Origin of the sequence: Faecalicoccus pleomorphus DSM 20574, assembly GCF_000420345.1 — a bacterium.
Taxonomy (GTDB): domain Bacteria; phylum Bacillota_I; class Bacilli_A; order Erysipelotrichales; family Erysipelotrichaceae; genus Faecalicoccus; species Faecalicoccus pleomorphus.
In genome coordinates this window covers 173,014-288,356 of record NZ_ATUT01000001.1, presented here as the reverse complement: position 1 = coordinate 288,356, position 115,343 = coordinate 173,014, and the positions used below count along the sequence as shown (strand labels likewise).

General features: G+C 39.4%; 119 protein-coding genes, 2 tRNA genes, 1 pseudogene and 2 other annotated features (2 of these 124 only partly in view). Of the genes and pseudogenes, 87 read left to right on the top strand and 35 right to left on the bottom strand.

Going from position 1 to position 115,343, the window contains the following annotated elements; all coding sequences use genetic code 11:
- From pyrH to G413_RS0101360, 8 genes are all read left to right on the top strand, one after another.
- A protein-coding gene (gene pyrH / locus G413_RS0101395) for a UMP kinase (protein WP_022789166.1) crosses the window boundary here: on the top strand, nucleotides 1–645 show its 3' portion. The gene continues 66 nt to the left of window position 1, outside the view; 645 of the gene's 711 nt are visible here — the last part of the coding sequence; its start codon lies beyond the left edge, outside the window; the stop codon is at nucleotides 643–645.
- 9 nt (nucleotides 646–654) lie between these two features.
- Entirely contained in the window at nucleotides 655–1,200 is a 546-nt protein-coding gene (gene frr / locus G413_RS0101390) for a ribosome recycling factor (RefSeq protein ID WP_022789165.1), read from the top strand.
- A 48-nt stretch (nucleotides 1,201–1,248) separates the two neighbouring features.
- Complete coding sequence (locus G413_RS0101385) at nucleotides 1,249–1,944, top strand: isoprenyl transferase (protein WP_022789164.1); 696 nt, start codon at nucleotides 1,249–1,251, stop codon at nucleotides 1,942–1,944.
- A complete protein-coding gene (locus tag G413_RS0101380) occupies nucleotides 1,941–2,711 on the top strand; it encodes a phosphatidate cytidylyltransferase (RefSeq protein WP_022789163.1) in 771 nt (256 codons plus the stop codon). The genes G413_RS0101385 and G413_RS0101380 overlap by 4 nt, the downstream gene beginning before the upstream one ends.
- Nucleotides 2,712–2,721: 10 nt before the next feature.
- A complete protein-coding gene (locus tag G413_RS0101375; RefSeq protein ID WP_022789162.1) occupies nucleotides 2,722–3,792 on the top strand; it encodes a M50 family metallopeptidase in 1,071 nt (356 codons plus the stop codon).
- Between the two features lie 432 nt (nucleotides 3,793–4,224).
- Complete coding sequence (locus G413_RS0101370; RefSeq protein ID WP_027968972.1) at nucleotides 4,225–4,764, top strand: DUF3795 domain-containing protein; 540 nt, start codon at nucleotides 4,225–4,227, stop codon at nucleotides 4,762–4,764.
- A gap of 51 nt (nucleotides 4,765–4,815) precedes the next feature.
- Entirely contained in the window at nucleotides 4,816–5,052 is a 237-nt protein-coding gene (locus G413_RS0101365) for a hypothetical protein (protein WP_022789160.1), read from the top strand.
- Between the two features lie 349 nt (nucleotides 5,053–5,401).
- The gene (locus tag G413_RS0101360) at nucleotides 5,402–5,815 is read left to right on the top strand and encodes an ATP-binding cassette domain-containing protein (RefSeq protein ID WP_022789159.1); all 414 of its coding nucleotides are present in this window, start codon (nucleotides 5,402–5,404) and stop codon (nucleotides 5,813–5,815) included.
- A 111-nt stretch (nucleotides 5,816–5,926) separates the two neighbouring features.
- Here the strand turns inward: G413_RS0101360 and trhA are convergent, their stop codons facing one another.
- Complete coding sequence (gene trhA / locus G413_RS0101355) at nucleotides 5,927–6,592, bottom strand: PAQR family membrane homeostasis protein TrhA (RefSeq protein ID WP_414601313.1); 666 nt, start codon at nucleotides 6,590–6,592, stop codon at nucleotides 5,927–5,929.
- A gap of 101 nt (nucleotides 6,593–6,693) precedes the next feature.
- Between trhA and G413_RS0101350 the strand changes: the two genes are divergently transcribed.
- The 19 genes from G413_RS0101350 to G413_RS0101265 all read left to right on the top strand — a co-directional run bounded on the left by G413_RS0101350 (nucleotide 6,694) and on the right by G413_RS0101265 (nucleotide 26,827).
- The gene (locus G413_RS0101350) at nucleotides 6,694–9,621 is read left to right on the top strand and encodes an AAA family ATPase (protein WP_022789157.1); all 2,928 of its coding nucleotides are present in this window, start codon (nucleotides 6,694–6,696) and stop codon (nucleotides 9,619–9,621) included.
- Between the two features lies 1 nt (nucleotide 9,622).
- Nucleotides 9,623–10,588, top strand: a complete 966-nt coding sequence (gene ftsY / locus G413_RS0101345) for a signal recognition particle-docking protein FtsY (protein WP_022789156.1) — start codon at nucleotides 9,623–9,625, stop codon at nucleotides 10,586–10,588.
- A complete protein-coding gene (locus tag G413_RS10615; RefSeq protein WP_022789155.1) occupies nucleotides 10,581–10,871 on the top strand; it encodes a sigma factor-like helix-turn-helix DNA-binding protein in 291 nt (96 codons plus the stop codon). Before ftsY ends, G413_RS10615 begins: the two co-directional genes overlap by 8 nt.
- A gap of 13 nt (nucleotides 10,872–10,884) precedes the next feature.
- On the top strand, nucleotides 10,885–12,084 hold the full coding sequence (locus G413_RS0101335) for an acetate/propionate family kinase (protein ID WP_022789154.1): 1,200 nt from the start codon (nucleotides 10,885–10,887) through the stop codon (nucleotides 12,082–12,084).
- Nucleotides 12,059–13,000 (top strand): DHH family phosphoesterase, encoded by a 942-nt coding sequence (locus G413_RS0101330; RefSeq protein WP_022789153.1) that lies wholly within the window; start codon nucleotides 12,059–12,061, stop codon nucleotides 12,998–13,000. The genes G413_RS0101335 and G413_RS0101330 overlap by 26 nt, the downstream gene beginning before the upstream one ends.
- Nucleotides 13,001–13,066: 66 nt before the next feature.
- The gene (dnaE, locus tag G413_RS0101325) at nucleotides 13,067–16,138 is read left to right on the top strand and encodes a DNA polymerase III subunit alpha (protein WP_022789152.1); all 3,072 of its coding nucleotides are present in this window, start codon (nucleotides 13,067–13,069) and stop codon (nucleotides 16,136–16,138) included.
- 18 nt (nucleotides 16,139–16,156) lie between these two features.
- Entirely contained in the window at nucleotides 16,157–17,041 is an 885-nt protein-coding gene (gene murB / locus G413_RS0101320; RefSeq protein WP_022789151.1) for a UDP-N-acetylmuramate dehydrogenase, read from the top strand.
- A 20-nt stretch (nucleotides 17,042–17,061) separates the two neighbouring features.
- Entirely contained in the window at nucleotides 17,062–17,196 is a 135-nt protein-coding gene (locus tag G413_RS12460) for a hypothetical protein (RefSeq protein ID WP_276329705.1), read from the top strand.
- Entirely contained in the window at nucleotides 17,193–17,444 is a 252-nt protein-coding gene (locus tag G413_RS11645; protein ID WP_051130138.1) for a phenylalanine--tRNA ligase beta subunit-related protein, read from the top strand. The genes G413_RS12460 and G413_RS11645 overlap by 4 nt, the downstream gene beginning before the upstream one ends.
- An 81-nt stretch (nucleotides 17,445–17,525) precedes the next feature.
- Nucleotides 17,526–17,595: a sequence feature (ribosomal protein L21 leader region), on the top strand.
- Between the two features lie 17 nt (nucleotides 17,596–17,612).
- Nucleotides 17,613–17,915, top strand: a complete 303-nt coding sequence (gene rplU, locus G413_RS0101310) for a 50S ribosomal protein L21 (protein ID WP_022789150.1) — start codon at nucleotides 17,613–17,615, stop codon at nucleotides 17,913–17,915.
- A gap of 2 nt (nucleotides 17,916–17,917) precedes the next feature.
- Nucleotides 17,918–18,232, top strand: a complete 315-nt coding sequence (locus G413_RS0101305; protein ID WP_022789149.1) for a ribosomal-processing cysteine protease Prp — start codon at nucleotides 17,918–17,920, stop codon at nucleotides 18,230–18,232.
- 2 nt (nucleotides 18,233–18,234) lie between these two features.
- A complete protein-coding gene (rpmA, locus tag G413_RS0101300; RefSeq protein ID WP_022789148.1) occupies nucleotides 18,235–18,519 on the top strand; it encodes a 50S ribosomal protein L27 in 285 nt (94 codons plus the stop codon).
- Nucleotides 18,520–18,567: 48 nt separating this feature from the next.
- Nucleotides 18,568–19,851, top strand: a complete 1,284-nt coding sequence (gene obgE / locus G413_RS0101295; protein ID WP_022789147.1) for a GTPase ObgE — start codon at nucleotides 18,568–18,570, stop codon at nucleotides 19,849–19,851.
- A 174-nt stretch (nucleotides 19,852–20,025) separates the two neighbouring features.
- Complete coding sequence (locus G413_RS0101290) at nucleotides 20,026–20,775, top strand: exodeoxyribonuclease III (RefSeq protein ID WP_022789146.1); 750 nt, start codon at nucleotides 20,026–20,028, stop codon at nucleotides 20,773–20,775.
- A 15-nt stretch (nucleotides 20,776–20,790) separates the two neighbouring features.
- Nucleotides 20,791–21,369: a Holliday junction branch migration protein RuvA gene (ruvA, locus tag G413_RS0101285; RefSeq protein ID WP_022789145.1), complete on the top strand. Its 579-nt coding sequence runs from the start codon at nucleotides 20,791–20,793 to the stop codon at nucleotides 21,367–21,369.
- 14 nt (nucleotides 21,370–21,383) lie between these two features.
- Nucleotides 21,384–22,379 carry a Holliday junction branch migration DNA helicase RuvB gene (gene ruvB, locus G413_RS0101280; protein ID WP_022789144.1) on the top strand — a complete coding sequence of 332 codons (996 nt, stop codon included), beginning with the start codon at nucleotides 21,384–21,386 and terminating at the stop codon, nucleotides 22,377–22,379.
- Nucleotides 22,380–22,460: 81 nt separating this feature from the next.
- On the top strand, nucleotides 22,461–24,014 hold the full coding sequence (locus G413_RS10605; RefSeq protein ID WP_022789143.1) for a single-stranded-DNA-specific exonuclease RecJ: 1,554 nt from the start codon (nucleotides 22,461–22,463) through the stop codon (nucleotides 24,012–24,014).
- Nucleotides 24,015–24,075: 61 nt separating this feature from the next.
- Entirely contained in the window at nucleotides 24,076–24,597 is a 522-nt protein-coding gene (locus G413_RS0101270; RefSeq protein WP_022789142.1) for an adenine phosphoribosyltransferase, read from the top strand.
- 25 nt (nucleotides 24,598–24,622) lie between these two features.
- Nucleotides 24,623–26,827 (top strand): RelA/SpoT family protein, encoded by a 2,205-nt coding sequence (locus G413_RS0101265; protein ID WP_022789141.1) that lies wholly within the window; start codon nucleotides 24,623–24,625, stop codon nucleotides 26,825–26,827.
- Here G413_RS0101265 and G413_RS0101260 read toward each other — a convergent pair whose 3' ends face one another.
- Together G413_RS0101260 and G413_RS0101255 are read right to left on the bottom strand one after the other, a co-directional pair.
- Nucleotides 26,828–27,400 (bottom strand): YdcF family protein, encoded by a 573-nt coding sequence (locus tag G413_RS0101260; RefSeq protein ID WP_022789140.1) that lies wholly within the window; start codon nucleotides 27,398–27,400, stop codon nucleotides 26,828–26,830. It abuts the gene before it with no gap.
- Nucleotides 27,390–28,409: a nucleotidyltransferase family protein gene (locus G413_RS0101255; RefSeq protein ID WP_022789139.1), complete on the bottom strand. Its 1,020-nt coding sequence runs from the start codon at nucleotides 28,407–28,409 to the stop codon at nucleotides 27,390–27,392. The genes G413_RS0101260 and G413_RS0101255 overlap by 11 nt, the downstream gene beginning before the upstream one ends.
- Before the next feature lie 76 nt (nucleotides 28,410–28,485).
- Between G413_RS0101255 and G413_RS0101250 the strand changes: the two genes are divergently transcribed.
- From G413_RS0101250 to G413_RS0101205, 10 genes are all read left to right on the top strand, one after another.
- Entirely contained in the window at nucleotides 28,486–28,992 is a 507-nt protein-coding gene (locus G413_RS0101250; protein ID WP_022789138.1) for a YceD family protein, read from the top strand.
- An 11-nt stretch (nucleotides 28,993–29,003) separates the two neighbouring features.
- Nucleotides 29,004–29,174: a 50S ribosomal protein L32 gene (rpmF, locus tag G413_RS0101245; protein ID WP_022789137.1), complete on the top strand. Its 171-nt coding sequence runs from the start codon at nucleotides 29,004–29,006 to the stop codon at nucleotides 29,172–29,174.
- 32 nt (nucleotides 29,175–29,206) lie between these two features.
- A tRNA-Ala gene (locus G413_RS0101240) sits at nucleotides 29,207–29,282 on the top strand.
- 330 nt (nucleotides 29,283–29,612) lie between these two features.
- Nucleotides 29,613–29,852, top strand: a complete 240-nt coding sequence (locus G413_RS0101235) for a hypothetical protein (protein ID WP_022789136.1) — start codon at nucleotides 29,613–29,615, stop codon at nucleotides 29,850–29,852.
- A 159-nt stretch (nucleotides 29,853–30,011) separates the two neighbouring features.
- Complete coding sequence (rny, locus tag G413_RS0101230) at nucleotides 30,012–31,565, top strand: ribonuclease Y (protein ID WP_022789135.1); 1,554 nt, start codon at nucleotides 30,012–30,014, stop codon at nucleotides 31,563–31,565.
- 135 nt (nucleotides 31,566–31,700) lie between these two features.
- Nucleotides 31,701–31,874 (top strand): 4Fe-4S binding protein, encoded by a 174-nt coding sequence (locus tag G413_RS0101225; RefSeq protein ID WP_022789134.1) that lies wholly within the window; start codon nucleotides 31,701–31,703, stop codon nucleotides 31,872–31,874.
- Between the two features lie 58 nt (nucleotides 31,875–31,932).
- A complete protein-coding gene (miaB, locus tag G413_RS0101220; RefSeq protein WP_022789133.1) occupies nucleotides 31,933–33,366 on the top strand; it encodes a tRNA (N6-isopentenyl adenosine(37)-C2)-methylthiotransferase MiaB in 1,434 nt (477 codons plus the stop codon).
- Between the two features lie 40 nt (nucleotides 33,367–33,406).
- Nucleotides 33,407–35,104 carry a ribonuclease J gene (locus G413_RS0101215; protein ID WP_022789132.1) on the top strand — a complete coding sequence of 566 codons (1,698 nt, stop codon included), beginning with the start codon at nucleotides 33,407–33,409 and terminating at the stop codon, nucleotides 35,102–35,104.
- Between the two features lie 339 nt (nucleotides 35,105–35,443).
- On the top strand, nucleotides 35,444–37,384 hold the full coding sequence (locus tag G413_RS0101210) for a DNA translocase FtsK (protein ID WP_422717861.1): 1,941 nt from the start codon (nucleotides 35,444–35,446) through the stop codon (nucleotides 37,382–37,384).
- An 11-nt stretch (nucleotides 37,385–37,395) separates the two neighbouring features.
- A complete protein-coding gene (locus tag G413_RS0101205) occupies nucleotides 37,396–37,827 on the top strand; it encodes a RidA family protein (protein ID WP_022789130.1) in 432 nt (143 codons plus the stop codon).
- Here G413_RS0101205 and G413_RS0101200 read toward each other — a convergent pair.
- Together G413_RS0101200 and plsY are read right to left on the bottom strand one after the other, a co-directional pair.
- Nucleotides 37,824–38,237, bottom strand: coding sequence for a competence protein ComK (locus tag G413_RS0101200; RefSeq protein ID WP_022789129.1), 414 nt, complete (start codon nucleotides 38,235–38,237; stop codon nucleotides 37,824–37,826). The genes G413_RS0101205 and G413_RS0101200 overlap by 4 nt on opposite strands.
- A 62-nt stretch (nucleotides 38,238–38,299) precedes the next feature.
- Nucleotides 38,300–38,923 (bottom strand): glycerol-3-phosphate 1-O-acyltransferase PlsY, encoded by a 624-nt coding sequence (gene plsY, locus G413_RS0101195; protein WP_022789128.1) that lies wholly within the window; start codon nucleotides 38,921–38,923, stop codon nucleotides 38,300–38,302.
- Between the two features lie 492 nt (nucleotides 38,924–39,415).
- Here plsY and G413_RS0101185 point away from each other — a divergent pair, with 492 nt between their 5' ends.
- From G413_RS0101185 to G413_RS0101140, 10 genes are all read left to right on the top strand, one after another.
- Complete coding sequence (locus G413_RS0101185; RefSeq protein WP_022789126.1) at nucleotides 39,416–40,585, top strand: MalY/PatB family protein; 1,170 nt, start codon at nucleotides 39,416–39,418, stop codon at nucleotides 40,583–40,585.
- Nucleotides 40,572–41,816 carry a dicarboxylate/amino acid:cation symporter gene (locus G413_RS0101180; RefSeq protein ID WP_022789125.1) on the top strand — a complete coding sequence of 415 codons (1,245 nt, stop codon included), beginning with the start codon at nucleotides 40,572–40,574 and terminating at the stop codon, nucleotides 41,814–41,816. The genes G413_RS0101185 and G413_RS0101180 overlap by 14 nt, the downstream gene beginning before the upstream one ends.
- A gap of 147 nt (nucleotides 41,817–41,963) precedes the next feature.
- On the top strand, nucleotides 41,964–43,895 hold the full coding sequence (parE, locus tag G413_RS0101175) for a DNA topoisomerase IV subunit B (RefSeq protein WP_022789124.1): 1,932 nt from the start codon (nucleotides 41,964–41,966) through the stop codon (nucleotides 43,893–43,895).
- A complete protein-coding gene (gene parC, locus G413_RS0101170) occupies nucleotides 43,888–46,368 on the top strand; it encodes a DNA topoisomerase IV subunit A (RefSeq protein ID WP_022789123.1) in 2,481 nt (826 codons plus the stop codon). The genes parE and parC overlap by 8 nt, the downstream gene beginning before the upstream one ends.
- A 2-nt stretch (nucleotides 46,369–46,370) precedes the next feature.
- The gene (locus G413_RS0101165; protein WP_022789122.1) at nucleotides 46,371–47,261 is read left to right on the top strand and encodes a DMT family transporter; all 891 of its coding nucleotides are present in this window, start codon (nucleotides 46,371–46,373) and stop codon (nucleotides 47,259–47,261) included.
- A 45-nt stretch (nucleotides 47,262–47,306) separates the two neighbouring features.
- Nucleotides 47,307–47,522, top strand: a complete 216-nt coding sequence (locus G413_RS0101160) for a YneF family protein (protein WP_022789121.1) — start codon at nucleotides 47,307–47,309, stop codon at nucleotides 47,520–47,522.
- A 237-nt stretch (nucleotides 47,523–47,759) separates the two neighbouring features.
- Nucleotides 47,760–48,740 (top strand): mannose/fructose/sorbose PTS transporter subunit IIB, encoded by a 981-nt coding sequence (locus tag G413_RS0101155; RefSeq protein ID WP_022789120.1) that lies wholly within the window; start codon nucleotides 47,760–47,762, stop codon nucleotides 48,738–48,740.
- 20 nt (nucleotides 48,741–48,760) lie between these two features.
- On the top strand, nucleotides 48,761–49,570 hold the full coding sequence (locus G413_RS0101150) for a PTS mannose/fructose/sorbose transporter subunit IIC (protein ID WP_022789119.1): 810 nt from the start codon (nucleotides 48,761–48,763) through the stop codon (nucleotides 49,568–49,570).
- 20 nt (nucleotides 49,571–49,590) lie between these two features.
- Nucleotides 49,591–50,502, top strand: coding sequence for a PTS system mannose/fructose/sorbose family transporter subunit IID (locus tag G413_RS0101145; protein WP_022789118.1), 912 nt, complete (start codon nucleotides 49,591–49,593; stop codon nucleotides 50,500–50,502).
- Nucleotides 50,503–50,553: 51 nt separating this feature from the next.
- Nucleotides 50,554–50,937, top strand: a complete 384-nt coding sequence (locus tag G413_RS0101140; protein ID WP_022789117.1) for a DUF956 family protein — start codon at nucleotides 50,554–50,556, stop codon at nucleotides 50,935–50,937.
- 10 nt (nucleotides 50,938–50,947) lie between these two features.
- Here G413_RS0101140 and recD2 read toward each other — a convergent pair whose 3' ends face one another.
- Together recD2 and mnmA are read right to left on the bottom strand one after the other, a co-directional pair.
- Nucleotides 50,948–53,071, bottom strand: coding sequence for an SF1B family DNA helicase RecD2 (recD2, locus tag G413_RS10600; protein ID WP_022789116.1), 2,124 nt, complete (start codon nucleotides 53,069–53,071; stop codon nucleotides 50,948–50,950).
- Nucleotides 53,064–54,230: pseudogene (gene mnmA / locus G413_RS0101130) on the bottom strand (tRNA 2-thiouridine(34) synthase MnmA); the annotation flags it as partial. The gene recD2 and the pseudogene mnmA, both read right to left, overlap by 8 nt.
- Before the next feature lie 129 nt (nucleotides 54,231–54,359).
- Between mnmA and G413_RS0101125 the strand changes: the two are divergent.
- Nucleotides 54,360–54,446 (top strand) — tRNA-Leu (locus G413_RS0101125).
- A 64-nt stretch (nucleotides 54,447–54,510) separates the two neighbouring features.
- Here the strand turns inward: G413_RS0101125 and G413_RS0101120 are convergent.
- Complete coding sequence (locus G413_RS0101120) at nucleotides 54,511–55,026, bottom strand: ECF transporter S component (protein WP_027968966.1); 516 nt, start codon at nucleotides 55,024–55,026, stop codon at nucleotides 54,511–54,513.
- 90 nt (nucleotides 55,027–55,116) lie between these two features.
- Here G413_RS0101120 and G413_RS0101115 point away from each other — a divergent pair, with 90 nt between their 5' ends.
- The 10 genes from G413_RS0101115 (at nucleotide 55,117) to holA (ending at nucleotide 65,354) form a co-directional block, all read left to right on the top strand.
- A complete protein-coding gene (locus G413_RS0101115) occupies nucleotides 55,117–56,421 on the top strand; it encodes an aminotransferase-like domain-containing protein (protein WP_051130137.1) in 1,305 nt (434 codons plus the stop codon).
- A gap of 8 nt (nucleotides 56,422–56,429) precedes the next feature.
- Nucleotides 56,430–56,620, top strand: a binding site (T-box leader).
- Nucleotides 56,621–56,652: 32 nt separating this feature from the next.
- Nucleotides 56,653–59,280, top strand: a complete 2,628-nt coding sequence (gene alaS, locus G413_RS0101110; RefSeq protein ID WP_022789114.1) for an alanine--tRNA ligase — start codon at nucleotides 56,653–56,655, stop codon at nucleotides 59,278–59,280.
- Between the two features lie 100 nt (nucleotides 59,281–59,380).
- Nucleotides 59,381–59,632: an IreB family regulatory phosphoprotein gene (locus tag G413_RS0101105; RefSeq protein WP_022789113.1), complete on the top strand. Its 252-nt coding sequence runs from the start codon at nucleotides 59,381–59,383 to the stop codon at nucleotides 59,630–59,632.
- Nucleotides 59,632–60,057: a Holliday junction resolvase RuvX gene (gene ruvX / locus G413_RS0101100; RefSeq protein ID WP_022789112.1), complete on the top strand. Its 426-nt coding sequence runs from the start codon at nucleotides 59,632–59,634 to the stop codon at nucleotides 60,055–60,057. Before G413_RS0101105 ends, ruvX begins: the two co-directional genes overlap by 1 nt.
- Before the next feature lie 34 nt (nucleotides 60,058–60,091).
- Complete coding sequence (locus G413_RS0101095) at nucleotides 60,092–60,346, top strand: DUF1292 domain-containing protein (protein WP_022789111.1); 255 nt, start codon at nucleotides 60,092–60,094, stop codon at nucleotides 60,344–60,346.
- Nucleotides 60,339–61,427: an endolytic transglycosylase MltG gene (gene mltG / locus G413_RS0101090; RefSeq protein WP_022789110.1), complete on the top strand. Its 1,089-nt coding sequence runs from the start codon at nucleotides 60,339–60,341 to the stop codon at nucleotides 61,425–61,427. The genes G413_RS0101095 and mltG overlap by 8 nt, the downstream gene beginning before the upstream one ends.
- Nucleotides 61,428–61,486: 59 nt before the next feature.
- On the top strand, nucleotides 61,487–61,972 hold the full coding sequence (gene greA / locus G413_RS0101085; protein ID WP_022789109.1) for a transcription elongation factor GreA: 486 nt from the start codon (nucleotides 61,487–61,489) through the stop codon (nucleotides 61,970–61,972).
- A 45-nt stretch (nucleotides 61,973–62,017) separates the two neighbouring features.
- Nucleotides 62,018–62,497 carry a ComEA family DNA-binding protein gene (locus tag G413_RS0101080; protein WP_022789108.1) on the top strand — a complete coding sequence of 160 codons (480 nt, stop codon included), beginning with the start codon at nucleotides 62,018–62,020 and terminating at the stop codon, nucleotides 62,495–62,497.
- A 191-nt stretch (nucleotides 62,498–62,688) separates the two neighbouring features.
- Nucleotides 62,689–64,422 (top strand): ComEC/Rec2 family competence protein, encoded by a 1,734-nt coding sequence (locus G413_RS0101075; protein WP_022789107.1) that lies wholly within the window; start codon nucleotides 62,689–62,691, stop codon nucleotides 64,420–64,422.
- 2 nt (nucleotides 64,423–64,424) lie between these two features.
- Nucleotides 64,425–65,354 carry a DNA polymerase III subunit delta gene (gene holA / locus G413_RS0101070; RefSeq protein WP_022789106.1) on the top strand — a complete coding sequence of 310 codons (930 nt, stop codon included), beginning with the start codon at nucleotides 64,425–64,427 and terminating at the stop codon, nucleotides 65,352–65,354.
- A 31-nt stretch (nucleotides 65,355–65,385) separates the two neighbouring features.
- Here the strand turns inward: holA and rpsT are convergent, their stop codons facing one another.
- Entirely contained in the window at nucleotides 65,386–65,649 is a 264-nt protein-coding gene (rpsT, locus tag G413_RS0101065; RefSeq protein ID WP_022789105.1) for a 30S ribosomal protein S20, read from the bottom strand.
- Between the two features lie 110 nt (nucleotides 65,650–65,759).
- On the opposite strand from rpsT, the gene fmt reads away from it, so the two are divergent.
- The 22 genes from fmt to G413_RS0100955 all read left to right on the top strand — a co-directional run bounded on the left by fmt (nucleotide 65,760) and on the right by G413_RS0100955 (nucleotide 85,569).
- Nucleotides 65,760–66,692 (top strand): methionyl-tRNA formyltransferase, encoded by a 933-nt coding sequence (gene fmt / locus G413_RS0101060; RefSeq protein WP_022789104.1) that lies wholly within the window; start codon nucleotides 65,760–65,762, stop codon nucleotides 66,690–66,692.
- A gap of 11 nt (nucleotides 66,693–66,703) precedes the next feature.
- On the top strand, nucleotides 66,704–68,506 hold the full coding sequence (gene lepA, locus G413_RS0101055) for a translation elongation factor 4 (protein WP_022789103.1): 1,803 nt from the start codon (nucleotides 66,704–66,706) through the stop codon (nucleotides 68,504–68,506).
- On the top strand, nucleotides 68,506–69,588 hold the full coding sequence (hemW, locus tag G413_RS0101050) for a radical SAM family heme chaperone HemW (RefSeq protein WP_022789102.1): 1,083 nt from the start codon (nucleotides 68,506–68,508) through the stop codon (nucleotides 69,586–69,588). Before lepA ends, hemW begins: the two co-directional genes overlap by 1 nt.
- A gap of 87 nt (nucleotides 69,589–69,675) precedes the next feature.
- Nucleotides 69,676–69,942 (top strand): 30S ribosomal protein S15, encoded by a 267-nt coding sequence (gene rpsO, locus G413_RS0101045; protein ID WP_022789101.1) that lies wholly within the window; start codon nucleotides 69,676–69,678, stop codon nucleotides 69,940–69,942.
- Between the two features lie 68 nt (nucleotides 69,943–70,010).
- Nucleotides 70,011–72,164, top strand: a complete 2,154-nt coding sequence (gene pnp / locus G413_RS0101040; RefSeq protein WP_022789100.1) for a polyribonucleotide nucleotidyltransferase — start codon at nucleotides 70,011–70,013, stop codon at nucleotides 72,162–72,164.
- A gap of 231 nt (nucleotides 72,165–72,395) precedes the next feature.
- Nucleotides 72,396–73,772, top strand: a complete 1,377-nt coding sequence (pepV, locus tag G413_RS0101035) for a dipeptidase PepV (RefSeq protein WP_022789099.1) — start codon at nucleotides 72,396–72,398, stop codon at nucleotides 73,770–73,772.
- 8 nt (nucleotides 73,773–73,780) lie between these two features.
- Complete coding sequence (gene trmB / locus G413_RS0101030) at nucleotides 73,781–74,425, top strand: tRNA (guanosine(46)-N7)-methyltransferase TrmB (protein ID WP_338066695.1); 645 nt, start codon at nucleotides 73,781–73,783, stop codon at nucleotides 74,423–74,425.
- Nucleotides 74,409–74,738: a thioredoxin family protein gene (locus G413_RS0101025; RefSeq protein WP_022789097.1), complete on the top strand. Its 330-nt coding sequence runs from the start codon at nucleotides 74,409–74,411 to the stop codon at nucleotides 74,736–74,738. The genes trmB and G413_RS0101025 overlap by 17 nt, the downstream gene beginning before the upstream one ends.
- A 2-nt stretch (nucleotides 74,739–74,740) precedes the next feature.
- On the top strand, nucleotides 74,741–75,382 hold the full coding sequence (locus tag G413_RS0101020) for a hypothetical protein (RefSeq protein WP_022789096.1): 642 nt from the start codon (nucleotides 74,741–74,743) through the stop codon (nucleotides 75,380–75,382).
- A gap of 15 nt (nucleotides 75,383–75,397) precedes the next feature.
- Nucleotides 75,398–76,708 carry a UDP-N-acetylmuramate--L-alanine ligase gene (locus G413_RS0101015; RefSeq protein ID WP_022789095.1) on the top strand — a complete coding sequence of 437 codons (1,311 nt, stop codon included), beginning with the start codon at nucleotides 75,398–75,400 and terminating at the stop codon, nucleotides 76,706–76,708.
- Between the two features lie 139 nt (nucleotides 76,709–76,847).
- On the top strand, nucleotides 76,848–77,219 hold the full coding sequence (locus G413_RS10595; protein ID WP_022789094.1) for a hypothetical protein: 372 nt from the start codon (nucleotides 76,848–76,850) through the stop codon (nucleotides 77,217–77,219).
- A complete protein-coding gene (locus G413_RS0101005; protein WP_022789093.1) occupies nucleotides 77,216–77,797 on the top strand; it encodes a hypothetical protein in 582 nt (193 codons plus the stop codon). The genes G413_RS10595 and G413_RS0101005 overlap by 4 nt, the downstream gene beginning before the upstream one ends.
- 3 nt (nucleotides 77,798–77,800) lie before the next feature.
- Nucleotides 77,801–78,808, top strand: a complete 1,008-nt coding sequence (locus tag G413_RS0101000; protein WP_022789092.1) for a LacI family DNA-binding transcriptional regulator — start codon at nucleotides 77,801–77,803, stop codon at nucleotides 78,806–78,808.
- Between the two features lie 51 nt (nucleotides 78,809–78,859).
- Nucleotides 78,860–79,315, top strand: coding sequence for an rRNA maturation RNase YbeY (gene ybeY, locus G413_RS0100995; RefSeq protein ID WP_027968964.1), 456 nt, complete (start codon nucleotides 78,860–78,862; stop codon nucleotides 79,313–79,315).
- Nucleotides 79,296–79,640 (top strand): diacylglycerol kinase family protein, encoded by a 345-nt coding sequence (locus G413_RS0100990; RefSeq protein ID WP_027968963.1) that lies wholly within the window; start codon nucleotides 79,296–79,298, stop codon nucleotides 79,638–79,640. The genes ybeY and G413_RS0100990 overlap by 20 nt, the downstream gene beginning before the upstream one ends.
- Nucleotides 79,641–79,652: 12 nt before the next feature.
- Nucleotides 79,653–80,549, top strand: coding sequence for a GTPase Era (gene era / locus G413_RS0100985; protein WP_022789090.1), 897 nt, complete (start codon nucleotides 79,653–79,655; stop codon nucleotides 80,547–80,549).
- Nucleotides 80,539–81,261: a DNA repair protein RecO gene (recO, locus tag G413_RS0100980; protein WP_022789089.1), complete on the top strand. Its 723-nt coding sequence runs from the start codon at nucleotides 80,539–80,541 to the stop codon at nucleotides 81,259–81,261. The genes era and recO overlap by 11 nt, the downstream gene beginning before the upstream one ends.
- A gap of 80 nt (nucleotides 81,262–81,341) precedes the next feature.
- Nucleotides 81,342–82,289 (top strand): hypothetical protein, encoded by a 948-nt coding sequence (locus tag G413_RS0100975; RefSeq protein WP_022789088.1) that lies wholly within the window; start codon nucleotides 81,342–81,344, stop codon nucleotides 82,287–82,289.
- 3 nt (nucleotides 82,290–82,292) lie between these two features.
- Nucleotides 82,293–82,949: a (d)CMP kinase gene (cmk, locus tag G413_RS0100970; protein WP_022789087.1), complete on the top strand. Its 657-nt coding sequence runs from the start codon at nucleotides 82,293–82,295 to the stop codon at nucleotides 82,947–82,949.
- Nucleotides 82,950–82,963: 14 nt separating this feature from the next.
- A complete protein-coding gene (gene der / locus G413_RS0100965) occupies nucleotides 82,964–84,271 on the top strand; it encodes a ribosome biogenesis GTPase Der (RefSeq protein ID WP_022789086.1) in 1,308 nt (435 codons plus the stop codon).
- Nucleotides 84,272–84,281: 10 nt separating this feature from the next.
- Nucleotides 84,282–85,277, top strand: coding sequence for an NAD(P)H-dependent glycerol-3-phosphate dehydrogenase (locus tag G413_RS0100960; RefSeq protein ID WP_027968962.1), 996 nt, complete (start codon nucleotides 84,282–84,284; stop codon nucleotides 85,275–85,277).
- A 1-nt stretch (nucleotide 85,278) separates the two neighbouring features.
- On the top strand, nucleotides 85,279–85,569 hold the full coding sequence (locus G413_RS0100955; protein ID WP_022789084.1) for an HU family DNA-binding protein: 291 nt from the start codon (nucleotides 85,279–85,281) through the stop codon (nucleotides 85,567–85,569).
- A gap of 89 nt (nucleotides 85,570–85,658) precedes the next feature.
- Here the strand turns inward: G413_RS0100955 and G413_RS0100950 are convergent, their stop codons facing one another.
- The gene (locus G413_RS0100950; protein WP_022789083.1) at nucleotides 85,659–86,414 is read right to left on the bottom strand and encodes a DeoR/GlpR family DNA-binding transcription regulator; all 756 of its coding nucleotides are present in this window, start codon (nucleotides 86,412–86,414) and stop codon (nucleotides 85,659–85,661) included.
- A 137-nt stretch (nucleotides 86,415–86,551) separates the two neighbouring features.
- On the opposite strand from G413_RS0100950, the gene hxlA reads away from it, so the two are divergent.
- The 3 genes from hxlA to G413_RS0100935 are packed head-to-tail and all read left to right on the top strand — an operon-like array spanning nucleotide 86,552 to nucleotide 88,101.
- Nucleotides 86,552–87,181 (top strand): 3-hexulose-6-phosphate synthase, encoded by a 630-nt coding sequence (gene hxlA / locus G413_RS0100945; RefSeq protein WP_022789082.1) that lies wholly within the window; start codon nucleotides 86,552–86,554, stop codon nucleotides 87,179–87,181.
- Nucleotides 87,178–87,738 (top strand): 6-phospho-3-hexuloisomerase, encoded by a 561-nt coding sequence (gene hxlB / locus G413_RS0100940; RefSeq protein WP_022789081.1) that lies wholly within the window; start codon nucleotides 87,178–87,180, stop codon nucleotides 87,736–87,738. The genes hxlA and hxlB overlap by 4 nt, the downstream gene beginning before the upstream one ends.
- Nucleotides 87,739–87,747: 9 nt before the next feature.
- Nucleotides 87,748–88,101 (top strand): cupin domain-containing protein, encoded by a 354-nt coding sequence (locus G413_RS0100935; RefSeq protein ID WP_022789080.1) that lies wholly within the window; start codon nucleotides 87,748–87,750, stop codon nucleotides 88,099–88,101.
- A gap of 990 nt (nucleotides 88,102–89,091) precedes the next feature.
- Here G413_RS0100935 and G413_RS0100930 read toward each other — a convergent pair.
- Genes G413_RS0100930 through G413_RS0100920 form a run of 3 tightly spaced genes read right to left on the bottom strand, consistent with a single transcriptional unit; the run spans nucleotide 89,092 to nucleotide 92,163 of the window.
- A complete protein-coding gene (locus tag G413_RS0100930) occupies nucleotides 89,092–89,454 on the bottom strand; it encodes a DUF1667 domain-containing protein (protein WP_022789079.1) in 363 nt (120 codons plus the stop codon).
- A gap of 1 nt (nucleotide 89,455) precedes the next feature.
- The gene (locus G413_RS0100925; RefSeq protein ID WP_022789078.1) at nucleotides 89,456–90,712 is read right to left on the bottom strand and encodes an NAD(P)/FAD-dependent oxidoreductase; all 1,257 of its coding nucleotides are present in this window, start codon (nucleotides 90,710–90,712) and stop codon (nucleotides 89,456–89,458) included.
- An 11-nt stretch (nucleotides 90,713–90,723) separates the two neighbouring features.
- The gene (locus tag G413_RS0100920) at nucleotides 90,724–92,163 is read right to left on the bottom strand and encodes an NAD(P)/FAD-dependent oxidoreductase (RefSeq protein ID WP_022789077.1); all 1,440 of its coding nucleotides are present in this window, start codon (nucleotides 92,161–92,163) and stop codon (nucleotides 90,724–90,726) included.
- Between the two features lie 289 nt (nucleotides 92,164–92,452).
- Here G413_RS0100920 and G413_RS0100915 point away from each other — a divergent pair, with 289 nt between their 5' ends.
- A complete protein-coding gene (locus tag G413_RS0100915; protein ID WP_022789076.1) occupies nucleotides 92,453–93,532 on the top strand; it encodes a LacI family DNA-binding transcriptional regulator in 1,080 nt (359 codons plus the stop codon).
- A gap of 57 nt (nucleotides 93,533–93,589) precedes the next feature.
- Here the strand turns inward: G413_RS0100915 and G413_RS0100910 are convergent, their stop codons facing one another.
- Genes G413_RS0100910 through G413_RS0100900 form a run of 3 tightly spaced genes read right to left on the bottom strand, consistent with a single transcriptional unit; the run spans nucleotide 93,590 to nucleotide 96,589 of the window.
- The gene (locus tag G413_RS0100910) at nucleotides 93,590–94,513 is read right to left on the bottom strand and encodes a hypothetical protein (RefSeq protein WP_022789075.1); all 924 of its coding nucleotides are present in this window, start codon (nucleotides 94,511–94,513) and stop codon (nucleotides 93,590–93,592) included.
- A gap of 13 nt (nucleotides 94,514–94,526) precedes the next feature.
- A complete protein-coding gene (locus G413_RS0100905; RefSeq protein ID WP_022789074.1) occupies nucleotides 94,527–95,276 on the bottom strand; it encodes a type 1 glutamine amidotransferase in 750 nt (249 codons plus the stop codon).
- Complete coding sequence (locus G413_RS0100900; protein WP_022789073.1) at nucleotides 95,273–96,589, bottom strand: MurT ligase domain-containing protein; 1,317 nt, start codon at nucleotides 96,587–96,589, stop codon at nucleotides 95,273–95,275. Before G413_RS0100900 ends, G413_RS0100905 begins: the two co-directional genes overlap by 4 nt.
- Before the next feature lie 202 nt (nucleotides 96,590–96,791).
- Here G413_RS0100900 and purC point away from each other — a divergent pair, with 202 nt between their 5' ends.
- Both purC and purB read left to right on the top strand, forming a co-directional pair.
- A complete protein-coding gene (gene purC / locus G413_RS0100895) occupies nucleotides 96,792–97,505 on the top strand; it encodes a phosphoribosylaminoimidazolesuccinocarboxamide synthase (RefSeq protein ID WP_022789072.1) in 714 nt (237 codons plus the stop codon).
- A gap of 1 nt (nucleotide 97,506) precedes the next feature.
- On the top strand, nucleotides 97,507–98,937 hold the full coding sequence (gene purB, locus G413_RS0100890; RefSeq protein ID WP_022789071.1) for an adenylosuccinate lyase: 1,431 nt from the start codon (nucleotides 97,507–97,509) through the stop codon (nucleotides 98,935–98,937).
- A gap of 4 nt (nucleotides 98,938–98,941) precedes the next feature.
- Here purB and G413_RS11640 read toward each other — a convergent pair whose 3' ends face one another.
- From G413_RS11640 to truB, 16 genes are read right to left on the bottom strand one after another with little or no spacing between them, the layout of a single operon-like run.
- On the bottom strand, nucleotides 98,942–99,568 hold the full coding sequence (locus G413_RS11640) for a M48 family metallopeptidase (protein ID WP_022789070.1): 627 nt from the start codon (nucleotides 99,566–99,568) through the stop codon (nucleotides 98,942–98,944).
- A complete protein-coding gene (locus G413_RS0100880) occupies nucleotides 99,562–100,398 on the bottom strand; it encodes an Mrp/NBP35 family ATP-binding protein (RefSeq protein ID WP_022789069.1) in 837 nt (278 codons plus the stop codon). The genes G413_RS11640 and G413_RS0100880 overlap by 7 nt, the downstream gene beginning before the upstream one ends.
- A 1-nt stretch (nucleotide 100,399) precedes the next feature.
- The gene (locus tag G413_RS0100875) at nucleotides 100,400–101,305 is read right to left on the bottom strand and encodes a tyrosine-type recombinase/integrase (protein WP_022789068.1); all 906 of its coding nucleotides are present in this window, start codon (nucleotides 101,303–101,305) and stop codon (nucleotides 100,400–100,402) included.
- A gap of 12 nt (nucleotides 101,306–101,317) precedes the next feature.
- Complete coding sequence (locus G413_RS0100870; RefSeq protein ID WP_022789067.1) at nucleotides 101,318–101,983, bottom strand: tRNA1(Val) (adenine(37)-N6)-methyltransferase; 666 nt, start codon at nucleotides 101,981–101,983, stop codon at nucleotides 101,318–101,320.
- Entirely contained in the window at nucleotides 101,964–103,136 is a 1,173-nt protein-coding gene (dinB, locus tag G413_RS0100865) for a DNA polymerase IV (protein ID WP_022789066.1), read from the bottom strand. The genes G413_RS0100870 and dinB overlap by 20 nt, the downstream gene beginning before the upstream one ends.
- Nucleotides 103,129–104,802 carry a DNA repair protein RecN gene (locus tag G413_RS0100860; protein WP_022789065.1) on the bottom strand — a complete coding sequence of 558 codons (1,674 nt, stop codon included), beginning with the start codon at nucleotides 104,800–104,802 and terminating at the stop codon, nucleotides 103,129–103,131. Before G413_RS0100860 ends, dinB begins: the two co-directional genes overlap by 8 nt.
- Entirely contained in the window at nucleotides 104,783–105,505 is a 723-nt protein-coding gene (locus G413_RS0100855) for a TlyA family RNA methyltransferase (RefSeq protein WP_022789064.1), read from the bottom strand. Before G413_RS0100855 ends, G413_RS0100860 begins: the two co-directional genes overlap by 20 nt.
- A complete protein-coding gene (gene dxs, locus G413_RS0100850) occupies nucleotides 105,498–107,351 on the bottom strand; it encodes a 1-deoxy-D-xylulose-5-phosphate synthase (protein WP_022789063.1) in 1,854 nt (617 codons plus the stop codon). Before dxs ends, G413_RS0100855 begins: the two co-directional genes overlap by 8 nt.
- Before the next feature lie 20 nt (nucleotides 107,352–107,371).
- On the bottom strand, nucleotides 107,372–108,217 hold the full coding sequence (locus tag G413_RS0100845; RefSeq protein WP_022789062.1) for a polyprenyl synthetase family protein: 846 nt from the start codon (nucleotides 108,215–108,217) through the stop codon (nucleotides 107,372–107,374).
- Complete coding sequence (gene xseB, locus G413_RS0100840) at nucleotides 108,207–108,422, bottom strand: exodeoxyribonuclease VII small subunit (protein ID WP_022789061.1); 216 nt, start codon at nucleotides 108,420–108,422, stop codon at nucleotides 108,207–108,209. The genes G413_RS0100845 and xseB overlap by 11 nt, the downstream gene beginning before the upstream one ends.
- Nucleotides 108,404–109,756: an exodeoxyribonuclease VII large subunit gene (gene xseA, locus G413_RS0100835; protein ID WP_022789060.1), complete on the bottom strand. Its 1,353-nt coding sequence runs from the start codon at nucleotides 109,754–109,756 to the stop codon at nucleotides 108,404–108,406. The genes xseB and xseA overlap by 19 nt, the downstream gene beginning before the upstream one ends.
- A complete protein-coding gene (nusB, locus tag G413_RS0100830; protein ID WP_022789059.1) occupies nucleotides 109,753–110,130 on the bottom strand; it encodes a transcription antitermination factor NusB in 378 nt (125 codons plus the stop codon). The genes xseA and nusB overlap by 4 nt, the downstream gene beginning before the upstream one ends.
- Nucleotides 110,127–111,029, bottom strand: a complete 903-nt coding sequence (locus G413_RS0100825; protein ID WP_022789058.1) for a 5'-nucleotidase — start codon at nucleotides 111,027–111,029, stop codon at nucleotides 110,127–110,129. The genes nusB and G413_RS0100825 overlap by 4 nt, the downstream gene beginning before the upstream one ends.
- A 41-nt stretch (nucleotides 111,030–111,070) precedes the next feature.
- Nucleotides 111,071–111,403, bottom strand: a complete 333-nt coding sequence (locus tag G413_RS0100820) for an Asp23/Gls24 family envelope stress response protein (RefSeq protein ID WP_022789057.1) — start codon at nucleotides 111,401–111,403, stop codon at nucleotides 111,071–111,073.
- A gap of 60 nt (nucleotides 111,404–111,463) precedes the next feature.
- Complete coding sequence (ribF, locus tag G413_RS0100815; RefSeq protein ID WP_027968956.1) at nucleotides 111,464–112,417, bottom strand: riboflavin biosynthesis protein RibF; 954 nt, start codon at nucleotides 112,415–112,417, stop codon at nucleotides 111,464–111,466.
- Nucleotides 112,417–113,247 (bottom strand): tRNA pseudouridine(55) synthase TruB, encoded by an 831-nt coding sequence (truB, locus tag G413_RS0100810; RefSeq protein ID WP_022789055.1) that lies wholly within the window; start codon nucleotides 113,245–113,247, stop codon nucleotides 112,417–112,419. The genes ribF and truB overlap by 1 nt, the downstream gene beginning before the upstream one ends.
- A 79-nt stretch (nucleotides 113,248–113,326) precedes the next feature.
- On the opposite strand from truB, the gene G413_RS0100805 reads away from it, so the two are divergent.
- The gene (locus tag G413_RS0100805; RefSeq protein ID WP_022789054.1) at nucleotides 113,327–114,082 is read left to right on the top strand and encodes a tRNA lysidine(34) synthetase; all 756 of its coding nucleotides are present in this window, start codon (nucleotides 113,327–113,329) and stop codon (nucleotides 114,080–114,082) included.
- A gap of 54 nt (nucleotides 114,083–114,136) precedes the next feature.
- Here G413_RS0100805 and G413_RS0100800 read toward each other — a convergent pair whose 3' ends face one another.
- The 3 genes from G413_RS0100800 to G413_RS0100790 all read right to left on the bottom strand — a co-directional run.
- Entirely contained in the window at nucleotides 114,137–114,718 is a 582-nt protein-coding gene (locus tag G413_RS0100800) for a hypothetical protein (RefSeq protein ID WP_022789053.1), read from the bottom strand.
- On the bottom strand, nucleotides 114,711–114,860 hold the full coding sequence (locus tag G413_RS12020; protein ID WP_022789052.1) for a hypothetical protein: 150 nt from the start codon (nucleotides 114,858–114,860) through the stop codon (nucleotides 114,711–114,713). Before G413_RS12020 ends, G413_RS0100800 begins: the two co-directional genes overlap by 8 nt.
- A 158-nt stretch (nucleotides 114,861–115,018) precedes the next feature.
- Nucleotides 115,019–115,343, bottom strand: partial view of a hypothetical protein gene (locus G413_RS0100790; protein ID WP_022789051.1) — the 3' portion only. 53 nt of this gene lie beyond the right edge of the window; only the last 325 of its 378 coding nucleotides appear in the window; the start codon falls outside the window, past its right edge; its stop codon occupies nucleotides 115,019–115,021.

The following is a 115,343-nucleotide window of genomic DNA, read 5'->3' as shown; positions in this document are numbered from 1 at the left end:
CCGGAAGTGCTTAAAAATCTCGCAAAAGAATTAAAAGAAGTACAGAGCTTAGGTGTTGAATTAGCCATTGTTGTTGGTGGCGGAAACTTTATCCGCGGCAAAATGATGGCAGATTTAGGTATGGATCGAGTACAGGCCGATTATATGGGCATGTTAGGAACCGTGATCAACGCGTTAGCCGTTCAAAATGCTTTAGAGCAGGAAGGTGTACAGACAAGAGTACAAACTGCTGTGGAAATGCAGAAAGTGGCAGAACCATTCATTTTACGTCGTGCCATTCGTCATTTGGAAAAAGGACGTATCGTTATTTTCGGTGCCGGTACCGGTTCACCGTATTTTTCAACCGATACGACAGCTGCACTTCGTGCCAGTGAAATTGATGCTGATGTGATCTTAATGGCTAAAAATGGGGTGGATGGTGTCTATGATTGTGATCCAAAGAAGAATCCGGAAGCTAAACGTTTTGATACGTTGAACTACCTTGATGTACTTAATAAAGGATTACAGGTCATGGATTCAACCGCAATCAGTATGTGTATGGATAATGATATTGATCTGGTCGTATTTAATATGAACGAACCAGGAAATATAATGAATGCGGTGACTCAGAAAGTATCAGGAACCGTTGTCACAAAAAAGAAATAGGAGTAGTTTATGAGTGATTATTTAGAAAATGCAGAAGTGAAAATGATGTCCGCTATTGAAAATTTAGAATCGAATCTTCGTACGATTCGTACCGGACGTGCCAGTGCGCAGATGTTGGATCGTGTACAGGTGGATTATTACGGATCACCAACACCGATTAACCAGATGGCACAGATTCAGGTCGTAGAAGGAACACAGCTTGTGATTCGTCCATACGATCGCCAGATCATTAAAGGAATATCCAGCGCCATTCAGGCAGCTAACTTAGGATTAAACCCGCAGGCAGAAGCAGACTGTATTCGTATTCAGGTACCGGCTTTAACAGAAGATCGTCGTAAAGAGCTGGCCAAAGAAGCACAAAAATATGGAGAAGAAGCAAAGGTTGCGATTCGTAATATTCGTCGTGATACAAACGATTTGATCAAGAAAGATAAAGAAGAAACGGAAGATGATCGTAAGGCAAATTTGGAGGAATCTCAAAAATTAACCGATCGTTTTGTCAAAGATATTGAAAAAATCGTTGATGAAAAGAAAAAAGAAATTTTAAACGTGTAATAAGATTGCCCAATGTGCATTGGGCAAATTTTTTTAGGAGGGTTCGATATGAGTTTTCCCAAAACGATTGCCATCATCATGGATGGAAATGGTCGTTGGGCCAAGGCAAAGGGCTTGCCTAGAACGGCAGGGCATAAACAAGGAGCCGATACAATTCGTACTGTAGCATTACATGCGAATAAAATCGGTGTTGAAAAACTGATCTTATATGCGTTTTCAACCGAAAACTGGAAACGTCCTGAGGAAGAAGTCAGCTATCTTTGTAAATTGCCGGGAATTTTCTTTAATCGTTTTATAAAGGATCTGATGATCAATAACATACGAGTTACTTTTGTCGGAGAATTGGAACGTTTCCCAGCTGAAACGCAGAAAGTGATTTTAAAAGCCGTAAATCAGACAAAGGAAAATACGGGACTGGAGCTTTGTATTGCGATCAATTATGGTTCTCGTCGTGAGATTCTTTTGGCAGTGCAGAAATATACACAGGATGTTTTGGAGCAGAAACGAGCAAATGATTTGACAGAAGAAGAGTTTGCGCAGTATTTGATGGTTCCGGAAGAGATTGATCTTTTGATTCGTACCAGTGGGGAACTGCGAATCTCAAACTTTTTGTTGTGGCAGATTGCTTATTCGGAATTGATTTTTACTCCGGTTGCCTGGCCCGATTTTGATGAAAAGGCACTGGATGACTGCATTTGCAAATTTGCATCCAGAGATCGCCGTTTTGGAGGATTGACCTCATGAAAACGCGCATCGTTACAGCAATATTGATCATATTAGTTTGTATCTTGCCGGTAGCCTTGGGTGGAATTCCTCTGGAAATTTTAGCGTTATTGATTTTGACAGGGAGTCTTTACGAATGGCTTTGTCCACAAGCTGAATTTCGCAAATGGCCTTTATTTGTACCTGTTAGTCTATTAGTATTGACGATTGCTTCGCGTTTTATTCCGCAATCGTACCAGTTTGCGTATTGGATCCTTTGCCTGGTGTATCTTTGGGGACTGCCTATCTTTTTGGAATCTTATACGATTGGTAATGCGTTTGTCGCTATTTCATTCTTTGTGATCTTTTCGTTGATCTATCAATGTATTGGACTCCTTCAGGAAAATCATTTATACTTAATCACAATCGTATTTGCTACGTATGGCAGTGATACGGGAGCCTGGTTTTTTGGCCGACGCTATGGCAGACATAAGATGAACCCGCGTATATCTCCTAAAAAAAGCTGGGAAGGCTTTGTAGGCGGTATTATCAGTGGATTTATTATAGGATGGATTCCTACCTTCTTCTTTTTAGATCAAGTTTCAGTGGTTTTAGTATTCTTATTATGTCTTTTGTGCCCTGTTGTTGCGGAATTCGGAGATCTTTGTTTTAGTGCCATCAAGCGCTTTTATCATATCAAAGATTTTTCGAAGTTGTTGCCAGGCCATGGCGGCATACTCGATCGAGTAGATTCTTTATTGATGAATGTACTTTTATTTGGTGTGCTCACTTCAACGTTCTTTATGTAGGAGGAATGAAATGCAGCTTGTTATTGGGTTGATTGCCTTTTTCTTTATGTTGAGCGTGATCGTGCTCATTCATGAACTCGGTCATTTTATGGTTGCCAGACATTTTGGTGTCTTTTGTAAAGAGTTTTCTATCGGTATGGGACCTTTGTTGTATGCCAGACAAGGTAAGGAAACACAGTTTTCCATTCGTGCCATTCCTTTTGGTGGTTATGTAATGATGGCCGGTGAAGAAGATGGATCACAGGACGAGGAAGATGACTGGTTAAAAAATGTACCGGATGAAAAGCGTTTAAATCATAAACCATGTTGGCAGCAGATTTTAGTTATGGTAGCCGGCGTTTGTATGAATGTAGTTTTGGCATGGGTTTTATTTGTCGGGTTATCCATGACACAAGGATATGTGGTAGAAGAACCTATTGCACAAGTTTATGAAGTTGTAGAAGGTTCACCGGCACAGGAAGCCGGACTACAGCCAGGCGATACGATCGTTAAAGCGGCGGATGGAGAAGATACCATTGAACCAGAAACGCAATATGATTTTTTAGAATGGCTGCAGTATCACCATGGAAATCTGGAACTGAGTGTAAAACGCGATGATCAAACTCTAACTGTGCCTATTACACCACAGCTGGACGAAGAATCCAATACTTATACTTTAGGCTATGTGGTACAGGCATATGCACAACCGATTCCTTGGTATCAGGGTTTCTATTATGGTACGCTGGATATGTTGGATTCCAGTACCGCCATATTCAGTGCTCTGGCACATTTGATTCAAGGAGAAGGCTTACAGAATTTATCCGGGCCGGTTGGTATTGCCCAAGTCACAACACAGGCTACTTCAATGGGATTACGCTCGTATTTAAGTCTGTTTGCACTGATTTCATTAAATATCGGTATCTTTAATATCTTACCGATTCCGGCAATGGATGGTGGACGTATTTTGATCTTACTTTTAGAAAAATTATTTAGAAGAAAGATCAACACAAAAATCGTGGAAAATATTATTGTTGCCAGCTTTGTCTTATTGATTGGATTATTTGTCTTTGCGACATATAACGATATTATTCGTTTATTTTAGGGACTAATGTCCCTTTTTTTTCTAGAAGTAAAAACAGATAGAAAATCGAAGATGTCCTTATAAATCAAGCGTTTAAAGCAATATAAAACAAAAAACATCAATGAATTTACAACGAAATTACAACAAACGAAAGAGCCTAATATACCGACTTATACAGAGAAATATAGAGATTATGAAATGATACTTGAAATAGAGTGTTTTTCTATGTTGTGAAATAACATATGATTTCTTTTTCTGCTTGATTATCATAAACTTATCGGGCTATGGTTTGTCAAGGGCTTGTTACATAAGCAATGCTGAATAGCAACCCTTTACAAAGTGTAGGCTGATAAATAATTTGTCAAGATCAGAAAATAAGCGATGCTACTATTTGTACATGGTATAATTACATTAAAAGAAAGCGACAAATTGGAATTTATAAGGAAGGATAATATGAAAGGATTTGAGAGAAAAAATCAATTATTTTCCCTTTGCGGATTGAATTGTGGGTTATGTTCCATGTTTTTGGGAAAGCATTGTGGCGGTTGCGGGAACGGTAATCAATCGTGCGGAATTGCTAAGTGTAGCCTTGAACATGGTAAGATTGAATACTGCTACGAATGTGAAAGTTATCCATGTGAAAAATATCGGTATATTGATAAATATGATTCTTTTATAACTCATAAACGCCAGAAAGCAGACTTGAAACTGATACGGGACATTGGTGTTGAGCAGTATAATTTTCAACAACGAGAAAAAATGCAGATTCTTTCTCATTTACTTGCTAACTATAATGACGGTCGTAGGAAGAATTTCTTCTGTGTAGCAGTCAATTTGTTAGAGCTATCAGAATTACAAGAAGCTATGAAACAAATACAACATAATGATGAATTGTCTGTCTTGTCCGTCAAAGAACAATGTTCATATATAGTTGATATACTTCAAAAAATTGCTGATAGAAGAAATATAGAGTTAAAACTTGTTAAAAAGTAGTTTGTAAATTCTAAGTTGTCGAATAGGAATTTTAAAAAGGAGTGTAATTGTATGAAAATCGCAAAAATCATTTTATCTATAATAACAATGCTTTTTGCTACATTAGGATTAGTGAAAATGCTTTCCTTTGACATTGCAATCCCGATTATGCTTGTATCACTTGCCACTCTTTTATTATTAAGAAGTGTAGAATATAAAAATAATAGAGATAAAGGCGGTTTTATTATAACCTGTTTAACCGCAGTATTTGTTTATGTTGTAGTGATTTACAATGTTTTTATAAGATAGAAAAATTTCTATTTGTATGAATAATCATTCACATACAGACGGAGTGAACCTGTCGTGGTGGCAATCGAAGCCATAGAGTCATGATAGCTGCGCTTTCAAACGATTGGTTTACTTCGGCTGGGAACGAGTTTGCGAGCGACCATATAAAGCCCCTGTTATCTAACAGAGGGCACTAAAAACTATTTTTGTGTATAGGGAACCCCACAGAATCTTAGAGAGCAAATTCACTTAATCCCATCCAATTTTATTGTACAAAATCTTGAAAGATATGGTTTTTCAAGATTACGTACAACGTTTTTCTTATATAAGCTAAAACAATGAAGTATTACCGTTTCCTTTTGAAAAAAATATGACTTTAGGAAAGAAAGGATCAAAATATTCACTGGAAGAACTGATTTCTTTATTTCATCTTGAAACTATTTTTGATCCGAAAAGGGAAGAATTAAAGAAAGAACAACAAAATATCAGTGGAGCAGAGAAACAACGTATATGCGTGGCAAGAGCTTTGTATAGAAATAAAAAATGGTTGTTTTTAGATGAGGCATTTTCCGCAATGGATAAAGGCACATCCCAAGAGATACACAACTTGATTTTATCCGATTCGAATATTACAGTTGTATCGATTGAGCATCAGATCACCAGAAAAATACTGCTTTTATATGATGAAGTCTTGCTGGTGGATCATAAAAAGATTAAGCGATGTAGTGTAAGTGAATATGTAAATCAACATAAACAATTACAAAGTGGATTTGGTAACGTTTAAAAGAATCAGTGTATTTCAATTTAATAGAAAGATATGATAAAATGAATCGCTTAAATACAGCCCACTTTTTTTCATTGCAAAAGGCTCAGAAAAAAAGACACCGTTAGGTGCCTAAATCATAAAATAGAGAATCGCAATCAAGTGGCAGATAGATGCCAGAATGATAAAAATGTGCCATACGAAGTGATTGAACTTTCTTTGTGGATGTCCGTAAAAATAAGTTCCGATCGTATAAAGTATGCCGCCAGCTAAGATTAATAAGAAGAACGGCAGGGAACACTTTTGTATCAATGCCGGTAAGATAAAGATGGCCATCCATCCCATCGTCATATAGATCGTCATCGACAATACTTTGTGATTGGTATTGGAGATGGATTTTAAAAGCACACCGGCGATAACCATGAGCCATTCAATAGCTAAGACCGTATATCCGATCCAGTTATTCATCAAGCTTAAACATACCGGTGTATAGGTTCCGGCAATGGCCAAAAGGATCATAATGTGATCTAATTTACGAAAAACTAATTTATGTGTTGTATCATGTGGCATACTGTGATAAAGACAGGAGCCTAAAAACATAAAGATCATACAGATGATGAATATGGAAATACCTGTGGCATGCAAAGCGCCTGCCTGCAGATAAGCGCGTATGGCGTAATAAGGTAATGCGAATAATAAGAGCAGGGCCATGACCCCATGACTGACTGAATTGCCCACTTCTTCGCCAAAAGAAAGTGGGAATACATTTTTCATGCTTTCTTTCATTTTCTTTTTCATACCCACTATTTTAAAAAGGTTGGTGTTAAAATTCAAGGGAAAGATTGTCGATTTTTAGGGTGCTTTTTGATACAATGTTAAAGTTAGGATGAAGGTGAGTTATGTTTTTAAAGCGGATTGAGATACAAGGATTCAAAAGTTTTGCGGATAAAACGATATTACAATTTGATCATAATATAACCGGTATCGTAGGGCCAAACGGCTGTGGGAAGAGTAATGTCAACGATGCGATACGCTGGGTATTGGGAGAGCAGAGTACCAAAAGTCTTCGTTCCGGTACCAGTATGACCGATATCATTTTCAGTGGAAGTGAATATCGCAAACCGGTTAATATGGCAAAGGTAACACTGGTTTTTGATAATACGACCAAGGTGTTCGACTCGCCTTTTGAAGAAATCGAGATCACAAGACAATTGCAGCGTTCAACCAATGAAGCAAGCTATTTTATCAATAAAACGCCTTGTCGTTTGAAAGACATCAATGATCTGGTGATGGATACGGGTTTAGGACGTGATTCTTTAAGTATAATTACGCAGGGAAATATCAGTTCATTTGCCGATGCCAAACCGGAAGAAAGACGATCGTTGTTTGAAGAAGCTGCCGGGGTTGCCAAATATAAAAAGCGTAAAAAAGTTTCTTTGCAGAAGCTGGAAAAAACTAAGGAGAACTTAGATCGCTTACAAGATATTTTAGATGAACTGGAACATCAGTTAGGACCTTTGGAAAAGCAGGCAAAAAAGGCTAAGCAGTACAAAACGTATAAAGAGGAATTGTCTTCCATTGAAATCAGCGTGTTAGTCGAAGAAATTGAAGCCTTAAATGAAGAAATTGAAGCGATAAAAAATACATTATTTGAAAATAATACGATTCACGTATCCAAGGAAGCCAGCTTGAATCAGCAGGAAATCGACATACAGGAATTACGAAAGGAAATGCATGCTCTAGATCGTCAGATCAATGATCTACAGGGAGAATATACCAAAGCGATGGAAGAAAGCTATCAGCTTGAAAAGCGCAAGGTCGAGTTGGATGAAAAGAGAAAATATCGTTTACGTCAGGCGGATGCGTTAGAGAGAAAAGATGAGCTTTCACAAATGGTGCAGGAAGCCCGCTTTGAATTTGAAGATCGTAAAAATCGTCTGCAGCGCTTACAGGCAGAATTGGAGCTTCATACTAAGAGCTTAAATATGCTGAAACAAAAATCGGGTGGGATCATCCAGCAGAATGTGGAAGAGCAACAAGTTCTTCAACAGCTAAAAAACCGCCAACAAGTCCTGGAAAATATGATTCGTCAGCCCTTTACGCATCAACAAGGTGTTAAAGCGGTCTTATCAGCACGACATTCATTATCCGGCATCTTAGGTGTTGTCAGTGAATTGTTGATTGCAAAGGATGATCGAGCCAATGCGATCAGCTCAGCGTTACAAGCCAGTATTTATCATATCGTTACCAAAGATGAAGCCAGTGCCAGAGAGGCTATTGGGTACTTGAAGCGAAATCGCAGTGGTCGTGCTACTTTTTTGCCATTAGATATCATGCGTCCTCGTTATCCATCCAAAGAGCAGAAAGTCATTGCTTCGCAATCCAAAGGGTATTTAGGCTGGGCTAACGAAAGTGTTGAGTGTAAGGAAATTTTTAATGATCTAAGAGATCGTTTGTTGGGAAATGTATTGATCATCGATAATCTGGTTAATGCCAATGAATGTGCCAAACGATTACGTTATCAAGTCAAGATCGTGACCTTAGATGGAGATATCGTTCATGCCGGTGGTAGTATGACCGGAGGGACCAATCGTCACCAAAGCACACCGGTGACGGCGCAACATGAACTCAATCGCTTAAAAGAGCAGATTGAAGGACAGAAGATCAAAGTGGCTCATATTTCGGAAGAAAACCGTTTGATTGAAAGTAAGATGGATAATGAAACGGATACTTGTATGCAGCTGCAGATCGAAGTCGCAAAGCTGGAAAATATTTTTCAGACCAAAAAGGAAAAATATGAATCTTTGCAGGCGGAATATAATGAGCTGGTTCCACAGGAAAACACACAGGATCTACAGGAAGATGATATTGTTGTTTTGATGTCAAAAATGCATGCCCGCATTGATGAGATCACATCGTCGATCTCTTCTTTGCGAAAACGCCGCTATGATAAAGGAAGCATGGTAGAGCAGCTGGAAAATCAGATGCGTATGACAAGGCGCGAAATGAATGCTTTGCAGTCGGAGATTCATGATGCGGAGCTGCAGCAGGCTAAAAAACAGGCATATTTGGAAAGTGCGTTAAATCGTTTGAATGCAGATTATCAGATGACTTACGAATATGCTTGTGAACAACGCAAAGAGATCGATATCGAGAAAGCAAAAGATCGTGTCGTAGAGCTTCGCCAGGCCATCAATCGTCTGGGGAATGTGAATTTAGATGCGCCGCAACAATATTCGGAAATCAAGGAACGTTTTGATTTTATGCAGGGTCAAAAAGTAGACCTGGAACAAGCCTCTGCCCAGATTTTACAGGCTATTGATGAAATGGATGAAACGATGAAGATACAGTTTACGGAAATGTTCCACAAGATCAATAAGGAGCTGGATGGTATCTTTAAAGCAATGTTTGGCGGTGGGAAGGCTCGCTTATCCATGGTCGATCCACAGGATGTGTTGAATACGGGAATCGAAATCGATGTACAGCCTCCGGGAAAGATGGTCAAAAACCTACAGTCTTTTTCCGGTGGTGAAAAAGCATTGATTGCGATTAGTGTCTTATTTGCCATTCTGCAGGCAAGAACGATGCCTTTGTGTATTTTCGATGAAGTTGAAGCGGCTCTTGACCAGGCCAATGTCGAACGTTTTGCGAAATACTTATCACATTTCAGCGATCGTTCACAGTTTATCGTTGTAACACATCGTCCGGGAACGATGGAACAATGTGAAATGTTGTATGGGATTACGATGCAAAAAGACGGTGTTTCTAAATTATTAAAGGTACAGCTCAAAGATGCGGTACATATCCTGGAAAAGGAGGAAAGTTAGAATGGCATTTTTTCAATCCATCAAAGAAGCCTTTGTCAAAAATAAAGATAAGGATAAATACTTGTCCGGTTTAGGAAGATCACGTAAAAGCTTTGGAGATCGACTACGTGCTCTGTCCAACAGCTTTAATGGTGTTAATGATGAGTTACTGGAACAAATCATGATCATCCTATTGGAAAGTGATGTTGGTATTCATACGGCACAAAAGATTGTGGATCAGTTTGAGGAGAGTGCTTCTCATATTCGCGATTATGATTCTATGGAAGATTATTTTATCAGCATCCTACATGACTTTTATAATCAGGAAAGCGATGAAGATATTCAGTATAATGAGAATGGACCTACGGTAATTTTTATGGTGGGTGTCAATGGTTCAGGAAAAACGACCAGCTCGGCTAAGCTGATCAAATATTACCAGGATCAAAATCTTTCCGTTGCTGTGGCAGCGGCTGATACATTTCGTGCCGGCGCGGTCGATCAGATAGCCACATGGGCCGATCGATTAGGGGTTCCGTGTATCAAAGGAAAACCAAACCAGGATCCTAGCTCTGTTTTGGTCGATGCGTGTCGCTACGCTAAAGAACATCAAATTGATATCTTGTTGGCAGATACAGCCGGTCGTCTGCAGACCAAAACCAATCTGATGAAAGAATTAAGTAAGATGGTTCGTGTCTGTGATCGTGAAATCGAAGGAGCACCACATGAAGTATGGTTGGTACTGGATGCGACCACCGGTCAAAATGGTATTTCTCAAGCCAGGGAATTTTTGGAGGCGACTTCAGTATCCGGTATTATCCTGACCAAAATGGATGGTACCGCAAAAGGTGGGGTCGTATTGGCCATTCGCGACAGTCTGCATATTCCGGTACGCTTTTTAGGTTTAGGTGAAAAGCCCGAGGATTTAAAACCATTTGAGATCAACAGTTACTTGATGGGTATCACAAAAGGACTGGAATCGGATGAATAGATTAGAATCCAATGTATTATTTGATATTTATGGTGATTTGTTGACAAAGCGTCAAAAAGAGATTTGTTCGCTGTATTTTGAAGAAGATTTTTCTTACACAGAAATCAGTGAGGCCCTGGAAATATCCAGAGCCGCTGTGCAGGACAGTTTAAAAAAATCGATGCAGCAGCTACATAAATACGAAGACATCATTCAATATGTATCAAAAAGAAAACGTATTGTTTCTCTTTTAAAAGATTTGGATGATGATAAGATAAAAGAGGAAATATTGAGCATATTATAGGAGGTAATAAAACATGCCAATCGTAATGAGTGTCAATGCCGGAAGCAGTTCGTTGAAGTTTCAGGTATTCCAAATGCCGGAAGAAAAAGTATTAGCGCAGGGAAACATTGAAAGAATCGGATTAAACGATTCCATTGTGGGAATGAAGTTTAACGATCAGAAAGTAGAAGAAGTCTTAGATATCCCGGATCATGGGGTAGCTGTTTCCAAGCTTATGGAAGTTTTGATCAAGTACCATATTGTAGAAAGCTTGGAAGATATCAAAGCTATTGGTCATCGTATGGTTCATGGTGGAGAATACTATGATCATTCGGTACCGGAAAGTAAAGAAGCCGAAGATAAGATCGATGAATTAAAGGTGCTTGCGCCTTTGCACAACCCAGCTGGTTTGTTAGGCTATCGTTCTTTCAAGAAGGCTTTGCCGGAATGTAAGCATACCTTTGTCTTTGATACAGCTTTCCATCAAAGCATGCCGGAAGAAAACTATATCTATCCGATTCCTTATGAATATTATGAAATAGATGAAATTCGCCGTTATGGAATGCATGGTACCAGTCACCTGTATTTAACACATCGATTGGCAGAAATTTTGGATAAACCAGTGGAAGATATGAACATCATCACATGTCATTTAGGAAACGGTGCCAGTATTACGGCTGTCAAAAACGGTAAGTCCTTTAAAACCAGTATGGGATTTACACCGCTTTCCGGTGTCATGATGGGAACGCGTTGTGGTGATATCGATCCTGCCATCATCATGTTTTTGGAAAAGAAATATGGTTATACACCCGATGAAATGGATACGATCTTAAATAAAAAATCCGGAATGCTTGGTGTATCGGGTATCAGCAGTGACGGACGTGATGTAGAAGCAGCTGCTGAAGCCGGAAACAAAAGAGCAATCCTGACCCAGAAAATCTATGTAAATTCCATTGTTGAAACTGTCAGTGGTTACTACGGTTTGATGGGTGGTGCTGATGCGATCGTCTTTGCCGGCGGTATCGGTGAAAACGACTCTGTCATGCGTCAAAAAATCTGCGATCGTTTGTCTGTTTTAGGCGTTAAGGTGCCGGAAAACTTAAATATGGGTGTTCGCGGTATTGAAAAGAAATTAAGCAGTGATGATTCTAAGATCAGCGTATGGTTGATTCCAACCAATGAAGAACTTGTGATGGCAAGAGATGCTTATGCCAACCTTTGCGATGAAAAATAAGATCTTCTCGTTGATTGAACAATACGATTCCATCATTTTGTTTCGTCATGTCTTGCCGGATATGGATGCCTTGGGTAGCCAGTTTGGTTTGGCTTATTGGCTAAAAAAAACTTATCCGCAAAAACAGATTTATGTCACTGGAAGTGCGAATGCATTATCAAATGAACTTCAGCTTTCCTTTGATACGATTGCGGATGATACATACACAAGATCACTGGGAATCTTGTTGGATGCTTCGACAGCCAATCGGGTGGATGATGAAAACTACAAGCTTTGTGATTTTACGATACGTATCGATCATCATGTAAAGACTGAGAGCTTTTGTGATCTGGAATGGATTGATGAGAAGGCCAGTGCAACCTGTGAAATGTTAGGGCTGCTGCTGATGGAAAAAGATTGTTCGAAAGAGGCAGCGCAGATGTTGTATCAGGGACTTGTTGCCGATAATGTTCGATTTACGACAACCAGTGTGCGCAAGGAAACCTTTCAGGCAGCAGGCTTCTTATTTGAGAAGGGCGCCGATGTGGTACAGGCTGATCGTATCAATTTTTCTAGTACGCTGGAAGACTTTCAGTATGAAACGATGATTCGCAACAAGGCAAAAGTATCACAAAAATGTATGACGGCAATTATGGAAACTGCAGAATATTTACCGCTCATGAAAACCTTTGCGAAAGCTAAAGAAATGGTCTATGCGTTAAGTGGTGTTTCTTCAATTGAAATATGGGCTTTGTTTACGCGTATGGAAGACGGTGTGCACTACAGCGCATCTTTACGCTCCAAAACGATCGATATTCGCGATATTGCCCAGGCCTTTCATGGCGGTGGTCATGCCTGTGCCTGCGGTATCAAAAACCTGACCATTGAGCAGGTTCATGAAATTACCGATCAGCTTGCGAAACGAAGTACAATGTAAAGTGTTCAGTTCATTTGAACACTTTTTTCATTTCCTGTACAATGAAAAAAGAAAGGAGGTTCTTCTATGGTTCATTTACATGCCCGCAGTTGTTACAGCCTTTTAGAATCCAGTCTGCGTGTGGAAAGACTGGTCGATCAAAGTGCCTCACTGGGCTATCGACATGTGGCATTAACGGATAAAGATGCGATGTTTGCGGCTATGAAGTTTTATAAATATGCTTTATCAAAAAACATACATCCCATTCTTGGACTGGAACTGGATGTGCAGATGAAACAGGGACCTTCTACTTTTATCCTGCTTGCGAAAAATGATCACGGCCTGCAGGATTTGTACGCGTTATCGACACAGAGAATGCAGATACAGAATACTGTAACCTTTGAAGAATTATGTAAACGTAGTAGGGATTGTGTCGTGATTTCCTGTGGCATACAAGATCATGACATCCTCAATGGCTGGATCTTACATGATGATACAGAAAAGTTGAAAGAGTATTTTATAACATGTCAAAACAATTTTCCTTGTTTTTATGCCGGTATTGCCTGTAACGATTCCGGCTTTTGGCGAGCTAAAAATATCGAATTAAAGAAATTGTATCGATCTTTATCCATCCCGACTTGTGCTTTATCGTATATTCTTTATGAAAAAAAAGAGGATGTCAAACAATTGCGTATCTTAAAAGCTATTCAAAAACAGGCACGCATACATGATCAAAATTTAAATGTTTTAAATGATCGTTATATTCGCTCCATGAAGGAGATGGAATCTTTATATGATCCTGAGGATCTTCAAAATACTGAAGAAATTGCCAAGATGTGCAATGTGCAGATGGCTATGAAAAAAAGTCATTTACCGGTCTTTCAAAATAAATTAGGCATTGACTCGTCTTCTTTTTTGATCAAGCTATGTAAGGCCGGACTACAAAAGAGACTGCATAACAAAGAAAATGAAGTTTATATAAAACGACTGGAATATGAATTATCTGTGATTACACGGATGGGCTTTACTAACTATTTTTTGATCGTCTATGATTTTATTCGTTTTGCCCGAACACAAGGTATTTATGTTGGACCCGGCAGAGGCAGTGCAGCCGGTTCTCTGGTCGCCTATTGTTTAGGAATCACGCACATTGATCCCATTCAGAATCATTTATTGTTTGAGCGTTTTTTAAATCCTGATCGTGTTTCTATGCCGGATATTGATACTGATTTTCCTGATGATCGTCGAGACGAGGTCATAGAATATGTCAAAAATTTATATGGTGAGCAGCATGTCTGTCATATTGTGACATTCAACACGTTAAAGGCAAAACAGGTCTTACGAGATGTAGGTCGGGTGTATTCAATTTCTTCTTCCAAGATTGATTCCTTGACCAAGTTAATTCGAAACGTACCAAATATGACACTGCGACAAGCATATCAGGAAAATACAAAGTTTCAGTCTTTAGTTCAAAAAGATGATCTTTTAAAAGAATTGTATTATAACTGCCTGGTTTTAGAAGGCTTGCCACGCCATATTTCTTTACATGCCGCCGGCATCGTTTTAAGCAATCAGCCGATTACCAATGTATGTCCAAAAGTACAGGTGGATGCGGATAATCAGGCTACGCAGTTTACCATGGAATATCTTGAAGAGCTTGGCTTGATCAAAATGGATTTTCTGGGTTTAAGAAACTTGACAACAATTGACCAAATTGTTAAACAAATTCAAAAAAAGACACATCAGCCTTTTGATATCTTAAAGATTCCCTTAAATGATCAAAGAACATATCAGTTATTGGCAAGAGCCGATACCCTGGGTGTTTTTCAGCTGGAAAGTTCAGGTATTCAAAGTCTGCTTAGAAAAATGAAGCCATCACGATTTGAAGATATCTGTGCGGTACTGGCCTTATATCGCCCAAGTGCCATGCATAATATTGATCTATATATTGCCCGCAAGGAAGACCCTCGAAAGATCGAATATCCTCATCCTTTGACCAAGCCGATTTTAGAGGAAACCTATGGCATCATGATCTATCAGGAGCAGGTCATGCAGATCGCAAGAGCGATTGGTAATTTAAGTCTGGCACAGGCCGATTCTTTGCGTAAGGCGATGTCTAAGAAAAATCATGAGCAGATGGAAAGCTATAAGGAATTGTTCATTCAAGGTGCTTTGCAGCATCAATGTACGTTTAAACAGGCCAATGGCTTGTTTGATACCATGGCCCAGTTTGCCAGCTATGGCTTTAATAAATCACACAGCTATGCCTATGCTCTGATTGCCTATCAAATGGCGTATTTAAAGGCTAATTATCCTTTATATTTTTATCAGTGTTTATTAGACAGTGTGATTGGTTCGGAAACAAAAACCAATCAGTATCGGCAGGAATGTATGCATCGACATGTTAAGATCTTATGTGTGGATGTCAATGCTTCGCAAGATCATTATCATATTGAAAACCAGGCATTACGTATGCCGCTGCAGGTGCTAAAAGGAATTGGACAATCTATTTATCCGATCATCTTAAAAGAACGCCAGAACGGAGCGTATAAAGATTATATTGATTTTGTCGTTCGATGCAATGCCAGAAAACTGACTGAATCCAGCATGCGTATTTTGATCGATGGTGGAGCTTTAGATTCCTTTGGACTGAATCGCGCTACTATGCATGAAAATTTAGGACGAGTTCTAGTCTATGCCGATTTAGTACGAACCGAAGCTATGGGACAGATTTCCTTTGATTTTTCAGTTGTCTCCAAGCCTAATTTAATCAGGGTCAAGGAAAATAAAATGGAGCGGGCCAAAAAAGAGTTCATGGTCTATGGCTTTTATTTAAGCCAACACCCGGTACAACAGTTACGACAGGAAAGATTTAAAGAGTGTATTCCTTTTTCACAGGCTGAAAATAAAAATGGCTTTATGCAGGTGATTGGGCGAGCGACCAGCTTTCGTACCCATACGACAAAGCAGGGAGAGCTTATGTGCTTTGTGTCGCTGGAAGATGAAACCGGAAAGATCGATATCGTACTGATGCCGGCTTTATATGCGAAGGAAAAGGATCAAATTGCCAAAGATCGTATCGTTTTTGTGCAGGGAAATAAAAATCGTCCTCAATCGATCGTAGCGCGAAAGCTTCGCTGGATCGATACCGAAAGCTAAAGAAAGAAGAGGTCTATTTTGAAAGATATTTTTGACAACACGCCCATTTATAAGAATGAACTATTAAAAAAATACACATATACAAAGACAGGAGGTCCGGCGGATTATTTAGCCTTACCGGAAACGATCGAAGAGCTTTGTGACTGCATTACTTATGCCAAAACAAAGAATATACCTTACCTTGTCTTAGGAAATGCCAGCAATCTGATCGTACGGGATCAGGGTGTCGAAGGCTTAGTCATCTTAACGACACAACAAAAACAGATCCATGTCAAGGAAACTCGAATCGTTGCCCAGGCCGGAGCCAGCTTGAAAGCGGTCTGTGCCAGGGCTTGCGAATATGCACTTAGCGGCTTGGAATTTGCCTGTGGCATACCGGGAAGTATCGGTGGAGCGGTTTATATGAATGCCGGTGCTTATGATGGACAGATTGATGAAGTCTTTTACAGTGCCACGGTTTTAACGGAAAAAGGAACGATTGAAACATGGACAAAAGAACACATGGATTTTTCGTATCGTCACAGCATTTTACAGGAAAGAAAAGCGATTGTGTTGGAAGCAGAATTTCAACTGACTCCTGGTGATTCGATAAAAATTCAAGAAAAAATGGATCATTTAATGGAGCTTAGATGCAGTAAACAACCTTTAGAATATCCATCCTGTGGCAGTGTCTTTAAACGGCCAAAAGGACATTATACCGGTGCTTTGATTCAACAGGCCGGACTGCAGGGATTAAAGTGGGGTGGAGCTCAAATCTCTGAGAAACATGCTGGATTTATCGTAAACATCGATCATGCGACCGGAAAGGATTATGAGGAATTGATTGCCCATATACAAAAAGTGATCGATCAAAAATTTGGTGTGCGTCTGGAACCGGAAGTTCGAATCATAGGCAGAAAATAAATAAATAGAGCTAAGAAAGTATGAGGGTAAAGGTTGATATTGATCAGGCATTATTTACGCAATATAGAGATATCCGTTTAGGCTGTATTCAATTTGATGCGACGGTTCAGAAATTCCAGCCAAAATTCTGGGAATATGTAGAGATACTGATGTGATACCCGGTATAAGGCAGTCTTCAGAGGGAAAGGAATGGAATCAAATTCCCGGTGTTAAAGGAAGTCGTTTGGCTTATAAGGTTTTTGGTAGAAATCCAGGTAGGTATCGGGCTTCTTCCGAGGCTTTATTACGAAAAGTACGACGTTTAGATCCTTTGTACCGTATTAATATAGTTGTCGATGTCAATAATCTGATCTCGATACAAAGTGGACTGTCTGTTGGATCGTATGATCTCGCATTCGAATGAAGGATTTCTAAGGAAATAAATGGATTCTTTCTTGACGAAGACGATCAGATTTTATATACTACCTATGTTGCAGATTCTGTTCTGATCTTGCAACCGCACAAAAAAGGTAAAAAGTGAGAAATCCACCTTCATGGCGAGTATCAGGAACATAGAATAGGAGGTGCTTGCATGTACGCAATTATTGAAACAGGCGGAAAACAGATCAAAGTTGAAAAAGATGCTGTGATCTTCGTAGAAAAATTAGATGCAAACGAAGGAGATACAGTTACATTTGATAAGGTTTTATTCGCTGATGGAAAATTTGGTAAACCTTATGTAGAAGGTGCTAAAGTTACAGGAACTGTTGAAAAGCAGGGGAAAGGTAAGAAAATTACGATTGTAAAATATAAACCTAAAAAATCTTCTACACGTAGAAAACAGGGACACCGTCAACCTTACACTCGTGTTAAGATCGAAGCAATCGAGGCTTAATTATGATCAAGGTCATCCTGACATATCATGAGGATCAGGTGTCAAGTATTCAGATTACCGGACATGCGCAAAGCGGTCCCTATGGACAGGATATCGTGTGTGCCGGAGTCAGTGTTGCAAGTATTGGTGCTTTAAATGCATTGGATGTATTATGTCATGAAGATTGTGATCTGCAGATGCAGGATAATCAGATTGATATTCAGGTTTTAAATTATACGGATAATGTTCAAAATTCTTTGGATTTTCTAAGAATTCAGCTGGAAACAGTGAGAGAAAAATATCCGCAATCCATTCAAATTACAAGAAAAGAGGTGTAAGTATGCGTTTTAGTTTAGATATTCAGTATTTCGCTTCTAAAAAGGGAGTTGGTTCTACTAAGAACGGTCGTGATTCCCATTCGAAACGTTTAGGGGCAAAAGTAGCCGATGGTCAGTCTTGTCATGCCGGAAGCGTTATCTATCGTCAGCGTGGTACAAAGATTCATCCGGGAACGAATGTAGGACGTGGTGCTGATGACACATTGTTCGCAATGGTCAGCGGTGTTGTACGCTACGAACGTCTTGGTAAGGATAAGAAGAAAGTTTCTGTTTATCCACAGGCATAGTTGATAAGATCCCTTCGGGGATCTTTTTTTCAAGAAGGAGGAAATCTTATGTTCGTTGATCAGGTCAAAATACATGTACAGGCGGGAAAAGGCGGTGACGGTATCGTTAGCTTTCGTCATGAAAAATATGTAGCTTATGGCGGTCCATTTGGTGGCGACGGCGGCAATGGCGGCAGTGTCATCTTTCAGGCGGATCCGGGTATGACAACTCTGCTGGATTTGCGCTATCATCGAAAAATCAAGGCCACTCCCGGTGAAAAAGGAAAAAATAAAAAGATGCATGGGGCCAATGGGGAAGATAAGATTGTCAAAGTTCCTTTAGGTACGATCGTCAAAAGAGAAGATACCGGACAGATTATTGCCGATCTAACTGAGCCATATCAGCAGCAAGTTATCGCCAAAGGCGGTAAAGGCGGTCGTGGCAATTATCATTTTAAATCCAGCCGGAATACCGCACCAAAATATGCGGAGTTAGGAACACTGGGGGAAGAGTTTGACTGCATGGTGGAGCTTCGCGTATTGGCGGATGTTGGCCTTGTCGGTTTTCCAAGCGTTGGAAAATCCACTTTATTGGATGCGGTATCCAGAGCAAAGCCGGAAATTGGTGATTATCCATTTACAACGATTTCGCCCAATGTCGGTGTCGTACAGACTAGAGATGGCCGCAGCTTTATCATGGCCGATTTGCCTGGCTTGATTGAAGGAGCCAGTACCGGAAAGGGTTTAGGACATCAGTTCTTACGGCATATTGAACGTTGTCGTGTTATCGTGCATGTCGTTGATATGGGAGCTGAAGAAGGTCGTGATCCATTGGAAGATTATAAGATCATCAACGATGAGCTTGGTTCTTATCAAATTCGTTTACTGGAAAGACCGCAAATCGTAGTAGCCAATAAAATGGATCTGGAACATGCCGAAGAAAACTTAAAGCGTTTTAAAGAAGCCTATCCGGATGTTACGGTATATCCGACGACTACTATCATTCATGAAGGGATCGATCCGGTTTTGACAAAGGCTGCCGATCTTTTAGCGGTAACACCGGCCTTTGCCATCACTGATGATGAAATGAAAAATGATGGTGTTGTTTATACCTTTGAAGAGAAAAAGAGCGATCTTCAAATTCAACAGGTGGATGCTCATGTATGGGAAGTTTCCGGTCCTAGAGTGGAAAGAGTCTTTGATATTCAAAAACTGAATACCGAAGAAGACTACTTTGAATTTGCCAATAAAATGCGTTATCTTGGTATTGATAAGGCATTGCGCGAGGCTGGATGTGAAGATGGCGATACCGTACAGTTATTAGGTTATGAATTTGAATTTGTCGAAAGTTAAAAATCATTTATAGGTTATTAGCTCAAAATGAATCGATCGGAATATGGGATGGTTTCTGTATTCCGATTTTTTTACATCCTCTTCTTATACATAAATACAAGGACAATGTGCATTCTTTTTATAGGAATGAGAAAAGATATGCTAGAATATACATAGTTTTAAAGGAGACACTTTATGAAATTAATATCATGGAATGTAAATGGAATCAGAGCTTGTATCAATAAAGGTTTTATCGATATCGTAGATGCACTGGATGCTGATGTTTTTTGTTTACAGGAAACAAAGGCACAGCCGGAGCAGATTGAAATATCTAAAGAATTATATCCCTATCAGTATGCATACAGTGCTGTTCGAAAAGGTTATAGTGGAACCATGATCTTGTCTCGAAAGGAGCCGCTTTCCGTTTCTTATGGTCTGCAGATTGAAGAACATGATCAGGAAGGACGTGTCATCACGGCTGAATTTGAAAACTTTTATTTAGTAACGGTTTATACACCAAATTCCGGAGATGGATTAAAGCGTTTAGATTATCGCATGGAATGGGATAAAGCATTCAGTTCTTATATTCAATCGTTAGATAAGCCTGTTGTGATCTGTGGTGATCTTAATGTGGCCAATGAAGAAATTGATATCAAAAATCCTAAAACAAATCGAAGAAATGCGGGCTTTACCGATGAGGAGCGTGATAGCTTTAAAGCTAACCTTTTACCGTATTTAAAGGATACGTTCCGTACCTTATACCCAGACAAGGTGCAATATTCCTGGTGGAGCTATCGTTTTAATGCGCGTAAAAACAATGCCGGGTGGCGAATTGATTATTGGCTGGTAAGTCCGGAGCTGATGGAAAAAGTAGAAGATTCTAAAATATTAACGGATATTTATGGTAGTGATCATTGTCCAATCGAATTGGATATTACACTGTAAAGGGAGGATTTTCTTTTGATAGCGTTTATACAGGGATCGGTACGACTCATACGAAATGATACGATCGTTTTAGATGTACAGGGTGTAGGATATGAGGTCTATGTGAGTCATCCTTATAATTTTAGATTGGGAGAAGATCAGTTTTTATACACCTATCAACATGTGCGGGAGGATGCGATCCTTTTATTTGGTTTCGTACATGAAAAGGATTATGAAGTCTTTATGCGTTTGATCAACGTAAAAGGAATCGGACCACGTACGGCATTAAATATGTTAGGAGTCTGTTCGGGAAAAGAGATGATACAGGCCATCGAAGAAGATGACGTAAAGCGATTAAAGGCATTGCCGGGTATCGGGGCAAAGACGGCATCACAAATCGTTCTTGATCTAAAGGGAAAATTTGTATCGGCCATTGAAGAAGAAAGTGTGGATACAAATCCTGTCTGGGAAGAAGTTAAAGAGGCGCTTTTATCCCTTGGTTATAAAGGAAATCAGCTGACAGGGGTAAAAAAAGAATTGGCTTCACAGGATATCAGTGTGGATGCGATGCTTCGTAAGGCATTGGCTTTGCTTGCGAAAAGAAATGGGGTATAAATTTGGATAGAGAAATGGATGCACATATGCAGGAGCAGGACAACTTTGAAAAAACGCTTCGTCCCAGCACCTTGCAGGAATATATCGGCCAGAAAGATTTAAAACAGAATCTCAGTGTTTTTATACGTGCTGCCAAACAGCGTCAGGAAGCCCTGGATCATGTTTTGTTGTATGGGCCACCGGGATTGGGAAAGACAACATTGGCTTATATTCTGGCCAATGAAATGCATGGAAATATCAAAACGACAAGTGGTCCCAGTATTGAAAAAAGTGGAGATTTAGCGGCGATTTTGACGACTTTGGAACCAGGTGATGTATTGTTTATCGATGAGATCCACCGCTTGCCAAAACAGGTAGAAGAGGTGTTGTATCCGGCTATGGAAGATTATTGTCTGGATATTTTAGTGGGAAAGGATAGTGCCACTGTACACAATATTCGTCTAACCTTACCGCCTTTTACTTTGGTGGGAGCTACGACCAGAGCCGGAGATTTGAGTGCGCCTTTACGTGATCGTTTCGGTATCGTATCGCAGTTGGAGTATTATACGCTGGAGGATTTGGAAAAAATCGTAAATCGAACCAGTCATGTCATGGACACAACGATCGATTCGGAAGCAACACACGAGATCGCCATGCGCTCTCGTGGAACACCGCGTATTGCCAATCGTTTATTTCGAAGAGTACGGGATTTTGCGCAGGTCTATAATGAAGGAATTGTTTCACTGGATGTGGCTAAGGATGCTCTGGATCGTTTAAAAGTCGATCATTTGGGTCTGGATGCGGTCGATCATAAATATTTACGTGGTATTATTGAACGCTTTAAGGGTGGCCCTGTAGGCTTGGAAGCTATTGCCTCCAGTATCGGAGAGGAACCGATGACCCTGGAAGATGTGTACGAGCCTTATTTGTTGCAGATTGGTTTTATTAATCGAACACCAAGAGGTCGTGTGGCAACACCAAAGGCTTATGAGCATCTACAAATCAGCTATCAAAATCCTTTGTTTGAATAAGTCGGAAAAACCGGCTTTTTCTTTTTGTCCTTTCCAAGCTTTTGTACCATAAAATATTAGGAAGCGTGCTATAATAGTTGCATGGCAAATTTAACAACATTTTCAGAAAAAGTTTTACGATATTTAGAACCGGATGAAAGCCGGTGGTCTTACTGGCTTGAAAAACAAGAGCTTCAATCAGTTAGTGAAGCCACTTGTATACATACATTTGTCGATCGTATTCAAAATGCGCGAGAACAAAATAAGAAAGTGATTGTCTGTGGAGATTATGACTGTGATGGTATTTTGGCAACGACAATCATGGTGGATGGCTTGCAGAAGTATGGCTTAGAAGTCGGATTTTATATACCAGACAGGATCAAGGAAGGATATGGTCTAAACTGTAATACCGTGTCTTTGGCTCATAAAAAAGGCTATGAGCTGTTAGTGACGGTCGATAATGGAGTCAAGGCGCACGATGCACTTTCATTTGCCAAAGAAAGTGGCATGGAAACGATCGTAACCGATCATCATCGAATTGAAGAAGAGATATGTTGCGATGTACTTGTGCATCCTTCAAAAATGGAGGAGTCTTTTTCAACGTTATGTGGTGCGGCTGTTGCCTATGAATGCATACGGGCACTAGGTGTCGATACACCTTATCATTTGATTCTGGCATCCATCGCCAGCGTTGGTGATGTTATGCCGGTAACCCATCAGACAAGAGCGTTGATTCAAAATGGCTTACAGCTTTTAAACACATCAAAAGAAAAACATACTTATATCTTGGCCAATGATGGCGTATTGAATGAAACCAGCGTTGGTTTTCAGATCGTGCCTAAATTAAATGCGATTGGTCGTTTAAGCAATATGGCCAATGTGAACAATGCGGTTCGTTATTTCCTAAATCAGGATGAGCGAGAGATTCGTCGTTTTTACGATCAGATTGTTCATGTCAATGATCTGCGCAAACAAATCAGTACAAAGATGACAGAGTGTGCTTTGCGTAAGTGTACACCGCAGGATCCTGTCTTGCTTGTCTGTGATCCAAGCTTTCATGAGGGCATCATTGGACTTGTGGCCGGTTCTTTATGCAGTCAATTTCAAAAGCCAGCTATCGTAATGGCACAAAATACGGACAGCTATAAAGCCAGTATGCGTTCTCCGGAGGGTTTTGACTGTATGGATTTTTTATCTGGGTTTGATGATTTTAGAGCCTTGGGCGGTCATACACAGGCTGCTGGTTTTTCTCTGGATCTACAAAGCTTTCCGGCTTTTGTCAATTATGTAAAAGAAGCCGGAGCAACTTTTGATTGGACGCCTTTAAAAAAGAATACTCTGCACATCGAACCGGAAGATATCACAACGCAATCTGTACAGAGTCTGGATGCTTTACGACCGTTTGGGCCGGGCTTTCAACTGCCGGCTTTTGAAATTTCGCCAGTCAATATCAAATCGGTTTATGATCTAAGCAATGGAAAGCATCGACGGTTTACGCTGCAAAGTGGCTTACAGTGTTTATGTTTTAACATCTCGGCAGCCGATAAGGCAAAAAGTGTAAATTCAATCAGGGGATTTGTCGGTTCACCGCAAATCAATTATTATAGAGGCTCAAAAAGAGTCAGCTTTATCATTGATCAAATTCTCTATAAGTGAAATGTCATTGTTTCAGTGCAGGGATTCATGTAAAATAGAAGTAATTTAAAGGAGATCACATATGAATATTAAACAATACATTGCCAGTATTCCCGGCTTCCCTAAGGAAGGCATCATTTTTCGGGACGTAACACCGATCTTGAAAAATCCGGACTGTATGAAATACGTTACGGAAAAACTTTCGGCATTTGCCAAAGAGGTGAAGGCAGATTTGATCATTGCCCCGGAGGCACGAGGCTTCTTTTTCGGTATTCCGGTGGCCTTGGAATGTCATGTTGGTTTTGCACCGGTACGAAAGCCCGGTAAGTTGCCAAGGAAAACAATGTCACAAACATATCAGCTCGAATATGGTGTGGATGAGCTGCAAATGCATATTGATGCCATTCAAGAAGGAATGCGTGTCGTCATCATTGACGATTTGCTAGCTACCGGAGGTACGGTAGAAGCTATGATCAAGATGGTGGAATTCAAACAGGCAATCGTGGCAGGAATTGGATTTGTGATCGAATTGGATGATTTAAAAGGTAAAGAAAAATTTAAGGATATACCGGTGCTTTCTCTGACACATTTTGAAGGAGAATAGGGATCAATAGAAAGGAGACTTTGGTGTGGCACATAAAAAAGAAGTGACATTTGATGAATGTCTAAAACAAATCAAGACCTACATCAAACGTCCGGAAAATATAGATCTGATTGTTAAGGCTTATCAGTTTGCCCAAAAACATCATGAGGGGCAGTTTCGAAAAAGCGGGGCTCCTTATGTGACACATGTCATACAAGTGGCTAATACACTGGCTGAGATGCATTGTGGGCCAAAGACGATTGCGGCCGGCCTTTTGCATGATACGGTGGAAGACTGTGCCGATGTAACGGACGATACGATTCGTCAGGAATTTGGTGATGAGATCCAAACGATGGTAGATGCTGTTACGAAGATCGGAAATATTCAGTTCAAGGATGAAAAGGAATACCAGGCAAACAACCATCGAAAGCTTTTTATTGCGATGGCCAAGGATATTCGCGTAATCTTGATCAAGTTGGCAGACCGTTTGCACAATATGCGAACGCTGGAATATATGAAGCCGGAAAAGCAGCAGAAGATCGCTAGAGAAACCCTGAGTGTTTATGCGCCCATCGCCCATCGTTTAGGTATCAGTTCAATCAAAAACGAACTGGAAGATCTATCCTTTAAGTATATCGATCCGAAAAAGTATAACGAGATCAAAGGTCTTGTCAAACAAAGAGAAGAAGAGCGAAACGAACAAGTTCAAATGATGATCAAAGACATTACAACGATATTGGATACGTATAATATCAAATATCGCATTTTTGGACGTTCTAAACATTTTTACAGCATCTATAAAAAGATGGTGACCAAAAACAAACGGTTTGAAGAGATCCTGGATCTTTTGGCCATTCGTATCGTGACAGATACCGTAACACATTGTTATGAAATTTTGGGCTATATCCATGCGACCTATCGTCCGATTCCCGGACGTTTTAAAGATTATATAGCCATGCCCAAGGCAAATATGTATCAGTCTTTGCACACAACGATCGTAGAGCCTCAACACGGTAATATTTTTGAAATCCAGATTCGTACTGAAGATATGGATGCGATTGCCGAGCGTGGTGTTGCGGCCCACTGGCGCTATAAGGAAAAGCCAAATTCCGTGCCGGAAATCGAACAAAAAGAAATCGAAGACAAGCTTTCCTGGTTCCGTGATTTTTCCATGATGACTGATGAGGAAAGTGAAGATCCGTTAGAATATATGAATGTGCTTCAAAAAGATATTTTTGAAGCCAATGTCTATTGTCTGACACCAAGAGGGAAGGTCATTGCCTTACCAAGTGGTTCAACACCAATCGATTTTGCTTATCGTGTACATACAGAAGTCGGTCATAAGACGGTGGGAGCTACAGTCAATGGTGCCATCGTTCCTTTAAATACCCCATTAAAAACCGGAGATGTTGTCGATATTTTAACCAATAACAATTCACCGGGACCATCAAAGGACTGGATCAAGATTGTTAAAAGCGGTCATGCTCGTAATAAGATTCGTTCCTTTTTACAGCGCCAGGAACAAAGTGACCGGCGGGAAGTCATCAAAAAAGGACAAGAGATGTTGCAGGAGGAATTCAAAAAGGAAAAGCTGGATGAGTCCTATCTGCAACCTAAGCGTATAGAAGGCATTTTACATTCTTTGTCGTTTAAAGCACTGGATGATCTTTATGTTGCGATTGCCAATAAACGGGTTTCTGTACAGGCTGTCGTGGATCGACTAGTTAAAAATCGTCAGTCGGCCCTAAGCGATGAAGAAATCGTTAAACAGTTTAATAAAGCATTACCAAAAGAACAAAAAGCCACAAGCTGTGGTGTTATTGTTCCGGGTATCGACACGATTGCGGTTTCTCTGGCCAACTGTTGTTCACCGATTCCGGGGGATGCGATTGTAGGCTATATCTCAAAAGGGCAGGGTGTTAAAGTACATCGTGCAGATTGTCCAAACATTGCCAATGAGAAAAAACGTCTGATTCCGGTAAGTTGGGCAGAGCATATCGATGAAAAACGCTACGAGGTGAAATTAATCGTTTACAGTGATGATCGAAACTTCCTTTTAAGCGATATCGTGACAACACTACAACAATGCAATGCGTATTTACGCCATGTAGATTCCTGTGTTGATGAAAACAATCTGACGGCTACGACTAAACTTGCAATCACGGTGCAGGATGCTGATCATTTAAAAGTGATCATGACCAATCTAAAAAAAGTTCGTAGCGTCACCGACGTCATACGAACGATTCAATAGCTATGAAACGATATGTTTTGTAGCTTTTTTCTTTTTATATTCGATAGAAATATAGATGCAACGTGATGCGATCTCACGAAGGATGTGTTTGGGCTTATGATCCGGATACCAGAGACCGCTGTATTCTTTAAAAAAACTTTTTCCGATGGCACAGGCACGGCGAATATGAGTGCCGCTGGACAAAATCAAAACCGGGACATCACCGATTTTCTCTTTCGTGAATTGAAAATTTTCCCATGTGTTTCTTGCTTTTGTCTCACATACAATCGGCATAGAAATGCGCTTTCGAATGTATTTTTCCATTTGAAGGCTTTCTACATATTCATTTTTGACAGCACCTCCGGAAATGATCAATGTATCAAAATAACCCTTTTTATAAGCTTCCATTGCCAGTTCACATCGGCGAATCTGGCTGGTTGCATACGAACCGTCATTGTGACTGGGACATCCTAATAAAAGAGCATAGGGGTAATTTTCCTTTCGTCTAGGTATGGCAGGAAAATAATGAAGATACACCAACAGCAAGCATACTACAAATAAAATGAACAAAACCAAAAGCATTTTAACGATCATAGATGAGCACCGGCCTTTCCGGAATAGGATGTTTTAAAACACTGTTATACAATGCCCATGTCTTTTGATGGATCGCTTGAAGAAAAGGATCCATCTGATTAAAACGTGTAATGATATTGGATGCATCACATTGTTTCAAGCAGGCTTTTCCGATGGAATCAAATCCTAAAACCTTAAGTTTATAGAAAGATGTCTCCTTCATCTCTTCTTTCTTAATTTGTAAAAGAATCATCAAACACGTTCTTTGTATTCGGGCACGTGTATATGTTTTTGTGATGGCAGCCTCTAAAAAGGAAGACCAGTTGGATGCGCTTTGTGCCACAGCTTTTAAACGATTTTCAATGCCTTCGGTTACCAGATGTATCTTTCTTAGATCTTCGGCATCCATCATTTGTAAAAGAAGACGTAAATAAGGATAATACGTATCCCAGGATTGTTCTTTCAAAAACAGGGAACCGTAGAATTCTTCTTTTCCGGAAAAGAAATCAGAACGGGTCTGCGTTGCGCTTTTATAGGCAGGATTTCTATGAATCGTTACCGGTTCAATGTGGTATAAATCACAATAACGGATATACTGCATGCCTAATATATCATTAGGCTGGATATCCAAATTCTGGTTTATGTTTAAACTTTTTGAAGGGTCAGCAGAAATTTCCTTTTGTCTCGTTAAAAGATGTCGCAAATAAGCAACATCGTTTGTTTCGGATCCGAAACAAAGTGTATCGATTGGAAGGCAGGATAGTGCCTGTAAATTGTATTTGGCAAAATAATCCGCACTCTGCGCTCCAAAACAAACCGGGCATTCTAAAACCAAATTTGCTCCATACTGCAAAGCAAGCTTAGTTTTATCATAAGGCGTTAGCAGGGATGGTAAACCACGTTGCGAAAAGCAGCCTGTAAGAATAACAACTAAACAATCGCATTGAGTAATTTCCTTTGCCTTTTGAATGTGATAGATATGCCCCTGGTGAAATGGATTGTATTCGGCAATGATTCCTGTAATTTTCATGATAATATCTTACCATTTAAGTTGACTTTCGTCAGGTGTTTTATTATAATATCAAATGCGACATGAGGTGGAGATCGTGAAATTTCAAAAAATTGATTTTCAAAATGCGAAAAATGGAATCATTCATATCGATGAGAGAATCTCTGTGGAAGAAAATGATTTTCTGCGTCATACTCAAGTCAAATCCATTCCAGAGGTACATATAACTGGTACTTTACAGTTTGACCAATCTTCTTTGGTCTTTTCCAATTTGGAACTGGATGGAGTGATGATCGTTCCAGATTCCATTACTCTGGAAGACCTAGAAGTGACATTTGACACAACGTCGCAAGTAACCTATTCATTCGAACCGGTCGATCCGGATGAAGACGAGATTATCGTTGTCAAGAAGGATACGATCGATATAAACCCGGAGATCTTACAGGCAGTGATTTATGAAGCACCTATGCACATTACCAACTGTCCAAGAGATCAATATCCAAAGGGGGATGGATGGCAAGTCCTGTCGGATCAGGATCCTAAAGAGGAGAAGATCGATCCTAGATGGGCAAAGTTAAATGAATTCAAACTGGATGATGACTAGGAGGTGTAACCATGGCTGTTCAACAGAGAAGAGGATCAAAAACACGTAAGGCAAAACGTAGAACTCACTACAAATTGAGTAAACCGGCATTAACACGTTGTCCAAATTGTGGTGAATATAAACTTGCACATAAAATGTGTTCTTGTGGGGAATACAACGGTAAAAAAATTATCGAAGGTTAATGAATAAGCTGACTGAGTCAGCTTCTATTTTTGGGGTGTTAGCTCAGCTGGGAGAGCGCTACGCTGGCAGCGTAGAGGTCAGGGGTTCGAGCCCCCTACGCTCCACCATAATCGAAATGTAAAGTGCTTTAGCGAGCACTTTTTTTGTGCTTCTTTATATGTAAGATCATAAGATGTGATGGATATAAATCGAGTATCCCTATCTTTAAAAATATACAATTCAAATTACAAAACATATAAAAAATATAGATGTTATGATTTAAGTATTGTAAAATATAACTAGCATTAAATTTAATACATATTCATACCTGTTTTCTTTTTTATTTCTAAAGAAAGATGATGTTTCTTCAACTTTGAATTATATCGTAAAAGAGATCGTTAAATGTATCTTTTATTCCGCAAAGTGCTTTCGAGATATATTCGGATAGGAGTGATACCATGAAAAGAAATCGTCTCATCAATTATCTATTGATCATACTTTGTCTAATTATTTTAATTCTTTCGTTTTTTAATATAGTGCTATTATTCTTTATTAGTCTTGCGATGGTTTTGATCGGAATAAGCAGTATAATTTATGCGGTGCAGGAAATGAAAGAGAAAGATAAGCCGTTTAGTACATGGTTTTTGGTTGCTATTGTACAGCTTATGGCAGCAGCCATCGTGTATTATAAATATTGATGAACCATTTAAATTATTTAAAATCTTAAATTTGAACAGAATTTAGTTGTATCGGCAGGGATGCATCTCGATATTTATCATTAGACTTTGATGTGTTTTTTATGTATAATAGATATGGTTTTTCGTTTAAAAACTTAACTAGGATTAGGAGGTATGAGTATGGATCCAATTACCGCTCTTATCTCAGGGATCATAGGTCTGTGTGTTGGCGGCGGTGGAATGATCGTCTATAACAAAGCAGGGTTTAATAAAAATCAGCAAGAAGCAGAACGAATTTTAAAAGATGCCGAATCAGAAGCACAGGCAAAACTGAAACAGGCAGTCTTGGATGGTAAAACACAGGCTCACGATTTAAAGATCGAAGCAGAAAAAGACATCAAAGAAAGAAGACAGGAAGTACAAAACCTGGAAAACAAGTTATTGCGAAGAGAAGATAACTTGAATTTTCGTGATGAAGCTTTAAATCAAAAAGAGCGTCAGATTACCGAAAAAATGCAGAAAGTGACTGATAAACTATCATCCTTAGAGAACAAAGAGAAAAAGCTGCAGGAACAAATCGATAACCAAATCGTGGTTTTGGAAGGTGTAGCTAAGATGTCACAGCAGGATGCCCGCAAGGAATTATTCTCTGTTGTGGAAAAGAAGATGGAGCATGAAACAATTGCGTACATCAAAGACAAGGAAGAAGAAGCCAAGGCAACGGCGCAGCAAAAAGCGCAGAATATTATTGCCTTAGCGATCGAGCGTATGTCACAGCAGGAAACGCAGGAGCGTACGGTCAGCGTTGTCAGCATTCCCGGCGAAGAGATGAAGGGTCGAATCATCGGACGTGAAGGCCGTAACATTCGTGCTTTTGAACAAGCAACGGGTGTAGAGTTGAACATTGATGATACACCGGATTTGATTACGATCACTTGTTTTAACCCGGTTCGCCGTGAAGTGGCACGACTGGCATTAGAGCATTTAATTCGTGATGGTCGTATCCAGCCGGGCCGTATTGAAGAAGTGGTAAAGAAATACCAGCAGGAAATTGACCAGGAGATCATGAATGCGGGAGAAGATGCCATCTTTAAACTGGGAATTGGAAAGATCGATCGGGAGATCGTAAAACTGATTGGTACGATGAAGTATCGTTATTCGTATGGACAGAATGCGTTGCAACATTCGATCGAGGTGGCTTATTTAGCAGGTGCCATGGCTGCCGAGTTGGGCTTAAATCAGCAGATGGCTAAACGTGCCGGCTTGTTGCATGACATTGGAAAGGCTTTGAACATCGAACAGCAGGATGGCTCTCATGTAGAGTTGGGCTATAAGTTCTGTAAGAAGCATGGTGAAAAGGAAATCGTATTAAATGCCATTCTTTCTCATCATGGGGATGTAGAACCGAAGTTTTTGACAAGCCATTTAGTCATTGCGGCTGATACAATCAGCGCAGCACGTCCGGGTGCACGAAAAGAGAGCGCTCAGGCTTACATCGATCGTTTGGAAAATCTGGAAAAGATCGCAACTTCCTACGAAGGTGTGCAAAACGCATTTGCGATTCAGGCAGGACGTGAAATTCGCGTTATGGTAAATCCGGAATCTGTGGATGACTTGACCTGTGTAAAACTGGCACGTGAGATTCGTGACCAGATCGAATCGGAATTAACATATCCGGGACAGATCAAAGTCAATGTAATTCGTGAGATTCGTGCTCAGGAATTGGCAAAATAGAACAAGAAATGACGGACGTTACAGCGTCCGTCATAGCTTTAATTACCAGTAAGTTTTTACTTACTACTTTGGCTTGAAACCCCTAAATTTAACGTCTATACTATACATGAAGTTAAATAAGGAGGAACATTAAAAATGGCTGTTACTATTGATAAAGACGCTTGCATCGGATGTGCTGCATGTGTTGGTGGATGTCCAGTTGGGGCACTTTCTATGGACGATGAAGGTAAATCTACTTGTGATGAAGCTACTTGCATCGACTGTGGTTCTTGTGTAGGAACTTGCCCTGTTGGAGCTATTTCTCAGTAATTATCTGTAGAGACTAAGCCAAGCCAAAGTGCTTGGCTTTTTTAATGGAGGAAAGAAAATGAAAATAAGACCAGAGTGGATGCTTCCGGATTTGGAAGCGGCTCGTAAGAGAACTAAGTTGCCTTCGCCACGTATTGATTCCTTTATTATTCCGGAAGAGGCAAAGTGGATCGGACGTAATAAAAAATACTATATTTCAACATATGGCTGTCAGGCAAATGAAAGAGACAGTGAAACCTTGGCAGGTATTTTGGATGCGTTGGGTTTTGAGCGTTCCATGGAACCGGATCATGTAGATGTGATTTTGATCAACACTTGTGCTATTCGTCAAAATGCCACGGATAAAGTGTTGGGGGAAATCGGAAATTTTAAACGTTTTTACTATGAAAATAAAAATCTTGTGATCGGTGTATGCGGATGTATGTCCCAGGAAGAAGGCTTTGTCGAAAATCTTTTGTCAAAATATCCTCAGGTGCGTTTGATTTTCGGCACTCATAATATACAGAATTTACCGGAAATGTTATATAGTGTGATTCATGAAGGAAAACGTGTAGTTGAAATTTATTCCAAAGAAGGGGAAGTTTATGAAAATCTTCCGGTACATCGCTTTGGAAAATTTAAGGCATGGGTTAATATAATGTATGGCTGTGATAAGTTCTGTACGTACTGTATCGTTCCTTATACACGTGGAAAACAACGTTCTCGTACTATGGAACAAATCTTAGATGAAGTCAGGGAGCTAAAAGAGCAGGGATATAAGGAAATTACGTTACTTGGGCAGAATGTCAACGCATATGGAAAAGATATTGATCCTAACATCAATTTTGCGACCTTGTTGGAGGAATGTGCAAAGATCGGTATTCCACGTATTCGCTTTACGACAAGCCATCCCTGGGATTTTTCTGATGATATGATCGATGTGATTGCCAAATACGATAATGTGATGCCTTTTGTGCATTTGCCGCTGCAGTCCGGAGATTCGGAAATCTTACGCATGATGGGTCGTCGCTATACTAGAGAATCGTACATGGAATTGTTCTATAAGATCAAAGAACGTATTCCTAATGTTTCTGTTAGTACGGATATTATTGTTGGTTTTCCGAATGAAACGGATGATCAGTTTGAGAATACGATCAAAGTCATGGAAGAATGTAAATTTGATAATGCGTTTACTTTTATCTTTTCGGCACGTCCCGGTACACCGGCTGCTCGCATGAAGGACTCAATTGATATGGAAACGAAATCAAAGCGTCTGGCTCGTTTAAACAAGGTTTGGAATGCTTATGCCTTAGAAAAGAATAAAGCTTATGAAGGTCGAATCGTAGAAGTTTTGGTAGATGGGACCAGTAAGAAGGATGATCATGTCTATTCGGGATATACCGATACAAATAAGCTGGTGAACTTTACCGGAGAAAATATCGAACCGGGCCAGTTTGTCAAAGTACGCATCAAAACCGGAAAAACATTCTCTTTGGATGGAGAGGCAATATGATATAATAAAAATAGAATGATTATATTAGAAACGAGGGCTTATGAAAAACAAAAATAATAAGGAAATCAGCTCTGTGAATGAAAGAATCCGTATCTTTTGTTTAGGAGGATTGGATGAAGATGGTAAGAATATGATGGTCGTGGAAGTGGATCAGGATATTTATATCATCGAAGCCGGAATTAAATTTCCGGAAGAAAAAGAATCACTGGGAATCGAATTTATTGTACAGGACTTTACGTATTTGATTGAAAATCAGGATCGTATTGCCGGAATTTTTATTACACATGGACACGATGATGTCATGGGCGCTTTGCCATATCTTATGAAAAATATCAAGGCGAATATTTATACATCGCCATTGGCTTCTAAGGCCATTCATAAGGTCTTTAAAAAGGAACGAATTACCGGAAGTAAGATCCATACGATCAAACGACATGATCAAAGAAAAATCGGAGCGCATAAAGTGGTGTTTTTTCCGGTAACACATGCATATCCTGGCACGTTTGGTCTTGCCATTTCAACCATCCAGGGGTATGTTGTTTACTCCGGAGAATTTATTGAAGATTACGATGATCTGCATGACAGCTATCGTGGAGATTTTACAACTTGTTCGAAATTGGGAAATGAAGGTGTACTGGTTCTTTTACAGGAAAGTAAAGGTGCAGAGCGCTCCGGCCATACGGCACCGAATCATCGCATTACAGAAAAATTCTCTCAGGTTTTGGAACAGACCGATCATAACCGTGTTTTTGTGAGTGTCTATACGCAAAGTGTGTATCGTATTCAGGAAATCATCGAGTGTTGTATTCAATACGATCGCCCTATGATCTTTTATTCTAAAGAGCTAAGAGAACTGGTTGCGAATTTAGAGGATTTCAATGTATCGATTCCAAAGAAACTGGTGTTAGATCCATCCTATATCAAGGAAGCACCGGATAATGTTGTAGTGATCATCAGCGGACAGGGAAAGTCTTTATTCAAAACCATGTCCAATATTGCCAATAATGAAGTGGAAGATATCGTCTTTACGCAAAACGATGTGATCGTAATCGCATCACCGGTGATTCCGGGTGTGGAAAAAGTCTTTAAATCAATGGAAAACGATATTTATAAGGAAGAGGGAACGATTCTTGTATTGGATCGTAATGTATTAAGCATGCACCCTTCTAAAGAAGACTTAAAAATGATGCTCTTTTTGATGAAACCAAAATATTACATTCCGGTCAAAGGAGAGTATCGTCATTTGTACATGAACTCGGAAATTGCACTGGAAATGGGCTATAAACCAAGCCAAATCATCTTACTGGATAATGGGCAGGTCGCAACATTTGAAAACCGGAAGTTACGTTCTTGTTCTATGGAACTGGAACTACACGATGTGATGATCGACGGTAAGGAAAACTGGGATATGGCCGGTGTGGTTTTAAAGGATCGTGAGATTCTTTCTACCGATGGTGTGATGATCCTGGCAATCGGTTTAGATGCCAAGACAAAGAAGATCATTAACGGGCCGGATATTCAAACACGTGGCTTGATCTATGTCAAAGATGCAGAATATATCACCACGGATGTCGGAAAGATCTTGGAGGATACGATTCAGGAAGCGGTGGCGAATAAAACGTATGATAATTTGACAACGCGTAATGAAATCCGAGATAAGATTTCAAAATATTTGTACAAACAGACCGCCAAAAGACCGATGGTCTTACCGGTTATCTTGGAAATCAACAATCAGTAAAAGGAGTTGATGAAATTGGCTAATGCCAGAACAAAAAAAACATCAAATCGTAAAAAAACAACGACAAAACGAAAGACACAGGCGTCCAAGACACAATCGAACCTTGTTCGCGTGTGTCTTCTGCTTTCTCTTATTGCGATCAGTATTATCGCATTTTTTCAGCTGGGTATCGTAGGAACCTTCTTTTATCATTTGGCCAATTTATTACTGGGCTCATTGGCAAGCTTGTTTTACCTGCTTTTGATTTTGGGAAGCCTATTAGTCTTTATTCGTTTTGATCTTCAGCGAATTCCTGCTCGATACTATGTCGGCGTGCTCTTTTTGTTTATCGCATGGTTGATGTTGGAAGGGTTGAATGAAGTTGTCAATCAGGAAAGCTGGAGTGTGTTGCGTGAGATCGGATCGAATATTTTTTCTATTTTATCGGGTTCGACTTTGACCAAAAGCGGATTGATCGGTGCTTTATTGATTGGTATCTTTTACAGCTTGTTTGATGCGACAGGATGTATCGTTTTGATCGTGTTGTTCATCATTCTCGCCTTCAGCTTGTTTGGATATGATGCTATACGCATGTTGATTGAAAATAAGCGTGCACAAAAGAAGACACAGACCAAAAAATCGAAACCAACAAAGACTAAGCCGAAAGAAGAAGTGGTATTGAATGATTCTATGTTTTTGGAGGCTGATCCTGAAGAATCAAACTTATTTGTAGCCGATGATATGGATGAACCGGCTATTCATACCATTGAACCGGATGTCATAGAAAAAACAGAGCCTGTTGTAGAAGTTAAAGAAGTTATTGATCAACCGGCAGAGTATATTGCGGATGAAGAACAAGCTTATGCGAATTATCGCCTGCCAAGACTTTCTATCTTAAATGAAATTGAGAAAAAATCTAAGAATAATGTCAATGTGCAGTCAGCAAAACAACAAGGCCATAAATTGATGGAAATTCTGCATGAATTTGGTGTGAATGCTACTCTGGTGCAAATTCATATCGGACCCAGTGTCACAAAATTTGAAGTGCGTCCGGAACTGGGTGTGCGTGTTAATCGTATCAGTAACCTGCAATATGATATAAAAATGGCTTTGGCCGCCAAAGATATTCGTATCGAAGCGCCGATTCCGGGGAAAAGTGCAGTAGGCATCGAAATACCAAATGTAGAAAAAACTACCGTACAAATGAAAGAGCTTGTCAAAAGCATTCCGGATTCTTTAAAAGATAAAAAGCTTCTGTTCTGTTTGGGAAAAGATTTGATGGGAAACTGTGTTTATGGCGAATTGAATAAAATGCCGCATCTATTGATTGCGGGTGCTACAGGTTCCGGAAAATCTGTCTGTGTTAACTCTATTATTTCATCGATTTTGTTACGAACCAGACCAGATGAAGTAAAAATGGTCCTGATTGATCCTAAAAAGGTGGAATTTACCCCTTATAACGATGTACCACATCTTTTGGCTCCAGTTATCACGGATGGTGACTTGGCCAATAAAGCTTTAAAAGTCATCGTTCAGATCATGGAACATCGCTATGACTTGTTTGGCCATTTGGGTGTAAGAAATATCCAATCTTACAATGAACATGTTATGAATTATCCAAATGACAGCTTAAAGAAACTGCCGCGAATCGTCGTCATTATTGACGAGTTGGCTGATTTAATGTTGGTTGCTGCAAAGGAAGTGGAATCCAGTATTCAGCGCATCACACAGCTTGCCAGAGCCGCCGGTATTCACTTGATCGTTGCGACACAAAGACCTAGTGTTGATGTGATCACAGGTGTCATTAAGGCCAATATCCCATCCAGAATTGCCTTTGCGGTTAGTTCTTCAACCGATTCTCGAACGATTTTAGATCAATCCGGGGCAGAACGCTTGCTTGGATATGGGGATATGTTGTATCTTCCTAATGGGGAGACAAGTCCAAAACGAATACAGGGGGTCTTTATCAAAGATGAGGAAGTCAACCGTATTTCAGCCTATGTCAAGTCACAGGCCAGTCCTCATTATGACGATGCCTTTATTCAGCTCAAAGATCTGCAGTCACAGGGACAGGAAGTCGGATCCGAATGTGCCGATCCGCTCTATGATCAAGTCAAAAACTTTGTCGTACAGTCACGCAGAGCCAGCACTTCTCTGATTCAGAGAAAGTTCTCGGTAGGCTATTCGCGTGCTGCTCGCTTGATCGATGCTTTGGAAGAACAAGGTGTGATTGGTCCGGCCAACGGCTCTAAACCAAGAAAGATCTTAGTGCAGAATACTTTGGAAGACCCCGAAGAATAGGAGATGTAGTAATGAACGTTTTTTTGAATTCCACGGGTAAACAGGAAGGATGCGATTGTGTATCTAAAGCCGTTATGCTAGGTGATTTTGTATATGTCAGCGCACAAACCGGCAACGGAGAAACAATAGAAGAACAGACTTTGACCGCATGCAATAAAGTATTGGATGCAATCGAGGATTTTGGTTTACAGATGCATCACTTAGTAAAATTTACCGTATATCTTACAGATATCCAAAATAAAACATCCTTTTTACAGGCTTTCAAAAACTTTGTGGAAGCACCTTTTCCGGCCTGCAGCTTTGTCGAGGTCAACAATCTGGAAGAGAATGCGCTGGTATCAATTGAAGCCTTAGGGGTAAATACTTTACGTTATGAACACCAACAAAAGGAAAGTGCCTGCTCTAACGGCTGTCATGGATGCAATGGCGGCTGTCACGATTAGACATCCAAACGTCTTAAATAACGAAATATTTGACGCATCTGTTTTTGAACACGATGCAGCTCTTTACACCCTAAACATGTATGATCTTTAAAATGGATCGTACATGTTTTTTTGTTGTAGGTCACAAAATCAATCTTTTCATAACAAATCCATATGTTGTTTGGATCATCTAAAGGTTTGATTGGAAAAAAGATACAATGCGGATTTTCCTGAACAATGACAGGAATATACTGTTTTTGGTTCATCTGGTTCGCATAGGCCGTTTTTCGCCCTTTTAAAGTGGAACCATGACGTAGGCATTCCTTGTCAAAATAACGATGAACGCTGGAGCAAGGCTCATATTCTATTTGTTCTTCTGCGACCTTACAAACAGAACTATTCGCATAATTGTAATATAGATAGTTTGTCATAAAAAAACACCTCATTCTTAGAGTAATGAAGTGTTCTTACCAATATCTTACTTTTTAGAGTTTTAGAGCCAGGAAATTTTATTTTCCGTTGCGTTCATAATCTTTTGAATATTGGAACGATGGCGATAGATAATCAAAAACATCATAATCCATGAAGCTAAAACGATAAAAATAGGATTCAGCGCTAATGAAAGAACGCGAGCACTGATATACATACAGCTGGCAATCGATGCACAAATGCTGGCCAGCGATACATATTTAAAAATAAAGAGAATGATTAAAAACATTCCTAATGGAACCAGGGCATAGCTGATATCATGGAAAGTAAAAAACCATAAGGAAACTAAGAAACCAAACATCGTACTGACTGCTTTTCCACCCTTAAAGTGCGCAAATATAGGATAACAGTGTCCGATACAACAAGCGACACCGCACCAGATGCTGCAGGAGCCGTCGATCAAGCTTGCTAGGCCCATGGCCAATACAACCTTTAAAATATCACAGGCAATAACGGAAATTCCGGCATTTCTTCCTAATACACGTCCGGCATTGGTACCACCTAAGTTTCCAGACCCGTATTGGCGAATATCGGTTTTATAGAAAACCTTGCCAATGACCAATGCGAAGGGAATGGAACCTAAAAGATAGCCCAGTAAAATACAAAGAATCAAATATAAAAAATTCATAATCCCTCACCTTTTCAACAATTTTATTCTAAACAGTTTTATAGGAAATGTAAAATTATTCTTCAGTAAAAACAAAATAAGGATGCGATAGGTGAAAATTCTAAATAAATAAGTCTAGAAAAGCAGCGAAATCGCATTCATGACCTGCAATAGATATGAAACAATTAGAATCAAAAACAACCAAGTATATTTTTGGTTTGCTTGTTTCGCATCATAATAAAGCAAAGACCAAATGATCGCCATGATTATATAGCCGATTATATGAAAAATAGGAGAAGAGATTCTTTGATCCATATCACACAGACCTATAAAGACATAAATGACGATGAGCGCAAATAATAATCTTTTTACTGTTTGATTTTTCATGAGTAGCCTTTCTTTTTTTGAGTTGAGAAGTGGGCAGTAGTGTAAATAACTTGTAAATGGCTCTATAATGAGTATAGTATAGTAAACATACGAAATAAATAGGAATAAAGAAAGAAGTGAAAGATTATGAAGTATAACTTTGATACAGTCATAGATCGTTCCAAGAATCATGCAGCGAAGTATGATGAGCGAATCAAAAAGTTTGGTACAGAGGATGTCATTCCTCTATGGGTGGCAGATATGGATTTCAAGACCGCACAGCCGATCATTGATGCTCTAGAATCACGGGCCAAAGAAGGTATATGGGGTTATACCTCCAGAGATGATTCGTATTTTGAAGCCTATGCCAACTGGCAGGAGAAACGTCATGGCTGGAAACCGGAGATCAAGAAAATGTCCTATGCGTTAGGTGTGGTTCCTTCTTTGAGTGCTATCGTCAAGCTGTTTACTCCGTTGAGTGGAAAAGTCATGATTCAGACACCGGTCTATCCGGAATTCTATGATGTCGTTGAAGCCTGGGATCGCACGGTGATTGAAAACCGTCTGGTGGAAGAAAACGGAAACTGGTCTATTGACTGGAAGGATTTTGAAGAAAAGGCAAGCCAGGCTTCGCTGTTTATCTTATGCTCACCGCATAATCCTTTAGGCATCGTTTGGGAAAGAAAAGATCTGGAACGGATGTTTTCCATTTGTAAGAAATATTCGGTTCCTGTTGTGTCCGATGAGATTCACTCGGATCTAGTCTTCCATGGAAAGACACATATTCCATCGGCTCTGGTCGATCCGGATGTGATCACGTGTATTTCGTGTACGAAGACCTTCAATCTGGCCGGTCTGCAGGCCTGTACGGTCGTATTCAGTGATGCAAGACAGAAGGAAGTATTTGATCGATACTGGGCCAGGATGGATATCCACCGAAACAACGCATTCAGTCTGATTGCGATGGAAACAGCCTTGAATAAAGGGGAAGAATGGCTGGATCAACTGCTTGCCTATTTAAGTGACAATATTGATTTTGTCGTGGAGTATTGTAGAAAACACATTCCATGTATCAAACCCATGCGACCGGATGCGACTTATCTGGTATGGCTGGATTGTCGTGATTTACATTTGAATCAGGAAGAACTGAACACCTTCTTTATTCAGGAAGCCAAATTAGGCTTGAATAACGGCGGTGACTTTGAAAGGGGACTGGAAGGCTATATGCGATTGAATGTGGCCTGTCCAAGAAGTGTGTTAAAACAGGCAATGAAACAGTTAGAAAAGGCGGTAAACAGAAGAAATGAAAGAAAGTAAGTTCTGGAAGCAATATGGCTCCGTATTATTATTGTTGGGTGGAATTCTGATCGGTTCTTTGATTGGAATCTTCAGTCCAGATACAGGAAAGATTTTAAAACCTCTAGGTGATATCTTTATCAATTTGTTATTTACGATTGTTGTGCCTTTGGTCTTTATATCGATTACGGCAGCCGTGGGAACCATGGTAAACCGTAAGCGGCTAGGTAAGATTTTGGGAAGTACGTTAGTGACTTTTATCGTTACGGGTTTATTCGCATCAGCCCTTGTCCTGATCTGGGTGCAGTTTTTTAGTCCGGCATCCGGTGGGGATATCGAATTGAGTACGACAGAAATCGATAAGACACAAAGTGTTTCTGAATTGATTGTATCCACTTTGACAGTTTCTGATTTTTATCAGCTGTTGGATAAATCACATATGCTGGCGCTGATCATCTTTGCGATTTTGTTTGGGTTATGTGTATCCATGAGTGGTGGTGATGAAAGTCCGGTTGGAAAACTGTTAAAGAATTTAAATGAAATCATTATGCGTTTTGTCGGCATCATTATGAAACTTGCGCCAATTGGATTAGGTGCTTACTTTGCAAACTTGATTGCCGAGTATGGTCCACAGCTATTAGGAGATTATGGTCGCAGCATGATCGTATATTATCCTTTATGTCTTTTATATGTTCTTATTTTTTATCCTTTATACGCATATTTCTCCGGCGGTAAGGAAGGAGTTAAGCGCATGTTAAAGCATATCTTTACACCGGCAATCACTGCTTTTGCGACTCAAAGTTCAGCCGCAACATTACCGGTCAATAAGGAAGCCTGTGAAAAGATTGGTGTACCATCGGATATCAGTGATATTGTCTTACCGATGGGATGTACGATGCATATGGATGGTTCGGTATTAAGCTCGATTACTAAAATCGTATTTTTATTCGCAACCTTTAATTTACCATTTACCGGTATCGACACCTATGCGATGTCGATTTTAGTAGCCATCTGTTCAGCCTTTGTCCTTTCAGGAGCACCGGGGGGTGGCCTAGTCGGAGAGGTTTTGATCGTATCGATGTTTGGCTTTCCACCGGAAGCCTTTCCTTTAATCGCAACTCTGGGATTCTTGTTTGATCCTATGGCAACGGCTTTAAATGCCAGCGGAGATACGATTGCCAGCATGATCGTAACTCGTTTGGTCGAGGGAAAAAACTGGCTTTTACAACATTCGACAAATGGTTCTAAGTAAAAATAGAGTCTATAGAAGAGCTTATCCTTGGTGGTAGGCTTTTCTTTTTATCCATAAAATGATCAAAAATCGCCTTGAAATCTAGAATTTGACATTTTTTATGCGGAAAACTTTGATATAATTAAAACTATGCGAAAGGATGATCAGATGCCAGATAAGACATATGATGAGAATAGTATTGTGATCCTGGAGGGACTGGAAGCAGTCCGTAAACGTCCGGGTATGTATATTGGTTCTACGGATTCCAGAGGTCTTCACCACCTGGTTTGGGAAATCGTCGATAATGCGATTGACGAGGCATTGAATGGGTATGGAAATCAGATCCATATTACATTGAATGCCGATGGCAGTGTTACGGTAGAAGATCATGGGCGTGGAATGCCTGTCGGAAAACATAAATCCGGTGTCAGTACCTTAGAAGTTATTTTTACGGTGCTTCATGCCGGCGGTAAATTTACCAGCAGTGGAGGCTATCAAAGTGCCGGTGGTTTGCATGGAGTAGGGGCCAGTGTTGTTAACGCATTGTGTTCCTGGTGTAAAGTAACGGTGCATGATGGTAAAAATGTATGGTCTATGTTGTTTGAAGATGGGGGAAAGAAAGTCGGAAAACTGGAGAAGATCGGTAAGACCAATCGTACCGGAAGTACTGTACAGTTCTTACCGGATCCTCACATCTTTAAACAAAATCGCTTTTCCTTCTCTAAGATTTGTGAACGTGCGCAGGAAGATGCTTTCCTTTTAGAAGGCTTAGAGATGAAAGTGACCGATCTTCGAAAAGAAAAACGGGAAATGGTCTATCAGTATGAAAATGGCTTACAGGCTTTTATCGAGGAAATTGATAAAGATCATACACCGATGCACGATCCAATCAGTTTTGAAGGCAACAATAATGGCATACAAGTGCGTGGTTGTTTTCAATATACTGATGATTATCAGGAAAATGTGTTTAGCTTTACCAACATGGTTCGAACACGGGATGGCGGAAGTCATGAAACCGGTGCGAAACAAGCTTTTACCAAAGTGTTCAACGAATATGCCCGTAAAAACGGTTTCTTAAAAGAGAAGGATAAAAGTTTTGATGGCAGTGATGTTCGGGAAGGCTTAACGCTTGTCATCAATCTGACGATTCCGGAAAATCTTCTTCAGTTTGAAGGACAGACAAAAGAGAAATTGGGAACACCGGAGGCAAAATCAGCTACGGATGCGATCGTCAGTGAAAACTTACGTTATTTCTTAGAGGAAAATAAAGAAACGGCACAGGCGCTGGTGCGAAAGATCGTGAAAGCGGCTAATGCGCGTAATGCAGCTCGCAAGGCCAGAGAGGAAGCGCGTAAAGGCAAAGGCAAACAGAAGGCAGAAAGAGTATTGTCCGGAAAGCTTGCCAGTGCGCAAAGCAAGGATGCTCGAAGAAAAGAATTATATCTTGTCGAGGGAGATTCTGCCGGAGGCAGTGCCAAACAGGGAAGAGATTCTAAATATCAGGCTATCCTGCCGCTGAGAGGAAAGGTATTAAATACGGAAAAGGCTTCTTTAGAAAATATTGAAAAAAATGAAGAGCTGAATACGATCATTCATGCTTTAGGAGCGGGTGTCGGAAAAGATTTTACCGCGGAAGATTCCAATTATTACAAGGTCATCATCATGACCGATGCGGATGATGATGGGGCACATATTCAAAATCTATTGTTGACATTCTTTTATCGCTATATGAGAGATTTGATCGATAAGGAAATGTTATATATCGCCTTGCCACCTTTATATCGGATTGCCAAAGGAAAGAATGAATACTATCTATACACGGATGAAGAACTGGATGAAAAGAAAAAAGAGCTCAAAAACGGCTATACCATCACCCGTTATAAAGGTCTTGGTGAAATGAATGCGACGCAGCTTTGGGATACCACGATGAATCCGGCTACGCGTACCTTGATTTGTGTAACGATAGAAAATGCGGTCATGGCTGAGCGTCGTGTCCATGAGCTGATGGGAGATAAAGCCGAGCTTCGTCGTAACTGGATTGAAGACAATGTTGTTTTCACATTGGAAGATGATTATGTAAAGGAGGTACGCCATGACTAAGACAAATACAGTGCAAGAACATCATATCTTAAAAAATTCACTAGAAGATATCATGGCGGACCGCTTTGCACGTTATTCCAAATACATCATTCAGGAGCGTGCTTTACCCGATGCACGAGATGGCTTAAAGCCGGTGCAAAGGCGTATTTTGTATGCGATGTATGAAGATGGAAATACCTACAACAAACCGTATCGTAAAAGTGCTAAAACGGTAGGTAATGTCATCGGTAACTATCATCCGCATGGAGATAGTTCGGTTTATGATGCGATGGTGCGACTATCGCAATCATGGAAAATTGCGGATCCATTGATCGATATGCAGGGAAATAACGGTTCGATCGATGATGATCCGGCTGCGGCTATGCGATATACGGAAGCAAGACTCTCCAAGCTTTCGGATTATTTGTTGCAGGATATTGAAAAGGATACGGTAGAATGGGCGCCCAACTTTTCCGATGAAAAGATGGAACCGACAGTCTTGCCGGCTCGTTATCCCAACTTGCTGGTGAATGGAATTACCGGTATTGCCGCTGGTTATGCGACCAATATACCGCCACATAATTTAAATGAAGTCGTCGAAGCAGCGATTTATCGTATCCAACATCCACAATGTGATCTACATGAACTGATGCAGATCGTAAAAGGTCCGGATTTTCCAACCGGCGGTATCGTTATGGGCATTGAGGGAATCAAAGAAGCTTTTTCAAAAGGAAAAGGGAAAGTTATGATTCGATCCAAAGTGCATGTGGAACAGGCACGAACAATCAAACAACTGGTGGTTACCGAAATTCCTTATGAAGTTATCAAAAGCCAGCTGGTCAAAAAGATCGATGATATTCGAATCAATAAAAAAGTCGATGGTATCTTAGATGTACGTGATGAAAGTGATCGTAATGGATTGCGCATTGTCATCGACTTAAAGAAAGATTGTGCCGATGAAACGATCTTGAATTATCTTTATAAGAATACCGATCTTCAGATTTCTTATAACTATAATGTGATTGCCATTGTCAATAAGGCACCGGTATTGATGTCTTTGCCAATGGCGCTGGATGCCTTTATTCAACATCGGGAAGATGTAGTGTTAAGGCGAAGTCATTATGATTTAAAGGCTAAAAAGGAAAGAGCACATATCTTGGAAGGCTTGATCAAAGCGGTTAGTGTCATGGATGAGATCATTTCTATCATTCGCTCTTCTAAAGATAAGGCCGATGCCAAAAATAATCTGATTTCTCGCTTTGGCTTTTCCAAAGAACAGGCAGAAGCCATTGTCATCATGCGTTTATATCGTTTGACACATACGGATATTAAAGAATTGCAGGATGAATACGATGCGCTTTTAAAGGATATTCAACGCTTGGAAGGTATCGTATCGGATAAGAAAAAGCTGCATGCATTGTTAGTCAAAGAATTAAAAGAAGTCAATACGACTTTTAAGACCGAAAGACGCAGTGAGATTCAAAATGATATTCAAGAGATCATCATTGATGAAAAAGCTATGATTGCGGATGAACAAGTCATGGTGACAATGACACATGATGGGTATGTTAAACGTGTCAGTCTGCGTTCTTATAATGCGTCACCGGATAGCCTGAGTGGTCATAAGGATGGCGATTTTATCGTATGCAGTGGCCAGGCCAGCACCTTACAGATACTCTTGTTTTTTACCAATCGCGGAACCTATGGTTATTTACCGGTCTATACCTTGGAAGAAGCCAAGTGGAAGGATTTGGGAAAACATATCAGCAGTTATTTGAAGATCGATTCTTCGGAAAAGATCATTCAGGCCTATTTGATCGATCATTTTGATAAACATGTAGAGATGGTCTTTGCCTCGGCTTTAGGAATGATCAAGCGAACCTCTTTAAAAGATCTGCAGGTTTCTCGCGCCAATAAAACGATGGTCTGCATGAAAGTTGGATCAGCCGATGAAACGATTTCGGCAAAAGCATCCATGACACAATCTGATCAGATCGTGTTGGTGACAAAAAATGGTTTTGGTTTGACGTATCCGGTTGAACAAGTACCGCAGGTATCGGCAAAATCCAAAGGTGTTAAATCAATCAATCTGACAAAGGACGATTATGTGGAAGATATGCTTGTCTGTTCTGACTTGCAGGGGCAGATTCTATTTATGACAAGTGAAGGACAGATGAAACGTGTCAAGATGGATCAGATTGCCCAATTTAATCGACCGGCTAAAGGAAACCGCATTTGTAAGCTGATTAAATCGAATCCAAGTCATCTATATAAAATGAAGGAGATTCGTGATCTACAAAAGGAAATCATGCTGGAAAGTGAAGAGCTTCTTCACTTTGTGCCGGCTTCCATTTCTTTGATGTCGGTAGAATCAACGTTCTCGAATCCATTTGGCAAGCTGGAAGCTTATACGATTCCTGAAAATCTGGATTGTATTGAGGAAGGAAACTGGTCAGAGGAAGAAAGTGTACAGCTTTCACTTTTTGAGGTATAAGCATGTCCAGAAAAAATGCGAGTGCCATCTGTATCTTGGTGGCAGCCATCTGGGGCGGTGGTTTCATTGCGACCGATGCCGCTTTGGCCACCTTTGATCCGTTTACCGTTTTATTGATTCGCTTTTTAGGTGCCAGTCTTGTGTGCTGGCTCATAGTAGGAATTCAAAAAATACGCATTACCAAAGCCGGTGTATTAAAAGGATCTTTATCAGGTATTTTCTTGTATTTGGCCTTTGCCTTTCAAACCTTTGGCTTAGATATGACAAATACCGGTCAAAATGCTTTTTTAACGGCGGTCAATGTGGTCATGGTACCTTATATTGCCTGGCTTATTTTTAAGAAAAGACCACAGTTCATGCAGGTATTTGCCAGCTTGATCTGTCTGATTGGTATTGGATGTCTTTCTCTATCGAAAGGGCAGTTTCACTTTTCTTTTGGAGATGGTTTATCACTGATGTGCGCCTTCTTTTTTGCCTGTCACTTTATCTCTTTGGAGTATTCGACAAAAGGTCAGGATGTGCGACTCATCAACGCGGTACAAATGTCAGTTGCTGCAATAGTATCCATTCCAGGTGCCTTATGTCTGGAAACGGTGCCTTCACACATCTCCTTGATGGCCGTTTTCAGCTGCCTTTATATGATTTTGATTGCCACGTGGCTTGCGTTTCAATTACAGACACTGGCGCAAAAATATATCGATTCTTCCAGTGCCAGTGTGCTTCTTTGTACAGAATCTTTATTTGCCAATGTTTTTGGATTTGTGTTGTTGCACGAAGAAAAGACGTGGATCATGATCCTTGGTGGTTTATTGATTTTTCTGTCGGTTATCTTAGTAGAAGGGGAATCTCTGTTTGATAAAAATAGAATTTTCAAACGGTTGTCAAAAGAATAAAAAAATAGTAATATAAAGTATGTAAATAGTGAGGATGGATTAAATATGGATTGGTTAAGTACAATACTTTACACCTTAGTTGGGGTTGTTATTGGCGGGATTTTAGGTTTTTATTTCACAAAGAAAAAGTTTGAAAAAGAATTAAAGGAAAATCCACCGATCAATGAAAAGATGATTCGTGCTATGTTCTTACAAATGGGTCGTAAACCTAGTGAAGCGCAGATTCGTCAGATCATGAAATCAGTTAACCAAAACAGATAGCGAAGAGGAAACTCTTCGTTTTTCTTTTATGCAAATAATATGTGATAATGATGATGGCAATATGGAAATGTGGGAAAATTTGTGAAAACTATTGCGAAATCGCTTTAAATTTTTTAAAATAAGAATGAATGTACCACTGTATAAAAATAGTATAGCTATATAATGAATACAAATGCGTTCTGTTTTTATGCAGGCAACATGATCACTTATATACAGGTGAGTAGATAGGAGGTTAATATGGTAGGAATTATCCTAGCGAGTCATGGGGAATTTGCCGAGGGGATTCATCAGTCCGGATCTATGATCTTTGGCGAACAGGCAAATGTCAAACCTTGCATTTTAAAACCAAGCGAGGGACCTCAGGATATTCGCAAAAAAATGGAAGACGCGATTGCTTCCTTTGATCAACAGGATGAGATTTTATTCCTGGTGGATCTTTGGGGCGGAACGCCTTTCAATCAGGCAAGTGCTTTAAAAGACGGGCATGAAAACTGGGCTATCGTAACCGGTTTGAATCTGCCTATGTTGATTGAAGCCTATGCATCCAGAATGAGCATGGACACAGCTCATGAAATTGCGATGCACATTGCCAAGACGGCAAAAGAGGGTGTTCGCATTCAACCGGAAGATCTGGAACCGGTGGAAGAAGAAAAAGAGCAGAGTGCGGCTCCTGTCATGCAGCAGGCCATTCCGGAAGGTACCGTGCTGGGTGATGGACATATCAAATATGTATTAGCTCGAATCGATACCCGTTTATTGCACGGACAGGTGGCAACAACATGGACAAAATCAACCAATCCGGATCGTATCATCGTTGTTTCTGATAATGTAGCACACGATGAATTGCGTAAAAACATGATCATACAGGCTGCTCCTCCGGGAGTTAAGGCACATGTTGTACCGATTGATAAGATGATTGCTGTGGCCAAGGATCCTCGTTTTGGTGCGACCAAAGCGTTATTGTTGTTTGAAACACCACAGGATGCCCTAAAAGCAATCCAGGGTGGTGTGGATGTCAAAACATTAAATGTAGGTTCCATGGCACATTCACAGGGAAAAGTTGCGGTTACGAAGGCTTTAGCTTTTGATAAAGACGATGTCAAGACCATGCGTGAGATTGAAAAGCTTGGTGTTAAATTTGATGTCCGTAAAGTTCCGGCCGACAGCCCGGAAAATATGGATGCGATCTTGAAAAAAGCAGAAGCTGAACTTGGATAAGATTGTTTTTGGAGGTTAATATGAATATTATTACAGTGATTCTCATTGTCATTGTAGCCTTATTAGCGGGTATGGAAGGAATTTTGGATGAATTCCAGTTCCATCAGCCTTTGGTTGCATGTACATTGATCGGACTTGTAACAGGTCACTTAACAGAAGGGATCATGTTGGCGGGAAATCTTCAGCTGATGGCTTTAGGATGGGCCAACGTTGGAGCTGCTGTGGCACCGGATGCTGCTTTGGCATCGGTTGCCTCTGCCATTATCATGGTGCTTGGTTTAGACGGAGCTACCGATGTAAACAGTGTTATTTCTACATCCATCGCGGTTGCGGTTCCTTTGTCAGTAGCTGGATTGTTCTTAACGATGATTTGTCGTACGCTGGCCATTCCTATCGTACATATTATGGATGGTGCGGCTGAAAAAGGAAGCTTTAAAACGATTGAAATCTGGCAATATATCGCCATTTTGATGCAGGGACTTCGTATTGCGATCCCGGCAGCTATCTTGTGCTTTGTTCCATCGGATATCGTTACCAGTGCTCTACAGGCAATGCCGGCATGGTTGAATAATGGTATGACTGTTGGTGGTGGTATGGTTGCCGCTGTCGGCTATGCCATGGTTATCAATATGATGGCCACAAAGGAAACTTGGCCATTCTTCGCCTTAGGTTTCACACTGGCTTGTATTCAGGAGATCACATTGATCGGTCTGGGTGTCATTGGTGTTGCCTTAGCTTTGATTTATCTGGCATTGAAGGAAAGCGGAGGTTCCGGTGGAAACGCCTCCAATACAGGTGACCCGTTAGGGGATATCCTGAATGATTACTAGGATCGAAAGGAGAGATTAGTATGGCAGAAAAAATTGTTTTATCTAAAAAAGATCGTATGAAAGTTTGTTGGCGTCATCAGTTTCTTCAGGGATCCTGGAACTATGAACGTATGCAGAACGGTGGATGGTGCTATTCCATCATTCCGGCTATCAAGAAACTATATACAAACAAAGAAGATCAGATTTCCGCATTAAAGCGTCATATGGAATTCTATAATACCCATCCTTATGTATCTTCTCCGGTCATGGGTGTTACTTTGGCCATGGAAGAAGAACGTGCCAATGGTGCACCAATCGATGATGTGGCAATCCAGGGTGTTAAGGTTGGTATGATGGGACCATTGGCTGGTGTCGGTGACCCGGCTTTCTGGTTTACCATGCGTCCAATCCTAGGGGCTTTAGGCGCTTCTTTTGCCCTGAGCGGTAATTTATTAGGCCCCGTATTATTCTTTGTGTTATGGAACGTGATTCGTTTTGCGTTCATGTGGTACACACAAGAGTTTGGCTATAAAGTAGGAACTTCCATCACCAAAGACTTGTCCGGTGGATTGTTAGGAAAGATTACGCAGGGAGCCAGTATCCTTGGTATGTTTGTCATTGGTGGCCTGGTTCAGCGTTGGGTCAGCATCACTTTAACACCGGTTGTATCTACCGTTGCCAATGATGAAGTTAATATTATCGACTTCTCTAAATTTGACGGTACCGGTGAATCTTTACAGGCCATTTTACGTGAATATGACAGTGGAAAATTCTTGTATGATACAACATCGACTACATTACAAGATAACTTAAACTCATTAACACCAGGTTTACTGGCGGTATTATTGACTTTGTTTATCTGCTGGCTATTGAAAAAGAACATTTCGCCGATCGTTATTATCATTGGACTTTTCATTGTTGGTATCATTGGTGTTCTTTGCGGATTCATGTAGAATGTATAAAAGTCCGGTTTTTACCGGACTTCTTCTTTTTGAGGTGATACGATGGTTCAATCAATGAATACAAAAGCAGAGTTGACGGTCAAGGGAAGCTGTTTTATGGGCTTGACCAGTACCGGTAAGATCATGGTCGGTGATAAAGCGTTTGAATATTATAACGATCGTAAGGTCGAAGACTACATTCAAATTCCCTGGGAGGAAATCGACTATTTAGCCGCATCGGTTTATTTTAAACGCTATATCAATCGTTTTGCAATCTTTACGAAAAGTGATGGAAGTTTCTCTTTTTCAGCGGGAAAACGCAATAAAGAGCTTCTACGTGCGATTCGTAATCATATGCCTTCGGATAAAATGGTACAGTCCCTTGGTTTCTTTACCGTTTTAAAAAGAGGAATTCATAATCTTCTACACAGAAAAAACAGGCCGTGACCTGTTTTTTTTATCGTATATAGTCTTGTATCCTTTTCTTTAGTGTTGTTTGCCGAATTCTGCGATTTTTTAAACGTACCTGTTTTTCAAAAACGAAGCGTTGCCCAATAATGAAAAGCTGTTTTTTGGCACGGGATATACCCGTATACAACAAGCGCTTTTCCAACATGTGCAGAGAGTTTTGATCGACTACACAACAAACCGTGTCATATTCACTGCCTTGTGCTTTATGAACACTGATGCAGTAGGCATGTTTGAGATAATAGAGAAAATCATACGTAAAATCTACGATTCGATTGCCGAAATCCACACTGATTCTTTGATTGGCTTTCGAAGAATTATCAATTTCGATGATATATCCAATATCACCGTTATACACATCTTCCTCCGGAAAATTTTTTAGTAACATGACCTTATCGTCTTCACGAAAGATGGTTGTACCGACCTTTAGCTCCTGCTTGTTTATAGAGCCTGGATTAAATTGTTCCTGCATGGCTACATTGATCGCATCAATACCGGCAGCCCCTTTATACATCGGTGATAAGATTTGAAAATCATTCAGATCCAGATCCTTTGTGAGTTCTTGTATCGTCGGCAAGATCCTTTGTGAACTTTCTTCAATAAAGTTGACTCCATCTTCATAGGTACATGTAGTTTCCTCGCGGATTTCTTTGGCCAGTGTAACAATACCGGAACCATTTTTTTGACGAAAGATTTTTTCTAGATGAATTACCGGAAAGACCTGACTTGAAATGATATCTTCAAACACTTTTCCCGGTCCAACACTTTCCAGCTGATCTTCATCACCGATCATTAATATTCGTGCATGATCCGGCAGGGCTTTTAATAAACTGCAGAAAAGATGGGTATCGACCATACTGAATTCATCGATGATCAATACATCCAGTTCTAAGGGATCGTTTTCGTCTTTGGAAAAGGTATTATCGTCTTTGTTCCATTTTAAAAGGGAATGAATGGTCTTACTATCCGCATAAGCCAGTTGACTTAAACGCTTACTGGCACGACCGGTTGGAGCACAAAGCTGTACTTTTGAATCCGGATAAAAGGCATTGTACAAAGCCAGAATCCCTTTAACAGTCGTTGTTTTTCCAGTACCCGGTCCACCATTGATGATACAAATGCTGTGATTAAAAAAAGTTTCAATGGCTTGTTTTTGTACACTGTCGTATTGAAGGTTATAAGCAAATTCCACTTCTTCTATTTTTTTATCTAAGTCTTTTTTGGAAAGGGTATCTACTTTAAATTGATGATGGGATAAGATTTTGGCAATTTCAATTTCTTCATCATATAAACCAAACGGATACACTTTGTTTTCATCGACATGAAGACTTTTATGAAGACATAAGCGATCTAAGATTTCATCCAGCAGTTCTATCGAACAATTTGGCAAATGTTCCAAAAGGGAAGTCTTAAAAATATATGTATTTCCGGTTGCCATGCTTAGATTTCTTGTCAGTTCATAGACATAGGCATCCATACGACGAGTATCTTTTTTATCCATTTCCAGGCCATCGGCTAACTTTAAGGCCGATCGATAGCCAAAACCATAAATTTCATAGTAAGGACGAAAACAATCTTCTTCAATCACATCTAAAACATTGTCATAGGCTTGTTCCAACAGTTCGATCTTTTTTTGATCCAACCCCAGTTCCATAAGACGGACATAAGTTTCATTAAAGCCGTCAAAGGACTGTAAACCTTCCTTGATGATTTCCTTTTTTTTGGCATTTAGACCGGGAACCATATCGAGTTTTCCAGGATCTTCGATAATGTGATGCAGACATTCCTCTCCCAATGTGTCATAGATTGCCTGTGCTGTCTTTTTACCGATTGTAGGAAAGACATCGCTGGTCAAAAAATGAACAATAGCTCGTTCTTTTTTTGGAAGAATTTTCTGTGCACTAAATATTTGAAATTGAGAACCATACTTTGGATGCGTAATGTAGCGGCCAACCAATTCATACTCCTGATCCTCAATCGGGTTTTGCAGGCGGCCGGCTCCGGTAAAAGTATGATATGTTTCCGTCTCAGAAAAAGAACCCACAACATAGTGGGTTTCTTGGTTTTCGAATATGATAAAATCCAAACTGGCTTTTATGGTTTGTTTATCCACTGATTTTCTCCTTATATGTTTGAATAATTTTCTCGTTTAAATCTTCATCACCCGCAAAGACTTGTTCAATAACACCGCCACCCAGACAAACATGTCCGTGATAGAAGACGGCTTCCTGTCCCACGGTTACAGACGCGATCTTTTGTGGATATCGAATCATTGCACTATCTTTGTCAAAAGAAACAATTTCAATATCCTGATCAGCCTGACGATATCGAAATTTACAGGTCAGCTTGGTTGGGATTTCTTTTAAATCCGGTACTAACCAGTTAATGCTTTTAACGATGCAGGAATCCGAATAGAGCCATTCTCTATGATTGGTATGACATACAAAGAGAATGTTTTTGTGAACATCCTTTCCACAGACAAACCACGGACCTTTTTCATGATCGATATGAAGGCCTTTTCTTTGACCGATCGTATAGTATAGAACACCACAGTGTTTGGCAATCTTCTTTCCGGTGTCGATATCTACGATATCGCCTTCTTTATTGGGAAGGTAGTTAGAAAGAAACTGTCTGAAATTTCTTTCGCCGATAAAACAAATTCCGGTACTGTCTTTTTTTGTGGCAACACTTTCCAAATGCAGCTGATCTGCCAGTTTTCGAACTTCCGGCTTAATTAGATTCCCAATAGGGAATAGCGTTTTTGCCAATGCTTTTTCCGGAACCTGACACAAAAAGTAAGTTTGATCTTTGTTTTGATCGGCAGCACGTGTAAGATAGGTAAAACCATCTTTGGTTTCGTTTGAACAATAGTGACCGGTAGCCACTTTATCAAATCCATGTTTCATGGCATAGTCAAAAAAAGCATCAAACTTAATATATTTATTACAAAGAATATCCGGATTAGGTGTACGTCCTTTTTCATATTCGTTTAAGAAGGTCTGAAAAACAGAATCCCAATATTCTTTAATGAAATCAACGCGTAGTAACGGCAGGTCTAAATGCTCAGCCACCGCCTTGGCATCCATGTAGTCCTGCTCCTGCGGGCATACATCATTTTGTATGGTAGGATTGCCTTCAATATCGTTATTGGCAAACGCATCCCAATTTCGCATAAAACAACATGTTACATCATAACCTTGTTTTTTTAATATATAGGCGGCAATGGCAGAATCTACGCCGCCGCTTAATCCAACTAATACTTTTTCCATAGGCTCATTATAGAGAAATTCAGTGTAATTTTCAAATGCTTCTTCGGCTTGTTTTCAGCTTTTCAAAAAAAAGGTATTGATTTCTATTTTTGAATTCGTTATAATAGACAAGCGACAGCGATAAAGAGATTTCCCCGGGTGGTGAAATTGGTAGACGCAGTGGACTCAAAATCCACCGGTAGCGATACCGTGCCAGTTCGAGTCTGGCCTCGGGGACCATTTAAAAGATTAGAACAAATCATATGGATTTGTTCTTTTTTATTATCACAAAAAAAGTCACACGTTAATGTGTGGCTTTTTCAGAAGATACCATATGAAGTTTTGATAAAAGAGGGTAGCCAACGATCGCAACCAGAAATCCCATGGCAGCCTGAAATAAGTTACCCCATACACTGGCAAGACCTAACCATACACTTTGGTTGATAATTGAATCGGCTAGAAAATAACCACCGATCATGATCATAGAGCCAATCAGGTACCAAAGTATGCGATACATCGGCCTATCATTTTTTTGTAACAGATACGCAACGATAAAACCTTCCAGCCCTTTAATGATCAGAGTGAAAATAAAGTAGTATCCATAACCTCCGGTCACGTCAGCCAGACCACTACCTAACCCCCCGACAAGAAATGATAAACCGGGATTTAAAATAGAAGCAAATAAAAGGATAAATCCATCACCCATATTGACATATCCCTGCATCGCATTGGGAATACGAATCGAGATTGTTGCGACAAATACAATGGCAATTCCTAAGGCGCTGAGCACAATTTGTTGAATTTGTTTGTTTGTTTTCATATCTATCTCATTCCTTTCTTTGTCTCTATTTTACGAATAAAGTGTCTTTTATAAAATATACAATTATGTTAAATTTTAAGAGGACAGTTTATGAAACGATATATGCAGGTCTATAACAAATTTGTAGAGGATATCAAAAAAGGATATTTAAAATACGGAGATACACTTCCCAGTATTCGTAAAAGTGTGGAGATCTTTGGCTTTTCAAAAACGAGCATTGAAAGAGGTTATGAACAATTAGTATTGGATGGTTATATTATCAGTGAGGCACAAAAAGGATTTATTGTTGATATCAAGCCTTATCAGCTTCATCGCCAACAAATCATAGCACAGGCTTCAAATTCAGACATACCGAAACAATACTTATATGATTTTAGAAGCCATGCCGTCAGCCAGGATAGCTTTGACCTACGAGTCTGGAAACGATATATGAAGGATGTATTTCAAGATACACCATTGATTTCTACGTATGGAGATAAACAAGGCGAACAAGAATTACGGACTGCCCTTAGTGAGTATGCTTATCATAATCGAGGAATCTTGGCGACCGGTGCTCAGATTTTAGTAGGATCCGGATTTCAATCGTTGTTGTTTGATTTTTGTTCACTGTTGGAAAAACCGATTTCGATTGCGATGGAAGAGGGTGTATCCAAAGAAGTCAACCATGTGTTTACATCTTTTGGGTTTGATTGTCATTTTTTATCCAAAGAAAGATATATAGAGGAATTATCTTTACTGGATATTGATATCTTATATATCAATACGGCCTGTTTTGGACGGGATTTTGCACCACTTTCGAATTCTATGCGGGATATGATTCTACAGCTATCCTATGATAATAACTTTTTAATTCTGGAAGATGATTATAATGGGGAATTAACCTATCATTCCAAGCCCAGACAGGCTTTACAATCCGCCAGTGTCATGGATAATGTGATCTATTTCAGTTCCTTTTCAAGACTCTTATTGCCATCTTTACGTCTAAGCTATATGATCTTAAACACAAAGTATCAACATGCTTATCAACAGTTTAAAGATTCATTTGGACCGACCGCTTCCAAGCTGGAACAGCTGGTACTGGCAAGATATATCGCCAATGGATATTTGGAAAAACATGTGCGTAAGTTAAAAAGAGAATATGCGAAAAAAGAGCAGATCACGTATGATCTTCTTTCTTCCGCAGGTTTTTCCGTCCTTTTGCAGGAGGCGTATTTTAGCTATCAGATCGATATTTCACATTGTGATGTCTTTGCGATCATAAAGACTTGTGAAGAAAAAGGAATCGGTATCGATACACCGGCAAAAGATCGTCTGAACGTTTCTTTTGCGTATTTAGATAGAGATCGTCTGCAGGAAGGGTTGAAGTTACTTGTCAAAATCTTAAAAGAATGCTAGAATTTGAGAGCTTGATGATGAAAAAGATGAGTAGAAGAGAATTTGGACAGTTAGAGATAAGGCGTTTGGTGCAAGCCTTACAATAAGACTCTTTGAAGCTACTTTGGAGTGAAGCCGTATTCTGCGTTAAAGAAGAATTAAGGGCGTTTTCCAACAGGAAGACGAACTAGGATGGTACCGCGTTGATAACGTTCCTAGAGATAGGGACGTTTTTTTTATTGGAGGAAAGAAATGAAACAGTTAAGTGGAAATCAAATTCGACAGATGTTCCTGGACTACTTTAAAGAAAAAGGACATATGATCGAACCGGGCGCCAGCTTGATCCCCAACAACGATCCAACTTTATTATGGATCAATGCGGGAGTTGCCGCTTTGAAAAAGTATTTTGACGGTAGTGAAAAACCGCGTTGTAATCGCATTGCCAATGCACAGAAGAGCATTCGTACCAACGATATCGAAAATGTAGGGAAAACAGCACGTCATCATACATTCTTTGAAATGTTGGGAAACTTTAGTATTGGAGATTACTTTAAAGAAGAAGCCATTCCTTTCGCATGGGAATTCTTGACGAGTGAAAAATGGATGGGCATCGATAAAAATCGTTTGTATGTTTCGGTTTATACAGATGATGAGGATGCGTATCGCATTTGGACTGAAAAATGTGGTGTAGATCCAAAACACATCTTGAAAACGGATGATAACTTCTGGGAAATCGGTAAAGGGCCGGGTGGACCGGACTCTGAGATTTTCTTCGATCGTGGTGAAAAATATGATCCGGAAGGCTTGAGAGAACGTCTGTTCTTTGAAGAATTGGAAAATGATCGATATGTTGAAGTATGGAATATCGTATTCTCTCAATACGATTGTGATCCTTCTATCGATCGTAAAGATTATAAAGAATTGCCACAGAAAAATATTGATACCGGTATGGGCTTGGAGCGTTTGGTTGCCTTGATTCAGGATGGCGAAACAAACTTTGATACCGATTTGTTCTTACCGATTATTCATGCGACGGAAAAACTGGCCAAACATCCGTACGAGGGTGAATATAAAATGGCTTATCGTGTTATTGCCGATCACATTCGTACTGTAACCTTTGCGTTAAGTGATGGTGCCAACTTCTCAAACAGTGGTCGTGGCTATGTTCTTCGTCGTGTGCTTCGTAGAGCGGTTCGCTATGGCTTGAAGTTAGGATTGGAGGATGCGTTCTTATATAAGCTTGTTCCGGTTGTTGCCGATACGATGCAGGACTTCTATCCGTATTTACAGGAGCATGTGGAATTTAACCAGCGTTTGATCAAAATAGAAGAGGATACTTTTAAAAAGACTTTGAAAAATGGACAGGCTTTACTGGATGAGGAAATTCGGAAAGCGCAGAATGGTAAGCTTTCCGGTGAAATTGTCTTTAAGCTGTATGATACTTATGGGTTCCCATTTGAGTTGACACAGGAAATTGCTCAGGAAAGTGGTTTGGAAGTGCTTCGTGATGAATTTGATGCCCAGATGCAACTTCAAAAAGAACGTGCTCGTAATGCCCGTAATACCAAAGAATCTTTTGCTTCGCAACATGTAGATTTGATGGAATTCACACAGGAAAGTCAATATATTGGATACGATCATTTGGAATGTGATGGAACGATTATCGCTTTGTTCAAGGATGGAAAGCGTGTGGATGCCTTAGAAGAGGAAGGCCAGATCATCTTAGATACGACCTGCTTCTATGCCGAAAGTGGTGGACAGATTGCGGATACAGGTGTTTTAGAAGCCGATGGAATCAAAGCACAGGTACTGGATGTACAAAAAGCACCAAATAAACAAAACCTGCTGCAGGTCAAGTTGGAACAAGGCGTTTTAAAAGAGGGCATGACATTACATCAGGTAGTAGATTCCAAAAAACGTGCTGCCATTACAGCTAATCACTCCTGTACGCATTTGTTGCAGAGTGCTTTAAAACAAGTAGTCGGAAGTCATATTTCACAGGCTGGTTCTTATGTTTGTGAAGATTACCTGCGTTTTGACTTCAATCATTTTGAAAAGCTGAGCAAAGAACAGCTGGTAGAAATTGAAGACTTGGTTAACCAGTATATCGATGCCAACTATACCGTTACCAAAGAAGTTATGGATATTGAAGATGCCAGAAAATCCGGAGCTACAGCTCTGTTTAATGAAAAGTATGGTGATCGTGTTCGTGTTGTAACGATGGGTGATGTTTCCAAAGAATTCTGTGGTGGATGCCATGTGGATCATACTTCACAGATTGGTTTGTGCAAGATTACCAGTGAAGAAAGTATCGGGTCAGATATTCGTCGTATAACGGCCAAGACTAAATATGCCGCTTATAAAGAATGTGCGCATCAGCAGGCACAGTTGGAACACATTGCCAAGAGTGCCAAACAGAAGAGCACTAAGGAAATTGAACTGAAAGTTGATTCTTTCCTGGAACAGATGCATGCGCTGCAAAAGGAAAATGAAAATTTGAAGAATCAGATTTTTGCGTTAAAGTCCAAAGAATGGATCCTGGAAGCTAAAGAATGTGGATCTATCAAAGCTTTGATCAAAAAGGTACAGGGCATGGATACTTCGGCTTTAAAGGATATCGTTTCCAATTTAAAGGGCCAGGATGAAAATATCGTATGTTTCTTTGTGAATGTAAATGACAATAAAGTTGTCTTTGTTGCCGGAGCTGGAAAAGAAGCGGTGAGAAAAGGTGTGCATGCCGGTAAACTTGTTAAACAGGCTGCCATGCTATGTGATGGTAACGGCGGTGGAAAACCGGATATGGCACAGGCCGGAGGAAAGGACATTTCCAAGGTCGATGAAGCCATGAAACTGGTAGAAAATACATTAAAAGAGATCTAATGTGGGGATTGGGATCACCAATCTCCTTTTTATTGAATCGTTTGTGTTTTCATTTTATTTTGAATCGTGTATAATTACTCGTAGCAAGGAGTGTGATAGTATGAAAGATATTACAGAAACTATGACATTTACTACCGAAGAGATTCGTCGAGAAAATATAAAGGGGGTCTTGCGTGAAGTCTCTGAGGCGTTGGAAGAACGTGGTTATAACTCGGTGAACCAGATTGCCGGTTATTTGATTTCTAACGATCCGGCTTATATTTCATCGCATAAAAATGCGCGTAATCTGATTCAGCGCATTGAACGATATGAAATCATTGAAGAGCTGGTTCGCGCATATTTGGAAAAATAATGGCACGTATCATCGGTTTGGATCTTGGAAGCGTTACTTGTGGGGTTGCGATCAGTGATGCGACAGGATTGGTGGCAAGGACCTTGAAAACGATCCGTTTTCCATCGGAAGATTATGATATCTGTTTTGATGAGGTATTGGATCTTTTAGAAAAGAATCAAGTTAAAAAAGTCGTGCTTGGTTTACCAAAGCATATGAATGGGGATATAGGCACACGGGCCGAGATATCGATTCAGTTTGCCGAAGAATTAAAGAAAGAGGGTTACGATGTAACCCTATGGGATGAGCGCTTGACGACAGTCAGTGCAACGCGGATCCTTTTAGAAGGTGATGTTTCCCGAAAAAAGCGGAAGAAGATCATTGATCAGCTGGCAGCGGTTGAGATTCTTCAAGGGTATTTAGATCAACAAAATGGGGGAGTTTAAACATCCCTATTTTTTTTGGAAAGGAAACAAAATTATGTTAGATTCAAATTGTTTGTATGTACAGGATGAAAACGGAAATGAAAAAAAGATGACTATTCTTTTTACTTTTGACAGTGAAGACAAAAAGAAACAGTACGTTGTTTTTCAGGATGCTGACCATGATACAGAAGAAGTATTTGCCTCCTGTTATGACGATCAGGGAAATTTATATCCGATTGAAAGCGAAGAAGAGTGGGAAATGGTAGAGGAAGTGATCAACACCTTTGCCGAGGACGAGGAAAATGCCTAAACAAAGAAAAAAGCGAAAGGCTTTATGGCCTCGAATCCTGCTGGTTATCGTATTGTTGCTGGGGATTGCCGGTATTGGTACATTTATTTATGTGCGCATAAATTTAGAAGCGGTAGGAAATGGAGAAGAAGTCATTTCTTTTGAAATCACAGAAGGAGAAACCTTTGATTCTGTCTTGACCTCATTAAAAGAACAACACTTGATTCGCTCTGATTCCGTAGCTAAGCTGTATGCTCGTTTTACGGGAATGAATCAGTATTATGCCGGTCTATTTGAGTTAAACGATGGCATGAGCACCATAGAGATCTTATCGTACATCGGAAATCAGGAAAATGCCAAACAGGAAGAAAAACGATTGACAGTACCGGAAGGAACATGGGCCAAGGAAGTAGCCGCTTCGATTTCCAGCCTGTATCCATCTTACAGCACCGATGAGATTCTATCTTTGTGGAATGACAGCGAATATATTCAAACATTGTCAAAGGATTATGCCTTTTTGGATGCGGATGCTCTTAACAACGATAACTATAAAGTGAAGCTGGAAGGGTATTTGTTCCCGGAGACATATTTCTTAGCGAATGATGCCGATCTGGATACGATCACACGTACAATGCTGGATCAGTTTAATATTTTCTATGAAGAACATAAATCAGCTTTTGAAAATAGCTCTTACTCGGTACATGAACTGGTAACACTTGCCAGTGTCGTTCAGTTTGAGTCCGGGACTAAACAAGATATGCCCGCGATTGCCGGTGTCTTCTACAACCGTTTAAATCAGGATATGCGTTTGGAATCCAGCGTTACTGTGTGCTATGCGTTGTATGATCAGTTTGATGATCCACAGGATTGTGAAACACAAACGGATGTGGATTCTCCATATAATACATATCTGAATAACGGACTGCCGGTTGGACCTATTTTAAATCCTGGAGGAGATGCCTTACTTGCTGTATTAGAACCGGAATCTTCAGAGTATTTATTTTTTGCGGCCGATATTCATGGTGATGGTAAGGTGTATTATTCCAAGACGTATGAGGAACATCAGCGCATTTGTGAAGAGCTGGGTCTGATCTTGAATTAAGGATTGAAAAAAACAGTGGGTATGCTATAATCACAATGCAATCAAGGAGTGAATAAACAATGGAAAATGATAAATTTTATGTCACCCAGGAAGGGTATAATGATCTTGTCAAAGAGCATGAAAATCTAGTTCAAAATGTCCGTCAGCAGGTCATCGTTGAACTACAGGAAGCCCGTGCACAGGGGGACTTGTCGGAAAACGCGGATTACGATGCAGCCAGAGATCATCAGGCGCAGGTAGAAGCTCGTATTCGCGAATTGGAGACAATGATCAAAAATGCGGAGATCATCGAAGAATCTGATGGTAAGAAAAAGAAGAAAAATGCTGTTGTGAAGTTGGGATCGATTGTGACATTGGAAGATTTACAGGATCATGTAGAGAACACATTCTCTATCGTAGGTTCAATTGAAGCTGACCCATTAAACGGAAAGCTTTCCAACAATACGCCATTGGCTGAAGCTATTTTGGATCACAAAGTTGGAGAGACAGTAACAGTTACACGTGTCGAAGAACCATATAAAGTAAAAATTTTAAGTATAAAGTAATAGTTTTTCAAATTTTATACGTATATAAAAGAAGGGTGATATATTATGAAAAGAGCTCTTCTTTTTTTGTTATTTGTGTTTTGTCTCTGTTTTGCGTACTGGAATCGATATCAGCCGGTTTCTTTGGATTTAGTCGCACCAACGATCAAGAAAGCAGAGATAAAGGGAGAAGTCAACAAACCAGGGATTTATTCCATCAAGTGGGAAGCTACAATACAAGATCTCATTGAGGAAGCAGGTGGACTTACCGAGGAAGCGGACGTACAAAATTTGACATTGTTAGAAAATGTGGAACCGGACAGTACGATCATGATTCCATCTTCAAAAGAAACAGCGCATTTAATTTCAATAAACTCTGCTTCCAAGGAAGAACTTTGCCGTCTGCATAGAATCGGTCCGGCCATGGCCGATCGCATCATTGCTTATCGTCAAGAAAAGCCGTTTTCTACGCTGGAAGAAATTATGAACGTCAAAGGGATTGGGCCTAAACTGTTTGAAGCCATTAAGAATCAGATTTCGCTATGAAAAGGAATGTGTTCTTTCTTGCGGTTGGTTTCTGGCTTTCGTTAGCAATAAAGGATATATACTTTCTACTTATTCTCTTTGTGTGTGGTTTGTTTTTGTTTTGTGCAACTAACACAAAGTATTTGGGTATCCTTGTACTTTGGATAATGGTATGTCTAGTTTCTTTGTGCTTTTATCCTATGCGGCCGACAATGCCAAAACCTGGTACGTATGTGGTAGAGGAAATAAAGGCTAATTATGCGATTGCCTCGGATTCTACAACAAAGATTCTCTTATATGATCTTCAAGATGCAGATTATGGTGATCAATACTATATAAAAGAATTTAAACGTGTGCATTCCTTGAATAATCTTTCGTTATTTTCCTTTGAACAGTATCTTCAGACGTCCGATATTTATTATCAGGGAATTGTTCATAAAGATTCTCTGGTTCAAAAGGGAAGGTCTTTACGCAGTGATGTATATCGTTTTATTCGTCATCATTCTTCGTCTTTACAAGGATTTTTATATGGCATTTATAAGGAAGATACACCGGATTTAGTCATGCGCTTATCGCTTCCATTGATGGCTTTGTTCTATTTTGTAGAGAAAGCTTTGAAACGGTTTGTATCGTCTTCAGGGATAACTCTATTCATGATCTTGATAGGACTCTTATGTGGCCTGATGTTTGTTTTTACAGCCTCTTTATGTCGTTATATTTGTCAGAAAATTTCTCGTTATTTCTTTAAGGATTGGGAATATCAATTTGCCTGTACGACCTTTTTATTTCTACTTTTGATGCCGCAAAAAGCACTTTCCTTTGCCTTTGTTCTTCCGTCTTTGTTTTCACTGACAGTCGTTTTATGTTCGGGCTCAGTACAAAGATGGTTGGTACGTAGGCTTCTTTTATTCGGACTTTCATTTTTATACTTTCAAGAAATTGATGGATTCAGCTTTCTTTGTTTTAGCTGGCTGCATAAATGGAGCGGTATCGTATTGTTGCTGGCATGTGTTGGATTGTGGTTTCCGGCAGTGGATATTTCAACATACTGGACTGCATTTGCGAATGCTCTTCCTTCTTTTACGTGGTTTTATGATGCCGGTTTCTTATTTTTATTGGTATGGTTGACCGCTTGTTTTGGATTACTTTTTTATCGCAAACAGAGAATAACTGTACTATTATCGGTCACAACGATGCTGGCGCCTTTTGTTTTACCATATTGTGATCCTTTCTTTAGAGTGACGGTCTTTTCCATCGGACAGGCGGACTGCACTTTGATCACAGAACCTTTTTTGCGATCAGCCGTATTGATTGACTGTGGAGAAAATATCATGCATCCGGACAATATGGAAAAAGTAGTATTGCCATATCTTCAAAAGAAGCATATCAACAGAATTGATACGGTTATTTTGACTCATGAAGACTTTGATCATATCGGTGGCATTGAAACTTTAAAGGAGCATTTACAGATTGATACGATCATTACGCAGCCTTTTCAAAAAATCAATGTTTCGTATCCGTTTTATTCACTGTTGGAAAATCGTGATGCGAAAGAAGAAAACGATAAAAGTATCATCTCTTATTTTACTTATGATGATCAGAACTATTTATGGATGGGCGATGCTTCAAGAATGATCGAAAAACAGTTGCTTCACCAATATCCGAATCTAAAAGCCGACATTCTAAAAGTAGGACATCATGGTTCTAAAACCAGTTCTTTACCAGACTTTTTGTATCACGTGCATCCACAACTTGCTTTGATCTCTTCTGGAAAAGGCAATCGATACGGACATCCCGATCTTGAGGTACTCAATAATTTACAGAAAGCAGGCATTGATACACTGAATACTGCAGATGCGGGGATGATACAAATTTCCAGCTTTCATGGTTTACATTTTTTTCAAACAGGGAATCATATTTTTGGTATAATTGGTTCGGTGATTTAAATATGTTCTATATCGTATTTGGTGATGATACAAGTCGTATTCATCAAAAGGTAGATGTGATAAAAAGAAAACACAAGATTCAAAATATCGTGCGTTTAGATGCAATGGTGCAAACACAGGAGGAAGTCCTGCAGGAGATGGACAGTATTTCCATCTTTGATGAGGCTAAGATGATCTGTCTGGAGCATTGTACATTCCTGTCGTCGAAAAATACCACGCATTATGACATTGAATCGTTTTTAAAAAGAAATGGGGAGGATGGCTATGTTCTTGTTTTGATTTGTGAAAGTGCCAAGCTGGATCAAAGAAAAAAAGCGGTAAAACAGTTGATGGAAATTTCCACAGTGTATAGTTGTATTGCCTTAGATGAACAAAGTCAGAGAAGCTATATTCAGGAGCATATCAAGAAAGAACAGCTGCATATGGATGCGGATGCTCTGCGATGGTTTTGTCAAAGAGTCGGCCTGGATGCGATGCGAATTGACTCAGAGATCTATAAATTAAAAACGTATGGAGATGTGATTCATTTAGAAGACGTACAAGCATTGGTTACGCCGGAGCCGGTCAACGATGTTTTTAAGATGGTAGATGCGCTGTTTTCCAAAAACGGGGTTCGTTTATTAGCTTTTTATCGAAACTTTCGAAAACAGAATATGGAGCCGGTAGCAATCATCGGATTGTTGGCATCACAGGTTCGCTTTTTATTTCAGGTTCGAGTTTGCATGGATCAGGCGATGACAAAAGAGGAGATCGCTTCGTTTTTAAAGGCGCATCCTTATCGGGTGCAGATCAATATGAAAAAGGCACAATCTTTTACCAGCGAGGAATTATTGGATCAGTTAGAAACCTTGGCTACATTGGATCAGGAAATGAAAATGGGGCGTATCGATAAGGATGAAGGTTTTGAGAACATGATCTTAAAATGGATGTAAAAAAAAAGAGTTTCCCAAGCGGAAACTTTTTTTACTGAATATGGTTGATAGCTGTAGCCAAACGTGATTTCTGTCGGCTGGCATAGTTCTTATGATGTACGCCTTTAGCGACAGCTTTATCAAGCTTTGAACAACATTCGTTGTATGCGGCAACTGCTGCTTCTTTATCCTGAGCTTCTACAGCAGCTAAAACTTTTTTAATGGAAGTTTTTAAAGCCGTTTTTTTGGATACAACTAATTTGTGCGCTTTGTTATTTGTTTTAACACGTTTCTTTTGCGATTTAATTTGTGGCATGGCTTGCACCTCCTGACTTAAATTGCTTTTGAATTATAACAAAATATTGTTCTTAATGCAACACAAGTTCAAAAAAATAGGGTATAATAGCCAAGATTGGAGGAATGGATATGAAAAAAGTACGTACCGTTTTTATGGGAACCCCGCAAATCGCCTGTACTGTATTAGAAAATATGATAGAAGCTGGTATCGATATCGTACTGGTGGTGACACAGCCGGATCGAAAGGTAGGTCGTAAGCAGAAGGTTACTTATTCGCCGGTCAAGGAATGTGCTTTGAATCATGACATTCCTGTGTTCCAGCCATATCGTATCAAGGAGGAGTATCAGGCTGTTTTGGATGCCAAGCCGGAACTGATCGTGACTTGTGCATTTGGACAAATCGTACCGGATGTGATCTTAGAAGCACCGGTTTATGGTTGTGTGAATCTTCATGGTTCTATATTGCCAAAATATCGAGGGGCGGCGCCGATTCAAAGGGCCATCTGGGATGGTGAAAAAAAGACTGGCATGTCTTTGATGAAGATGGTTTCGGCTATGGATGCCGGACCGGTTTTTGATACCGAGGAAATCGTGATTGAGCCAATGGAAACATCGTCCGGCTTATTTGAAAAGATGGCACTGGCGGCCAGTCGCTTGTTGATAAGAGATTATGATGCGATCTGTTCTAAGGATGCACACTATGTGGAACAGGATGAATCAATGGTAACCTTTGCGGCCAAGATTGAAAAAGAAGATGAAAAGATCGATCTTTCCAAAGATGATGAAGCCATTCTTTGTCAGATCAATGCTTTATCGCATGCGCCGGGAGGCTACATTGAAGTCAATCACAAGAAGTTTAAGGTTTATAAAGTAGATTATAAACAACAGGAAGTTAAGGAGCCTTTTGTTTGGTTAGGTAAAGTGGATCAAGGCTTTGGTTTAAGTCTTCACCATGGCATTTTGATCATTCAACAGTGCCAAATGGAAGGAAAACCGGTTGTTTCCGGTCTGGATTTTGCCAATGGACAAGGACAAAATCTAAAAGGGAAACGCGTCAGTTAAGGAGTGGTGAAATGGATCAGAAGAATATACGAAATTTTTCAATTATTGCACATATCGATCATGGCAAATCCACATTGGCCGATCGTATTTTGGAATTAACAGATACTGTGGAAAAAAGAGAGATGAAGGATCAGATCTTAGATTCTATGGATCTGGAAAGAGAAAGAGGTATTACGATCAAATTGAATGCGGTTCAGCTGATTTATCATGCCAAAGATGGACAGGACTATGTTTTTCATTTGATCGATACACCGGGCCATGTCGATTTTAGCTATGAGGTTTCTCGCTCTTTAGCTGCCTGTGATGGAGCTGTCCTTGTCGTTGATGCGGCCCAGGGGGTACAGGCACAAACCTTGGCTAATGTTTATCTGGCTTTAGAAAACGATCTTGAGATTTTACCGGTTTTAAATAAAGTCGATCTTCCCAGCGCACAACCAGATGTTGTCAAAGAGGAAATTGAAAATCTTATTGGTTTAGATTGCAGCGATGCGGTAGAGATCAGTGCTAAATCCGGCTTACATGTCGATCAGGTACTGGAGCAGATTGTGCATAAGTTACCGGCACCCAAAGGTAATAATGATGCACCGCTTCAAGCCCTGGTATTTGACAGCCTTTATGATTCTTATCGTGGTGTTATTGCCTTTATCAGTGTCAAAAATGGAACGATCAAACCGAAAGATAAGATTCGCTTTATGGCAACCGGCGCCGAATATGAGGTCATAGATGTTGGCGTTCGTACACCTAAGGAAGTTATTAAATCCGAACTTGTGACCGGTGAAGTCGGTTGGGTGAGTGCGGCCATCAAAAATATCGAGGATGTACGTGTCGGTGATACGATTACCAAAGTGGAACAACCTTGTGAAGTGGCTTTGCATGGGTATCGTGAAATGAATCCAATGGTTTATTGTGGACTCTACCCGGTGGATAACGCTCGTTATGATGATCTAAAAGAAGCTTTATCCAAATTAAAATTGAATGATGCTTCTTTGCGTTTTGAGCCGGAGACATCCCAGGCTTTAGGCTTTGGCTTCCGCTGTGGCTTTTTAGGACTTTTACACATGGATGTGGTCGAGGAGCGATTGGAAAGAGAATACAATTTGGATTTGATTGCCACATCACCTTCCGTAATTTATCATGTCTATAAAACGGATGGAACGATGTTGGAAATCGACAACCCGGCTGCTTTGCCGCCAACACAAAATATCGATCATATCGAAGAGCCTTATGTACGCGCTGAAATCATGGTGCCAAAGGATTATGTAGGCGCCATGATGGATTTGTGTCAGAAAAAACGAGGCGAGTACATCGATCTGCAGGTGATTGATGATCTTCGTATGAACATGGTTTATGAATTACCTTTAAGTGAGATCATCTATGATTTCTTTGACAAAATGAAATCTTATACTAAGGGTTATGCCAGTCTGGATTATCATTTTAGTGGTTATAAAACAAGTGCTTTAGTAAAAATGGATATCTTATTGAATGGACAAATCATCGATGCCTTAAGTACGATCGTGTTTAAGGATTTTGCCTATAATCGTGGCAATGCGATGACCATCAAGTTAAAAGACATCATTCCTAAGCAGCAGTTTGAAATTCCGGTACAGGCAGCCATTGGTGGAAAGATCATTGCCCGTACCAATATCAAAGCGCTGCGTAAGAATGTATTGGCCAAGTGTTATGGTGGGGATATCTCTCGTAAAAAGAAACTGTTGGAAAAACAGAAAGAAGGAAAGAAGCGTATGAAGAAAGTGGGATCGGTAGAAATTCCCCAGGAAGCTTTCATGGCTGTTCTTTCTATGGATGATCAATAATGGCGGATGCGTGTTATGTCCATGTTCCGTTTTGTAGAAGCATCTGCTATTACTGTGCATTTTGTCGCTGGATCTACGATGAAAACAGAATAGATCCATGGTTGGATCAGATTCAAAAAGAAGTTCATGCAAAATCGATATCGCATTTAAAGACGTTATATTTTGGAGGGGGAACACCAAACTCTCTTTCAGAGTCTTCGTTTATCAAACTGGCTTCTTTCTTTAAGCCGTATTTAGATAACAATTATGAATGGACGGTAGAGTGCAATCCAGAGTATGTGACACAGGAACAGGCCGCTTTGTATCAGAAGCTGGGTGTTAACCGAATCAGTCTTGGTGTTCAGACATTTTCGAATACAAAGCTGCAGGCTATTGGTCGAACACATTCTATAAAACAAGTTACTGATGCGATTTCTTATTTTAAGAAAGCCGGTATCCATAATATCTCCATTGATTTGATCTATGCTTTACCAAATCAGACTTTAGAGGAAGTGAAAGAGGATTTGGCACATACGTTCGCGTTAGATGTAAAACATCTTTCCATTTATTCTTTACAGATCGAGGAAAATTCTGTTTTTGGCAAATGGCATATTTTGCCCTGTGATGAAGATTTGGAAGCGGATATGTATGAAACTGTCGTTTCGGCATGTGTTGAACATGGATTTGAACATTATGAAATCAGCAGCTTTGCCAAAGAGAAAGCTTATTCTCTACATAATCTTCATTATTGGTCGGATCAGGATTTTTATGGTATTGGCTGTGGGGCATCCGGTAAAGAAAATGGATTGTTGTATGAAAACACAAAGGATATGCAGACGTATTTAAAAGAAGGTCCCAATCCTGTTTATTTGGAAGAGGACAATGCTTTTGATGCGATCATGATGGCATTACGAACGAGTTTTGGATTAAATGTTGATCAATGGCAACAAAAGTATCAGAAGGATTTTCATACGATCTATCAAAATGTATTGCGAAAATACATGCCGGAATACCTTGTTTATGAAAAACCGTATTTAAAACCGACACCAAAGGGAATGGAGATTTTAAATACGATTTTAGTTGATTTCCTCGATGTAAACTGATATAGTATTTTTGCTTTTGGTCTAAGAACAAGGAGACTTCCGACCTTATTCCTGGATCATTAGAACACAATACAGGAGGAAGAAAAAATGTTATTGAAAGCAGAAAAACAGGCTATTATGAAAGAATATGCCACACATGAAGGAGATACAGGTTCTCCGGAAGTTCAGATTGCGGTATTGACAGCACAGATCAACCGTTTGACAGAACACTTCAAGGAACACAAACATGATTATCATTCTCAAAGAGGTTTGATGAAAATGGTTGGTCGCCGTAAAAACATGTTGGCATATTTGAAGAACAAAGATTTGGAACGTTATAAATCTTTGATCTCTCGTTTAGGTCTGAGAAAGTAATCGAAAGATTACTTTTTTTTGTTGTCCGATTATGTTACACTAACAATCGGTATAAAGAGAGGTAAAATATGGCGAAACAAGAGTTTCATTTAGATTTCTGTGGTCGGGGGATCACAGTGGAAACTGGTGAGATTGCCAAGCAGGCAGATGGCGCCGTTATCGTGCGTTACGGAGATACCGTTACGTTATCAACCGCTTGTGCATCGAATCAGGCAAAGGAAGGAATTGATTTCTTTCCGCTAACAGTCAGTTTTGAAGAAAAGTTATACTCCGTAGGGAAGATTCCGGGAGGTTTTTTACGAAGAGAAGGACGCCCAAGTGAGCATGCGACTTTAACGGCTCGTATGATCGACCGTCCGATCCGTCCTTTGTTTGCGGAAGGCTTCCGTAATGAAGTACAGGTCGTAAATACGGTTTTAAGTGTAGATCAGGATTGTTCACCGGAAATGGCGGCTATGTTTGGGGCCAGCCTTGCCTTGTGCATCAGTGATATTCCATTTAACGGCCCGATTGCCGGTGTAAAAGTCGGTCGTGTCAACGGGGAACTGATTTGTAACCCAACCGTTGAACAGGCTGCTGCCAGTGATATCGATCTTACGGTTGCCGGTACCAGCCAGGCTTTGAACATGGTGGAAGCCGGGGCCAAAGAGGTCAGTGAAGAAGATATGTTACAGGCATTGATGTTTGGACATGAACAAATCAAAAAGCTTTGTGCCTTTCAGGAAGAAATTGTAAAAGCCTGTGGTAAAGAAAAACGCGAAGTGACGTTATATGCAGTTGATGAAACATTAGATAAAGAAGTTCGTGAAAACTTTGAAGCAAAAATCCGTGAAGCTGTATCCATCAAAGAAAAATTGGAACGCTACGGAAAAATTGATGAATTGACAGAAGAAGCAGTAGAGATGATCTCTGCCAAGGAATACGATTCTGAAAAAGAATTGAACAATGCCGTAAAACAGACAAAAGAAATTTGTCGTGGTATTGAAGCCGATGAAGTTCGTCGTTTAATCATTGAAGACAAAGTGCGTCCGGATGGTCGTGCTATCGATGAAATTCGTCCATTAAATTCACAGGTCGATTTATTGCCAAGAGTTCATGGTTCTGCCTTGTTTACACGTGGGGAAACGCAGGTATTATCTACCACAACATTAGGGGCTATTAACGAAAACCAGATCATTGATGATTTGACAGAGGTTGAAGCTAAGCGTTTCATGCATCATTACAATTTCCCACCATACTGTGTCGGAGAAACCGGACGTATGGGAAGTCCGGGACGTCGTGAAATCGGACATGGAGCTTTAGGAGAACGTGCTTTGTTGCAGGTATTACCAAGCTTAGATGAATTCCCTTATACGATTCGAACCGTTGCCGATGTTATGGAAAGTAACGGTTCCAGTTCTCAGGCTAGTATTTGCGCCGGAACGATGTCTTTGATGGCAGCCGGTGTTCCGATCAAGGCGCCGGTAGCCGGTATTGCGATGGGGCTGATCATGGATGATAACTCCGGTAAATATACAGTATTAACGGATATTCAGGGTATGGAAGATCACTTTGGTGATATGGATTTCAAAGTTGCCGGTACTACAAAAGGGATCACTGCCTTACAGATGGATATCAAGGTGACTGGAATCACAAAGGATATTTTCGAAGAAGCACTGGCACAGGCGCACAAAGCCCGTCTGGAAATCTTGGATAACATGTTGGCATGTATTCCGGAACCAAGAAAGGAATTAAGTCCATATGCTCCTAAGATTGCGATGATGAACATTGATCCAGATAAGATCAAGGATGTCATTGGTCCAGGTGGAAAAATGATCAATGAGATCATTGCGGCTTGTGACAATGTCAAGATCGATATCGATGATGACGGAAAAGTTGTGATCTATCATCATGACTATGATACGATCAACAAAGCTAAAGAAATGATTTCTAATATCGTTCGTGAAGCTAAAGTTGGTGATGTCTATACCGCAACAGTCGTTCGTATCGAAAAATTTGGTGCATTTGTCAACTTGTTTGGTAATACGGATGGATTATTGCACATCTCCAAGATTTCTCATCACCGTGTAGAAAAAGTGGAAGATGTCTTAAAGATCGGCGATACGATTGATGTCAAGGTTACTGAGATCGACAACAAAGGTCGTATCAATGTCAGTGCCAAAGCACTGCTTCCAAAACCAAAGGAAGAACCGAAAAAAGAACAGAAAGAAGAATCGAACTAGGATTGCAGAGTGCAATCCTTTTTTTGTAAAAAGTGAATTTATTGGATTTCAGTTATAATATCAAAAGCAAATGTAAACATTTTTATTTTTTGAAATTCTTCTAAATAGCGATAAATAGTAGAGATTTTAATGATCAGGAATTTTTATAAAACGTAATAGAAGATAATTGTCATTCCTGTTTATAGTCGATTTGAAATGTGTTAAAATACCAAAGAGAGGTGGAACTAACATATGGATTTTTTGAAATTTGCACAAGAAAAACAAGAGGATTTTCTTAAAGATTTGAATACATTGGTTTCTATAGAATCAACACGTGATCTATCCACAAAAGCAGAAAATGCACCTTTTGGTAAGAAATGCCGAGAAGCGTTGGATGCGATGTTGGAGATGGGAAAACGTGATGGTTTTGTGACAAAAGATATTGATGGCTATGCCGGTGTCATTGAATATGGAGAACAAAAAGATACATTAGGTGTATTGGGTCATCTGGATATCGTTCCAATCGGGGATGACTGGACAAAAGATCCGCTGAAAGTTACTGTCAATGACGGCTATGTATTTGGTCGTGGTGTCATGGATGATAAAGGACCGGCTTTGGCTGCTTATTATGCGCTAAAGATCATTAAAGAACAAAACATTCCTTTAAAGCGCAGGGTCATGTTGATTACCGGATGCGATGAAGAAAGCGGAATGGAGTGTATGGACTATTATAAAGAACATGCGGAAATTCCACAGATGGGATTTGTACCGGATGCCGATTTCCCAGTCATCTATGGAGAAAAAGGTGGTCTGCATGTAGTCCTGGAATCGCAGGATGAAAGCGTCATCCAGTCTTTTCATGCCGGCAGTCGACCTAATATCGTGATTGGAAAAGCGGATTGTACACTTGTCTCCATCAATGATAAACAAAAAGAAGAGTTTGCTTATTATTGTAAAGTCAACGGTCTGCAGGGAAGCATTGAAGGCAATACGATTCATATTGATGGTGTTTTTGCCCATGCAGCTATGCCATGGTTAGGGGTAAATGCAGCAGTCCACATTTTGAATTTTGTTGGTCAGTCCTTTGATGATCAACTTGCCAAGGATTTATATCATATCTTACAAGACTGGCAGGGAAAACCGGTTGGGATTTATAAAAATGGTTTATATATGTCTTTCTTGACGATGAACACAGGTATTGTCGATATTGAAGATGGTAAAACACGTATTTTGATTGATATTCGTTATCCAAACGATACTGATGCGAAATCGATTATGGAAGGCTTTGATGCGACATGTGCTTCTTTATCCTCCAACATTCGTGCGATCATGGAGAGTGATTCTAAACCGTTGTTTGTCGATCCTCAATCCAAGTTGGTTACGGATCTGATGGCGGTTTATCAGAAATACACGAAAGATACGTTCTCCTGCGCCTTTACATTGGGTGGAGGAACTTATGCTCGTAAGTTTGAAAATTTTGTATCTTATGGACCGGTCTTGCCAAACGAAGTAAAAACGACCGATCAATTTGTCGGAGAATGTCATCAAAGAGATGAAGGAATTAAATTGGAGAATTTGATACAGGCTATCGCTATTTATGCCGATGCGATTGTATCTTTGTGTAGTTAATCATGCGAATGCGTAAAGTAAAGTGGGCTGTGGAATACTTATCCGACAGTCAGAAGCTAGTCAGCCATCCCGAAGAAAAAAAATCTTTATGGAAGGGACAATATCGCCTGCTTCATGTAGAGATTGGTTGCGGTAAAGGGAACTATTCGTTAGAAATGGCACGTAAATATCCGGATGAACTGTTTGTGGCTATTGAAAAGAATGAGAGTGCAGCTGGTATTGCGGCAAAGAAATTTGATGAGGCCATGGAGGTGAAAAATCTTTTCTTGATTCATGGAGATGCTTCTTTGATCGATACATGGTTTGCCAAAGAAGAGGTCGATATACTTCATCTAAACTTTAGTGATCCATGGCCGAAAAAACGATATGCGAAGCGAAGATTGAGCAGTGCTTCATTTCTGCAGCAATATCAGTCGATCTTATCTAAGTACGGACAGATCCAGATGAAAACAGATAATGAAAAGTTGTTTGAATATTCTGTTCTGGAGTTTTTGAAAGCAGGCTTTTTATTGGATGATTTATGTGTGAATTATCGAAGAGAGCCGCATGAAGAAGATGCGATCACCGAATACGAAGAAAAATTTATTGCTAATGGGCAGCCTATCTATCGCTGTGTATTCAAAAAGGAGAAGGAAAATGAAACAGATTCATAATGAACAGGAATTTAATACCGCTATTCAAAATGATAAAATCAGTGTCATCTTATTTACGACCAAATGGTGTGGTGACTGTATGTTTATCAAACCATTTATGCCAAGTGTCGAAGCGGCATATGATGCCTATGATTTTTATGAAGTAGACCGTGATGAAATGATGGATCTGGCACAAGAACTGGAAATCATGGGAATCCCAAGCTTTGTCAGCTTTAAAAATGGAAAAGAAGTTTCTCGTTTTGTCTCTTCACTGCGAAAGACCAGACCGGAAATTGAAGCATATCTTGATGCGTTAAAGGATGTGGAGGAATAAACATGTTTAAAGACTTAATGCAAGCTATTTTTACTGAAGAAGTAGAGCCGGAAGAAGAAGTAAACGAGCCTGTTCAAAAGGAAGAGACGACTGTTTCCAATGTACAGGTACAACAATCGCAGGAATCAACTTTTGTTGAGCCGCAGATTCATTTGGAACCACAGACAGAAGATGTACAGATCGCAAGCTTTGGTCAGACTCCTGCAAGCACAGAACCCAAAAGTACGATTTTTACGGGATTGGATGTTGACAGTGTAGCAAGCGAAGAGCCGCGTCCAAGAAAAAAAATGTATCATTTCGATCGCTCTAAAACCAAAAAAGTGCGCAGAACTCAGGAGGATTTGGAATATACACCTATTATTTCTCCGATTTTTGGGAATATGGAAGAGTCAAAAAAAGATACGTCCAAGGTGCATAATGCGATTGATTTGAGTAAACCGGAGCAGTTGGAAGACTATATGACAGTTCTTTCACCGATGTACGGAGATCGACCGGGGGTAACACCAGTGGTACAGAATATTCCAAAGATGGAACCGGCACAAAAAGAAGTCAAGAGCAAGGATCGCGGATATTCTCTGGATTCGATGTTAGAAAAACCGGAAAAGAAAGAAAACAAGCAAGCCACTTTGTTTTCAAAAGACTGATTCGAGGTGAGTCAAGTGGCCTATCATTTTATCGGAATCAAAGGTACAGGAATGGCAGCTTTAGCCAGTATTCTTTATGATGAGCATAAAGAGGTTACGGGAAGCGATATTGAAAAATATATCTTTACACAGGATGAACTGGAAAAAAGAGGCATTGCGATCACGACCTTCGATGCCAGTCATATTCATGATCATGATACATGCATTATCGGACTTTCGTTTGATGAGACCAATCCGGAAGTTAAAGCTGCTATGCAGAATCCAACGGTAAAGACATATTACTACAATGAATACCTGGGAAAATTGTTGGAGTCTTATGCGTCCATCAGTGTGGCAGGAACGCATGGAAAATCAACGACGACGGGAATTTTGGGGCATGTCTTGCCACAGCTTTTACCGACGGGATATTTGATTGGTGATGGACATGGACATATGCCGGAGGATGCGAAATATTTTGTATTGGAATCTTGTGAGTTTCAACGACATTTTTTAGCATACCATCCAGATTATGCACTGATTACTAACATTGAGTTGGATCATGTTGATTATTATAAAGATATGGATGATTATCTCGATGCGTTTCAATCTTTTGTCAATCAGACAAAGAAGCACTGTGTCATTTTTGGAGATGATCCATATTTGCCAAAATTATCGTATTCGGTGCCTGTTACGACATATGGTTTACAAGAGGGAAATGATTATCAGGCTGTAAATATTGAACAAGGTCCTTTTGGAATGCACTTTGATTGTCTATATCAGGGCAAGGTTTTAGCACATCTAGAATTAAGCGAGGTCGGTGATCCCTTCCTGCAGGATGCCTTAGGTTGTTTTGCCTTATGTCATGTGTTAGGAATGCCTGTAAATGACATTGTCAAAGGATTAAAGACTTACCAGGGAATTGCCCGCCGTTTTGTCATTGAAAAAGTCAAGGATAGTGTATTGATCGATGATTATGCACATCATCCGACTGCCATTCGCTACATGATCGATTCTGCACGAAAGAAATATCCGGAAAAGAAGGTTATTGCCCTGTATAAGCCGGATCGTTATTCCAGGCTGCAATACTTCCTTCAAGATTTTGCCGACAGCTTAAATACGGCTGATCAAGTTGTATTGTGCGATTTCCCTAAAAATGCGCAAAGAGAAGGTGAAAGTATTACAGTTACGATTCAAGATCTTTTAGATTTATGTCCGAATTCTATCTTATTGGATATCGATGAAAAATCAGCAGAGGTCTTAAAAGAGATGGCACCGGCTGTCTATGTCTTTATGTCCAGTAAGGATATTTACCTATTAAAGGATAAATTAGCAAGTCTTCTAAAATAGTATCGTTTATAGACGCCTTTAGGGTGTCTTTTTTCAACTCCGTCTTTATTTTAAAGCGTTTTCAAGATTTATGAAAATTTTTTCAAAAAGAAATGGTCTTCCTTCCTTGTAAATGTTATAATAATTCTGAGGTGATATTTTGACTGTAAATGAATTTTTTTCTACGGTTGCGATGGTTGCAGGTTGGATCTTACCTGTGCTGGGTATCGTTGTTTTAGTATATGTGATTTTGATCTTAAAAGAGCTTTTACAAACGGTAAAAAGCGCTACTCGAACCTTAGATACAACCGAACAGCAGCTCCGTAAGCTGGATGCTCCTCTTTCTACAGCAGAGAATATCTCACATACGATCGACGAAGTACATGAAACTACGAAAAAAGCCGTAAAGACAGCAGCCAGTACCGTAGTCAAGAATGTAGATCAGATTAAGAACTGGTTCAATACGAAGAAGGAGCCGGTCATGGATACAGAACCTGTAAATGCAGCATCAGATAAGGAGGATGAATCATGAGTGATGAAAACAAAAGCGCTGAAGTTGTTCAGGAATTAGAAAATGAAGCGATGAATCAGCTGGAGACGCTGAAGGAAGACAACAACAAAGAAAATGAGGAAGTAATTCAGGATGCCAAGGAAAAGATCAAGGCTATTTTTGAAGATCTGCAGGAATGGATCAAAGAAAATACAGAACCGGAGAAAGTCAAAGAAGGTTTAAACAAGGCTAAAGATGAAACGGTAAAGGTCTTGAAGGCGACAAAGGAAAAAGCATTGGAAATCAGCAATTCAGAGCAGTTCAAGAATACAGTTTCAGCCGGGAAAGACTTTTTAATTGGGGCTGGTGTTTTGATTGGAGATGGTATCAAAGCCGGTGCTGATGCCTTGATGAAAAACGATAATATCAAAAACTTTGTGAACACGGCCGATGAAAAACTGGATGTATTAAGAGAAAGTGAAGGTTTGAAAAATGCCGTGGATTCTGCGGAACAAATTACACAAAAAGTAGGAGATGCGGTATTTAGTGGAATCCGTAAGTTCCTTGATAAAAAAGATCGTACAACTTCCGATTCGGGGATACAGGAGGATGGAGAATAAGCTATGAAACGTATAACGATTTATGATGTGGCCAAGGAAGCTGATGTTTCTTTGGCTACGGTCAGCCGAGTCATTAATGACAGCAATGTGGTTCGTGAAGACACTAAACAAAGGGTACAGGAAGCCATTGAAAAGTTAGGCTACAAGCCCAATGCGATTGCACAGGGACTTGCCTTATCCAAAACAACGACCGTATCAATCGTCATGAGTGAAAAACTGTTTGCCTATAATGGAAAAATTTTAAATGGTTTGATGGATGTGGCAAAGATCTATAACTACAACATCATGTTCCACACGACATCACAGGGCATTTCTAAAATGCAGGATGTGATCGAATCCATTATCAAATCCCATGTCGATGGTGTTATTTTATTCAATGATAATTTCTCAGAAGATGAGATGGAAGTCTTGCAGGAATATCAGATTCCAATGGTTGTCGTTGGTTCTTTGTTGCCGGAAACCAAAGTCAACAATGTAGGCAATGTCTATGTCGATTTTGAAAAAATGGCTTATGAAATGGTCAATGAATTGTTCGATAAAGGCATCAATGATATTTCGCTGGTAGAGGACAAGTTAAATTTAAGTATGATGGAACAGATGCGATCTGGAATTGAACGTGCTTTCCATGATCACGGAACTGAGTTTAAAAAATACATTTCGTATGATGAAACATATAAAAGCTCTTATAATTTCTTGACTGAATACTTTAAGACCAATAAACCAAGTCAGTTTGTGTTTACATTTAGAGATTCTCAGGCTATTGCGGTATTGAATTCCTGTCAGGAAGCCGGATATAAGATTCCGGATGACTGCCAGCTTGTATGTGTTCTTAATAATAAGTATCTTTCCATGACACGACCAAATATCTCAACCTTTAACATTCCGGAGTATGATATGGGGGCCGTATCGATGCGTTTATTGACAAAAATGCTGGTGGATGATGAATCTGTACGTGAAAACAAAAGCATTGAATTAGGATATTCTTTTATACCTAAAGGAACGACAAAGTAAGGACTATAGATTTGAATAGTCCTTTTTTCATGTTTGGTGTATAATTCTTATATGGAAATAGTAATGATCAATGAAGCAAAAGATAAAAGTATTTATCGCTATAAGAAAGATTATCAAAGGATTTTAGAACGAGCTTGTTCCATTCTGCATCGTAATCACGATTATACATTAAGTGTCATTTTTGTGACACCGGAAAGGATCCATGAGATCAATAAAGAATATCGCAACATCGATCGCAGTACGGATGTAATTAGCTTTGCTCTGCAGGATGATAGCTCCAACATCGTTTTGGAAGAAGAGGAAAACGAATTAGGAGATATCTTCATCAATGTGGAAGCTATCAGCGCACAGGCAAAGGAGTATGGACATTCTAAACGAAGAGAAGCCTGTTTTCTTTTCTGTCATGGCCTATTACATCTGATGGGTTATGATCACATGTGTCCAAAGGATGAAAAAGAGATGTTTGATTTACAGGATGTGATACTGGATGAAGTGGTTCAAAGGTAGGTTTAAATATGCGTTTAGCGGTCTGCGCTATGCGATTTGTGATAAAAGCATAGCTCTTCAAATGCTATTTGGCCTGCTAGTGATCCTGTTTGGCTTGTTGCTTGGATTTACTGTACAAGAATGGTTTTGGATCCTTTTATGTATTGTGCTTGTTGTAGTTGGAGAAATCATAAATTCTTGTATCGAACAGCTTGTCGATTACATTTCTTTAGAACATACCAAACAGGCAAAACAGATCAAGGATATGGCAGCAGGCGCTGTCTTTTTACTGAGCCTTTTCAGTGCTTTTATTGGATTTGTGATCCTTATTCAAAAAATAATTTAGAAAGGAACGAGTATGACATATAAATCAGGTTTTATTGCGATCATCGGAAGACCCAACGCCGGGAAAAGTACGCTTTTAAATGCATTATTGCGAGAAAAAGTGGCCATTATGTCTGATAAACCTAATACGACAAGAAACAATATTGCCGGTATCTTAACCCAGAAAGATGCCCAGTTTGTTTTTGTGGACACACCGGGCATTCATAAACCGCAGCAGCAGTTGGGACGTGTTTTAAACAAGAATGCGTATATGGCCATGGAGGACTGTGATTGTCTGGCATGGATCGTTGATGGCACACAACCCTTTGGCAAAGGCGATTCGTTTATCCTGGAGCGTATACAATCTTTACATAAGCCTTGTTTTCTTCTGGTCAATAAGATCGATCATCTTTCAAAAGAGAACATGATCAAAGTGCTGATGGATTGGCAAAATAAATATGACTTTCATGCCATCATTCCAATCAGTGCGCTCAAAAAAGAAAACTTGCATGAGCTGTTACAAGTATTGAAACAAGCTCTTCCCGAAGGAATGGCTATGTACCCGCAGGAGATGATCAGTGATCATGATGAGAATTTTCAAACGACGGAGATCATTCGTGAGAAAATTTTATTTGTGACCAAAGAGGAAATTCCACACAGCGTTGCGGTCGTACTGGAAAATCGCAGGATGGAAGGAAGTCGTCTGCATCTGCAGGCAATGATCATTGTTGATCGTGATTCCCAAAAAGGGATATTGATCGGAAAACAGGGAAGTATGATCAAGAAGATTCGTCTTGCGGCACAAAAAGAACTCAAGGAAAAATTTGGTTGTCCGGTGGATTTGGAATTATATGTTCGCGTAGAGAAAAACTGGCGAAATAAAGAACAAAAAATTAAAGAATTCGGATTGGATGAGCTAAATGACGATTAAAACGACCGGCATTGTTTTAAAGGTTCAAGATTATAAGGAAAAAGACGGGCTGGCATGGATGTTGACACAGGATCAAATCGTTTCAGTTCGAGTACGAGGCATCCAGAAAGAAGGGTCCAAGCTTAGAAGCGGATGTCAGCCTTTTTTATATGCGACATGGCACATCGAAGAAAGAAATCAGGGACCGGGATTGTTGATACATGCCACACCAATTTGTTTCTTTTATCGCGTAATGGAGGATCTAACTATACAGGCTTTTAGCTTTCTTTTACGCGATATTTTATTAAAGACTAAGTCTAGTCCCTTGTTGTTGGAAGCTTTTTTGGAATATTTAAAAGCGGTTCAGGACCAAAGAAATTCTGTCTTTGCTTATGGTTGTTTTGTATTAAAAGAAATCTTATGTGCAGAAGGTATTCAGCCATTTGTCGATGGTTGTACTCTTTGTCATCGAAAAGATGCTTTAGAAACGCTAAGTATCAAAGACGGTGGTTTTTTATGTCATTATTGTAATCAAAATGGCATAAAAATGTATAAATCGGACATGAGAAAAGTTTATCTTTTATTTAAGGCTTCTTCGAAAAATATCGATGTTTTAATTGAAAACTGTCATTTTGAAATCAAAGACTGCATCTTTTGGGCGGATTGGTATGAACGATTTGAACAAACTCATCTGGCTGGTTTGAAATTTTTAAAGACAGTAGTTGACTTATAGAGAAAATAGCTTTATGTAAAGCATATTGTAGAATTGAATCAGATTTTGTATAATGTTAAAAGAATGCTTGGGAGGATCTTATGGCAGAAAAATTATCAAGAACAAAACGGTATGAAGATTTAAGAAATCGGCTGGATGAAGAAACTACAGCTGCTCAGGAAGATAAAATCAATCAACAGACAGGGTTTGCACGATTATCCAGAACACAACACAAGGCATTGGCACATGCCAATGATTTAAATGTGTCGGCAGTCCCTTCCAGATCATCTGCACAAGAGGCGACTAACAACAACAGCCCAGTCATGGAAGATCTTTTAGGGGAAGTGAAACGCTATAATATTGATCAGGGAAATCGTATAACGGATGATACACAGATCAACATTTTGCGTCAGTTGGATCAAAAACCTTCTTCTATGCACAGAAATACGCATATTGTACCGATGGAGGAAGAAGAAACCGGCGGTACAATGAAGATACAGAAACCGGAAATTGAACAAGATGTGGACGGTGTGGCTACCTATATGCCAAATCAGAAGTTGACGCGTATCAATCCTATCCAGACAAAACCGGAAGTCGTAGAAGAACCGAAAGTCGGTATGGATGATTCAGTACAAAGCTATGTGGCTCAAGAAGATGAGGATCATTCTCCGGAAGCAACCTATACGAATATTGTCCTGGGAAGTCAGGATATTTTAGTAGACGATACGGCAGATACCGATCATTTAAGTCTGTTCGATACGACAAAGCCTTCAAAACAAGAAGAAGTTTTGGAGCAGCCTAAAAAAGAGGCACAGCCAAAACGAACAAAAACACATAAGGCTAAAAAATCAAAATCGAAAAAAGTGCAGGATTCACAAGAAATGCCATCGGCAAAAATTCGTATGAGCACTCGTGATTTGGAAGAGATGGAAAATGAACCAAAGAGCAAATCGGGTATGATCATCAATGTGATTTTAGTTGTTTTAGTCTTACTTTTGATTGCTTCTTTAGCCGCAACCTTCTACTTCATTACACAAATAGGAGCTTAAAATATGTCAAAATTTAATATTGCGATCGATGGTCCCAGTGGGGTCGGGAAAAGTACTATTGCCAATTTATTAGCTGATGCCTATCATATGATACATTTAGATACCGGCGCTATGTATCGATGCGTTGCCTACTATCTGTTAAAAAACAAAGTGGATGTAAATAACGAAAAAGAACTCTTGGATGCATTGGAAAATATAGATATCTCTTTTCAGGAGGATCAAGTGTTTTTAAATGGAGAAAATGTGTCCAAAGAAATTCGTATGAATGAGATATCTATGGCAGCCTCGAAGTTTTCGGCCTTTAATGCTGTGCGTAAAAAGCTAGTTTCTTTGCAACAACAGATTGCCAAGAATAAAGGCTATATTCTGGATGGAAGAGATATCTGCAGCGTTGTATTGCCGGATGCCGAGGTAAAAATCTATATGGATGCCTCCAGTAAGGCCAGAGCGCAGCGTCGTTATCAGGAATATATTTCTAAAGGTATTGATGCGGATTATGAGACGATTTTTCAAGATATCGTAGCGCGTGACTATCAAGATTCGCATCGTGAAATTTCGCCGTTACAAGTAGCCGAAGATGCACAGGTCATTGATACTTCGGATATGACTATTGAGGAAGTTGTAGAAGAAATTCAAAAAATAATTGATGAAAAAGTATAGAGAGGAGTGATTTTATGATCCAGGGTACCATTGCAATCGTTGGACGCCCTAATGTCGGGAAATCAACCTTCTTCAATCGCTTGATTGGACAAAGAAAAAGCATTGTTGATGATACACCGGGAGTGACACGAGATCGTATCTATGGAGAAGTAGAATGGCTCACGAAAACCTATCGTATCATTGATACCGGTGGAATCCAGATTGAGGACCAGCCATTTGCTCAGGAAATCAATATGCAGGTGGATATTGCGATTGAGGAAGCCGATGTTATTGTTTTTCTTGTCTCCTGTAAAGAAGGTGTTATGACCGATGATATAGCCATTGCCAAAAAACTACAGAAGTCTGGCAAGCCCATCGTGTTAGTTGTTAATAAGGTAGATAATGAAAAATTACGCTTAGATGCGTATGAATTTTATGCTTTGGGATTACAGGATCCATTCTGTGTCAGCAGTGCCCATGGTATCGGTTTAGGTGATGTATTGGATGAGATCACCAGAGTTATGCCGGAAAAGAAATTATCTCCTTATGAAGGAATGACATCTTTTTGTGTGATCGGACGTCCCAATGTAGGAAAAAGTTCTTTGGTCAATGCGATCTTAAAAGAAGATCGTGTTATTGTTTCCAATGTAGAAGGAACGACACGCGATGCGATCGATACACCGTTTACTTACGATGGACAGGAATACATGATCATCGATACAGCCGGTATTCGCAAAAAAGGAAAGATTTATGAGAATATTGAAAAATATTCCATTTTACGTGCATTAAGCGCAATTGATCGAAGCAATGTCGTTTTATTCTTAATTGATGGTTCTTTAGGAATTCGTGAACAAGATAAACACGTGGCCGGTTTAGCTCATGAAGCTGGAAAAGGTGTCATCATTGTCTATAATAAATGGGATACTGTAGAAAAAGATGAGAAAACAATGGCAAAGATCGAGAAAGAAATTCGTGCGCAATTTGTTTATTTAGATTATGCACCAATTGCTTTTGCTTCAGCTTTGACACATCAAAAAGTCAATCAATTACTGCCTTTGATCAATCAGGTGCATGAAAACTGCAGCTTGCGTATTCAAACCAATGTATTAAACGATGTGATCTTGGATGCGCAAATGATGAATCCTGCCAAGCCGCATAACGGTAAGCAGTTAAAGATCTATTATTCTTCACAGGTCAGCGTAGAACCGCCAACCTTTGTTCTATTTGTAAACGATCCGGAATTATTGCATTTTAGCTATAAGCGATATATCGAGAATAAAATTCGGGAAGCCTTTGGATTTGAAGGTACACCGATTCATATTATAGCGCGAAAGAAAAGTTGAGGTGTTTGATTTGAAAACAGTAGTGATCGGAAGCGGGAGCTGGGGAACAGCCCTTGCACAGGTTTTAGAAGACAATCAACGAGATGTCATATTATATGGTATTGAAAAATCGGAAGTGGATGATATCAATCTTCATCATAAAAACTCCAAATATTTTGAAGATGTTAGTATCAATCCTTCCTTAAAGGCTACTATGGATATTAACGTAGTCAAAGAGGCCGATGTTGTATTACTGGCAGTACCGACCATAGCGATTGAATCCATTTGTCAACAAATTGATCTGCTATTGACAAAGAAAACGATCATTGTCAATGTATCCAAAGGGTTTCATCCAACAACCAACGAAAGAATGTCGCAGGTGATTCGTCGTTGTATTTCTGCCGATCATTTAAGCAGTGTTGTTTCTTTGATCGGACCTAGTCATGCCGAAGAAGTAATCATTCGTTTATTGACAACGATCGATGCGGTCAGCCTCAATGAAGAAGATGCGATTGTTGTGCAGCAGCTATTTTCCAACCATTATCTTCGTATCTATACAGGAAGCGATGAAGTGGGTAGTGAATTAGGTGTAGCCATCAAAAATGTTATGGCCATTGCGTCCGGAATCTTATCTGGTCTAGGCTATCAGGATAATACCAGAGCAGCTTTGATCACCCGTGGCTTACAGGAGATGATTCGTTATGGAATGGCATTTGGCGGACAACAGCAGACATTCATGGGGCTTACCGGTATCGGAGATTTGATCGTCACATGTACAAGTGTTCATTCCCGCAATTTTTCAGCTGGTTATCAGATCGGCAAAGAAAATACAGTAGAAAACTTTTTAAAGAACAATAAAAAGACGGTGGAAGGGGTTCGTACTGCGAAGATTGTTCACAATGTATCTAAGGCAAATGGAATCGATATGCCGATTTGTGAGGAAGTCTATCAAATTCTATACGAAGGTAAAGAGCCAAAGACATGTGCCAACGACTTAATGCTGCGAGAGCTAAAAAGGGAGTTTTAACATGGCAAAATATGTAAATAAAGAGGCTTTGGCTGAGGTGATTTATCAAGAACTGAAGATTTCCAGAAAAGATGCCGGTCATGCGGTAGAAAGAATCTTTCAAGAGATGTCTCTGGCACTGGCCAGTGATGGAGAAGTTGATATTTCTGGCTTTGGCAAGTTTATCATTTTTAATCGTAAAGAGAGAATGGGAATTAATCCTGTCACAAAAGAAAGAATGAAGATCCAGGCAACCAAGCTGCCGAAGTTTAAACCAAGTCAGACATTGAAAAATCTCTGTAATAAAAAATAAATCATGGTATTTTTAAAGCGTTTCTTTATTCTATTATTCTGTTTTCTTGTGATTGGATCAATGATTCTTGGTTTATTGATTTAAGAAAATCAGGCGATGACGATTTCCTTAGCGGAATCGATCATTGCCTTTTCTTTTGGATCGATTGGATTGGTAATGATCTTATCATAATCACTGAAACGAGCAAATGGATACGTACCGGTCTTAAAGAATTTAGAACGATCACAGACTAAGATCTTTTGTTTAGACTGTTCAATCACTTTTTGTTTCACCGATAGCTCCTGAAAAGAGAATGTAGTCGGTCCCTGACAATCTTTAAAGCCATCGGTCCCCATGAAGGCCGTATCGATCTTGACATGCTTTAAATTATCTAAGGCAAAGGCACCTGTTGTCGTACTTCCTTTTTTCTGAATCAGGCCACCAATCAACAGAATTTCGTGTTTCAAAGCTAACAGGCTTTGCACAATACGAATAGATGGGGTAACAATCGTACACCCCTTTTTTAACGCAAAATAACGCACTATAGAAAGCGTGGTGCTGCCCGGATCTAAATATACGACAGAATAATCAATTACAAACTCAATGGCCTTTCGTGCAATTTGATCTTTTAACTCTGTATTTTCTTCAACTTTTACTTCAATGGGCAATTCATCGTATCCATCTTTTCTATGCACGTAGCCATGCGTCTTATTCACTTGGCCTCGTTGTTCTAAAACAAAAAGATCTTTACGCAAGGTCTCGGTTGTGACTTGAAAGAATTCAGCAAGTTCTTTGATGCGAAGGGAAGGTTGTTGTTCTAATTTTTTCAAAATTTCATTTCTACGTTTTTCATTATTCTTTGACATACTATCTCCTAATTCTTGGTTTTCCAATAAATTATACTATATTACCAAGTTTTTTACCCTTTATTTTGATTAAAACCAATCTTTTTGTTGAGAGAAGGAGATGAATGATGTACGCTTTACACAAGGAGATGATGAGGATGAAATTACAGGTTGCTTTGGATACATTAAGCCTGGAGGAATGTATTCAACTTTTAGAACAAACAAAGGGAAGTGTAGAGATTGCTGAGGTGGGTACTCCATTTATCATTGAAGAAGGAATGGTGCCTGTCAAAGAGATTCATAAAAGATTTCCGAAGGTTGAAGTTCTGGCCGATGCGAAAATCATGGATGCCGGTGAATTTGAAGCCGATAAATGCTTTGAAGCCGGTGCTTCTATTGTAACTGTTTTGGGTGTCAGTCATGATGAAACGATTCAGGGAGTTGTACGATCTGCTAAAAATCACAACGGAAAAGTCATGGTCGATATGATCAATGTTCATGATTTAGCCACAAGAACCAAAGAAATCGATGAAATGGGTGTCGATTATATTTGTGTTCATACGGCCTTTGATGTGCAACAATCCGGTCAAGATCCGTTAGAAGAATTAAAGATAGTCAATAAAGTCATTAATCATGCGAAAAGTGCGGTTGCCGGGGGTGTAAAGCTGGAAACGATTCAGGATATCGTCAATGAAGGTGCTGAGATCATTGTGGTTGGCGGTGCCATCTGCAATGCCAAAAACCGAGCAAAAATGGCAAAAGAGATGAAAGGATATTTAAAATCATGAATACGATCGAATATGCAAAAACAGTATTAAATGAACTGGAACATACATTATTAAGCATAGATACCAAAAATGCAGAACAGTTTGTTGAGCTTGTGGATCAGGCTAACGAAATCTTTTGCGCCGGTGCAGGACGAAGCGGATTTCAAGTCAAAGGCTTCGCGATGCGTTTGATGCATATGGGAAAGAAATCTTATGTTGTAGGAGAAACATGCACACCAAATATCAAAGAGGATGGAATCTTAGTGATTTGTTCTGGCTCCGGTGAAACAAAAAGCCTGGTTAATCATGCGCAAAAGGCCAAAGAAGTAGGCGCTAAGCTTGCTTTGATCACGATCAATCCTGAATCGACGATAGGAAAGATGGCTGATGTTGTTATTGAAATCAGTGCACCGAGTCCGAAAAGTGCTAAAGAAGGACAAATTAAATCCATACAGCCTATGGGATCTTTATTTGAACAATCCGAAGGTTTGTTTATGGATATTGCGATCATGATGTTGATGGAAAAGAATCATATGGATTCCGATACGATGTTTGGAAGACATGCCAATATGGAGTAGTTCGTTATTATGAAACAAAAATTAGTCAAATATGTCGAAAAGCCATGGGGTTACGAAAAGTGGCTTGCAGTAACAGATCACTATGCCTTAAAGGAGATTTTCTTTAAGAAAGGTGAGCGCTGTTCCTTTCAATACCATAATCAAAAAGAAGAACACATTTACATTTTGAAAGGGAAGTTGGAGGTCCTGGAAGATGATGAACATAAAGAACTACATACCCATATATATGGACCCGGTGATATCATCAGCAATCCTCCGACCTTTCGACATCGAAATACCGCTTTAGAAGATACAACGATTATCGAAGTCAGTACCCCTCATTTAGATGATGTAGTACGAATCGAAGATGATTACAATCGATAACTTATAAAAAGCCCTCACTGGGCTTTTTGTTTATCTCATTTTTATGACGTACTATGTATAAATCTGATATGGACAGTGCATAATAAATTTAAAGGTGCACCTTCAATTTAAATAAGAATCTATACGTTTATCTACATTTTCCTGCAAATTTCTATCGATCGGCTAATGTACTATCGGTACGCCAATAAATTTTACTTCGCATAATGTATATTATGTAAAAAATGTATAATCGTGTTTTATCAAAACATATTTAATTTTTGAACACGGTTTTTCATCTTGCGGTCTTAAAAAATTTACATAATGCAGATTTTTATATTGTTTTATCTAACAAAATTCATCATTATTTTATTTAGTCTATTTTCTTATATATAATTATGATAATCAAAATATACATTCCTTATTTGATTCTGTAAAATGTATCGAACGTATGATTACCCATGTTTTTCTTTTTCACGTACTCTCATAGAGTCTATTTAATCGAGTTTGATATGCACATGTGAACATATTCATTTAAAGTTATGATGAAATCATGATCATCAAAATATTTGAGCGAAAATATAGAAAGAAAAATGAAATATCTATAAATAAAAATACCTTTGCCGGTTTAATATCTAAAACAATCCTATAATAGTTAAGTGGACTATACTAATATAAAAAATAGGGAATTTATGCAAAAAAGCGATCATTGACCGCTTTTGATTTATTTTAAAAATTCATGAATAGCTTAAGCAATACTACTAGTATCTAAATAATAGCGCTTCATTAAGTCTTCGGCCTGCCATTTTTGATCAAATTCATCATGTAATCCGATCATTAATACTGGATAACCTATTTTTGTTGTTGCCAGGACTTCAGCAACCACTGATCCAAGTCCAAGATATGTCAAAATGTTGGCAGCGGATAAGAATCACTTTGTGCCTAATACACTGGCTTTAGGATTTTTTTCTGATGTTTAATGTTTGCTGTTCAAATTCTGTCATAGAAATACTCCTATAATGCCTCCTTTGTCGCAATCACATCGACTCCTGTATCCGCTACATTTTTTAAGACTACATCTCCAATGTGTACAGGAGCTTGTACTTTAACAGCTTTTAGATCTTTCATACAGGCAAAGATTTTATTCTTTGGAATATCATGTGCTGTCTTAACAGAAATCATGATCTCATCCTTTGAACCAGTTACCGGAACAATGCTAGTTACGATTCTGGTTGGATTAGTTACTTCTTTATGAGCGTAAATATCGCCTTGTTGACAAGTATTACCGGAAACAGAAATCACATTTCCCTCTTCCATTTTTACCGTTAGAGCACATCCCATCGGACAGCCAATACATGTTAATTCTCTTGTTTCCATATTATTTATCCTCCAGAGTAATGCGAATCGTAGATGGATCGATTTCCATCATTTTTTTCTTAGTCAGAATGATCTGTTCCATTTCTCCTGGAGCCAAGATTTTGCTGGGTTTATGAAGAATTCTTTGATCATCCAGATAGACACTGATAAAATGATCTTTATAAACGCCACCTACACGGAAACGTACCGTCAGCAAGTCATCCATATCTTCAGGTCTTACCACAAAAGGTACACTGTAACGTACGCCGTTTTCAGTCTGAATAGGAATGACTTTTGTGTTTTTGATTTCCTGCTCTTTCAGATATTTTACGGCATTTTTTCCAGCCTGTTTTGCTTCCTGAGATACAAAATCAACCAGGTCATGTACATGCAATACATTGCCGCAGGCAAAGATGCCGTCAACGTTTGTTTCTAACGATTCATTGACCTTTGGTCCTTTTGTGATCGGACTAATTTCAATGCCGGCCTGATTGGAAAGCTCGTTTTCCGGAATAAGACCACATGATAATAATAAAGTATCACAAGTATATCTTTCTTCGGTTCCCGGTACTGGTTTTCCATCTTTGACCTCTGCAATCGTGACAGCTTCGACACGCTCTTTACCTTCGATATCGACTACGGTATGACTTAGTTTTAACGGAATTCCAAAGTCATCCAGACATTGTACGATATTTCTTTTTAAACCACCGGAATATGGCATCAATTCGGCGACGACTTTTACTTTAGCCCCTTCTAAAGTCATTCTTCGTGCCATGATCAAACCGATATCACCGGAACCTAAGATGACAACTTCTTTTCCTGGCATCAATCCATCGATATTGACTAATTTCTGTGCTGTTCCGGCACTGTATATACCAGCTGGACGATAACCTGGAATATTTAAAGCCCCTCTAGGTCGTTCTCGACAGCCCATGGCCAAGATGATTGCCTTTGCCTGAATTTGGAATAAACCTTCTTTTGCGTTCATGGCAGTAACTACTTTATCGGAAGAAATATCCATGACCATTGTATTCAGCTTATAAGGAATATTTTGTTCTTTTACTTTCTCAATAAAACGATTCGCATATTCCGGCCCAGTCAATTCTTCTTTAAATGTGTGCAGTCCAAAACCGTTATGAATACATTGATTTAAGATACCACCTAATTTTGTATCACGTTCCAAAATTAAGATATCACTTTCGCCTGCTTCTTTAGCACTGAGTGCGGCCGCAAGACCTGCCGGTCCACCACCGATAATTACTACATTTACCTTTTTCATAGTCTTGCCTCCTACAGATCTTCTTTATCGTTTCCTACGATAAAGTTTGAATGTCCACCGGATTTGCTAACTTTATACATATCAATATCCGGTACTTCATGCGATAAGATTTCCATAACACGCGGGCTGCAGAAACCAGCCTGACACCGTCCCATAGCTGCTCTTGTACGACGTTTTATACCATCCAGTGAACGGGCAGGAATGATTCGATGTACCGCTTCTACGATCTCTCCTTCTGTTACCATCTCACAGCGACAGATGATCGTTCCATAACGAGGATCCTTTTGGATAAGTTCATTTCTTTTTTCCATACTCATTTGTGATGGCTTGATCAGTCCTTTGCGTGTCTTTTTGAAATCTGGTTTTTCATGTGTATTCGTTTTTTTCTTGATCATCTTTGCGACCATTACCCCAATAGCCGGACAGGAAGAAAGACCAGGTGATTCGATACCGGCCACATCAATAAAGTTTGGTGCATCCTTGACTTCTTCAATGATGAATTCATGATTCGGATGATGTGCACGAAGTCCGGCAAAGGATGTGATGACATCTCTCATAGGAAGATTCTTAACAGCTATGGATGATTTCATAGCAACTTCGTCCAATCCTTTTCGTGTCGTATTGACACCTTCTTTATTGTCGATATCCATACTTGTTGGGCCCACTAACATATTGCCGTGTACAGTTGGCGTTACCAGAACCCCTTTTCCCATCTTAGTCGGTAACTGAAAAATCGTATGAGAAACATGTTTTCCAGCACTTTTATCCAGCAGATAATATTCTCCTTTACGAGGAATGATCTCCATTTTATCAGCACTGACCATATTATGGATCATATCGGCATAAACACCGGCAGCATTCACAACATATTTTGAATGAAATGTTTGATTTGGTGTTTGGATCTCATAGTGATCATCTACTTTTTGTATCGCCTCCACCGGAGAATCAAAATAAAACTCTACACCGTTTTCTGCCGCATTTTCAGCCATGGCCAGATTTAACTCAAAAGGACAAACAATACCGGCGCTTGGCGCATATAAAGCTGCCACAGCTTCATCGGATATATTTGGTTCCATCTCCTTTAATTCGTCGCGTTCAACAATACGAAGACCGGGAACACCATTTGTAATACCGCGATTGTACAAAGTCGTTAATTGGTCGCGATTTTCTTTATCTGTACAAACTACAAAAGATCCGATTAGCTGAAATGGAATATCCAGATCTTTGGCAAGTTCGTCCATCATCAAGTTACCTTCTACATTCAATTTTGCCATCAACGTACCTTCTTTGGCATCATAGCCGGCATGAATGATCGCACTGTTTGCCTTGGAAGTTCCGCAGCAAACGTCTTCACACTTTTCAAGAACCGCAATTTTTAGCGGAAAGCGTGAACACTCACGGGCAATTGCACTACCGCTGACACCGGCTCCAATTATGATTACATCGTACATAGTACCCCTCCATCCATAGTATTCATACACTGTAAATCTAACCCACATAAAATAGGTTGTCAAACTTGTAAATGCCTTTAAATATAGGATTTTCAGGCATTTTTAATTAATCAAAATATCTGATTAATTCATTGAAAAATTTATTGACTTTTTATAATGATCAAAGTCCTGATTTTAACGGTTTTTCTTGCACAACCAATTAATCAAAAGTATAATATTAGTAATCAAAAACAATTTGATTAATTGAGATTGATTATTCAAAATAAATCAAAATTTTAAGGAGAACATTATGGGAAAACGTAAAAAAATAACAACACGTGATATTGCCGAATATACCGGATTGTCACAATCTACCGTTTCAATGATCCTTTCACATAAAGAGAATGTTTCCTTTTCCAAAGAAACACAGGATATCGTATTGCAGGCTGCCAAAAAGCTAGGCTATAAAAATGAAATCCATAAGTCGAAATCAAGTCAGAAAGATCTTCATCAAACGATTGTAGTGATTGCCCCTCACCTTTCAAATAGCTACTATGCGACTTTGATTCATTCTATCGTTTACGAGGCAAAAAAGCATAATTACTCGGTCTTTACGATTACGACCATGCGAAATGCACAACAGGAAGACTCTTACTATGAGCTGCTATCCAATTTAGACTTAGCTGGCATCATCTATCTCTATCCTCCTACCAAGATTTCTAAGGCAAACGCTTTGTTTAAAAGAATGCCGGTTGTCTCTATCGGTGATAAACCTCAGGGCAGTCGTTTTGACTCGGTGGAATTAAATGGTGTAAGAGCCGGTCATTTAATGGGTGAATATCTGCTTAACTTGGGACATGAGAAAATCACTTTTATCTCTGCACCTGTCATGGGTAAAGAAATTTCTCGTATTCATCGTTATGAAGGATTGATTCATGCCTTTGAAGATCAAGGTAAGGATGTTCAAAACATCCAGCTAAAAACCATGTCTCTAGCGCAGTATGAAAGCATTCAGACCGAAAATATCGAATATCAGGTTGGTTACGAGCTTACCATGGAAGCTTTGGAAGAAGGAACGGATTCTACTGCCTTTTTGGCCAATAACGATATGACCGCATTAGGTGTATTATCGGCTTTAAAAAGTGAGGGCTATAAAGTTCCAAAGGATTTTTCCGTGGCAGGCTTTGATAATATTCTGATGTCTTCTCTTCCGGATATTTCGTTGACAACAATCGAACATGCAACGTTTTTAAAAGGAAAAGAAGCAGTCGATATCATCTATAAAAAACATCTAAAAAATAATACGCAAAAGTCACATCCTTATATATTGCGTCTGGAATATGAACCGGAACTGATCATCCGTAAAACTACAGGAAAACCGAGAAAGTAAAAAAAGACAGGAGTATTTTGAAAACTGTATTCAAATCGTCCTGTCTTGTTTGTGTTATTAATAAGAAACCGTCATATCATGCGTAATGCCAAATGCACTGGAAACCAGATGAATATCGAAGCAATCTTTATTCTTGCTTTGATAGTTGATGGCAGCATTCTCAAATGTAAAACCAACGTTACATTCTATGCTTTGCTCCGGATCTAAATATTCAACCATGTATCCAAAAGCTTTACCCTCAATTGGATCAGTCTTAGGGGCTAATCCGTTGGTCGTAAAATCAAATTTTTTAATTTGATCTTCATTCATGGAAGAAAAATCACCTTTATCCGTATAATTTGTAAGTAAGATTCCGTTTAGATCGGCTTTAGGTACCAGATAAGGAACAACGATCTGTTGTTCGGTTTTATTGGTATATGTGATCTTCAAATCCGATAGTGTTGTCTTTCCATTTTCAAACTGTGCTTTTACATCCTCGGCATTGATTTCGATCTTTAAGGCATTGTCTTCGTACATCGTAAATTTCAAATCCTCTGATTCTTTGATATCTTGATTCGTTGCCTTACGAACATTAACGTTGTTAAAGGATAAGAACTCACCTGAATCCTTAAAATAGAATCCCATGTCATTTTGATTATTATTGGGGAAGCCGATATATCCATAGACATAGGCAGTTTGTTCTGGTAAGACCGTTGTGATCGGCATCGATTCATGTTGATCAATGGGATTTAAATGCTCTTTGCCATCATCGGTTATGGAATATACAACATCATTGGTCGAATAGGTATCCTTTGAATCGTTGGTGATCGTTGCCATATAGTAATAATAGATTGAATTGGATTCATCGTTGGTAATCGTCATAACATCTTTTAATTCAAAGGTTACATCTTTTTTTAAAGAGATTGTCGGATCCTTTGTTTGACAACCGGTAAGCAGTAAAATGATAAAGATCGAACATAATACAGACAGTATTTTCTTCATAAAACACTTCCTCCTATTCCTGAATCTGGAATCGCTTTAATAACGCCTTTCTTGCGTTTTCCTCAAACGTATTATCCAACGGTTTTAAATCGTTTATCGTAAAATCAGGATTTCTTTTCTGAATGGCTTTTGTGATCACAAAGTCCGCAACATCTGGATTTTTAGGCAATAAAGGCCCATGCAGATAAGTACCCAGAATCTTCCCATCATAAAATCCTTCATAGCCGGCATCAAAGGCATTACCAAACCCATGTAAGACTTTACCAAGTGGATGTGTAACATGTAATGTTTGCCCGCCATGGTTTTCAAAACCGATGATCTTTGTATGCAGCTCATCTAATTTTGCATCAATGATGATGTTTCCGATACAACGAGTTCCCTGCTTTCCGGTATCCGTATAATAATTATAAAATTTAAGACCTTCAATACGAGATCCATCGGCGGCAATATAGTATTGACCAAAGAGCTGATAACCGCCACAGATTAATAAAATAAAGGTGTTTTCATCCATGGCTTTCCGGATGTTTTCTTTACGTTTTAATAAATCAGGAATTAAACTGATCTGTTCTTTATCGGCACCGCCACCTAAAAACACCAGATCGAACGAAGAAAGATCTTTCTTTTCACCAATAGCACAAGTTTCCAGGTGAAAATCAATCTGGCGATCTTCACATCGCTTTTGTAAGACCATCATGTTTCCTTTGTCTCCGTAAAGATCCATGATGTCATGATACATCCAACATACTTTTATTGAGAGGCTCATTTTGACATCTCCTTTACTATGGCGTTTCGCGTTGGCAACAAAGCCGTATATGTCGCAATCGCATAACATTTTAAACTGTCAGAAAGAGAGGAATGAATAGCTTGCTCGATTGATTCGGCAATTTCAATCGGTCCCTTATAGTTTTCATAATAGATGCGCAAAGCCATATCATAGGCTCTGGTTCCTGTACAAACGACTTTTTTTGTCGAAGGCTTACAAACCTTTTCAAAGAAAGTATCGTAGATCCAACTGACATCCGTACCATCTTGCTCATGATCGTTTAAAACGATACAGACAACCTTATCATCTTCATCCTTATCAATAACTTTCATGACTTCATTGGCACCGGTTGGATTTTTGATCAAATTCAAAATACATTCCTTTTGATCTTTCTTGAAATGCTCATTTCTTCCCTTTGGCTGCGGTGCATGTTGAAAGACATACAAGACATGTTTTATATCGATGTGTAAAAACTGCGCAAGGGCAATCACGGCAGCACAATTATACATGGAATACATCCCTTCATATGGTGAATGTATGGTTTGATTGTCGTACACAAATGTTTCCTTTTCCAGATCAATATTTTGTAAACAAACATCCAGTGATGGTGTTTTAAAATCACAATTTGAACAGTGGAAAGAACCGATATGTGAATACTGGTAATACTCATATTCCAGTTTACGGCCACATTTTGGACAGAACTTTCCTTCACTGGCCTCTTTAGTGGATGCCACAGAATATTGATTTTTGTCAATTCCAAAATATGTACAATGCGCTTTTGGTGCACAAAGTGCTAAACGTAGTACATTAGGATCATTTCCGTTCAAAATCAATTCTTTATCATACTCAGGCAGTACATTTTCAATGGAATGAATCAACTGCTCCATTTCTCTGGCACGATCTAACTGATCTCTGAAAAAGTTATTTACAACCAGGGCCGTAACCGGTATTGCCGGTAAAATATGTCGAATGTTTAATTCATCAACTTCCAGAACACAGGCGTTGGCTTTTACTTTTCCTGTAAGTGTTGCCTGTGTCAATAAAGTAGTTACGATACCGGCTTTTAAATTATCGCCTTTTCGATTGGAAATCACATCGTATCCGGCTGTTGATAAAACATCGGCAATCATATTGGCGGTACTTGTTTTTCCGTTTGTTCCGGTGACAAGAATGATAGGGCCGGAAAAGGATAATTTAGATAAAATATTTGAATCTATTTTTAAACCGATTGAGCCTGGTAAAGAACCACCACGGCCAATCAATCGTAAAAGAAAGGCACTTAATTTTGTCGATACTATCGATAATGTTTTCATACTTCACGCTCCCATCCCCTATTATACAATATGTGTCTAGCAGTATCTATAGAATACCTTTTTCTCCAGACAGATTTCATGTTCAAAAGTGTTTCTTGTTCAAGAAAATAGCTCTCTAAAAAAGTGAAACGTTGGGAAATTGACATTGAATTGCCTATATCACTAAAGTATAATAGTACTGTTACAGATGGAGGATAATGACATGAAACAAATGGACATGATTTACGAAGGTAAGGCCAAAAAAGTCTATGCCACAGACGATCCAAACTGTGTGATCGTTGACTACAAAGATGATGCGACAGCATTTAATGGTCAAAAGAAAGGTACGATCGTTGGAAAAGGTGCCATCAACAACCGCATGACAAACTACTTGATGAAGGTTTTGGAAGAAAAAGGTGTACCAACACACTTTGTAGAAGAGCTGGATGATCGTCGTACAGTGGTAAAACGTGTTTCGATCATTCCATTGGAAGTGATCATTCGTAATAAGGCAGCCGGAAGCTTTTCCAAACGCTTAGGAATTCCGGAAGGAACTGAATTAAAATGCTCTACTTTGGAATTCAGCTATAAAGATGACGATTTAGGGGATCCGCTGATCAACTCTTATATGGCTAAAGCCATCGGTGCTGCCACACAGGAAGAAATCGATACGATCACAAAATATGCCTTTACAGTGAATGATGTGCTTAAAGATTTCTTTGCCCAGATTGGCATCGAACTGATCGACTTTAAACTGGAATTTGGAAAAACAAGCGATGGACAAATTGTTCTTGCGGATGAAATCAGTCCAGATACATGTCGCTATTGGGATATGAAAACAGGTAAACATTTGGATAAAGACACATTCCGTCGTGATTTAGGGGATCCGGAAGGCGCTTATCAGGAAGTCTTTAAACGAATGGGGTTTGGTGAATAGAATGAATGAATTTTATCAGTCTCCTCTTTCTCAGAGATATGCCTCAAAAGAAATGCAGGCTATTTTCTCCAACGATAAAAAATTCAAGACATGGAGAAAGCTCTGGATTGCACTTGCACAAAGTGAAAAAGAACTCGGTTTGGATATCACTGATGAGCAGATCGACGAACTGATTGAACATAAAGATGATATCAATTACGATGTTGCTAAAGAGCGTGAAAAGATCGTGCGTCATGATGTAATGTCTCACGTTTATGCTTATGGACAACAATGCCCTAAGGCAAAAGGAATCATTCATTTAGGTGCTACTTCCTGTTATGTCGGAGATAATACCGATTTAATCATCATGCATGAAGCCTTGCGTTTAGTTCAAACCAAGATCGTGAACATTTTGGCTGAATTAAAAACATTTGCGTTAAAGTATAAGGATATGCCTTGTTTAGCTTTCACGCATTTTCAACCGGCCCAGCCAACTACCGTTGGTAAGCGAGCCAGCTTATGGGTGCAAGATTTGTATATGGATTATCTGGAGATCGAACATCTCTTGGAAAATAAAAAACTTTTAGGATGTAAAGGAACTACCGGCACACAGGCAAGCTTTATGGAGCTTTTTGAAGGTGATACCGATAAAGTAAAAGCCCTGGATGCAAAGATTTGTGAAAAACTTGGTTATGATGCTTACTTCCCTGTTTCCGGGCAGACTTATACACGAAAATACGACACGCAGGTCTTGAGTGTTCTGGTGGGCATCGCGCAAAGTGCACATAAGTTTAGCAACGATATTCGCCTGCTGCAGCACATGAAGGAAATTGAGGAACCTTTTGAAAAAGGTCAGATTGGTTCCAGTGCTATGGCTTATAAGCGCAATCCTATGCGTTCTGAACGTATTGCCGCTTTAAGCAACTATGTCATGTGTGATGCGTTAAACCCGGCCATTACTGCCAGCACGCAATGGTTTGAAAGAACCTTGGATGATTCCGCCAATAAACGTATCAGCATTGCGGAAGCCTTCTTAGCTACTGATGGCATCCTGGATTTGTACTTAAACATCACAGATGGTTTAGTTGTGTATCCAAAAGTCATCGAAGCCAATCTTCAAAAAGAGCTTCCTTTCATGGCTACCGAAAATATCATGATGGATGCGGTCAAAGCCGGTGGCGATCGTCAGGAACTTCATGAATTGATTCGTCAGCATTCTATGGCAGCCGGAAAAGTTGTCAAAGAAGAAGGAAAACCAAACGATTTGATTGATCGTATCGCAGGTGATCCTAAATTTGGTATGACAAAAGAACAAATTCTTTCGATCATGGATCCATCAAAGTTTGTTGGTCGTTCTGTACAACAGACGGAAGAATTCTTTGGCGAACATGTCGATCCAATTTTGACAAAAGAAAAAGACGTATTAGGCTTACACGCTGAAATCAACGTATAAGACGCTAAGCGTCTTTTTTTAGTATAGGTATTTCATAAGAGTTTAATCGTTTATGTACCTCTTTATAATTTGGCATCCAATGTAAAACTTCTTTATAAAATGCAGACGAATGATTTCGATATGAAACATGACAAAGTTCATGAATGATGATCGCATCTAAGCATTCTATATCCGTAAAGGCAAGGTTTCCATTCAAAGAAATCTCTTTTTTTGTCGGATGAAAACTTCCCCATTTGCTTTTGAAGAAGCCGATACGAAGCTTTAATCCTTTAATATGCATTCGCTCACAATGCATATTAAAGCGTTGCAGGAAAATATCTTGTATCTTCAAACGAATGCATGTTTGAAAGGATTTTATATCCGGTCCGCATTTTATGATCATTGGATCCTTTGATGTAATGCTATCAAAACAAATGGTATAAGGTTTACCAAATATATAAATCGTATCTAAGTTTTGTAATGGTTTTTTACTTGTGGTAAGACGTTGTTCAATCCATGATCGATGCTTACACACAAATTGATCTACATAAGCTTTAGACACATTTTTAGGTGCTGTAACTACGACTTTTCCCTCTCGAATCCTCAAATATAGATTTTTGTTGTTTTTACGAATCAGAGTATATTCTAACATCCGATATCCTGAATCAGCTGATCGACAGCCGAATCGATTAAATCATGAACGATTTCTTTTTGGTTTTCATTGTATTGTGCATATGTGTTCAGATCACGGATCAGATCCAACATTGGCAAGGTACCATAAAGCTTTGTCTTTGTATCCTCAAAGAACTGATGAAGCTGAGCCGTATCATAGAATTCGATTTTTTCCAGACAGTTTGGACATTCCAGATAAGCCATATTTTCGATGACACCATATACCGGTACATGCATTTGTTCGCACATGTGAATGGCTTTTGCTACGATCATAGAAACCATTGGCTGTGGTGTAGATACCATCAGTACACCCGATACCGGTAGCGACTGCATGATTGTCAAGGCAACATCACCGGTTCCAGGTGGCATATCGATCAATAACACATCCAGATCACCCCATAATACATCGGTGTAGAACTGTTTGACCACACCGGCAATAACAGGACCACGCCAGATTACCGGATCGCTTTCATTCTTCATTAAAAAGTTTAAAGACATGATCTTAATTCCGTCGGTAACCTCAACCGGAATGATATAGTTTTCTTTTGTCGCATAAGCCTGTTCATTTTCCGCAGCGAATAATCGTGGAATACTTGGACCGGTAATATCGGCATCCATGATTCCTACTTTATACCCTTTTTTCGCAAGAGCCTTAGCTACCATCACCGTAATCGTAGATTTACCAACTCCACCTTTTCCGGACATGATCGCTACGATATTTTTTATATGATTGTTGGGATTGTTTTCTACCCCACATGTCGATTGATCTTTTCCACAATTTCCTTTACTTGGACATCCTTCACAAGACATATCAATTATCCTCCTTTGTTTTGCTTACCCCATTAAAATACGTATCATACGCTTTTGTCAATCTTTGATTTTGAATGTGCGTATAGATTTGTGTGGTTTGAATATCACTGTGTCCTAAAAGTTCCTGTACAATGCGCAGGTCACTCTCTCCTTCTAAAAGGTGAGTCGCAAAGCTGTGACGAAGACTATGAGCCGAGATACGTGGATCTAAACCACATTCTCGAACTTTTCGTTTGATCAACGTATGAACATACTGTCGGCTACAAGCTTTTCCTTTAGCGTTGATAAAAAAAAGTGCGGTTCGATTCGTTAGCCATTGTCTTCGTACAAGATCTTGATAAAGTTTCATCTGATTGATACAAACATCGGCCATCGGAACAATTCTTTCTTTATCCCCTTTTCCGTGAATTCGCAGGATCTTTTGATCATAATGAATCTGATTGGTCGTAAGGGTACAAAGTTCACTGACACGAAGTCCACAGCCATAGAGTACCTCCAAGATTGTTTTTTCATAAATGCCTTTATCGCTTTGATCAAAAGAGGCAAAAAGCGTTTCTAAATCTTGTTTGGTACAGTAAACCGGTAAATGCTTACTTTGTTGAAAGCCACGGATCGAAACAGCCGGATCCTTGATCGTTGGATGATTCAATACAGTATAAGCATGAAAGCCCTTGATACACGACAGCATCTGATTCCCACTGGCCGCAGAATGTGTGTCCATATACATCATCAAAAAGTTTTCTACGATTTGTACATGAATTTGTTCCATATCTGTAATCCCATGATCTTTTAAATACTTTAAATAGACATTTAAATTTCTCTGATAGCTCTCTATCGTATTCAAAAACTTATTTTCAATCACTTTTAGTTGCATGATATAGTCATCATATGCTTCCTTGATATTCATAGTACTATCTTATCACTTTATAAAATAAGGTTGAAGTATCTTGCAGTCGCATCCCGATTCTTTTCGTGCTTCAATCAATAAAGACTTCGCCACATTTTGATCGTATGCCACCTGCATGCTTTGTATTTGAAAATGATACTTATATAAAACCTTGCAGATATCATTGAAGCGATTTGGACGATGGACAAAATAAAAACGCCCGTTACTTTTTAAAAGACGAGAAGCATTTCTAATCAACTCTTCTAATGTCAAATGTACTTCGACACGTCCATTTTGTCTGGGATCCATGGAAATATCAGGATGTGTCGCATCGACCTTAAAATATGGTGGATTGGATACGATTACATCAAAGGGTTCATCCTGATATTCCTGCACTCTACAACATACGATCTTGGTTGGATGCTTAAAAAAATGTTCAACATTATATCGTGCAACCAGACACGCTTCATCAAAAACCTCAACACCAACAAGCTCTTTTACATCATATTGATCACACGCATATAATAAAGCACCATTATTACAGCCGATATCTAAAATTCGTTCTCCTTTTCGAATCGTACAGAAATTAGCCAATAATTTGGTATCGGTATTAAAGCGAAAATGCTTTGGATGTTGATATAAAGGACGCTCTTTGTCTAAGAAATAGTCCAGTCGTAAGTCACTTTTGTTGATTTCCATTTTTTAAAAGGTCACTCGCTTTCATAAATACTTGTTGATCCATTTTTCGATTCAGCTTGTTTAAGATCCAGTCTGTATCATGTTGCGGAACTTCAAAAATAGAAGGTTGATGAAGAATTTTCTCCTGGTCTTTGATTGAACCGACATGAATTCCGATATGACGATATCCAATCGGTTCAAAATTTTCTTCGATCAAATTGGATACTGCCTGATAGATCAGTGGAAACTGATTGGTATATTGTCCTAAATTTTGGGAGCGAACGATGTTGTGGAATTCCGTATCACGCAAGGATACCGATACAAGCTGTCCCATCTGATGCTCTCGTATCATTTTATCGCATAAATGCTGGGTCAAATAACGAGCCTGAACCAAAACTTCATCCATCGTATAAAAATCTTGTTCATAGGTTCTGGAAAGAGAAATGCTTTTACGTGTACTGGAAACTTGTAATTGATCGCTGCTTTGTCCATGCACCTTTTGTAAAAGCGCATAACCGTTTCTTCCCAGAATTTGAAGAACCAGACTCTCGTTTTTCTTATCAGCCAGTTCACCAATCGTTGTAATTCCCTTTTCCTTCAACAAAGGAACGGTCTTCTTACCTAATCCGACAATAGCTTCGATGGGCAAAGGATAAAGTTTTTGTTCGATTTCGGCCTTTCTTAAAACCGTAATACCTCTTGGCTTTTTCATATCACTGGCCATTTTTGCCAGAAAGCGAGTCGGTGCGACACCGATGGACACGCTCAATCCCAGGCGTTCGATCAATTCATCCTGAATTTCAAAGGCTAAATCCAAAGGGCGTTTATAATGTGCAATAACTTCAGTCACATCCATAAAACATTCATCGATACTACAGGGTTCTAAAAGTGTCGTGTATTGGCGCAAAAATTCAAAAAACTGAGCACTGACCGATCGATAGTATTGATAATCTCCCTGAACGATGATTAAAGAAGGACACTTTCGTAAAGCCTCATAGACCGGCATAGCTGCATGCACACCTTCTTTTCTGGCTGCATAATTGGCCGTAGATAATACTCCTCGCTTGGAAAGTGAACCAACCGCCATAGGCTTGCCTTTTAAAGAAGGATTTTTCAACTCTTCGCAGGAGGCAAAAAACGCATTCAAATCCACATGAAACAACACTCTAGCCATGCAGTATCTCCTGAATACGCTCTTTTAACTCCAAAGCCGCATTTTGAGAACGAGAACTGATCTGTCCGCTTGTCATCATCGCCAGTTCGTCGATTGTTTGTTGGGCATTTAATGACTCCACTTTTGTCTGACTTTCTTGTCCAACCACTTCTTTTACCACACGATAATGCGTATCGGCCCAGGCCGCAACACTGGCTAAATGTGTGATACAAAGAACCTGATATTGTTTCGATAAGACATACATCTTTTCTCCCATCTTAAAGGCAACCTTCCCGCTGACACCGGTATCGATTTCATCAAAAATCAGTGTCTGCGTATCTTCTTTGGAATGAAAGACCACCTTTAACGCTAACATCAAACGAGAAAGCTCTCCACCGGATGCCGACTGTTTTAAAGAAGTGAAAGGTTGTCCGGGATTCATAGATACCTGAAATTCAATATCATCGATTCCCGTAGCACCGGCTGATTTGGGATTACAAGCCACCTGAAAGCGAGCATGTTCCAGCATCAAATCTTTGAAATGTGTTTCTAAGGATGTACTTAGTTTCTTAAAGACACGTTGTCGCTTTTGTGATAGTTCCAATGCAAGCGTATCGTAAGCTTCCTTTTTCGCATCCAAATCTTTTTTCAACTTTTCTAAGAGATCCTCGCGATGCAAAATCAGATCGATCTGATCCATGATTTCCTGTTTTCTTTGCGTCATGGCTTCTAAAGAACCGCCATATTTTCGAATAGCCTTTTTTAAACGATACTGCTGATCTTGTAACTGATCCAAATTTTCCGCATCCTGCAAGATACGATCTTTCTCCTTTTTTAACTGTTCCGATATTTCCATAACTTGATAGTACACATCATGAACATAGCTTTCAGAATCTGCAAATGTCTGGATTGACTGCAGCTTTTTATAGAACGTGTAAAGTTGATCACTTAAACCATTCTCATGATCCAATAGATAAATGCACTCGGATAAATCTTCTATTGTTTTTTGAGCGCGCGATTGTTCTTGAATCTTATTTTGCAGCTGGTCATATTCTTCCTGCGGCATCCATAATTCTTCAATTTCATTAAGTTGTGCTGTATAAAGGTCTAATTGATCTGCACTCAACTGTTTTTCTTTGGTGTCAGAATATGTCTGTAAAGCCTGAACATAAAGATGATAAGCTTCTTTTGTCTTTTTTCTTAAATTAAGTGTTTGTGCATATTGATCCAACAAATCCAGTTGAACAGAAGAATCCATTAAATAAAAGGTATCTTGCTGCGAATGAATATCAACAATCTGAGAAACAATCTGGCGGACAAAATGATTGGTCGTGATCTGCTGGTTAATACGAATCGTGCTCTTTTGTTGTTGGTTGATAGTTCTTTGGATAATCAAAACATCATCGACTTCAAAACCATTGTCTTCCAACTGTTGGCAAACAGCCGGGGAAGGCTTGCTTAAAACCATCTGTAGGATACATTTTTCTTTTCCCTTACGGATGATATTCCCCTGAATACGATTTCCCATCAGATAACCGATCGCATCGATTAAAAGGCTCTTTCCGGCACCAGTTTCCCCGGTTATAACGCTCATGCCTGTATTATAATCAATCAACGCCGATTCAAATAGTATGTAATCCTTTACCATAAGCTGTTCAATCATTTTGTCACCTTCTTCCTCTCGCATAAAGCATATATTCCTGGTTGCCGTGACGTCCCTGAATCTGACTTTTTTCTACGACAACATCTTGATATGTTTGTAAGACAAAATGTTTTATGTCTTCAACGATCTTATTTCTTATCTTTTCACTTTTTAAAACACCTTTTGTATTTAAGTATTGCGGGCCACATTCAAACTGTGGTTTGATCAATATAGCACAATGTTCAGGCTTTAGTTTAGAAAATACCGGTTCTAATATGGTCTTACAAGAGATAAAACTGACATCCATACATAGAAAATCAATCGAATCTTCAAACCAGGAAGTTTCAATATAACGAGCATTACGCCCCTCCATTTTGATCACACGGGCATCCTGATCTAATAAAGGATCCAGTTGTAAATGACCAACATCCAGGGCATAGACTTTTTTAGCACCTTTATCCAGACAAACCTGGGTAAAGCCGCCGGTACTGGCACCAATATCCAAACAAATCTGATCTCTAAGATCGATGGCAAGAGAATCTAAACAACCCTTTAGTTTATAAGCCCCTCTGGAAACATAGGTATCCGCATCATCGATTTCAACCGAATCGGATTCTAAGACCAGAGTACTAGGCTTTGAAATCACTTTTCCATTGACCTTGACCTTGCCATCCTTAATCAAATCTTGTGCTTTTGTGCGTGTTTTTCCTAACGCAACACAGGCTACATCCAAACGCACCTTATTCATGAGCATCAATTTCCTTAAACAACGACTCCAGATCGATATGCTCTTTTTTGCGTAATGCACGAATTGATCCATGTTCGACAAAGTGATCTGAAATTCCCAAAATATGGATTTTATTTTTATATTGATTTTGGAACTCCAGAATGGCACTGGATAAACCACCTATCGTTACATCCGTTTCAAAAACATAGATTGGCAAATTCAAATTCAATAAAGAAGTTAAAAGATGTTCGTCGATGGGTTTAAAGAAGCGTGCATTGACAACAATCATCTCATATTCATTTTCCTGCACCGTATGTTCTATGCGCTCTACATCCGGCCCATAGGCAATGATGATTCCCTTTGGATGTAAACCAAACTGTTTCTTGGTCCATGATCCAATCGGAATCGAGTCAAAAGTGATAGTTTCCGGAACCATAGCCTGTCCACGTGGATAACGAATACAGAAAGGTTTACCGGATGTAAAAGCAGTATATATAAGATCATACGCTTCTTTGGCATCTTTTGGCTGCGAAAGAATCAGATTAGGAATGCTTCGTAACATCGCAATATCAAAAACACCCTGATGGGTCTCCCCATCATCACCGACAAGACCGGCACGATCAATACCTACAACAACCGGAAGATTCATACGCGCCAGATCATGGTTCATCTGATCATAAGCTCGCTGAAGAAAAGAGGAATACACGCTGACAAAAGGATGCAGTCCGCCTAAGGACATACCGCAAGCCATCGTGATCGCATGTTGTTCGGCAATACCACAGTCAAAGAATCGATCAGGAAACATCTTCGCAAACTTCATCAACTTGCTTCCCTGTGCCATAGCCGGTGTGATCGCAACGATCTTTGGATCCTTTTTGGCAAGCTGTATCAAGGCATCGCTGATGATCTGTGACCAGCTTTTTTCATTTGGCGGCAGCTTCATCAAGGACTGCCCGGTCGCGATATTAAATGGCGATACACCGTGCCATTTTCCCACCGTATCTTGCTCGGCAAAGCTGTATCCTTTTCCTTTTTTTGTTCGAACATGCACAACGATCGGTCCATCATGTTCTTTGGCAGTTTCAAAAACTTTGATCAATTCGGCAATATTATGCCCATTGACCGGTCCCATATAGTCTAAGTTAAATTCTTCAAATAAAGGAGCATCGATCAACCCTTTTTTTAAGCGGTCTCGAAAAGCAGTCATAAACTTTAAGGTTTCCGTCCCGAATTTATTATGATCCAGACTTCCCTTTACATCCTGTTTAACATTTCGATAAACACGTGAGCTACGAATTGAAGTGATCCGTTTTTCCATGCCACCATGGTTTTTGGAAATAGACATATTATTGTCATTAAAAATAATGATCATCTTTCGCTTTTGTGCGCCGATATCATTTAAAGCCTCCATGCTCATACCACTGGTAATCGCTCCATCACCAATTAATGCTACGACATTATAATCCTGATGTAAGATATCTCTTGCCGCTGCATAGCCTAGAGCCGCACTTAAAGATGTCGAGGAATGACCGGCTTCCCAACAGTCATAAACACTTTCCTTGCGCTTTTGAAACCCCGAAAGCCCGTCTAATTGACGAAGTGTAGGAAACAAAGTCGATCGTCCGGTCAAAATCTTATGTACATAAGCCTGATGCCCCACGTCAAAGATCATTTTATCCTGTGGGCCGTGAAATACATAATGCATGGCAATCGTTGTCTCTACGATACCTAAATTGCTGGATAAATGGCCGCCGGTCTTCGAAATCGAATGAATCAAAAAATGACGAATGTCCTCAGCCAAAGCATTTAATTGTGGTATTGTCAAAGATCGAATCTGATCCGGTGATTCAATATCGTATAGACGCATAGCTTTTTACCTCTTTTCTTTTAACAGGTTCGATGAATTAAAAAATCTAAGATTTTCTGAAAGGATGATGTGGATGTCGATAAATCATTTAACAAACTTTGGATTTGTTGATCCAGCTTTGCCACTAAGTTTTGTGATTCTTCTAATCCTAATAGCGATACCGCCGTCAATTTATTATTTTGCGTATCACTGGTCGATTTCCCTAAAGCAGTGGCAGAACTTGTTACATCTAAAATATCATCCTGTACCTGAAATTGGATACCTAGATGCACTCCAATTTCTTTTAAAACTGGTATATCCTGTTCTTTATCTGCTAAAATAGCTGCACATACCATAGGCAATGTCAATAGCTTGGCAGTTTTATACACTTCAATTTCCTGAAGATCTTCAAAATGTGCATCGGTTAGCGTTTCTGCTTTCATATCCAAATCTTGTCCGTAGATCATTCCATCGATTCCGGAATATTCAGTGAGGTTAGAAACCAGAGCACATTTCTTTTCTGATGAGCATTGGGATTCCAATACGACTTGAAACGCTCTAGTTAAAAGTGCATCGCCGGCTAAAACCGCAGTTGCCTCATCATAGGCTTTATGGCAGCTTGGTTTTCCCCGTCGCAGATCATCATCATCCATACAGGGCAGATCATCATGAATCAAAGAGTAGGTGTGAATCATCTCAATGGCACAGCCACAGGGATAGCCCAGCTGTTCTTTAAATCCATAGTCTTTTAAAAGACTAAATAAGATCAGCGGACGAATGCGTTTTCCCCCATTCATCAATGAATATGTCATTGCTTCTTTGGTACGTGAAGGAAGACCAACTGTAGCTTGTTGGCGCAAATAGTCTTCAAAGTCTTTATTGTTCATCATTTGTCTCCTCTTGTTGGTGTAACAGCTGATCCATTCGATCTTCAAAGGTCTTTAGCTGATCTGAACATTGTTTGGAAAGTTTTAATCCTTCTTCAAAGAGTGACATGGCCTCTTCTAAATCCAGATCGTTTTGATTTAACGCATTTACGATTTCATCCAATCGTTTCATGGCTTCCTGAAACTTTAACTTTTTTTGTGCCATAGCTCCTTTTCCTCCTTATTTGTAACTCTGACATGAATACAGCCATCCTCTACCTGCAGCTGCAACGCATCTTGTTTTTGCACCTGTTGAATACTTTTGATAATGTTATTGTCCTTTGTCGCAATGGAATAGCCGCGGGATAATGTCTTTAAAGGACTAAACGCGTCCAATAATGCCGCATTCTTTTCCAATTGCTGCTTTCGGGAACGCTTAAATTGATGCATGCGCTCTTCTAACTGTTGTTCTTTATACTGCATCGAAGTTAAGGCAAATTCCATCTTCTTTTGAAGCTGATAGGACATTTCCTGTTTTCGTTGACGAATGGTTTCCTTTCTGGAAATCCACTGCAAGGCCGTTTGTTCCAAAGCCTGATGCATAGAATCCAGTTTCAGTTGTTTTTCATAAGCCCAGGAAAGTGGTTCTTTTAAATACGGATTTTGTTGAAGCAGCTGATATTGTTGCCGATAGCGTTCAAAGATATGTTTCATGGATAGCTCCAGCTGTTTGGTTTTCAAAGTTAACTGTTCAATAATTTCATGTTGATCGGGTGTTACCCATTGTGCAGCTGCTGTGGGTGTTACTGCACGATGATCACAAACCAAATCACATAAAGTCGTATCCACTTCGTGTCCTACTCCACTGACCGTATAGGTTTTACACTGATAGAGAGTCTTGACAAGTTCTTCATCGTTAAAACAAAATAAATCTTCAAAGCTTCCTCCACCACGAATGATGAGTAAGGCATCATAACCTTTTTGATCCGCCTTTTGTATTTGTTTGATCAAGGAAGCCGGGGCCAAATTCCCCTGTACATAAGCCGGATATAAAGTTACCTTCAACATCGGCCATCGTCTTTGGATCGTCTTAAGTGCATCCTGCAAGGCGGCTCCTTCTTTAGCCGTAATAATGGCTACGTGTTCAAACCATTCCGGTTTATCTTTTTTATGACTTTGATCAAAGTATCCTTCTTCCAACAATCGTTTATAGCGTTTCTGGTATTCTAAAAACAAAGCACCCATTCCATCTTGACGAATACGCTTGACATAAAGTTGTAAGGAGCCTCGCACTTCATAGACATTGACACTTCCCTGTACCTGCACATTCATACCCTCTTCCAATGAAAAATCCAGATGTTTGACATAGGAAGAAAACATGACACAGCTCATTTCCCCACGGGAATCCTTTAAAGAAAAATAATAATGGCCGGAACGATGCTTTGTCAGATTGCTGATTTCTCCCTGAATCCATACGGTTGAGAAATCAAAGGTTTGCGTTAAGATGACTTTGATTCGCTGCAATACGGAGGAAACAAGGACAACGCGTTCTTCTTTCATAGCTGATCCAAGATTCCATTGATCAGCTTATAACTGGAATCATCACAATACGCTTTAGCCAGGTTGATAGCTTCATCGATGACAACAGCTTTGGGTGTCTGGATCACATAGAATTCCTGATAGGCCATCAACAAGATCGTTTGTTCCAGAAGACTCAACCGATCAAAGGTCCAGTCATCCCGCAGGCGAGATTCGATATCCTTGCGATAGGCAGTTTTTTTATCCATCAAATCAATGGTCAAAGTGTATAAAAAAGGATCGATCTCATTTTGTCCGTGCGTACACTCAAACAAAGCTTTCCGGATATCCTTTTTTAAAAGAAGGTTTTGATAAATAGTTTCTAAAGCAATTACTCGTTGTTCATGTCGATTCATTTCGGTTCCTGTCCTTTCTTATAGAGCACTCTGGCGCTCGGTACAACTTCACTGGCCGGAAGCCCATGTACATCTTGATCATCAAAAAAGATATTGGCGCCAAAGCTTTTTAAGATGGCCGCTTTATTGGCACCTTGTAAAAAGAAGACTTCATCTACATCAATATTCCATTTTCGCAATGTTTTTAACACTCGTCTTCCACTGTTTTTATCTCTGGAGGTCACAATAGCAGTACGAATCAGTTGATATTCTCTTGTGTTTTGTTGCAGATTGGCAAGACATAATAAGAATTTTGCCAAAGGCCCTTTCTTTAAAGCCCGATCCTGATTTTCTACTTCGTTTTTCACAAAGGCATCTAAGCCTTTTTCCTGAAAGATTTTTTCACTTTCCGCCGAAAACAAAACCGCATCGGCATCAAAGGCAATACGAATCTGATCATTATCAGTACGATAAATTTGATCCGTGTTATAAACAAGACCGGCCGCAAAGCCATTATTGATCGCATCACTGACATCAAACTCATTGGAGGATAAAAACAAATCCACGCCAAAGGCCTTTAAGTAACGCGAAATATTCTCTCCACCGCTCATTGCCATTCGATTGATATCTAAACCATAATGATCTAAAGAATTAATGATTCGTAACGATGTCTCAGCCGAGTTTCTGGACATGACGATGACTTCCACCAGCTTTTTACCGGTTTTTTCATTGATCGATAGTAAATTATTAACTAATGTAAAGCCCGTTCCCGGCTCTAAGATCTCATCCTCATGGGATAATTGATATTCTCGATATGCATCCAGTCCCTGTGTTTCAAAAACCTCGTTCTCTTTTTCCAGATTGAACAAAGCACGGCTGGATATGCCTACTACAAGATATTCATCAAATGATACTGCCATAGTTCTCCTTTCTTTTTAAAAAAAAGGAATCCGAAGATTCCTTAAAAGATAAATCCGACAACCTGTACCTCAATGGAGGAAGGCTGTAAACCTGTCATATAAGAAATACTTTCAAAGATCTTGTGTTGAAGATTGGCGCAAACATCAGAAACGTTTGCCTTGTAGTTAATTTGAACAGGAATGTTCATTGTTAATTGATTATCATGAATTTCCGAAGATAATGTATTGGAATTACGCAAGCGTGTCGTTTCTGCCAACTTTACGTTTTCATCCTCTTCGATTACGTTTAACGCAATGGAAGTAAAAACACTTTTATTTAAACGTACAGTTCCCAGATTACTGCTGTTTTCTAATGTGATATATTCTTGTGCCATATCAATCACCCTCATTTCTATCAACAATTATACCAAAATTCAAGCATTACTGAAAGTCCTTTATCCCCAAAGCCGATAAGTATTTTCGACAACCTCTTTCTGTTTCTGTAACAAAGACAATGTTTCATCTATATCATGGTGAAGCTGGCTTTTTAGTGCATCGATTCCATCAAAGCGCTGTTCCGGACGAATGCGATCGATAAAGAATAAACGCAATGTTTGTCCATATAAATCACCATAAAAGGAAATCAGATGAGCCTCTATACTCATATTTTTATTTTTAAATGTTGGATTGGTGCCAATATTGATCATAGTTGGATAAAACGCGCCTTTATAGTGGCTCAGACCTGCATAGACACCGCCATAAGGTACGATAAATTCTCTGGACAACTTTAGATTGGCTGTCGGAATCTGTAGTAAAGAAGTACCACGATGATATCCATGTTCAACTATTCCCTCGATTGAATACCCATAGCCCAGCATTTGGGCCGCATCAAATACTCGTCCCTCTTTTAAGGCTGTTTCAATTCGTGTGCTGGAAATCTTTTCAATCGGATCTAAGATCGCATCGACCACATGAACGGAAAAAAGATCTTGTTTTAGAAGCGTATCAGTATTTCCTTCATTCTTGATTGCATATCGAAAATCAAAACCACAGACCAGTGATTTAACATGCAGATTGGAAAGAAGCGCATGAAACTGCGATGTATCTAGCGAAGCAAAGTCTCTGGTAAACTTCAGAATATAAAAAGCATCAATACCCATATGGCCGGCCAGTTCGATTTTATCCTCTAAAGGCGTGATATGTTCAATGACTCGCGTAGGATAAAATAACACCCAGGGATCGGGATCAAAGGTAATGATGGCACTTAACAGTCCCCGCTTTTTTGCCTCTTGTTTACAAGTCTTTACCAAAGCTTGATGGCCTTTATGAAAGCCATCGAAAAAACCGATGCAGGCAACGCTATCTTCCAAGCGTGGTAATGCATTATGATCAATCGTATATACCTGCATTACCATAACCCCCTTTTAGATGCATATAAATCGCCATCGACTCTTTCATAGATGGCAAGCGGTTTTTGTTGATGATAGATACAGATCAAATCCGATGTTTGATTGGAAATGTACAGCTTTTTACCATGCAGCACATCTTGTACATCGTCCATATCAATGCGTGGAATGTGGGAAATTAAATCCTCGATCGGATAAAAACGGGGCAAGACTTCGATTTCTTCCAAGCTTTGTGCCTGCTCAATGGAAAAGCGCCCCACACGTATGCGATCCAGGCTTTTCATACACCCTTCATTATTTGTCTTTTTCGCAAATTCATAACAAATGCTTCGAACATAAGTACCACTGGAACAATGTACTTCAAAGGTAAGGTCTTGCACATTTAAAGCACGAATCGAATAAATTTCAACATCCTGATAGATTGGATCGATCTCAATATTTTGTCTTTGATATTCCATCAGCTTTTTGCCGTGGATCTTCTTTGCGGATGTCATCGGTACAAGCTGAGAAATCTTGCCTTGAAAGGTTTTCAATACTTCTTCAAAATCAAAGTCTAAGTTCACTTCTTTTTCCTGTGTGATATTTCCAAAGACATCCATGGTATCCGTTGCATATCCCAGTTGAATACCGGCTCGATACGTTTTATCAGTATCGTTTAAAAATTGTAATATCTTACAAGCTTTTCCTACCAGTACCACTAAAACACCGGTAGCCTGTGGATCTAAGGTTCCTGTATGTCCAATTTTTTTGGTTTGTAAAATTTTACGTAAACGATTGACCACATCATGGCTGGTCATGCCTGCCGGTTTATTTACGATCAAAATTCCATCCATTTCATCACCTTAGTCCATTGTACTTATTTTTAAATTGTTATGCAAATGATATAATGCCAAAGAAAGAAAGGAAAACTTTATGAAAATTCAGTCTGTGTTACGTGCGATCCGCAAAGCGGATCAAGACTTTGGTTTGATAGAAGACAACGATAAGATTTGTGTGGCCCTCAGCGGTGGAAAAGACAGCATGTTGTTGTTTGTCGCCTTATCGATGTATCAAAAATTTGCCCCTCATCCCTTTTCACTTTGCGGAATTCATGTTGATGTAGGTTTTGAAGACTTTGAGCATGAAAAGATGAAGGATTTTGCCAAGCAATATAATCTTGATCTTCATATCGAAAAGACAAAAATTTTTGATATTCTTAAATTACACCCCAACAACAAAGGAAAGATTCAATGTTCCCTTTGTTCCACTTTAAAAAAGGGAGTATTGTTTGATAAAGCCAAAGAGTTTGGCTGCAACAAGATTGCCTTGGGACATCATGGCGATGATGCAATCGAAACCTTGTTGTTGAATATGGTTCATGGCTCAAAGATTGCCACTTTTCAACCAAAACAGTATATGTCAAGAATGAATATGTATATGATTCGACCGATGATCTATTTAAAAGAACAGGAAATCATTGATATTTGTAAGAATAATCAGATACCCGCTGTTCGAAGAGTTTGTCCTAATGATGGTGTTACCCAACGCCAGCAAATGAAAGACATCCTGCATCAGTTTTATCGTCAATTTCCGCAGGCGCAGGATAACTTTCTAAACGCTCTAGCCAATCAGGAACAACTGTCCTTATGGAAAAAAGAGAACTCTGAATTTAAAGATATGACTATATGATATTAAAATATTTTTAAAGAGATATCTTAAAAAAACTCCGAGTTTATCGGAGTTTTATCGTTGTTCATCACAAAAATAAGTAGCTTCCATATCCGCTGTACTTAACGCAAACGCCAAGGGAAAATGTTCGAAGGTATAGCCGACATTTTTAGCTGGATCATCATTGGAGAAGCCCATATGATATCGAATCGCAAACGCTTCTTCCCGGGACAGCTTCATAAACGGAGTGATCATATATACACTTTTCTCTCCATGCCCATAAGGCATTTTATCCTCGAATTCATAGAAAGGCACCTGCACCCATTCTCCATTGACTTTTTTATTCCGAACGCTTTCTTTATAGACGTTGATCTTACAGACATCATGAAGTAAGCTGACAATCGCAATGGATTCATCACTGTATTCCATGCCATATACATCCTTGACCCGGTTTCGGCTCAGATAATCCTTTAAACAGCTGAACACGTTCAGACTATGTTCTACCAAACCTCCGGGATAATTGCCATGAAAGCGAGTACTGGCAGGTGCTGTGAAAAAATCAGATTTGGCACTGCATAAATAATCTAAGAATTCTTGCGCGCCATCGCGTTGAATATGTGTTTTATACGTTTCGATAAATTCTTCTTTTCTATTCATAACATTCATCTTTTCTGTCAAACAATACTTTATGTATACCACATATCGTAGTTACTCCAAAGCCAATCCAGGATAGAAACTGTAAAACGGCTAAAATACAAAAATAGGGATCGATCATCATACAGGTAAAAATTTCACTCATGAATATACCTTCTTTCTATGATTTCAGTATAAATCATAATTTGACATTATTTATGTCGTATAGTTCCTTGTATATAATCTATCCCTTATTTTATAAAAAAAGTCCCAAGGAGCTGAGATCTTTCCCTGTGTGTACAGGTGGGTGACCTGTGTTAAGTCTTAGGATCCCCACTCGTAGCGGGTCTTCAACACAAAATAACAACGTCCGGTCTCCCTTATCTCAAAGTGTAGGAAAAATGCGTTGTCCTTGGGCAGTTTCATCATAGCCGACTTTGACAAATAAAGCAAGTCTTGACATTTTAGAACGGCTATGTTTATCTCCTTTTCACCGTTAAAATTTATTTTTTGGTAGACGAACCACAAAATCGTTTTTTTTGCTTTATAAGCTATATATTCTTCCTTTATGGAATTCTTTAAAGAACCAAAGATTTCCTGAGAGTGGCAAGCGATTTTGCGCATTTGTTTGAACGTTCCTAAAACCGTT

Coding starts and splice junctions, on each gene's coding strand:
- frr (WP_022789165.1), top strand. CDS start 655: ATGAGTGATTATTTAGAAAATGCAGAAGTGAAAATGATGTCCGCTATT.
- G413_RS0101385 (WP_022789164.1), top strand. CDS start 1,249: ATGAGTTTTCCCAAAACGATTGCCATCATCATGGATGGAAATGGTCGT.
- G413_RS0101380 (WP_022789163.1), top strand. CDS start 1,941: ATGAAAACGCGCATCGTTACAGCAATATTGATCATATTAGTTTGTATC.
- G413_RS0101375 (WP_022789162.1), top strand. CDS start 2,722: ATGCAGCTTGTTATTGGGTTGATTGCCTTTTTCTTTATGTTGAGCGTG.
- G413_RS0101370 (WP_027968972.1), top strand. CDS start 4,225: ATGAAAGGATTTGAGAGAAAAAATCAATTATTTTCCCTTTGCGGATTG.
- G413_RS0101365 (WP_022789160.1), top strand. CDS start 4,816: ATGAAAATCGCAAAAATCATTTTATCTATAATAACAATGCTTTTTGCT.
- G413_RS0101360 (WP_022789159.1), top strand. CDS start 5,402: ATGACTTTAGGAAAGAAAGGATCAAAATATTCACTGGAAGAACTGATT.
- trhA (WP_414601313.1), bottom strand. CDS start 6,592: ATGAAAAAGAAAATGAAAGAAAGCATGAAAAATGTATTCCCACTTTCT.
- G413_RS0101350 (WP_022789157.1), top strand. CDS start 6,694: ATGTTTTTAAAGCGGATTGAGATACAAGGATTCAAAAGTTTTGCGGAT.
- ftsY (WP_022789156.1), top strand. CDS start 9,623: ATGGCATTTTTTCAATCCATCAAAGAAGCCTTTGTCAAAAATAAAGAT.
- G413_RS10615 (WP_022789155.1), top strand. CDS start 10,581: ATGAATAGATTAGAATCCAATGTATTATTTGATATTTATGGTGATTTG.
- G413_RS0101335 (WP_022789154.1), top strand. CDS start 10,885: ATGCCAATCGTAATGAGTGTCAATGCCGGAAGCAGTTCGTTGAAGTTT.
- G413_RS0101330 (WP_022789153.1), top strand. CDS start 12,059: ATGCCAACCTTTGCGATGAAAAATAAGATCTTCTCGTTGATTGAACAA.
- dnaE (WP_022789152.1), top strand. CDS start 13,067: ATGGTTCATTTACATGCCCGCAGTTGTTACAGCCTTTTAGAATCCAGT.
- G413_RS12460 (WP_276329705.1), top strand. CDS start 17,062: ATGAGGGTAAAGGTTGATATTGATCAGGCATTATTTACGCAATATAGA.
- rplU (WP_022789150.1), top strand. CDS start 17,613: ATGTACGCAATTATTGAAACAGGCGGAAAACAGATCAAAGTTGAAAAA.
- G413_RS0101305 (WP_022789149.1), top strand. CDS start 17,918: ATGATCAAGGTCATCCTGACATATCATGAGGATCAGGTGTCAAGTATT.
- rpmA (WP_022789148.1), top strand. CDS start 18,235: ATGCGTTTTAGTTTAGATATTCAGTATTTCGCTTCTAAAAAGGGAGTT.
- obgE (WP_022789147.1), top strand. CDS start 18,568: ATGTTCGTTGATCAGGTCAAAATACATGTACAGGCGGGAAAAGGCGGT.
- G413_RS0101290 (WP_022789146.1), top strand. CDS start 20,026: ATGAAATTAATATCATGGAATGTAAATGGAATCAGAGCTTGTATCAAT.
- ruvB (WP_022789144.1), top strand. CDS start 21,384: ATGGATGCACATATGCAGGAGCAGGACAACTTTGAAAAAACGCTTCGT.
- G413_RS10605 (WP_022789143.1), top strand. CDS start 22,461: ATGGCAAATTTAACAACATTTTCAGAAAAAGTTTTACGATATTTAGAA.
- G413_RS0101270 (WP_022789142.1), top strand. CDS start 24,076: ATGAATATTAAACAATACATTGCCAGTATTCCCGGCTTCCCTAAGGAA.
- G413_RS0101260 (WP_022789140.1), bottom strand. CDS start 27,400: ATGATCGTTAAAATGCTTTTGGTTTTGTTCATTTTATTTGTAGTATGC.
- G413_RS0101255 (WP_022789139.1), bottom strand. CDS start 28,409: ATGAAAATTACAGGAATCATTGCCGAATACAATCCATTTCACCAGGGG.
- rpmF (WP_022789137.1), top strand. CDS start 29,004: ATGGCTGTTCAACAGAGAAGAGGATCAAAAACACGTAAGGCAAAACGT.
- G413_RS0101235 (WP_022789136.1), top strand. CDS start 29,613: ATGAAAAGAAATCGTCTCATCAATTATCTATTGATCATACTTTGTCTA.
- rny (WP_022789135.1), top strand. CDS start 30,012: ATGGATCCAATTACCGCTCTTATCTCAGGGATCATAGGTCTGTGTGTT.
- G413_RS0101225 (WP_022789134.1), top strand. CDS start 31,701: ATGGCTGTTACTATTGATAAAGACGCTTGCATCGGATGTGCTGCATGT.
- miaB (WP_022789133.1), top strand. CDS start 31,933: ATGAAAATAAGACCAGAGTGGATGCTTCCGGATTTGGAAGCGGCTCGT.
- G413_RS0101215 (WP_022789132.1), top strand. CDS start 33,407: ATGAAAAACAAAAATAATAAGGAAATCAGCTCTGTGAATGAAAGAATC.
- G413_RS0101210 (WP_422717861.1), top strand. CDS start 35,444: ATGTTGGAAGGGTTGAATGAAGTTGTCAATCAGGAAAGCTGGAGTGTG.
- G413_RS0101205 (WP_022789130.1), top strand. CDS start 37,396: ATGAACGTTTTTTTGAATTCCACGGGTAAACAGGAAGGATGCGATTGT.
- G413_RS0101200 (WP_022789129.1), bottom strand. CDS start 38,237: ATGACAAACTATCTATATTACAATTATGCGAATAGTTCTGTTTGTAAG.
- plsY (WP_022789128.1), bottom strand. CDS start 38,923: ATGAATTTTTTATATTTGATTCTTTGTATTTTACTGGGCTATCTTTTA.
- G413_RS0101185 (WP_022789126.1), top strand. CDS start 39,416: ATGAAGTATAACTTTGATACAGTCATAGATCGTTCCAAGAATCATGCA.
- G413_RS0101180 (WP_022789125.1), top strand. CDS start 40,572: ATGAAAGAAAGTAAGTTCTGGAAGCAATATGGCTCCGTATTATTATTG.
- parE (WP_022789124.1), top strand. CDS start 41,964: ATGCCAGATAAGACATATGATGAGAATAGTATTGTGATCCTGGAGGGA.
- parC (WP_022789123.1), top strand. CDS start 43,888: ATGACTAAGACAAATACAGTGCAAGAACATCATATCTTAAAAAATTCA.
- G413_RS0101165 (WP_022789122.1), top strand. CDS start 46,371: ATGTCCAGAAAAAATGCGAGTGCCATCTGTATCTTGGTGGCAGCCATC.
- G413_RS0101160 (WP_022789121.1), top strand. CDS start 47,307: ATGGATTGGTTAAGTACAATACTTTACACCTTAGTTGGGGTTGTTATT.
- G413_RS0101155 (WP_022789120.1), top strand. CDS start 47,760: ATGGTAGGAATTATCCTAGCGAGTCATGGGGAATTTGCCGAGGGGATT.
- G413_RS0101150 (WP_022789119.1), top strand. CDS start 48,761: ATGAATATTATTACAGTGATTCTCATTGTCATTGTAGCCTTATTAGCG.
- G413_RS0101145 (WP_022789118.1), top strand. CDS start 49,591: ATGGCAGAAAAAATTGTTTTATCTAAAAAAGATCGTATGAAAGTTTGT.
- G413_RS0101140 (WP_022789117.1), top strand. CDS start 50,554: ATGGTTCAATCAATGAATACAAAAGCAGAGTTGACGGTCAAGGGAAGC.
- G413_RS0101120 (WP_027968966.1), bottom strand. CDS start 55,026: ATGAAAACAAACAAACAAATTCAACAAATTGTGCTCAGCGCCTTAGGA.
- G413_RS0101115 (WP_051130137.1), top strand. CDS start 55,117: ATGAAACGATATATGCAGGTCTATAACAAATTTGTAGAGGATATCAAA.
- alaS (WP_022789114.1), top strand. CDS start 56,653: ATGAAACAGTTAAGTGGAAATCAAATTCGACAGATGTTCCTGGACTAC.
- G413_RS0101105 (WP_022789113.1), top strand. CDS start 59,381: ATGAAAGATATTACAGAAACTATGACATTTACTACCGAAGAGATTCGT.
- ruvX (WP_022789112.1), top strand. CDS start 59,632: ATGGCACGTATCATCGGTTTGGATCTTGGAAGCGTTACTTGTGGGGTT.
- G413_RS0101095 (WP_022789111.1), top strand. CDS start 60,092: ATGTTAGATTCAAATTGTTTGTATGTACAGGATGAAAACGGAAATGAA.
- mltG (WP_022789110.1), top strand. CDS start 60,339: ATGCCTAAACAAAGAAAAAAGCGAAAGGCTTTATGGCCTCGAATCCTG.
- greA (WP_022789109.1), top strand. CDS start 61,487: ATGGAAAATGATAAATTTTATGTCACCCAGGAAGGGTATAATGATCTT.
- G413_RS0101080 (WP_022789108.1), top strand. CDS start 62,018: ATGAAAAGAGCTCTTCTTTTTTTGTTATTTGTGTTTTGTCTCTGTTTT.
- G413_RS0101075 (WP_022789107.1), top strand. CDS start 62,689: ATGCCAAAACCTGGTACGTATGTGGTAGAGGAAATAAAGGCTAATTAT.
- holA (WP_022789106.1), top strand. CDS start 64,425: ATGTTCTATATCGTATTTGGTGATGATACAAGTCGTATTCATCAAAAG.
- rpsT (WP_022789105.1), bottom strand. CDS start 65,649: ATGCCACAAATTAAATCGCAAAAGAAACGTGTTAAAACAAATAACAAA.
- fmt (WP_022789104.1), top strand. CDS start 65,760: ATGAAAAAAGTACGTACCGTTTTTATGGGAACCCCGCAAATCGCCTGT.
- lepA (WP_022789103.1), top strand. CDS start 66,704: ATGGATCAGAAGAATATACGAAATTTTTCAATTATTGCACATATCGAT.
- hemW (WP_022789102.1), top strand. CDS start 68,506: ATGGCGGATGCGTGTTATGTCCATGTTCCGTTTTGTAGAAGCATCTGC.
- rpsO (WP_022789101.1), top strand. CDS start 69,676: ATGTTATTGAAAGCAGAAAAACAGGCTATTATGAAAGAATATGCCACA.
- pnp (WP_022789100.1), top strand. CDS start 70,011: ATGGCGAAACAAGAGTTTCATTTAGATTTCTGTGGTCGGGGGATCACA.
- pepV (WP_022789099.1), top strand. CDS start 72,396: ATGGATTTTTTGAAATTTGCACAAGAAAAACAAGAGGATTTTCTTAAA.
- trmB (WP_338066695.1), top strand. CDS start 73,781: ATGCGTAAAGTAAAGTGGGCTGTGGAATACTTATCCGACAGTCAGAAG.
- G413_RS0101025 (WP_022789097.1), top strand. CDS start 74,409: ATGAAACAGATTCATAATGAACAGGAATTTAATACCGCTATTCAAAAT.
- G413_RS0101020 (WP_022789096.1), top strand. CDS start 74,741: ATGTTTAAAGACTTAATGCAAGCTATTTTTACTGAAGAAGTAGAGCCG.
- G413_RS0101005 (WP_022789093.1), top strand. CDS start 77,216: ATGAGTGATGAAAACAAAAGCGCTGAAGTTGTTCAGGAATTAGAAAAT.
- G413_RS0101000 (WP_022789092.1), top strand. CDS start 77,801: ATGAAACGTATAACGATTTATGATGTGGCCAAGGAAGCTGATGTTTCT.
- ybeY (WP_027968964.1), top strand. CDS start 78,860: ATGGAAATAGTAATGATCAATGAAGCAAAAGATAAAAGTATTTATCGC.
- G413_RS0100990 (WP_027968963.1), top strand. CDS start 79,296: ATGAAGTGGTTCAAAGGTAGGTTTAAATATGCGTTTAGCGGTCTGCGC.
- era (WP_022789090.1), top strand. CDS start 79,653: ATGACATATAAATCAGGTTTTATTGCGATCATCGGAAGACCCAACGCC.
- recO (WP_022789089.1), top strand. CDS start 80,539: ATGACGATTAAAACGACCGGCATTGTTTTAAAGGTTCAAGATTATAAG.
- G413_RS0100975 (WP_022789088.1), top strand. CDS start 81,342: ATGGCAGAAAAATTATCAAGAACAAAACGGTATGAAGATTTAAGAAAT.
- cmk (WP_022789087.1), top strand. CDS start 82,293: ATGTCAAAATTTAATATTGCGATCGATGGTCCCAGTGGGGTCGGGAAA.
- der (WP_022789086.1), top strand. CDS start 82,964: ATGATCCAGGGTACCATTGCAATCGTTGGACGCCCTAATGTCGGGAAA.
- G413_RS0100955 (WP_022789084.1), top strand. CDS start 85,279: ATGGCAAAATATGTAAATAAAGAGGCTTTGGCTGAGGTGATTTATCAA.
- G413_RS0100950 (WP_022789083.1), bottom strand. CDS start 86,414: ATGTCAAAGAATAATGAAAAACGTAGAAATGAAATTTTGAAAAAATTA.
- hxlA (WP_022789082.1), top strand. CDS start 86,552: ATGAAATTACAGGTTGCTTTGGATACATTAAGCCTGGAGGAATGTATT.
- hxlB (WP_022789081.1), top strand. CDS start 87,178: ATGAATACGATCGAATATGCAAAAACAGTATTAAATGAACTGGAACAT.
- G413_RS0100935 (WP_022789080.1), top strand. CDS start 87,748: ATGAAACAAAAATTAGTCAAATATGTCGAAAAGCCATGGGGTTACGAA.
- G413_RS0100930 (WP_022789079.1), bottom strand. CDS start 89,454: ATGGAAACAAGAGAATTAACATGTATTGGCTGTCCGATGGGATGTGCT.
- G413_RS0100925 (WP_022789078.1), bottom strand. CDS start 90,712: ATGAAAAAGGTAAATGTAGTAATTATCGGTGGTGGACCGGCAGGTCTT.
- G413_RS0100920 (WP_022789077.1), bottom strand. CDS start 92,163: ATGTACGATGTAATCATAATTGGAGCCGGTGTCAGCGGTAGTGCAATT.
- G413_RS0100915 (WP_022789076.1), top strand. CDS start 92,453: ATGGGAAAACGTAAAAAAATAACAACACGTGATATTGCCGAATATACC.
- G413_RS0100910 (WP_022789075.1), bottom strand. CDS start 94,513: ATGAAGAAAATACTGTCTGTATTATGTTCGATCTTTATCATTTTACTG.
- G413_RS0100905 (WP_022789074.1), bottom strand. CDS start 95,276: ATGAGCCTCTCAATAAAAGTATGTTGGATGTATCATGACATCATGGAT.
- G413_RS0100900 (WP_022789073.1), bottom strand. CDS start 96,589: ATGAAAACATTATCGATAGTATCGACAAAATTAAGTGCCTTTCTTTTA.
- purC (WP_022789072.1), top strand. CDS start 96,792: ATGAAACAAATGGACATGATTTACGAAGGTAAGGCCAAAAAAGTCTAT.
- purB (WP_022789071.1), top strand. CDS start 97,507: ATGAATGAATTTTATCAGTCTCCTCTTTCTCAGAGATATGCCTCAAAA.
- G413_RS11640 (WP_022789070.1), bottom strand. CDS start 99,568: ATGTTAGAATATACTCTGATTCGTAAAAACAACAAAAATCTATATTTG.
- G413_RS0100880 (WP_022789069.1), bottom strand. CDS start 100,398: ATGTCTTGTGAAGGATGTCCAAGTAAAGGAAATTGTGGAAAAGATCAA.
- G413_RS0100875 (WP_022789068.1), bottom strand. CDS start 101,305: ATGAATATCAAGGAAGCATATGATGACTATATCATGCAACTAAAAGTG.
- G413_RS0100870 (WP_022789067.1), bottom strand. CDS start 101,983: ATGGAAATCAACAAAAGTGACTTACGACTGGACTATTTCTTAGACAAA.
- dinB (WP_022789066.1), bottom strand. CDS start 103,136: ATGGCTAGAGTGTTGTTTCATGTGGATTTGAATGCGTTTTTTGCCTCC.
- G413_RS0100860 (WP_022789065.1), bottom strand. CDS start 104,802: ATGCGAGAGGAAGAAGGTGACAAAATGATTGAACAGCTTATGGTAAAG.
- G413_RS0100855 (WP_022789064.1), bottom strand. CDS start 105,505: ATGAATAAGGTGCGTTTGGATGTAGCCTGTGTTGCGTTAGGAAAAACA.
- dxs (WP_022789063.1), bottom strand. CDS start 107,351: ATGCGTCTATACGATATTGAATCACCGGATCAGATTCGATCTTTGACA.
- G413_RS0100845 (WP_022789062.1), bottom strand. CDS start 108,217: ATGAACAATAAAGACTTTGAAGACTATTTGCGCCAACAAGCTACAGTT.
- xseB (WP_022789061.1), bottom strand. CDS start 108,422: ATGGCACAAAAAAAGTTAAAGTTTCAGGAAGCCATGAAACGATTGGAT.
- xseA (WP_022789060.1), bottom strand. CDS start 109,756: ATGAAAGAAGAACGCGTTGTCCTTGTTTCCTCCGTATTGCAGCGAATC.
- nusB (WP_022789059.1), bottom strand. CDS start 110,130: ATGAATCGACATGAACAACGAGTAATTGCTTTAGAAACTATTTATCAA.
- G413_RS0100825 (WP_022789058.1), bottom strand. CDS start 111,029: ATGGCAGTATCATTTGATGAATATCTTGTAGTAGGCATATCCAGCCGT.
- G413_RS0100820 (WP_022789057.1), bottom strand. CDS start 111,403: ATGGCACAAGAATATATCACATTAGAAAACAGCAGTAATCTGGGAACT.
- ribF (WP_027968956.1), bottom strand. CDS start 112,417: ATGCAGGTATATACGATTGATCATAATGCATTACCACGCTTGGAAGAT.
- truB (WP_022789055.1), bottom strand. CDS start 113,247: ATGGATGGAATTTTGATCGTAAATAAACCGGCAGGCATGACCAGCCAT.
- G413_RS0100805 (WP_022789054.1), top strand. CDS start 113,327: ATGAAAATTCAGTCTGTGTTACGTGCGATCCGCAAAGCGGATCAAGAC.
- G413_RS0100800 (WP_022789053.1), bottom strand. CDS start 114,718: ATGAATAGAAAAGAAGAATTTATCGAAACGTATAAAACACATATTCAA.
- G413_RS12020 (WP_022789052.1), bottom strand. CDS start 114,860: ATGAGTGAAATTTTTACCTGTATGATGATCGATCCCTATTTTTGTATT.